This is a genomic window from Rhizobium oryzihabitans, from assembly GCF_010669145.1.
GTDB lineage: Bacteria > Pseudomonadota > Alphaproteobacteria > Rhizobiales > Rhizobiaceae > Agrobacterium > Agrobacterium oryzihabitans.
In genome coordinates this window covers 227,564-333,047 of sequence record NZ_CP048632.1, presented here as the reverse complement: position 1 = coordinate 333,047, position 105,484 = coordinate 227,564, and the positions used below count along the sequence as shown (strand labels likewise).

At 58.4% G+C, this 105,484-nt stretch carries 135 protein-coding genes, 1 tRNA gene and 5 pseudogenes (2 of these 141 cut by a window edge); 59 read left to right on the top strand and 82 right to left on the bottom strand.

Annotation, left to right across the window (positions count from 1 at the left end; genetic code table 11):
• Nucleotides 1-474 carry the 3' end of a PepSY-associated TM helix domain-containing protein gene (locus tag G3A56_RS01920; protein ID WP_082182579.1) on the top strand. Its footprint begins 891 nt before the window's first position, so only the last 474 of its 1,365 coding nucleotides appear in the window; the start codon falls outside the window, past its left edge; its stop codon occupies nucleotides 472-474.
• A 66-nt stretch (nucleotides 475-540) separates the two neighbouring features.
• Here the strand turns inward: G3A56_RS01920 and G3A56_RS01915 are convergent, their stop codons facing one another.
• Together G3A56_RS01915 and G3A56_RS01910 are read right to left on the bottom strand one after the other, a co-directional pair.
• On the bottom strand, nucleotides 541-1,017 hold the full coding sequence (locus G3A56_RS01915) for a nuclear transport factor 2 family protein (protein ID WP_082182580.1): 477 nt from the start codon (nucleotides 1,015-1,017) through the stop codon (nucleotides 541-543).
• A 12-nt stretch (nucleotides 1,018-1,029) separates the two neighbouring features.
• Complete coding sequence (locus G3A56_RS01910) at nucleotides 1,030-1,641, bottom strand: NAD(P)-dependent oxidoreductase (RefSeq protein WP_082182581.1); 612 nt, start codon at nucleotides 1,639-1,641, stop codon at nucleotides 1,030-1,032.
• A gap of 153 nt (nucleotides 1,642-1,794) precedes the next feature.
• Between G3A56_RS01910 and G3A56_RS01905 the strand changes: the two genes are divergently transcribed.
• Nucleotides 1,795-2,178, top strand: coding sequence for a winged helix-turn-helix transcriptional regulator (locus G3A56_RS01905; RefSeq protein WP_035224000.1), 384 nt, complete (start codon nucleotides 1,795-1,797; stop codon nucleotides 2,176-2,178).
• A gap of 37 nt (nucleotides 2,179-2,215) precedes the next feature.
• Here G3A56_RS01905 and G3A56_RS01900 read toward each other — a convergent pair whose 3' ends face one another.
• On the bottom strand, nucleotides 2,216-2,677 hold the full coding sequence (locus tag G3A56_RS01900) for a GNAT family N-acetyltransferase (protein ID WP_246231076.1): 462 nt from the start codon (nucleotides 2,675-2,677) through the stop codon (nucleotides 2,216-2,218).
• Nucleotides 2,678-2,723: 46 nt separating this feature from the next.
• Nucleotides 2,724-3,077: a DMT family protein gene (locus tag G3A56_RS01895; RefSeq protein WP_003495099.1), complete on the bottom strand. Its 354-nt coding sequence runs from the start codon at nucleotides 3,075-3,077 to the stop codon at nucleotides 2,724-2,726.
• Between the two features lie 258 nt (nucleotides 3,078-3,335).
• Between G3A56_RS01895 and uvrB the strand changes: the two genes are divergently transcribed.
• Nucleotides 3,336-6,287, top strand: a complete 2,952-nt coding sequence (gene uvrB, locus G3A56_RS01890) for an excinuclease ABC subunit UvrB (RefSeq protein WP_082182583.1) — start codon at nucleotides 3,336-3,338, stop codon at nucleotides 6,285-6,287.
• Nucleotides 6,288-6,369: 82 nt separating this feature from the next.
• Here the strand turns inward: uvrB and G3A56_RS01885 are convergent, their stop codons facing one another.
• The gene (locus G3A56_RS01885) at nucleotides 6,370-6,969 is read right to left on the bottom strand and encodes a hypothetical protein (RefSeq protein WP_137067550.1); all 600 of its coding nucleotides are present in this window, start codon (nucleotides 6,967-6,969) and stop codon (nucleotides 6,370-6,372) included.
• Between the two features lie 190 nt (nucleotides 6,970-7,159).
• Here G3A56_RS01885 and G3A56_RS01880 point away from each other — a divergent pair, with 190 nt between their 5' ends.
• A complete protein-coding gene (locus G3A56_RS01880) occupies nucleotides 7,160-8,128 on the top strand; it encodes an alpha/beta hydrolase (RefSeq protein WP_082182584.1) in 969 nt (322 codons plus the stop codon).
• Nucleotides 8,129-8,140: 12 nt separating this feature from the next.
• Here G3A56_RS01880 and G3A56_RS01875 read toward each other — a convergent pair.
• Nucleotides 8,141-8,574, bottom strand: a pseudogene (locus G3A56_RS01875) (DUF1801 domain-containing protein).
• Nucleotides 8,575-8,715: 141 nt separating this feature from the next.
• Here G3A56_RS01875 and G3A56_RS01870 point away from each other — a divergent pair.
• Together G3A56_RS01870 and G3A56_RS01865 are read left to right on the top strand one after the other, a co-directional pair.
• On the top strand, nucleotides 8,716-9,171 hold the full coding sequence (locus G3A56_RS01870; protein ID WP_003495090.1) for a PRC-barrel domain-containing protein: 456 nt from the start codon (nucleotides 8,716-8,718) through the stop codon (nucleotides 9,169-9,171).
• 157 nt (nucleotides 9,172-9,328) lie between these two features.
• The gene (locus G3A56_RS01865; RefSeq protein WP_035242298.1) at nucleotides 9,329-9,940 is read left to right on the top strand and encodes a DUF922 domain-containing Zn-dependent protease; all 612 of its coding nucleotides are present in this window, start codon (nucleotides 9,329-9,331) and stop codon (nucleotides 9,938-9,940) included.
• 19 nt (nucleotides 9,941-9,959) lie between these two features.
• Here G3A56_RS01865 and G3A56_RS01860 read toward each other — a convergent pair whose 3' ends face one another.
• Nucleotides 9,960-10,562: a J domain-containing protein gene (locus G3A56_RS01860; protein WP_003495086.1), complete on the bottom strand. Its 603-nt coding sequence runs from the start codon at nucleotides 10,560-10,562 to the stop codon at nucleotides 9,960-9,962.
• 396 nt (nucleotides 10,563-10,958) lie between these two features.
• Here G3A56_RS01860 and G3A56_RS01855 point away from each other — a divergent pair, with 396 nt between their 5' ends.
• The gene (locus G3A56_RS01855) at nucleotides 10,959-11,312 is read left to right on the top strand and encodes a nuclear transport factor 2 family protein (RefSeq protein WP_003495084.1); all 354 of its coding nucleotides are present in this window, start codon (nucleotides 10,959-10,961) and stop codon (nucleotides 11,310-11,312) included.
• A gap of 294 nt (nucleotides 11,313-11,606) precedes the next feature.
• Here the strand turns inward: G3A56_RS01855 and G3A56_RS01850 are convergent, their stop codons facing one another.
• From G3A56_RS01850 to G3A56_RS01795, 12 genes and pseudogenes are all read right to left on the bottom strand, one after another.
• Nucleotides 11,607-11,936, bottom strand: coding sequence for a hypothetical protein (locus G3A56_RS01850; RefSeq protein ID WP_164056086.1), 330 nt, complete (start codon nucleotides 11,934-11,936; stop codon nucleotides 11,607-11,609).
• Entirely contained in the window at nucleotides 11,920-12,372 is a 453-nt protein-coding gene (locus G3A56_RS01845; RefSeq protein ID WP_164056085.1) for a hypothetical protein, read from the bottom strand. Before G3A56_RS01845 ends, G3A56_RS01850 begins: the two co-directional genes overlap by 17 nt.
• Nucleotides 12,373-12,519: 147 nt before the next feature.
• The gene (locus tag G3A56_RS01840) at nucleotides 12,520-12,777 is read right to left on the bottom strand and encodes a hypothetical protein (protein WP_246231074.1); all 258 of its coding nucleotides are present in this window, start codon (nucleotides 12,775-12,777) and stop codon (nucleotides 12,520-12,522) included.
• Nucleotides 12,778-13,115: 338 nt separating this feature from the next.
• Nucleotides 13,116-13,853: pseudogene (locus G3A56_RS01835) on the bottom strand (N-acetylmuramidase domain-containing protein); the annotation flags it as partial.
• A 34-nt stretch (nucleotides 13,854-13,887) separates the two neighbouring features.
• Nucleotides 13,888-14,262, bottom strand: coding sequence for a hypothetical protein (locus G3A56_RS01830; RefSeq protein ID WP_164056083.1), 375 nt, complete (start codon nucleotides 14,260-14,262; stop codon nucleotides 13,888-13,890).
• Nucleotides 14,259-15,905 (bottom strand): fusion protein, encoded by a 1,647-nt coding sequence (locus tag G3A56_RS28685; RefSeq protein WP_246231072.1) that lies wholly within the window; start codon nucleotides 15,903-15,905, stop codon nucleotides 14,259-14,261. The genes G3A56_RS01830 and G3A56_RS28685 overlap by 4 nt, the downstream gene beginning before the upstream one ends.
• The gene (locus G3A56_RS01820; protein ID WP_164056082.1) at nucleotides 15,898-16,131 is read right to left on the bottom strand and encodes a hypothetical protein; all 234 of its coding nucleotides are present in this window, start codon (nucleotides 16,129-16,131) and stop codon (nucleotides 15,898-15,900) included. The genes G3A56_RS28685 and G3A56_RS01820 overlap by 8 nt, the downstream gene beginning before the upstream one ends.
• A gap of 3 nt (nucleotides 16,132-16,134) precedes the next feature.
• Nucleotides 16,135-18,948 (bottom strand): phage tail protein, encoded by a 2,814-nt coding sequence (locus G3A56_RS01815; RefSeq protein WP_164056081.1) that lies wholly within the window; start codon nucleotides 18,946-18,948, stop codon nucleotides 16,135-16,137.
• A gap of 6 nt (nucleotides 18,949-18,954) precedes the next feature.
• Nucleotides 18,955-19,359: a DUF6950 family protein gene (locus tag G3A56_RS01810; protein ID WP_164056080.1), complete on the bottom strand. Its 405-nt coding sequence runs from the start codon at nucleotides 19,357-19,359 to the stop codon at nucleotides 18,955-18,957.
• A gap of 4 nt (nucleotides 19,360-19,363) precedes the next feature.
• Nucleotides 19,364-19,951 carry a DUF2163 domain-containing protein gene (locus G3A56_RS01805; protein ID WP_164056079.1) on the bottom strand — a complete coding sequence of 196 codons (588 nt, stop codon included), beginning with the start codon at nucleotides 19,949-19,951 and terminating at the stop codon, nucleotides 19,364-19,366.
• 276 nt (nucleotides 19,952-20,227) lie between these two features.
• Nucleotides 20,228-20,881: a hypothetical protein gene (locus tag G3A56_RS01800; RefSeq protein WP_164056078.1), complete on the bottom strand. Its 654-nt coding sequence runs from the start codon at nucleotides 20,879-20,881 to the stop codon at nucleotides 20,228-20,230.
• The gene (locus G3A56_RS01795) at nucleotides 20,874-23,006 is read right to left on the bottom strand and encodes a phage tail length tape measure family protein (RefSeq protein ID WP_164056077.1); all 2,133 of its coding nucleotides are present in this window, start codon (nucleotides 23,004-23,006) and stop codon (nucleotides 20,874-20,876) included. The genes G3A56_RS01800 and G3A56_RS01795 overlap by 8 nt, the downstream gene beginning before the upstream one ends.
• A 60-nt stretch (nucleotides 23,007-23,066) precedes the next feature.
• On the opposite strand from G3A56_RS01795, the gene G3A56_RS01790 reads away from it, so the two are divergent.
• Nucleotides 23,067-23,327, top strand: a complete 261-nt coding sequence (locus tag G3A56_RS01790; protein WP_164056076.1) for a hypothetical protein — start codon at nucleotides 23,067-23,069, stop codon at nucleotides 23,325-23,327.
• On the opposite strand, the gene G3A56_RS29560 is transcribed toward G3A56_RS01790, so the two are convergent.
• From G3A56_RS29560 to G3A56_RS01770, 4 genes are all read right to left on the bottom strand, one after another.
• Nucleotides 23,324-23,626 (bottom strand): phage tail assembly chaperone, encoded by a 303-nt coding sequence (locus tag G3A56_RS29560; protein WP_425503359.1) that lies wholly within the window; start codon nucleotides 23,624-23,626, stop codon nucleotides 23,324-23,326. The genes G3A56_RS01790 and G3A56_RS29560 overlap by 4 nt on opposite strands.
• A gap of 74 nt (nucleotides 23,627-23,700) precedes the next feature.
• Nucleotides 23,701-24,087, bottom strand: coding sequence for a hypothetical protein (locus G3A56_RS01780; protein WP_164056074.1), 387 nt, complete (start codon nucleotides 24,085-24,087; stop codon nucleotides 23,701-23,703).
• A gap of 8 nt (nucleotides 24,088-24,095) precedes the next feature.
• Nucleotides 24,096-24,584 carry a hypothetical protein gene (locus G3A56_RS01775; protein ID WP_164056073.1) on the bottom strand — a complete coding sequence of 163 codons (489 nt, stop codon included), beginning with the start codon at nucleotides 24,582-24,584 and terminating at the stop codon, nucleotides 24,096-24,098.
• 14 nt (nucleotides 24,585-24,598) lie between these two features.
• The gene (locus G3A56_RS01770; protein ID WP_164056072.1) at nucleotides 24,599-25,024 is read right to left on the bottom strand and encodes a phage tail terminator-like protein; all 426 of its coding nucleotides are present in this window, start codon (nucleotides 25,022-25,024) and stop codon (nucleotides 24,599-24,601) included.
• Nucleotides 25,025-25,037: 13 nt separating this feature from the next.
• Here G3A56_RS01770 and G3A56_RS01765 point away from each other — a divergent pair, with 13 nt between their 5' ends.
• A complete protein-coding gene (locus tag G3A56_RS01765; RefSeq protein ID WP_162691458.1) occupies nucleotides 25,038-25,232 on the top strand; it encodes a hypothetical protein in 195 nt (64 codons plus the stop codon).
• Here the strand turns inward: G3A56_RS01765 and G3A56_RS29430 are convergent.
• The 15 genes and pseudogenes from G3A56_RS29430 to G3A56_RS01700 form a co-directional block, all read right to left on the bottom strand.
• Nucleotides 25,210-25,655 (bottom strand): annotated as a pseudogene (locus G3A56_RS29430) (HK97 gp10 family phage protein). The gene G3A56_RS01765 and the pseudogene G3A56_RS29430 sit on opposite strands and share 23 nt — an antisense overlap.
• Nucleotides 25,655-26,692: a phage minor head protein gene (locus G3A56_RS01760; protein WP_164056071.1), complete on the bottom strand. Its 1,038-nt coding sequence runs from the start codon at nucleotides 26,690-26,692 to the stop codon at nucleotides 25,655-25,657. The pseudogene G3A56_RS29430 and the gene G3A56_RS01760 overlap by 1 nt, the downstream one beginning before the upstream one ends.
• A gap of 3 nt (nucleotides 26,693-26,695) precedes the next feature.
• Nucleotides 26,696-26,818: a hypothetical protein gene (locus G3A56_RS29275; protein ID WP_281357747.1), complete on the bottom strand. Its 123-nt coding sequence runs from the start codon at nucleotides 26,816-26,818 to the stop codon at nucleotides 26,696-26,698.
• 3 nt (nucleotides 26,819-26,821) lie between these two features.
• The gene (locus G3A56_RS01755; RefSeq protein ID WP_164056070.1) at nucleotides 26,822-27,172 is read right to left on the bottom strand and encodes a hypothetical protein; all 351 of its coding nucleotides are present in this window, start codon (nucleotides 27,170-27,172) and stop codon (nucleotides 26,822-26,824) included.
• A gap of 9 nt (nucleotides 27,173-27,181) precedes the next feature.
• Nucleotides 27,182-27,532, bottom strand: a complete 351-nt coding sequence (locus tag G3A56_RS01750; RefSeq protein ID WP_164056069.1) for a hypothetical protein — start codon at nucleotides 27,530-27,532, stop codon at nucleotides 27,182-27,184.
• A complete protein-coding gene (locus G3A56_RS01745) occupies nucleotides 27,532-28,050 on the bottom strand; it encodes a DnaT-like ssDNA-binding protein (RefSeq protein WP_164056068.1) in 519 nt (172 codons plus the stop codon). Before G3A56_RS01745 ends, G3A56_RS01750 begins: the two co-directional genes overlap by 1 nt.
• Nucleotides 28,050-28,280, bottom strand: coding sequence for a hypothetical protein (locus G3A56_RS01740; RefSeq protein ID WP_164056067.1), 231 nt, complete (start codon nucleotides 28,278-28,280; stop codon nucleotides 28,050-28,052). Before G3A56_RS01740 ends, G3A56_RS01745 begins: the two co-directional genes overlap by 1 nt.
• Complete coding sequence (locus tag G3A56_RS01735; protein ID WP_164056066.1) at nucleotides 28,280-28,594, bottom strand: hypothetical protein; 315 nt, start codon at nucleotides 28,592-28,594, stop codon at nucleotides 28,280-28,282. The genes G3A56_RS01740 and G3A56_RS01735 overlap by 1 nt, the downstream gene beginning before the upstream one ends.
• A gap of 27 nt (nucleotides 28,595-28,621) precedes the next feature.
• Nucleotides 28,622-29,056: a hypothetical protein gene (locus G3A56_RS01730; protein ID WP_142173786.1), complete on the bottom strand. Its 435-nt coding sequence runs from the start codon at nucleotides 29,054-29,056 to the stop codon at nucleotides 28,622-28,624.
• A gap of 721 nt (nucleotides 29,057-29,777) precedes the next feature.
• Nucleotides 29,778-30,746, bottom strand: a complete 969-nt coding sequence (locus G3A56_RS01725; RefSeq protein WP_164056065.1) for a major capsid protein — start codon at nucleotides 30,744-30,746, stop codon at nucleotides 29,778-29,780.
• 115 nt (nucleotides 30,747-30,861) lie between these two features.
• On the bottom strand, nucleotides 30,862-31,584 hold the full coding sequence (locus tag G3A56_RS28680; protein ID WP_246231070.1) for a phage scaffolding protein: 723 nt from the start codon (nucleotides 31,582-31,584) through the stop codon (nucleotides 30,862-30,864).
• A 48-nt stretch (nucleotides 31,585-31,632) separates the two neighbouring features.
• On the bottom strand, nucleotides 31,633-32,826 hold the full coding sequence (locus tag G3A56_RS28675) for a DUF4055 domain-containing protein (protein WP_246231068.1): 1,194 nt from the start codon (nucleotides 32,824-32,826) through the stop codon (nucleotides 31,633-31,635).
• A gap of 158 nt (nucleotides 32,827-32,984) precedes the next feature.
• The gene (locus G3A56_RS01710; protein WP_164056064.1) at nucleotides 32,985-34,328 is read right to left on the bottom strand and encodes a DNA-packaging protein; all 1,344 of its coding nucleotides are present in this window, start codon (nucleotides 34,326-34,328) and stop codon (nucleotides 32,985-32,987) included.
• On the bottom strand, nucleotides 34,246-34,692 hold the full coding sequence (locus tag G3A56_RS01705; protein WP_156393980.1) for a hypothetical protein: 447 nt from the start codon (nucleotides 34,690-34,692) through the stop codon (nucleotides 34,246-34,248). Before G3A56_RS01705 ends, G3A56_RS01710 begins: the two co-directional genes overlap by 83 nt.
• Nucleotides 34,693-34,995: 303 nt before the next feature.
• On the bottom strand, nucleotides 34,996-35,199 hold the full coding sequence (locus tag G3A56_RS01700; protein WP_164056063.1) for a hypothetical protein: 204 nt from the start codon (nucleotides 35,197-35,199) through the stop codon (nucleotides 34,996-34,998).
• On the opposite strand from G3A56_RS01700, the gene G3A56_RS01695 reads away from it, so the two are divergent.
• Nucleotides 35,198-35,677 (top strand): hypothetical protein, encoded by a 480-nt coding sequence (locus G3A56_RS01695; RefSeq protein ID WP_164056062.1) that lies wholly within the window; start codon nucleotides 35,198-35,200, stop codon nucleotides 35,675-35,677. The genes G3A56_RS01700 and G3A56_RS01695 overlap by 2 nt on opposite strands.
• A gap of 37 nt (nucleotides 35,678-35,714) precedes the next feature.
• On the opposite strand, the gene G3A56_RS01690 is transcribed toward G3A56_RS01695, so the two are convergent.
• From G3A56_RS01690 to G3A56_RS01580, 23 genes are all read right to left on the bottom strand, one after another.
• Nucleotides 35,715-35,906 (bottom strand): hypothetical protein, encoded by a 192-nt coding sequence (locus G3A56_RS01690; RefSeq protein WP_035227771.1) that lies wholly within the window; start codon nucleotides 35,904-35,906, stop codon nucleotides 35,715-35,717.
• Nucleotides 35,907-35,936: 30 nt separating this feature from the next.
• A complete protein-coding gene (locus tag G3A56_RS01685) occupies nucleotides 35,937-36,287 on the bottom strand; it encodes a DUF3307 domain-containing protein (RefSeq protein WP_035227769.1) in 351 nt (116 codons plus the stop codon).
• Between the two features lie 277 nt (nucleotides 36,288-36,564).
• Nucleotides 36,565-36,642 (bottom strand) — tRNA-Met (locus G3A56_RS01680).
• A 77-nt stretch (nucleotides 36,643-36,719) separates the two neighbouring features.
• Entirely contained in the window at nucleotides 36,720-37,634 is a 915-nt protein-coding gene (locus tag G3A56_RS28535) for a hypothetical protein (protein ID WP_210255065.1), read from the bottom strand.
• On the bottom strand, nucleotides 37,631-38,110 hold the full coding sequence (locus G3A56_RS01670; protein ID WP_164056061.1) for a hypothetical protein: 480 nt from the start codon (nucleotides 38,108-38,110) through the stop codon (nucleotides 37,631-37,633). Before G3A56_RS01670 ends, G3A56_RS28535 begins: the two co-directional genes overlap by 4 nt.
• Nucleotides 38,064-38,444: a hypothetical protein gene (locus G3A56_RS01665; protein WP_164056060.1), complete on the bottom strand. Its 381-nt coding sequence runs from the start codon at nucleotides 38,442-38,444 to the stop codon at nucleotides 38,064-38,066. Before G3A56_RS01665 ends, G3A56_RS01670 begins: the two co-directional genes overlap by 47 nt.
• Nucleotides 38,441-38,710 carry a hypothetical protein gene (locus G3A56_RS01660; RefSeq protein WP_164056059.1) on the bottom strand — a complete coding sequence of 90 codons (270 nt, stop codon included), beginning with the start codon at nucleotides 38,708-38,710 and terminating at the stop codon, nucleotides 38,441-38,443. The genes G3A56_RS01665 and G3A56_RS01660 overlap by 4 nt, the downstream gene beginning before the upstream one ends.
• Complete coding sequence (locus tag G3A56_RS01655; RefSeq protein WP_164056058.1) at nucleotides 38,707-39,051, bottom strand: hypothetical protein; 345 nt, start codon at nucleotides 39,049-39,051, stop codon at nucleotides 38,707-38,709. The genes G3A56_RS01660 and G3A56_RS01655 overlap by 4 nt, the downstream gene beginning before the upstream one ends.
• On the bottom strand, nucleotides 39,048-40,460 hold the full coding sequence (locus G3A56_RS01650; protein ID WP_164056057.1) for a DNA cytosine methyltransferase: 1,413 nt from the start codon (nucleotides 40,458-40,460) through the stop codon (nucleotides 39,048-39,050). Before G3A56_RS01650 ends, G3A56_RS01655 begins: the two co-directional genes overlap by 4 nt.
• A gap of 79 nt (nucleotides 40,461-40,539) precedes the next feature.
• Entirely contained in the window at nucleotides 40,540-40,821 is a 282-nt protein-coding gene (locus G3A56_RS01645; RefSeq protein ID WP_164056056.1) for a hypothetical protein, read from the bottom strand.
• Complete coding sequence (locus G3A56_RS01640) at nucleotides 40,809-41,012, bottom strand: helix-turn-helix domain-containing protein (protein WP_052817745.1); 204 nt, start codon at nucleotides 41,010-41,012, stop codon at nucleotides 40,809-40,811. The genes G3A56_RS01645 and G3A56_RS01640 overlap by 13 nt, the downstream gene beginning before the upstream one ends.
• Nucleotides 41,009-41,212 carry a helix-turn-helix transcriptional regulator gene (locus tag G3A56_RS01635; protein WP_164056055.1) on the bottom strand — a complete coding sequence of 68 codons (204 nt, stop codon included), beginning with the start codon at nucleotides 41,210-41,212 and terminating at the stop codon, nucleotides 41,009-41,011. Before G3A56_RS01635 ends, G3A56_RS01640 begins: the two co-directional genes overlap by 4 nt.
• Nucleotides 41,205-41,795, bottom strand: a complete 591-nt coding sequence (locus tag G3A56_RS01630; RefSeq protein ID WP_164056054.1) for a hypothetical protein — start codon at nucleotides 41,793-41,795, stop codon at nucleotides 41,205-41,207. Before G3A56_RS01630 ends, G3A56_RS01635 begins: the two co-directional genes overlap by 8 nt.
• Nucleotides 41,764-42,126 carry a hypothetical protein gene (locus G3A56_RS01625; protein ID WP_164056053.1) on the bottom strand — a complete coding sequence of 121 codons (363 nt, stop codon included), beginning with the start codon at nucleotides 42,124-42,126 and terminating at the stop codon, nucleotides 41,764-41,766. The genes G3A56_RS01630 and G3A56_RS01625 overlap by 32 nt, the downstream gene beginning before the upstream one ends.
• Entirely contained in the window at nucleotides 42,116-43,111 is a 996-nt protein-coding gene (locus tag G3A56_RS01620) for a DNA-methyltransferase (protein WP_164056052.1), read from the bottom strand. The genes G3A56_RS01625 and G3A56_RS01620 overlap by 11 nt, the downstream gene beginning before the upstream one ends.
• Nucleotides 43,108-44,502, bottom strand: coding sequence for a DEAD/DEAH box helicase (locus G3A56_RS01615; RefSeq protein ID WP_164056051.1), 1,395 nt, complete (start codon nucleotides 44,500-44,502; stop codon nucleotides 43,108-43,110). Before G3A56_RS01615 ends, G3A56_RS01620 begins: the two co-directional genes overlap by 4 nt.
• On the bottom strand, nucleotides 44,499-44,843 hold the full coding sequence (locus G3A56_RS01610; RefSeq protein ID WP_246231066.1) for a hypothetical protein: 345 nt from the start codon (nucleotides 44,841-44,843) through the stop codon (nucleotides 44,499-44,501). The genes G3A56_RS01615 and G3A56_RS01610 overlap by 4 nt, the downstream gene beginning before the upstream one ends.
• A 15-nt stretch (nucleotides 44,844-44,858) precedes the next feature.
• Nucleotides 44,859-45,266: a hypothetical protein gene (locus G3A56_RS01605; protein ID WP_246231058.1), complete on the bottom strand. Its 408-nt coding sequence runs from the start codon at nucleotides 45,264-45,266 to the stop codon at nucleotides 44,859-44,861.
• Nucleotides 45,267-45,911: 645 nt separating this feature from the next.
• Nucleotides 45,912-46,262, bottom strand: coding sequence for a DUF6197 family protein (locus tag G3A56_RS01600; protein ID WP_164056050.1), 351 nt, complete (start codon nucleotides 46,260-46,262; stop codon nucleotides 45,912-45,914).
• Entirely contained in the window at nucleotides 46,263-46,649 is a 387-nt protein-coding gene (locus G3A56_RS01595; RefSeq protein ID WP_164056049.1) for a hypothetical protein, read from the bottom strand. It abuts the gene before it with no gap.
• Nucleotides 46,646-46,960, bottom strand: coding sequence for a hypothetical protein (locus tag G3A56_RS01590; protein ID WP_164056048.1), 315 nt, complete (start codon nucleotides 46,958-46,960; stop codon nucleotides 46,646-46,648). The genes G3A56_RS01595 and G3A56_RS01590 overlap by 4 nt, the downstream gene beginning before the upstream one ends.
• Nucleotides 46,957-47,469 (bottom strand): hypothetical protein, encoded by a 513-nt coding sequence (locus G3A56_RS01585; protein ID WP_164056047.1) that lies wholly within the window; start codon nucleotides 47,467-47,469, stop codon nucleotides 46,957-46,959. The genes G3A56_RS01590 and G3A56_RS01585 overlap by 4 nt, the downstream gene beginning before the upstream one ends.
• Nucleotides 47,466-47,687, bottom strand: coding sequence for a helix-turn-helix domain-containing protein (locus G3A56_RS01580; RefSeq protein WP_164056046.1), 222 nt, complete (start codon nucleotides 47,685-47,687; stop codon nucleotides 47,466-47,468). The genes G3A56_RS01585 and G3A56_RS01580 overlap by 4 nt, the downstream gene beginning before the upstream one ends.
• Here G3A56_RS01580 and G3A56_RS28530 point away from each other — a divergent pair.
• Complete coding sequence (locus tag G3A56_RS28530; protein WP_210255070.1) at nucleotides 47,679-48,152, top strand: helix-turn-helix domain-containing protein; 474 nt, start codon at nucleotides 47,679-47,681, stop codon at nucleotides 48,150-48,152. The two genes, G3A56_RS01580 and G3A56_RS28530, sit on opposite strands and share 9 nt — an antisense overlap.
• Before the next feature lie 1,060 nt (nucleotides 48,153-49,212).
• Here the strand turns inward: G3A56_RS28530 and G3A56_RS01570 are convergent.
• Entirely contained in the window at nucleotides 49,213-49,518 is a 306-nt protein-coding gene (locus G3A56_RS01570) for a hypothetical protein (RefSeq protein WP_164056045.1), read from the bottom strand.
• Between the two features lie 32 nt (nucleotides 49,519-49,550).
• Between G3A56_RS01570 and G3A56_RS01565 the strand changes: the two genes are divergently transcribed.
• From G3A56_RS01565 to G3A56_RS01470, 20 genes are all read left to right on the top strand, one after another.
• Nucleotides 49,551-49,721, top strand: a complete 171-nt coding sequence (locus G3A56_RS01565) for a hypothetical protein (protein WP_156393974.1) — start codon at nucleotides 49,551-49,553, stop codon at nucleotides 49,719-49,721.
• Between the two features lie 26 nt (nucleotides 49,722-49,747).
• On the top strand, nucleotides 49,748-50,074 hold the full coding sequence (locus G3A56_RS01560; RefSeq protein ID WP_164056044.1) for a hypothetical protein: 327 nt from the start codon (nucleotides 49,748-49,750) through the stop codon (nucleotides 50,072-50,074).
• A 5-nt stretch (nucleotides 50,075-50,079) separates the two neighbouring features.
• Nucleotides 50,080-50,433 carry a hypothetical protein gene (locus tag G3A56_RS01555; protein ID WP_164056043.1) on the top strand — a complete coding sequence of 118 codons (354 nt, stop codon included), beginning with the start codon at nucleotides 50,080-50,082 and terminating at the stop codon, nucleotides 50,431-50,433.
• Nucleotides 50,430-50,786 (top strand): hypothetical protein, encoded by a 357-nt coding sequence (locus G3A56_RS01550; RefSeq protein WP_149898077.1) that lies wholly within the window; start codon nucleotides 50,430-50,432, stop codon nucleotides 50,784-50,786. Before G3A56_RS01555 ends, G3A56_RS01550 begins: the two co-directional genes overlap by 4 nt.
• 38 nt (nucleotides 50,787-50,824) lie before the next feature.
• The gene (locus tag G3A56_RS01545; protein ID WP_164056042.1) at nucleotides 50,825-51,019 is read left to right on the top strand and encodes a hypothetical protein; all 195 of its coding nucleotides are present in this window, start codon (nucleotides 50,825-50,827) and stop codon (nucleotides 51,017-51,019) included.
• Nucleotide 51,020: 1 nt separating this feature from the next.
• A complete protein-coding gene (locus tag G3A56_RS01540) occupies nucleotides 51,021-51,242 on the top strand; it encodes a hypothetical protein (RefSeq protein ID WP_164056041.1) in 222 nt (73 codons plus the stop codon).
• A 66-nt stretch (nucleotides 51,243-51,308) separates the two neighbouring features.
• Nucleotides 51,309-51,572: a hypothetical protein gene (locus tag G3A56_RS01535; RefSeq protein WP_164056040.1), complete on the top strand. Its 264-nt coding sequence runs from the start codon at nucleotides 51,309-51,311 to the stop codon at nucleotides 51,570-51,572.
• Nucleotides 51,569-51,817 (top strand): hypothetical protein, encoded by a 249-nt coding sequence (locus G3A56_RS01530; RefSeq protein ID WP_164056039.1) that lies wholly within the window; start codon nucleotides 51,569-51,571, stop codon nucleotides 51,815-51,817. Before G3A56_RS01535 ends, G3A56_RS01530 begins: the two co-directional genes overlap by 4 nt.
• The gene (locus G3A56_RS01525; RefSeq protein ID WP_170311451.1) at nucleotides 51,805-52,803 is read left to right on the top strand and encodes a PD-(D/E)XK nuclease-like domain-containing protein; all 999 of its coding nucleotides are present in this window, start codon (nucleotides 51,805-51,807) and stop codon (nucleotides 52,801-52,803) included. Before G3A56_RS01530 ends, G3A56_RS01525 begins: the two co-directional genes overlap by 13 nt.
• Entirely contained in the window at nucleotides 52,689-54,251 is a 1,563-nt protein-coding gene (locus G3A56_RS01520; protein ID WP_246231056.1) for an AAA family ATPase, read from the top strand. Before G3A56_RS01525 ends, G3A56_RS01520 begins: the two co-directional genes overlap by 115 nt.
• Entirely contained in the window at nucleotides 54,244-54,561 is a 318-nt protein-coding gene (locus G3A56_RS01515) for a hypothetical protein (RefSeq protein WP_107340271.1), read from the top strand. Before G3A56_RS01520 ends, G3A56_RS01515 begins: the two co-directional genes overlap by 8 nt.
• Nucleotides 54,554-54,769, top strand: coding sequence for a hypothetical protein (locus tag G3A56_RS01510; RefSeq protein ID WP_164056038.1), 216 nt, complete (start codon nucleotides 54,554-54,556; stop codon nucleotides 54,767-54,769). The genes G3A56_RS01515 and G3A56_RS01510 overlap by 8 nt, the downstream gene beginning before the upstream one ends.
• Nucleotides 54,769-55,017, top strand: a complete 249-nt coding sequence (locus G3A56_RS01505) for a hypothetical protein (RefSeq protein WP_164056037.1) — start codon at nucleotides 54,769-54,771, stop codon at nucleotides 55,015-55,017. Before G3A56_RS01510 ends, G3A56_RS01505 begins: the two co-directional genes overlap by 1 nt.
• Nucleotides 55,017-55,415: an HNH endonuclease gene (locus G3A56_RS01500; RefSeq protein WP_164056036.1), complete on the top strand. Its 399-nt coding sequence runs from the start codon at nucleotides 55,017-55,019 to the stop codon at nucleotides 55,413-55,415. Before G3A56_RS01505 ends, G3A56_RS01500 begins: the two co-directional genes overlap by 1 nt.
• On the top strand, nucleotides 55,412-55,615 hold the full coding sequence (locus tag G3A56_RS01495; protein WP_164056035.1) for a hypothetical protein: 204 nt from the start codon (nucleotides 55,412-55,414) through the stop codon (nucleotides 55,613-55,615). Before G3A56_RS01500 ends, G3A56_RS01495 begins: the two co-directional genes overlap by 4 nt.
• Nucleotides 55,612-56,190, top strand: coding sequence for a hypothetical protein (locus tag G3A56_RS01490; protein ID WP_164056034.1), 579 nt, complete (start codon nucleotides 55,612-55,614; stop codon nucleotides 56,188-56,190). Before G3A56_RS01495 ends, G3A56_RS01490 begins: the two co-directional genes overlap by 4 nt.
• Nucleotides 56,180-56,476, top strand: coding sequence for a hypothetical protein (locus tag G3A56_RS01485; protein WP_164056033.1), 297 nt, complete (start codon nucleotides 56,180-56,182; stop codon nucleotides 56,474-56,476). Before G3A56_RS01490 ends, G3A56_RS01485 begins: the two co-directional genes overlap by 11 nt.
• On the top strand, nucleotides 56,466-57,272 hold the full coding sequence (locus tag G3A56_RS01480; RefSeq protein WP_164056032.1) for a hypothetical protein: 807 nt from the start codon (nucleotides 56,466-56,468) through the stop codon (nucleotides 57,270-57,272). Before G3A56_RS01485 ends, G3A56_RS01480 begins: the two co-directional genes overlap by 11 nt.
• Nucleotides 57,273-57,690: 418 nt before the next feature.
• A complete protein-coding gene (locus G3A56_RS01475) occupies nucleotides 57,691-57,927 on the top strand; it encodes a hypothetical protein (protein WP_099085282.1) in 237 nt (78 codons plus the stop codon).
• Nucleotides 57,927-59,135: a hypothetical protein gene (locus tag G3A56_RS01470; RefSeq protein ID WP_164056031.1), complete on the top strand. Its 1,209-nt coding sequence runs from the start codon at nucleotides 57,927-57,929 to the stop codon at nucleotides 59,133-59,135. Before G3A56_RS01475 ends, G3A56_RS01470 begins: the two co-directional genes overlap by 1 nt.
• Nucleotides 59,136-59,513: 378 nt before the next feature.
• On the opposite strand, the gene G3A56_RS01465 is transcribed toward G3A56_RS01470, so the two are convergent.
• Nucleotides 59,514-59,666: a DUF3309 family protein gene (locus G3A56_RS01465; protein WP_003495626.1), complete on the bottom strand. Its 153-nt coding sequence runs from the start codon at nucleotides 59,664-59,666 to the stop codon at nucleotides 59,514-59,516.
• Nucleotides 59,667-60,451: 785 nt separating this feature from the next.
• Between G3A56_RS01465 and G3A56_RS01460 the strand changes: the two genes are divergently transcribed.
• Both G3A56_RS01460 and G3A56_RS01455 read left to right on the top strand, forming a co-directional pair.
• On the top strand, nucleotides 60,452-60,757 hold the full coding sequence (locus G3A56_RS01460; RefSeq protein WP_003495622.1) for a hypothetical protein: 306 nt from the start codon (nucleotides 60,452-60,454) through the stop codon (nucleotides 60,755-60,757).
• 93 nt (nucleotides 60,758-60,850) lie between these two features.
• Nucleotides 60,851-61,096, top strand: coding sequence for a DUF982 domain-containing protein (locus G3A56_RS01455; protein ID WP_003495620.1), 246 nt, complete (start codon nucleotides 60,851-60,853; stop codon nucleotides 61,094-61,096).
• Between the two features lie 482 nt (nucleotides 61,097-61,578).
• Here the strand turns inward: G3A56_RS01455 and wrbA are convergent, their stop codons facing one another.
• The gene (gene wrbA, locus G3A56_RS01450) at nucleotides 61,579-62,178 is read right to left on the bottom strand and encodes an NAD(P)H:quinone oxidoreductase type IV (protein WP_035242433.1); all 600 of its coding nucleotides are present in this window, start codon (nucleotides 62,176-62,178) and stop codon (nucleotides 61,579-61,581) included.
• A gap of 278 nt (nucleotides 62,179-62,456) precedes the next feature.
• Between wrbA and G3A56_RS01445 the strand changes: the two genes are divergently transcribed.
• The 6 genes from G3A56_RS01445 to G3A56_RS01420 all read left to right on the top strand — a co-directional run bounded on the left by G3A56_RS01445 (nucleotide 62,457) and on the right by G3A56_RS01420 (nucleotide 70,432).
• Entirely contained in the window at nucleotides 62,457-63,248 is a 792-nt protein-coding gene (locus G3A56_RS01445; RefSeq protein WP_082184364.1) for a competence/damage-inducible protein A, read from the top strand.
• Nucleotides 63,249-63,436: 188 nt separating this feature from the next.
• Nucleotides 63,437-64,282 carry a universal stress protein gene (locus G3A56_RS01440; protein WP_035223055.1) on the top strand — a complete coding sequence of 282 codons (846 nt, stop codon included), beginning with the start codon at nucleotides 63,437-63,439 and terminating at the stop codon, nucleotides 64,280-64,282.
• 281 nt (nucleotides 64,283-64,563) lie between these two features.
• Complete coding sequence (gene gpt / locus G3A56_RS01435) at nucleotides 64,564-65,061, top strand: xanthine phosphoribosyltransferase (RefSeq protein WP_035223425.1); 498 nt, start codon at nucleotides 64,564-64,566, stop codon at nucleotides 65,059-65,061.
• 837 nt (nucleotides 65,062-65,898) lie between these two features.
• A complete protein-coding gene (locus G3A56_RS01430; protein ID WP_082184366.1) occupies nucleotides 65,899-69,717 on the top strand; it encodes a vitamin B12-dependent ribonucleotide reductase in 3,819 nt (1,272 codons plus the stop codon).
• A gap of 114 nt (nucleotides 69,718-69,831) precedes the next feature.
• Nucleotides 69,832-70,110, top strand: a complete 279-nt coding sequence (locus G3A56_RS01425; RefSeq protein WP_082184367.1) for a BrnT family toxin — start codon at nucleotides 69,832-69,834, stop codon at nucleotides 70,108-70,110.
• Entirely contained in the window at nucleotides 70,100-70,432 is a 333-nt protein-coding gene (locus G3A56_RS01420; protein ID WP_164056030.1) for a helix-turn-helix domain-containing protein, read from the top strand. The genes G3A56_RS01425 and G3A56_RS01420 overlap by 11 nt, the downstream gene beginning before the upstream one ends.
• 8 nt (nucleotides 70,433-70,440) lie before the next feature.
• Here G3A56_RS01420 and G3A56_RS01415 read toward each other — a convergent pair whose 3' ends face one another.
• Nucleotides 70,441-71,766: an Nramp family divalent metal transporter gene (locus tag G3A56_RS01415; protein ID WP_082184368.1), complete on the bottom strand. Its 1,326-nt coding sequence runs from the start codon at nucleotides 71,764-71,766 to the stop codon at nucleotides 70,441-70,443.
• Between the two features lie 314 nt (nucleotides 71,767-72,080).
• Between G3A56_RS01415 and G3A56_RS01410 the strand changes: the two genes are divergently transcribed.
• On the top strand, nucleotides 72,081-72,446 hold the full coding sequence (locus G3A56_RS01410; RefSeq protein WP_082184369.1) for a VOC family protein: 366 nt from the start codon (nucleotides 72,081-72,083) through the stop codon (nucleotides 72,444-72,446).
• 143 nt (nucleotides 72,447-72,589) lie between these two features.
• Nucleotides 72,590-72,817, top strand: coding sequence for a hypothetical protein (locus tag G3A56_RS01405; protein ID WP_082184370.1), 228 nt, complete (start codon nucleotides 72,590-72,592; stop codon nucleotides 72,815-72,817).
• 25 nt (nucleotides 72,818-72,842) lie between these two features.
• On the opposite strand, the gene G3A56_RS01400 is transcribed toward G3A56_RS01405, so the two are convergent.
• Nucleotides 72,843-74,576 (bottom strand): ABC transporter ATP-binding protein, encoded by a 1,734-nt coding sequence (locus G3A56_RS01400; protein WP_082184371.1) that lies wholly within the window; start codon nucleotides 74,574-74,576, stop codon nucleotides 72,843-72,845.
• A gap of 230 nt (nucleotides 74,577-74,806) precedes the next feature.
• Here G3A56_RS01400 and G3A56_RS01395 point away from each other — a divergent pair.
• Nucleotides 74,807-76,044 (top strand): annotated as a pseudogene (locus tag G3A56_RS01395) (AI-2E family transporter).
• A gap of 201 nt (nucleotides 76,045-76,245) precedes the next feature.
• Here G3A56_RS01395 and G3A56_RS01390 read toward each other — a convergent pair.
• Complete coding sequence (locus tag G3A56_RS01390) at nucleotides 76,246-76,626, bottom strand: GNAT family N-acetyltransferase (protein ID WP_246231053.1); 381 nt, start codon at nucleotides 76,624-76,626, stop codon at nucleotides 76,246-76,248.
• Between the two features lie 179 nt (nucleotides 76,627-76,805).
• On the opposite strand from G3A56_RS01390, the gene G3A56_RS01385 reads away from it, so the two are divergent.
• Complete coding sequence (locus G3A56_RS01385) at nucleotides 76,806-77,243, top strand: hypothetical protein (protein WP_003495586.1); 438 nt, start codon at nucleotides 76,806-76,808, stop codon at nucleotides 77,241-77,243.
• Nucleotides 77,244-77,450: 207 nt separating this feature from the next.
• On the opposite strand, the gene G3A56_RS01380 is transcribed toward G3A56_RS01385, so the two are convergent.
• The 3 genes from G3A56_RS01380 to G3A56_RS01370 form a co-directional block, all read right to left on the bottom strand.
• Complete coding sequence (locus G3A56_RS01380) at nucleotides 77,451-78,605, bottom strand: DUF2336 domain-containing protein (RefSeq protein ID WP_082184374.1); 1,155 nt, start codon at nucleotides 78,603-78,605, stop codon at nucleotides 77,451-77,453.
• Nucleotides 78,606-78,716: 111 nt separating this feature from the next.
• Nucleotides 78,717-79,328 (bottom strand): flavin reductase family protein, encoded by a 612-nt coding sequence (locus G3A56_RS01375; RefSeq protein ID WP_003495582.1) that lies wholly within the window; start codon nucleotides 79,326-79,328, stop codon nucleotides 78,717-78,719.
• Nucleotides 79,328-79,909: a nitroreductase family protein gene (locus tag G3A56_RS01370; RefSeq protein WP_035242785.1), complete on the bottom strand. Its 582-nt coding sequence runs from the start codon at nucleotides 79,907-79,909 to the stop codon at nucleotides 79,328-79,330. The genes G3A56_RS01375 and G3A56_RS01370 overlap by 1 nt, the downstream gene beginning before the upstream one ends.
• A 111-nt stretch (nucleotides 79,910-80,020) precedes the next feature.
• On the opposite strand from G3A56_RS01370, the gene G3A56_RS01365 reads away from it, so the two are divergent.
• Entirely contained in the window at nucleotides 80,021-81,013 is a 993-nt protein-coding gene (locus G3A56_RS01365; RefSeq protein WP_082184375.1) for a hypothetical protein, read from the top strand.
• 239 nt (nucleotides 81,014-81,252) lie between these two features.
• On the opposite strand, the gene thrS is transcribed toward G3A56_RS01365, so the two are convergent.
• The 4 genes from thrS to G3A56_RS01345 form a co-directional block, all read right to left on the bottom strand.
• Nucleotides 81,253-83,256, bottom strand: a complete 2,004-nt coding sequence (gene thrS, locus G3A56_RS01360; RefSeq protein WP_082184376.1) for a threonine--tRNA ligase — start codon at nucleotides 83,254-83,256, stop codon at nucleotides 81,253-81,255.
• Nucleotides 83,257-83,382: 126 nt separating this feature from the next.
• On the bottom strand, nucleotides 83,383-83,904 hold the full coding sequence (locus G3A56_RS01355) for a DUF1697 domain-containing protein (protein WP_082184377.1): 522 nt from the start codon (nucleotides 83,902-83,904) through the stop codon (nucleotides 83,383-83,385).
• Complete coding sequence (gene yidD, locus G3A56_RS01350) at nucleotides 83,901-84,260, bottom strand: membrane protein insertion efficiency factor YidD (RefSeq protein WP_082184378.1); 360 nt, start codon at nucleotides 84,258-84,260, stop codon at nucleotides 83,901-83,903. The genes G3A56_RS01355 and yidD overlap by 4 nt, the downstream gene beginning before the upstream one ends.
• Nucleotides 84,261-84,263: 3 nt before the next feature.
• Nucleotides 84,264-84,710, bottom strand: coding sequence for an iron-sulfur cluster assembly scaffold protein (locus G3A56_RS01345; protein ID WP_082184707.1), 447 nt, complete (start codon nucleotides 84,708-84,710; stop codon nucleotides 84,264-84,266).
• Nucleotides 84,711-84,996: 286 nt separating this feature from the next.
• Between G3A56_RS01345 and folE the strand changes: the two genes are divergently transcribed.
• The 3 genes from folE to G3A56_RS01330 all read left to right on the top strand — a co-directional run bounded on the left by folE (nucleotide 84,997) and on the right by G3A56_RS01330 (nucleotide 87,136).
• A complete protein-coding gene (folE, locus tag G3A56_RS01340) occupies nucleotides 84,997-85,623 on the top strand; it encodes a GTP cyclohydrolase I FolE (protein WP_003495569.1) in 627 nt (208 codons plus the stop codon).
• Between the two features lie 26 nt (nucleotides 85,624-85,649).
• Nucleotides 85,650-86,102, top strand: a complete 453-nt coding sequence (gene hisI, locus G3A56_RS01335; RefSeq protein ID WP_082184379.1) for a phosphoribosyl-AMP cyclohydrolase — start codon at nucleotides 85,650-85,652, stop codon at nucleotides 86,100-86,102.
• Nucleotides 86,103-86,197: 95 nt separating this feature from the next.
• Nucleotides 86,198-87,136 carry a patatin-like phospholipase family protein gene (locus tag G3A56_RS01330; protein WP_003495567.1) on the top strand — a complete coding sequence of 313 codons (939 nt, stop codon included), beginning with the start codon at nucleotides 86,198-86,200 and terminating at the stop codon, nucleotides 87,134-87,136.
• Between the two features lie 171 nt (nucleotides 87,137-87,307).
• Here G3A56_RS01330 and G3A56_RS01325 read toward each other — a convergent pair whose 3' ends face one another.
• Together G3A56_RS01325 and G3A56_RS01320 are read right to left on the bottom strand one after the other, a co-directional pair.
• Nucleotides 87,308-87,742, bottom strand: coding sequence for a CBS domain-containing protein (locus G3A56_RS01325; protein WP_082184380.1), 435 nt, complete (start codon nucleotides 87,740-87,742; stop codon nucleotides 87,308-87,310).
• A gap of 156 nt (nucleotides 87,743-87,898) precedes the next feature.
• On the bottom strand, nucleotides 87,899-88,636 hold the full coding sequence (locus G3A56_RS01320; protein ID WP_003495565.1) for a rhomboid family intramembrane serine protease: 738 nt from the start codon (nucleotides 88,634-88,636) through the stop codon (nucleotides 87,899-87,901).
• A 355-nt stretch (nucleotides 88,637-88,991) separates the two neighbouring features.
• Between G3A56_RS01320 and G3A56_RS01315 the strand changes: the two genes are divergently transcribed.
• The 3 genes from G3A56_RS01315 (at nucleotide 88,992) to G3A56_RS01305 (ending at nucleotide 91,738) form a co-directional block, all read left to right on the top strand.
• Entirely contained in the window at nucleotides 88,992-89,549 is a 558-nt protein-coding gene (locus G3A56_RS01315) for a PAS domain-containing protein (protein ID WP_082184708.1), read from the top strand.
• Between the two features lie 187 nt (nucleotides 89,550-89,736).
• Nucleotides 89,737-90,354, top strand: a complete 618-nt coding sequence (locus tag G3A56_RS01310; RefSeq protein ID WP_082184381.1) for a PilZ domain-containing protein — start codon at nucleotides 89,737-89,739, stop codon at nucleotides 90,352-90,354.
• Nucleotides 90,355-91,132: 778 nt separating this feature from the next.
• Entirely contained in the window at nucleotides 91,133-91,738 is a 606-nt protein-coding gene (locus tag G3A56_RS01305) for a transglutaminase-like cysteine peptidase (protein ID WP_003495559.1), read from the top strand.
• Between the two features lie 94 nt (nucleotides 91,739-91,832).
• Here the strand turns inward: G3A56_RS01305 and G3A56_RS01300 are convergent, their stop codons facing one another.
• Both G3A56_RS01300 and G3A56_RS01295 read right to left on the bottom strand, forming a co-directional pair.
• On the bottom strand, nucleotides 91,833-92,267 hold the full coding sequence (locus G3A56_RS01300; protein WP_035222999.1) for a DUF1489 family protein: 435 nt from the start codon (nucleotides 92,265-92,267) through the stop codon (nucleotides 91,833-91,835).
• Between the two features lie 65 nt (nucleotides 92,268-92,332).
• Nucleotides 92,333-93,736 (bottom strand): L-serine ammonia-lyase, encoded by a 1,404-nt coding sequence (locus tag G3A56_RS01295; protein ID WP_080834709.1) that lies wholly within the window; start codon nucleotides 93,734-93,736, stop codon nucleotides 92,333-92,335.
• 656 nt (nucleotides 93,737-94,392) lie between these two features.
• Between G3A56_RS01295 and G3A56_RS01290 the strand changes: the two genes are divergently transcribed.
• Nucleotides 94,393-94,743 carry a hypothetical protein gene (locus G3A56_RS01290; RefSeq protein WP_080834711.1) on the top strand — a complete coding sequence of 117 codons (351 nt, stop codon included), beginning with the start codon at nucleotides 94,393-94,395 and terminating at the stop codon, nucleotides 94,741-94,743.
• Between the two features lie 9 nt (nucleotides 94,744-94,752).
• Here G3A56_RS01290 and G3A56_RS01285 read toward each other — a convergent pair.
• Nucleotides 94,753-95,504: pseudogene (locus G3A56_RS01285) on the bottom strand (phosphodiester glycosidase family protein).
• A 132-nt stretch (nucleotides 95,505-95,636) separates the two neighbouring features.
• Nucleotides 95,637-95,798 carry an entericidin domain-containing protein gene (locus G3A56_RS01280; RefSeq protein WP_003495552.1) on the bottom strand — a complete coding sequence of 54 codons (162 nt, stop codon included), beginning with the start codon at nucleotides 95,796-95,798 and terminating at the stop codon, nucleotides 95,637-95,639.
• Nucleotides 95,799-95,974: 176 nt separating this feature from the next.
• Between G3A56_RS01280 and G3A56_RS01275 the strand changes: the two genes are divergently transcribed.
• Together G3A56_RS01275 and G3A56_RS01270 are read left to right on the top strand one after the other, a co-directional pair.
• Complete coding sequence (locus G3A56_RS01275; protein WP_082184383.1) at nucleotides 95,975-96,751, top strand: formyl transferase; 777 nt, start codon at nucleotides 95,975-95,977, stop codon at nucleotides 96,749-96,751.
• A gap of 95 nt (nucleotides 96,752-96,846) precedes the next feature.
• On the top strand, nucleotides 96,847-97,764 hold the full coding sequence (locus G3A56_RS01270; protein ID WP_082184384.1) for a methylenetetrahydrofolate reductase: 918 nt from the start codon (nucleotides 96,847-96,849) through the stop codon (nucleotides 97,762-97,764).
• A gap of 57 nt (nucleotides 97,765-97,821) precedes the next feature.
• On the opposite strand, the gene G3A56_RS01265 is transcribed toward G3A56_RS01270, so the two are convergent.
• Nucleotides 97,822-98,760, bottom strand: a complete 939-nt coding sequence (locus tag G3A56_RS01265) for a LysR family transcriptional regulator (protein ID WP_175414376.1) — start codon at nucleotides 98,758-98,760, stop codon at nucleotides 97,822-97,824.
• A 241-nt stretch (nucleotides 98,761-99,001) separates the two neighbouring features.
• Between G3A56_RS01265 and G3A56_RS29425 the strand changes: the two genes are divergently transcribed.
• Both G3A56_RS29425 and G3A56_RS29555 read left to right on the top strand, forming a co-directional pair.
• Nucleotides 99,002-99,217, top strand: a complete 216-nt coding sequence (locus G3A56_RS29425) for a hypothetical protein (protein ID WP_082184710.1) — start codon at nucleotides 99,002-99,004, stop codon at nucleotides 99,215-99,217.
• A gap of 271 nt (nucleotides 99,218-99,488) precedes the next feature.
• The gene (locus G3A56_RS29555; protein ID WP_082184385.1) at nucleotides 99,489-100,526 is read left to right on the top strand and encodes a GlxA family transcriptional regulator; all 1,038 of its coding nucleotides are present in this window, start codon (nucleotides 99,489-99,491) and stop codon (nucleotides 100,524-100,526) included.
• A gap of 161 nt (nucleotides 100,527-100,687) precedes the next feature.
• On the opposite strand, the gene G3A56_RS01250 is transcribed toward G3A56_RS29555, so the two are convergent.
• Nucleotides 100,688-102,163 carry an NAD(P)H-hydrate dehydratase gene (locus G3A56_RS01250; protein WP_082184386.1) on the bottom strand — a complete coding sequence of 492 codons (1,476 nt, stop codon included), beginning with the start codon at nucleotides 102,161-102,163 and terminating at the stop codon, nucleotides 100,688-100,690.
• 358 nt (nucleotides 102,164-102,521) lie between these two features.
• Here G3A56_RS01250 and G3A56_RS01245 point away from each other — a divergent pair, with 358 nt between their 5' ends.
• The 4 genes from G3A56_RS01245 to hspQ all read left to right on the top strand — a co-directional run.
• Nucleotides 102,522-102,860, top strand: coding sequence for a P-II family nitrogen regulator (locus G3A56_RS01245; RefSeq protein WP_003508042.1), 339 nt, complete (start codon nucleotides 102,522-102,524; stop codon nucleotides 102,858-102,860).
• Nucleotides 102,861-102,933: 73 nt separating this feature from the next.
• Entirely contained in the window at nucleotides 102,934-104,343 is a 1,410-nt protein-coding gene (glnA, locus tag G3A56_RS01240) for a type I glutamate--ammonia ligase (protein ID WP_003495537.1), read from the top strand.
• A gap of 96 nt (nucleotides 104,344-104,439) precedes the next feature.
• Nucleotides 104,440-105,360 (top strand): DMT family transporter, encoded by a 921-nt coding sequence (locus tag G3A56_RS01235; RefSeq protein ID WP_082184387.1) that lies wholly within the window; start codon nucleotides 104,440-104,442, stop codon nucleotides 105,358-105,360.
• A gap of 92 nt (nucleotides 105,361-105,452) precedes the next feature.
• Nucleotides 105,453-105,484, top strand: the beginning of a protein-coding gene (gene hspQ, locus G3A56_RS01230) for a heat shock protein HspQ (RefSeq protein ID WP_035242421.1). 298 nt of this gene lie beyond the right edge of the window; 32 of the gene's 330 nt are visible here — the first part of the coding sequence; the start codon lies at nucleotides 105,453-105,455; its stop codon lies off the right edge, out of view.

The window sequence follows — 105,484 nt, the reverse complement described above, 5'->3', positions numbered from 1 at the left end:
GGCCTTGCCCCCGGTTATGCGGTGGCGCTTCCGGGAAAACCGACAGGGGTCTATAGCGGCTCGATTTATCCGGACGATCTGGCGCAACAGCGCGTCGTCCATCTCGATCAATATAGCGGCGAACCGCTGATCGACATGAGCTATGCCGATTACGGCCCGCTCGGCAAGGCGCTGGAATGGGGCATCAACGTGCATCTGGGCCAGCAATATGGCCTCGCCAATCAGATCGTACTCGTGATGGCCTGTATCGGCATCGTCCTGCTTGCCGTATCCGCCGGCATCATGTGGTGGAAGCGCCGTCCGAAAGGTTCACTCGGCGTGCCGCCTTTGCCGCAGGAAAAACGCGTCCTGCGTGGCCTGATCGCTCTACTCGCCATCGGCGGCATCCTGTTTCCGCTGGTGGGCGCGAGCCTGCTGGCAATGCTGGCGCTGGATATGGCCGTTCAGGCACGCCAGAGGCGACGCGCGCTCTGAAAAGACAAACCGGCCGGGAGCAATCCCGGCCGGTTTCATGCTTTTGGCCAGAGGGCGTAAGCCGCCTCAGAACATCGTATTGTTGTTCGCCGCCTTTTCCGGAACCTCCTGGATCACGTCCCAGTGCTCGGTGATCTTGCCGTCGGTCACGCGGAAAATATCAACGATGGCCCTGCCGCGATCACTTTCATTTTCCGTCGAATGGATATGCAGATAGACCAGATCGCCATCCGTGGCGCTGCGAACGATCCGCGCTTTCGACTGCGGATTCTCCTTGAAGAAGCCGGTAAAGTAGTTGACGAACGGCGCCTTGCCGTCCGGTACCATGGGGTTGTGCTGCTTGTAGCTGTCGACGAGGACCGCGGCGCCCTTGTCCACCTCATGCTTGTTGAAGACCGTGTCGTAAAACTCGACTACCAGTTTGCGATTGGCTTCTTCCTGCGCGAAATCCCGCGTTGCGGTTTGCGCCAGAACGGGCGCGGCCATCAAGGCGGGCACGAGGGCGAAAGCGGCGATGGCAAGACGGCGTGTTACGAAATTCATGGGCGATACCTCTCAATAACCGACGGTGAAACGCTGGCGGGAATGCTGCGGCTTCTCGATTTCATCGACGAGCGCGATGGCATAGTCTTCGAAGGAAATACGGCTGCCTTCGTCATTGCTGAGGAGGCTATCCTTGCCGAGACGGAATTTGCCGGTTCTCTCACCCGGGACGAATTCGGCTGACGGCGACAGGAAGGTCCAGTCGAGCTGCTTTTCCTGCTTCAGAATATCCAGAAACTCCGCGCCCTTGGTGGCCTCGGCCTTGTAGGCGGCCGGGAAATCCGGCAGGTCGACCACGCGCTGACCCGGTGCGATTTCGAGACTGCCAGCCCCGCCGACCACGAGATAACGCTGAACGCCGGATGCGCGCACGGCCTCGATCAACGTCGCCGGATCGCTGGCGGTGAAGTGCACCGAGCTGATCACGGCATCGTGACCCTTCAGCAGCTCCGAAAGCCCCGCCTGATCGAAGACATCACCCTTCTTTGCTACCACATTCGGCAGGCTGGCGATCTTTTCGGGACTACGGGCAATCGCCGTCACCTGATGTCCACGGTCGGAAAGTTCCTTCAGAATGCGGGACCCGGCATTGCCGGAAGCACCGATGAGCGCGATTTTAGCCATGGCTTCTTTCCTCTTGTCACTATCGTTACCGGTCTAGATTATAGACCGCGAACAAGAGCTATGGTATCGCAACCGTAGCCGCAAGAAGTCAGCGGCGGCTGATCTGGTCACATGGCGATGACCTGCAAGGGTAAAAGGGCAAGGGGTAAGGACATGGCGGATACGCAGACGAAAGAAGTTTTTGCCTTCGATCAGCCCTGCCCCATCCGCGACGTGCTGGACCGGATCGGCGATCAATGGAGCCTTTTGGTTCTGGAAGCCCTGCAGGGTGGCGTGCTGCGCTTCAACGAGCTGAACCGCAGGATCGACGATATTTCCAAGCAGATGTTGTCGCGCACCCTGAAGCGGCTGGAAGAAGACGGCTTCATCCGCCGCACGCTTTATGCCGAAGTGCCGCCGCGGGTGGAATATGAACTCACCAATCTCGGCCGTTCATTCCTGGTGCCGATGCAGTTGCTGGTGCAATGGGCCGATGAAAACCACGTCCGCATCTGCAGGGCGCGTCAGCAATATTCCGAAAACGACAATCGCAGCTGAGCTGCCGGCTGGCAGGACGTCGGCTCGCAGACGATGACTAGCCCAGCCGATAGACCTTGCAGACCAGCCCTTCCGGCTGGCGATAGGTGGTGAAGCCCATCGCTTCATAATAGCCCTGCCCGAGCGGGTTGTCGGCGCCGATGCTGGCGTCGATGTTTTTCAGGCCGCGATCTTCCGCCGCCTTGCGCGTGGCGGCAAAGAGGGCGGATCCCACGCCTCTTCGGGCCGCCTGCGGGCTCACATGAGTACCGATAATGCCCCAGCCTTCCGCCACGCCGTAGGGATTGTCAGCCCATGCGTAACGCAGCGACTGAAACCCCAGAATGCGCCCGTCCTCATCCTCGGCAACCACGCATTCGATACGGTCCGCGTGTTCGATGTAATTCTCCAGCACGGTCGCAACGTCTGTCGGCGCTTTTCGAAGGCCGGCCGCGAATATCTCGTTCTGAACCGCCGCCATTCCGGCAGCATCATCAACGCTTGCATGGCGTATTTTCATCGATGGATCACCTTCTCTGTTGTGCCTGGTCTTGGCGGTTGCCGTTTCAGGACCGGAAAATGAAGGACGCGCCGAAAGCGATCAGCGCAAAACCGATCACATGGTTGATCGTGATGCTCTCCTTCAGCCAGAAGATCGAAAACAGCGCGAAGACCGCAAGCGTGATGACCTCCTGAATGGTCTTGAGCTGCGCGGTGGAATAGACTTCCGAGCCGATGCGGTTCGCGGGCACGGCGAGCATATATTCGAAGAAGGCAATGCCCCAGCTTGCGATGATCGCAAGGAAGAGCGCACTGCCCTTGTGCTTGAGATGCCCGTACCAGGCGAAAGTCATGAAAACATTGGAGGCGACGAGCATCAGGACAGGCCAGATGTGGGCAGGGCTGATCGAAAACGGCATGATGGGTCCTGGGATATGAAGGAAGGGATATCATAAAAGGCAGTTTGAAAACGCAACCATCATTCCGCCCGCATGGATTTGCTCTAGCGCATCGGCGCGAAAACCGGAATCGATTTTCGACAGGTTTCGGTAAAGCTGCATTCAGCCGCTACGCAACGCATCCGCCTTAATTTTGTTCCGCATGCCTGTTTCCTTTTTGTACTCATTTTTTCGCGGCCTCCCCTTCCCTTTGCGCGTGACTCCCTCCATATTTCGCGCATGGCCAGATCACCGAAAAAACCTTCGCCCTCGAACTCCGGCTTCGAGGAAGCCCCGCAATCGTCGTTCGAAGGCGCGCCGCTCAGCGGCAGCGTCGCCGACTGGGTGAAGCAGCTTGAGGCGGAGGCAGAGGCGGGCTCGGTGGAAACCCAGCGCGAAATCGCCTCGAAAGCGGGTAAGCACCGCAAGAAGATCGAGATCGAAGCCCGCAAGGAAGCGGAAAAGGCGGCCTCGAAGACAGCGAAGAACACCACCGCGTCCAAGACTTCCCGTGGCGTTTCCATCGGCGCGTCGAGCGATCCGAAAACCCGGGCCGCCGCCGGTCTCAATCCGGTCGCGGGCATGGACGTGTCGCTGGAGGAGGCCGCCAATCTCGCGCCGGGCGCCGTCACCGCAACGGTGGATGCGCTGTCGAAGCTGATCGAGAGCGGCAATCCGCTGTTCAAGGACGGCAAGCTCTGGACGCCGCACCGCCCGGCCCGGCCGCCGAAATCGGAAGGCGGCGTCGCTATCCGCATGGCCTCCGACTACCAGCCCGCCGGCGACCAGCCGACTGCCATTGCCGACCTGGTGGAAGGCATCGATTCCGGCGAGCGCAGCCAGGTGCTGCTCGGCGTCACCGGCTCCGGCAAGACCTTCACCATGGCCAAGGTGATCGAAGCCACGCAGCGCCCCGCCGTCATCCTCGCCCCCAACAAGACGCTGGCCGCGCAGCTCTATTCGGAGTTCAAGAACTTCTTCCCCGACAATGCGGTGGAATATTTCGTCTCCTATTACGATTATTACCAGCCGGAAGCCTATGTGCCGCGCTCCGACACCTTCATCGAGAAGGAATCCTCGATCAACGAGCAGATCGACCGGATGCGCCACTCCGCCACCCGCTCGCTGCTGGAACGCGACGACTGCATCATCGTCGCTTCGGTGTCGTGCATCTACGGTATCGGTTCGGTGGAAACCTACACCGCCATGACCTTCCAGATGCAGGTGGGCGACCGGCTGGACCAACGCCAGCTTCTGGCCGACCTCGTGGCCCAGCAATACAAGCGCCGCGACATGGATTTCCAGCGCGGTTCGTTCCGTGTGCGCGGCGATACCATCGAAATCTTCCCCGCCCACCTTGAAGATGCCGCCTGGCGCATCTCGATGTTCGGCGACGAGATCGATTCCATCACCGAATTCGACCCGCTGACCGGCCAAAAAACCGGCGACCTGCAATCCGTCAAGATCTATGCCAATTCGCACTATGTCACCCCGCGCCCGACGCTGAACGGCGCGATCAAGTCGATCAAGGAAGAGCTGAAGGTCCGTCTCGCCGAACTGGAAAAGGCAGGACGCCTGCTGGAAGCTCAGCGACTCGAACAGCGCACCCGCTACGATATCGAGATGCTGGAGGCGACCGGCTCCTGCGCCGGTATCGAAAACTATTCGCGTTATCTCACCGGCCGTAACCCGGGCGAACCGCCGCCGACTTTGTTCGAATATATCCCCGACAACGCCCTGCTGTTCATCGACGAAAGCCACGTCTCCGTCAGCCAGATCGGCGGCATGTATCGCGGCGACTTCAGGCGCAAGGCGACGCTGGCCGAATATGGCTTCCGCCTGCCTTCCTGCATGGATAACCGGCCGCTGCGTTTCGAGGAATGGGACGCGATGCGCCCGCTGACGGTCGCGGTTTCGGCCACTCCCGGCTCGTGGGAGATGGAACAGGCCGGCGGCGTCTTTGCCGAACAGGTCATCCGCCCGACCGGCCTTATCGATCCGCCGGTGGAGGTGCGTTCCGCCCGCAGCCAGGTGGACGATGTTCTCGGCGAAATCCGCGAGACCGCCGCCAAGGGTTATCGCACGCTCTGCACCGTGCTGACCAAGCGCATGGCCGAGGACCTGACCGAATATCTGCATGAACAGGGCGTCCGCGTGCGTTACATGCACTCGGATATCGATACGCTGGAGCGCATCGAGATCATCCGCGATCTGCGCCTCGGCGCTTTCGACGTGCTTGTCGGCATCAACCTTCTGCGCGAGGGCCTCGATATTCCCGAATGCGGTTTCGTCGCCATCCTCGATGCCGACAAGGAAGGCTTCCTGCGCTCGGAAACCTCGCTGATCCAGACCATCGGCCGCGCCGCCCGTAACGTCGACGGCAAGGTCATCCTCTATGCCGACAACATTACCGGCTCGATGAAGCGGGCGATGGAGGAAACCTCCCGCCGCCGCGAAAAGCAGATGGCCTATAATGCCGAACACGGCATCACGCCGGAATCGGTCAAGGCAAAGATCTCTGATATTCTTGATTCAGTTTATGAGCGGGACCACGTAAGGGCCGATATATCAGGTGCTTCCGGCAAGGGCTTCGCCGATGGCGGCCATCTGGTCGGCAACAATTTGCAGGCCCATCTCAACGCGCTGGAAAAATCCATGCGCGATGCCGCAGCCGATCTCGACTTCGAAAAGGCCGCCCGCCTGCGCGACGAAATCAAGCGCCTCAAGGCCGCCGAACTCGCCACAATGGATGACCCGATGGCGAAGGAAGAGGCCCGCGCCGTTGAAGGCGGCGGAAAAAACAACAGACGCAGCCACTTGTCGATCTCCCCTGAGGGGGAGACATCCGCCAGGACAGAGACCGCCACAGGTGAAAAATCCCTCTTCGCCAAACCGGCACTGGACGAAATGGGTCCCGGTTCGGACGCGGGCAAGCCCCTGTTCCGCAAGAACACGCTGGACGAGATGACCGTGGGCAGGACCGAAAAACCCGTGCGTGGCGAAGTTCCCGGCAAGCCCGAGACAGAGGCCGGCAAACGTTTCTCACCGCTCATGGAAGGTCAGCCGGAACGTGCGACCGATGATCCCCGCCCTCTCGTGCGCGGCAAGATCGGCGCGGGTTCCTATGAGGATCCCGGCGAACAGAAGCGCAAAAGCCGCACCAAGGGCAAGACGGGCCGGCCGGGGCGCTGACGCCCTCCCGGCGATATTCAGTCCCAGATATGTATATTGCGAAAAACATGGCCGGAGCACTCACGCGCTCCGGCAACGGCGATCAGCTTTCGCACTGTCTGATCCGCGCCGCGACCTGGCCCGCACCAAACACTTTCGTCAGATCCGCATCCACGGTCATGGCAATGTAGTCTTCATTTTCCGCAGGCTTGATGTAAGTCGAGAAATAGACCGGGCCGGTCGGGAGAACGCCTGTGACACAGGCCCGCAATATCTCGATCTCAGTACTCCCCCTGATGCGCGGCCCCTCGATGCGGGAGAGGCGCACCTTCTCCTGCAATGCTGCAAGCCGTGAAACCTCTTCAGGCTTTATTCTCCACACGCTTGTGGCGGTCCCCGCCCGCTTTTCCGCGTGGAACTGCGCGCGGGCAGCGGCGTCCTTATCCTCGATCAACGCAAATGTCTCGACAGTCTCGCCCTTTACGCCGTCTGTAACGCTGCGAATAATCATCACCGCATCACCGGAACCCAACGACAGATGGGCAGGAAGGTGCAACCCTACACGCACATGCTCGAAATTCATCGTCAGAAAGTCGAGCCGCATCAGCTTGGGAATACTCGAGATGGGCGTGGTCATGCAGCCGGTAAGGAAAAAAAGTAAAATAAGCGATCGTGTGAAACGCGATAACATCAATGGCACCATGTTCTAAATCCGAAATTATCAAATGTGCGCAATGGCCTTGGCGGGAACAATCCTTTCCGGACCTGACACCGTCATACCGGTCCGCAGATGTCAGGGAGTGACATTGCAGCAGTGTTACGTCTTCCGGAACTCACGGTTCCCTTGAACGTTGACCGCCCTTATGGAATGGCAAGCAGCAAGGAGACACGGCATGCATCTCAGAAATCTGGCCCTCTCATACCTTTTCCTCTCCTGCACCCCGAGCTTTGCCGGCCAGATCGAGGACGCCACGTTCCACAGTGCGGCCCTGAATGCGCCGCTCCCCGTCAACATCTACCGCCCGGATGGCGCTCCCCCGGAAAACGGCTGGCCGGTGCTCTATCTGCTGCATGGCCATGATGGCGACCAGAACAGCTGGCGCGATCTCGGCAATATCGAAAAGACGCTGGACACGCTGATTGCCGCTGGCGCCATCCGTCCGCTGGTGGTCGTCATGCCCGGCGTTAAAAACAGCTGGTATGTGGATTCCGCCGCCGTCGGCGGTCCCGGCGACTACGAGACTGCTTTGACCGGCGATCTGCGCCATCAGATGGAAAAAACGCTGCCGGTGCGGAAAGACCGCGAAGGACGCGCCATTGCCGGACTTTCCATGGGCGGTTTCGGTGCGTTGCATCTGGCCTATGGCCACGAGGACCTCTATGGCGCAGTGGCCAGCCTGTCCGGCGCAATCTGGCAGAACGTGCCCGCCTCTGATCTAGACAAGACCCCCGCCGAACTGAAGCTCATTCAGGATAGCGCCTTCTTCCACCGCATCGACCGCACCACCGTCACCAGCGGCATCGTGCTGCCCTCCACCGGCGATCACTTCTCCGGTGCCTTCGGCACGCCCTTCGACGCAAGACTTTTCAACGAAAAAAACGTCTTCACGCTCGTCGCACAGCACGTCGCCGAAAGCCAGGATTTGCCTGCCACCTATCTGACGGTCGGCGACGACGATGGTTTCTTCCTCTGGCGCGGCGCCATCGCCCTGCACGAAACGCTCCAGGCCGATGACCGCAAATCGGAGTTGCGGATCACCGATGGCGATCATGTCTGGTCCGTCTGGAAGGTTTCGATCATCGACGCACTGAAGTTCATCGATAGCGAATGGGACAAGGCAACGGACATCGCGAAGGATTGACCACCTTCTGGACTATTCAGCCTGGCTCTTCGCCCGCTTCTTCCCGGCTTTTCCGGCAAGGTTCAATGCGGCGGCCGAGCGGATCAGCGCCATAAGCGCCCCCCGTCGATCTCATCTCCCTCGTGAAAGTCGATGGCGCGCCGCGTATTGCCCTCAAGGCTCGAATTGAAAAGACCGGCCGGGTCCTCGAGAGAGGCACCCTTGGCAAACGTCATTTTCACGGCGCTCTTGTAGGTTTCGCCGGTGCAGATGATGCCGGCATGCTCCCAGACGGGCACACCGCGCCATTTCACCTCCTCCGTCACATCCGGATCGGCCTTCCTGATCAGCGCTCTGATGTGGGCGAGCGTTTCGCCCCGCCAGTCGCCAAGCTCCGCGATCTTCCGGTCGATGAGAACCGATGGTGCGGTCTCTTCCGCGTCCCTGCTGATCGTATTTTTTGCCATAACGTCCTCCCCGTTTCCGCGTGCCAGTGCTCCCTATACCAGCATAAACCAAATTTTCCTGTCGTCCCATGCGGAACCAAATTCCCGCTCCACCGTTTCTTCCCCGAACGCAAGGTTCAGCATACAAAGGGAAGAAACATCATGAAAATCAAGGTCATCGCTCTCGCTGCCGCAGCAGCGCTCACGTCTTCCGTGGCATTTGCCCAGACGGCTGCCACCGCCCCTGCTGCCGGCGCCGATGCCACTTTGTCCGGCCCGGGTATCACCATGGGCACCAAGGCCAACGGCCCGCTGAAATTCGTCAATGTCCAGAAGACCGACCTCACCGCCTCCCAGCTCGACGGTCTGGATATCTATAACGCCCAGAATGAAAATATCGGCGAAATCGAGGATGTCGTGATCGGCGACGGCAAATCTGTGATCGGCCTGGTTGCAAGCGTTGGCGGCTTCCTCGGCATCGACAAGAGCTATGTGGTGCTCGACCCGGCTTCCGTCGCGGTTCACAACGACAACGGCACCTGGAAGGCCTATGTCGACACAACCAAGGAAGCGCTGCAGAACGCGCCCAAGCTCGACTACGACAAGCTGGACGACTGATACCCCTGCAGTCGCAAGCTTGACCCCCGCGATCCGTCGCGGGGGTTTTTCGTGCGGGGAATTTCCGCGCAGTTTCCGGTAATCCTTCTCTCGCTGCGCTTGCCTAGCAGCCCGGCTCGCGCCTATCTTCGGCGCGCAAAACACCAAGGATCGATGCGTGCCCGCCAAAACTCTCTCTTCCCTCACCATCAGCGCTGTGGCGATATTGCTGAGTGCCCTTCCGCTGTCAGCACAGACAGCCGACTGGAAGCCCGCAGAGCAGATTAAAACCTATGCGATCAGCGGCGATACGGGCGGTGCCCTTTACCAGTCCATCGGCGAACGCGGCCCGACAGCCGGCGTGCAGGCCATCGCCCACACCACCTTCAAGCTGACATGGCGGCGGGACTACCGCCCGCAGCCGGACGGCGCCTGCGTGCTGGCAACGGCACGGCCCAATCTCACCATCATCTATACCTGGCCGAAAGCCCCGGCCAGATTGCCGCAGGCTGTCGCCGCCAGCTGGAAAACCTTCATTTCCGGCGTGGAAACCCATGAGCGTGTGCATGGCGAACACATTCTCGATATGGTGAGAAAGATCGAGGCCTTCAGCACCGGCCTCAGAGCGGAAAACGACCCGAAATGTCAGAAGGTCCGCGTCGTTCTGCAGCAGCGGCTGGGCGAGCTTTCCAACGAGCAGCGCCAGCGCGGGCGCGATTTTGACCGGGACGAGCTTTCCCCGGGCGGCCGGGTGCACCAGCTCATTCTGGCTCTCGTCAACGGTCCCTGAAGAGGCTCGGCGACAACGCCTACTCCGCCGCCTCGCCTTTCAGCAAGGGTTCGGAGAGCGATATGCTTTCCAGTTCGTAGGAATAGCCTTCCAGCATCGTATAGGCCTGCTCGATGGCCTCGATCTGGGCTTCCGCATTGCGGATGGCTTCGGCAATGGACTGGCTGCGGGCACGCAGCATGGAGCTCAGCACATCGGTCTCCGGCTTCCTGCCCAGCCGGTCCATGTGTTTACGCACCCGTGTGCGGTGGCGTTCCAGCTCGAGAATATGGAAACGGCTCTTCAGAATATCGTCGGTCAGCTTGCGGCGCATGGCGGCCACGGGGTCGAAGCTGCCGGGCTCGCGCTCGTCCAGAATGAACTCGTTGACCAGCGTTTCAAGCATCAGCAGGCCCTTCAGGTCCTTGGCATCGGCAAGCTGCGGATCGTAGCCGGTATCATCGAATACCTTGCGGCGCACCGGATCCTTCAAAAGCTCGTAGGCCGTTTGCAGGCGTGCGAACTGCTCGCCATCACCGCCGCTGTCGGGATGGGCAGCCTTGGCAACCTTCCGGTAGGCCGACTTGATCGCCGCCTCGTCGGCATCGCGCTCCACGCCAAGCAAAACATAAGGATCGATCACAAAAACACCTTCAAACGCAACATGTTACCCGCGTGCCTTACACCATCCTCGTGCGCCGCACGGGCGGATCATAGGCCAAATCCACCCTCACGACACCCCGCCCCGACCCTTAAACCGGCAAAGCACACACAAAAGCCTTGCCATATGCCGCGTCGCGACCAGCGGAAGAGCCCTTGATACCGAAATTTGTCGGACCCAAGGCGACTATAATCACAGGCGGGACAAAATTGTGGAAAGCGGCGGCAAAACATGCCGCCCATCGCGAACCAACCCTGCCGCAACCGCTCCTGAAACAGCACTGCCAGGGACGTAACCGGCACGTTTTCAGGGGGTTATGGTGGAACGTCATCAACAGGTGTAAGCTTGGCTTTTGGATCTGAAGGGAGGAATGATCCGATGCCGCAAACCATTACCCAGACCGTCACGGACTATGTGCATGCCATGGCCTATGCGGATGAAGGCCTGATGCGTGACGTGTTCGATCCGCGCGCCAACATCGTCGGTACTTACGAAGGCGAAACCGAATGGCTGTCGCTGGAAGATTTCGTCGACCAGATGCGAAAAAGCGAACGCGGCCTCCCCGATCACGACCCCACCTTCGAAATCCTTGGAATCGACAAGGAGGGCGACAGCGCCTCCGTGAAGCTGACGACCCGTTTCGACGGCATGGATTTTTACGAATATCTGTCGTTGCTGGAACGCGAGGGCAACTGGTCGATCGTCCACAAGCTCTATCACATCAAGCCATAGGCATTGACGAAAGACACGCTAAAAAAAACGGATGGGGTAAGGACAAGCCTTTAAAAATACTGGTGCCCCCGACAAGGTTCGAACTCGTGACCCCCTGATTACAAATCCCATCGCATAATCAAGGATTTCAGGTGGGTGGCACCCCATGGGCTGTAAAATGAAGCCCATAAACGCCCAGTGTTTCCAGTTATGTCAACATCGAATTGTAAAATGAAATCCACAGAAAACGGCGCTTGTGGATAACCCGTTGACTCCCTCCCCGCCTATCCCATAATCAGCACCAGCGCTGGGCGCTCACGGCCTTCTGGCAATCTCTCGATGTATCCTGAGTTCTTCGCGAATGCGGTCCATCTCGGCTGCTACGTGAGCCAAAGACTTCCCCGAAGCCTTCATCGTATCGTTCAGGTCGATAACGGCCTCTGTATGCGCCTCCAGCGCTTTTGTCGCATTATTCAGAGCAGTCGGGTCAACGATGACGGCGGCGACCTGCGCGGCAGCATGACGCTTTTGCGGCGATACATTCTCACCAGACGAAAGCCCAAAATGCCTGACCGCAAAAATCACAGCAAGCGTGATGGCAAACACAACCAGCGCCAGCGGAGGAAGGTCAGCCAATTTTTCCATTGCGTGCTTCCCCTTGGTCATGCGCCGCTCGGTGGATGTTGATCAGCTCTCCAATGGCGAAGAGCGGATAGATGGCAATCCACGTACTGATGACTCCGGAAGATGCAAAAGCGTATGCTATGCCTGACCAGATCATGCACCCGGCTGCTGCCGAAAACTGCCTTATCTGTGGAGTAACGTTTCTTTTCGCGCCGTTGATGACGAGGCCGACAATCCGTAAACAACCGACGACGAACATAATCCAGCCAAGGAACGTCTCGGACGGCACGAGGTCGTTAAACCCCACGAATGCCGGTTGATTGAAGGTCTGCGATGGAAGGAGGAGAACCCACCCGAAGGCGATGAGATGCCCAGCCATGAACCATTCCATCATGCGTGGGCCGAAGCGGTGCTGGATCCGCACCCACATTCCCGTGCCCTGATATCCACTTTCCATTGTCGCTCCCGCCGTCATTTCCGGCAGGCAGCGTCTTGGTTGCACTGGCGATTGTTGGAGTAGATTGCGGGACCGGCTGTTTCATCTTGTGATGCCAGACGCGCCGCCTGTGGGTCCGAGAACTTAACGAAGCTGTAGCCAGCCCCATTAGTCGCAGGTGCTGTCTGGCAAGCCGCTATCGCGCATGAAAACAAGGCAACGGTCGCGATCCGACATGTTGCGGAAAGAGGCATTGTTCTTCTCCAGTTGATTGATGCGATCGAGCGCTTCCTTGGCAGCCTCAATCTGGGTTTGTGAGCGACCTTCGCGCTTTCCCAGCCAGTAGGAGCCAGAAGCCAACAGAACGGCGCAGAGGAGGCCAGCAGCAGCGATTTTCAGCCAGTTGGGGGTGAGTGCCCAGATCATGCCTGTTCCACCGTCTGTTTGCTCTTCCACCAGCCGTAGACGCCCCAGATCGTGAGACCTAGACCGATGGCGCCCGAAACGGCCAGCATCCCGTTCGCAATGGTGTTCGCCAGATCCGAGTTGATGCCGGTGACGTAGGTTGCGAGTTCGGCAATCTGGTCGCGCGCAGCGGTGACCAAGGCAAGCGGGCCGAAGTTGCGCGCTGCGTTCTTCACTTCCGGCACCTGCGCGATCCCTAGGTTTCCCGGCTTCTCATCTGCGGACACCTGAAACTCTTTCAGCTTGCGCATGGTCTGCGGACCGGCAACGCCGTCGATCGTCAGAGAGTTTTCATCCTGAAAGCTGCGTAGCGCACGATCAGTGGCAGGCCCAAAGTCACCATCGGCAGGAACGGAATGGCCGGCGCGCGTGAGAAGCACCTGAATTTCGCGAACACCTGCCCCCTTGGAGCCGAGACGAAGCATCCCCGTCGCACCAGATGCGACCGGTTCTTTCCTCGCATAGCGCTCATAGGCGGCGGCCATTTTCGTGTCGTAGGCATTCTTCTTGTAGGCCGGACCGTTATAGCCTCGAGCAAACCCCGCCCAATCCTTCCGGCTCAAAGCGCCAAGGAGATTGTTCGTCTTGATGAAGCGAACCATCAAATCGACCTGGCCCTCTACGCCGCTGCGGGCAGCTTCGAACAGATCGATGACAGTTGGATAGCCGAGTGCCTTCCAGTGGCTCCCCATGACCTGCCCAACGCCGAAGGACGTGCTTTCAAGGGCTGCCTGCTTGTCGATCGTCATTGCGCGCCCAAGAAGCTGCCAGCGGGCTTTCTGCGATGCCGGGTTCTTCACTCCACCGACGTTCGGGGATGCAAGACCGAGACGCCGCGCTTCCTCACGACGAGACGCCGTCACCAGCCGGTCGAAGTAATGGCCTTCGAAACGGATGATCGGCATTTCCTTGCCGTCGATATCCGCAAAAACAACGCCGTTGCTCTCGACCTCGACAACAGCCTTCAGCGCCGCCGGGTCAATACCGTGCACGCTCGCAACTCGCTCGATCGAGCGCGCGACATCAGCCTTCAACATGAGGCTTCTCCTGATTGTGGTTATGGGTGCCGGGTTACGCTACCGGCCAAGCGATGGGGGCGATCTCGCCAAGGAACTGTTCGACGGTAGGCTGAGGCCGCTGGCCTGCCTGCACCTTGGCCAATTCGCCATAAGCATAGAACCAGACGTTATCGCGCCACGCGACAAAGGCCTGCGCCTCTGCAGCCCACTTCGGCTTTGTCGACCCGATGTAGGATGCCAGCGTCACGCCGTCGCGGAACTGCTTCTCACGGGCAGTTTCATCGACAAGGTTCTGAATGGCGTTTTCGTAATCGGTGATGGTGGGGACGGTCGGCGGGATGGACTGCTGACGTTCTTCAATTTCTGCCGTGGTCATGGGCCGCTCGATGACTTCGCCTGTTTCCGCATCAAGGATCTGAATTTTCATCCTCGTATCCCTTCGAAGAAGAAGCTGCCATAAGCGAACAAGGATGCGGCAGATACGATTCTAATTGCGTTTCTTGCGGTTGTTCCTGGCAGTTCTGATGACAAGGTTCTAAGCGTGTCATCACCCGTCCTGAACGACTGAAGGACAACAGCTCTTGCTCTTCTGGACTTATTAAAGCCGAATAAACTAGCGGTACTTCCAGCCTGTCCGTTTCCTAGGAGTATTCCAGCAAATGACCCAACCCCACCACTGACGGTCCCTGACGATCCAACATCAGATACCTTGTAAGTGTAGTCAGCCGTTGAGGTAAGAAATGTAGAGCCATTATCAGTAGAGACTTGCACAATGGCGTAGTCCGTTCCTGAGAGAGAGAAATCACTCGATATCTTTATAATTCTGAACGCTGAAAGGTTGTTTACTATGCCCGATGTTTGACCGGTCAGATCAAGGGATCCAATAGGCTCCCATCCACCCAACAACTGATTGGCTTGCGCAGGCGTTAAGTCCTCAACGTTGCCGGTTCCGGCCGTCAGCCGCCCCTTAATCGCAGGCGCGGCGAGCTGAGACAACAGTGCATTGCCGACAACGTTGTTTGGCGCCTTCTTGAGAAGCTTGCCTGTCGCATCGGCAAAGACAGCCAAGTCATTGACCGCAACGCCACCGGCAGGCCCAACAACGTCACCCGTTCCCGTTCCATCCGTTCCCTTGCGGGCCAGCAGCCGCCAGTAGGCGTTGCTCTCGGCAGGCAGAACTGGTGGCGCGTTCCCCGTGGTCGGCTGGAGCGCAATCCACGTCGAGCCACTATTGAGAACAATATCGTTCGTCGCGTAGGCCGTCGCTCCACTATAGGCGCCGCGGTCAACCACGCCCGGAGTGCCAGAGCGAGCGAATAGAAGCCACTGCGTGTTCTCTGTAGTCGGCAGTGTCGGCGGCGCATTGCCGGTGGTCTCCACCTTGGCGATCCACGTCGATCCCTCATACTGAACGATATCGCGGATCGCGTAGGTCGTGCCTGCGCTGTAGTTGCCGCGCTGATTGACGCCAGCTGGGCCAACCGTGCCGGTGATGTAATAGGGCACGCTCCAGTCGCCAGAAGTCGCGGACTCCTTGATGTAGACGGCGGAGCGACCGTCGCCAATATCGGCCACCAGCACGCGGAAGTCAGCTGCGGCGGTATCGTAAGCGGCACGACCAGCCAAATCGGCAACAGCCTCATCGAACTGCACGCCGTCCTTCAGCTCAGACTTTTTGACTGTTCCGAATACACCCGGCCCGATACCGATCGGAATGTCATCCGTGCCGACCGAGATTTCAGATAGGCTGTCGAGGTTGCCATTTGACAACGACGCCAGCAGCCGGCGCATAGCTTCGACTGCGGCAATCGTTGGCGAGGTCAGCTCGATCTTGTATGGTGCATCTGTCTGAGCCGGACCGGGCCAATCATCAGCAAGCAGCAGCTCAGTGTCGCTGATGATCTGCTCGATCACGATCGGGCGGCCGACGTGAATGCCAAACTTGTCTCCAACCTTGATCGGGGTCAGACCAGCAACTTCCGTCAGCCAGCCTGTGTCCGTGCCGGTGACAGTGCGAGAGCCGACAGCAACGGTAGCCGTACCGTCGCCATACCATGTGGTGTTAGCCATTATTCGGATGCTCCGTTACCGTTATGGCGGGATCGCTGTCGCCTTTCGCAAGGCGTAGATCGGCTTCAAGGCCGTTGATCTTGTCGAGAAGGGCTTTGTTTTCCTGCTTCTGCATCACGAGATGCTGCCCGAGCAGCAAAGTCCGTTGCTTCAGGAACTCTTCGCGCACTTCTGCTTCCTGCAGCGCGACGAGCGCGTCAACCTGCATCTGATTTCCGGCTGTCATGGATTACCTCTTGAGGACCATTGCAATGATCTTGTTCGACTTGAACTTTAGGGACGATCCACCCTGAAGCTGAAGCCTGTAGGTGGTCTGCGTTCGGCCAGAGGGAGGGTTATGTACGGCCATCCAACTGATAGGATTCGATCCACCGCTTCCCTGCAGCGCCTCAAGGCCGGCGTTGCCTGTTTGGTCGCGAATGACGAACGACCACACTCTTGGGGTTCCACCGACATCGTCCAGCACATAGCTCTGACCAGTGACAAGTATCCTTGGGGAGCCTGCGCCATGGTTTATGGTTACATCGAGGTTGTAAAAGCTAGATCCATCGGATGTGATGTCACCCATCGTTGCGGTCTCGACGACTGTGATCGCCCCAGGATCGATATTCGAAGTGCCGACAGTCAGTGTGCCAATGTAGGCGCTCGAAATGTCGACATTGCCCAAGACGCTTGAAAATGCCGAAAGCGTATTGGCCCTGATGTCGTTCGCGTAGAGCACGCCGCCAGTCACAGTGAAAGGCTGCTTGATCACACTGCCGTCGTCACTGGCGACAACAAATTGTCCGGCCTGGACAATCACGCGTGTCGGCAGTGCCGGATTGGCGGGGACATCCAACAGCAATGATGCTGCGCGATATGCGCCGTCATTGACAGCGGCCGTCACGCCATACCGCGCTGCGTATCCTGATGGAGCGGCGATGGCAGCCCATGCGACATTGACGAACGCCGAACTGCCTCCCAGTGCCGCCGTGAGCGTTTCGACCTTGCCCGCGACGGCCATGGTCTCGTTCACAGCAAGCTGGATATCCTCTCGATATTCGGCACGGGCCGCACCAAGCTCAACGGACAGTTCTCTGGCGAGCTTCCGCGTGTCTTTGTACGCGACCGTCGCCAGTTCCATCTGCGAGGCGATGAGGCCATCGATGGCATCCTGTGCGGTTCTGGTGCTGTTGCGGAGCCATCCGAGCGCTTCTTCAATGTTTGACAGATCGATCTCTGCAAACACCGTCTGATTGCCGGTGATGTTGGCCGAAGTAATCCAAGCCGTGAATGTCTTAAACCTGTCTGGCACCGTCCTGATCGTGGCTCGAGCGTTGTAAAACACACCCGAAATCACATCCTTTGAGGTCTGGTAAACGCCAGCCTCCGGGTCTTTGCAGACGTCGGTATAGACAGTCGTCTGGCCGCTGATCCGGTATTCGAAGATGACTTCGACAATCGACGGGTCTTGCGGGGGATCCCAGGTGAACCGGAGAACCGGCGTCTGGAAACCTTCAGCACCTTCGATCATCCCGGTTTCGACCGTGAAGTTCTGAACGGTCGTGAGGATCGAGGGGTTTATCGGTGGCGTCGGCGGGATGACCACCGGGCCCGGATCAATGCCGCCGTCATCGTAGATGTCAGCGCTGGTCTCCGACAGCTTCAGAGTGATGTTGAAGCTCTCGTCGCAAATCCACTCCGAGATCATCCATGTGCGGCCATTCCAGACGATCCACTCGCCTTCCTGAACCTTCAGGCCAACGCGGAGGCTGACAGGCAAAGCAGCCGTGCCGCCCATGCGGTTCTGGCGGTACCGGATCGTCAGGAGGTATTGGGCGATATCCGGGTCCGTGACCTGAAGGAAATCGTTGCTGGTCTGCCGGTTGCGGCCATCCGCTGCCACGTCAGCATTCGAATAGACCGGCTTTAGGCTCTGCGGGTTCCAATTATCATCGATCGAAAGGAACTGACCGGAGAGATGGTTATACCGTTCGAAAGCAGACTTCTTGAACTGGTACTCGCTATCCCGACCGATATCGAGATCGTCTTTGGTGATTTCGAGAACCGGGATTTGCGGTGCGCCAGCAATCACGCCAGAGAGGCCACGACGGTTCAGGCCGTAGCCTGCCATCGCGTCCTCAAACTCTTTCAGCACTTCTGTGTGGTCGTCGGCGCCATTGACCCACAGGCCACACTCATAGGTCGGCTTTCCGGCCTTGATGGTGTCACACACGTTCATGGCGACGAAATAGGTCGATAGGTCCAACTGGCCGAGAGACTTACCCTCACCAATCAGCGTGCGTCCGGAGTTCATCGCCCGAAGGCCGAGCTGATAGTTCAGGCGATGCACAGCCGGGTTGCGCGTGAACACCCACGTCGAGGCATCGTTGATGCGCTGCGGGCCAGAGCCGCCGGCAACCGTCGAATCCTTGCGTGGGTCATACTCTCGCAGACCACGCATGACGAATTCGAACTCGGGCTTGCCCTTCTCGAAAAGCGCACTGTCATAAAGGCGCTCGACCACGACATAGCAGAGGCCCGCATTGACGCTTGTGCTTTTCCAGACGTTGCCAAGAGTTGCTGTGTCCGCGACTAGCTTTGCGTCGACCGGCTGACCGGGGCGACCGTCGTAGAACCGGATCGATATCTTGTCGCTGAACCCGTCGACACGGTAGTGAGCAGCTTCCCCGCCTACGTTGCCAACCTGGATCAGCGCGCGGCGCTCACCGTATACGAAGCAATAATCGAACAGGCCATCGCACCAGCCATTGGCCAGCACAAAAACTTCGCCGTTGAACTTATTCCCCTGTCCCCACTTCGCATAATAAGAGCGCTGACCCTTTGTCTTGCCGTGACCAAACAGGGTTTCAACATCAACATCCCCGCCGTACTTGGTTTCGCCCTGTACGGCAGAATATGTCCGCTTCTTCGGACGTTTTAGATAGCTGAACGCAAGGCTAGCGCCGAACGCAAGTGCTCCGCTGATCAGGGTCGCAGCCAGCACAGAGCCGCCGAACAGCGCACCAGCTATGGCGCCGCCGATCAGTGAAAAAATTGCCATTGACGATTATCCGATATGAAAGGCGGCGATGACTTCCCCGAGGCCGTAATCCTGCCGGCCGTCGGGTGTTTTTGTGACGAAGCGAATACCGAGACAGACGCCGACATGCTCAGCGCCATCAGCAAGACGAAGGATGACCAGATCCCCCAGCCGCGCCTCTGCGGCGCCCTTTGGCTCTTGTTCAAGCTCTGCGGTGAAGAATGTCACCAGAGACTTGTGTCCCCGCTTCCTGAGGGCCTTCTGGGCGCCTGCGAGGGTCTTGTAGCTACCGATATACTTCTTGGCCGTCTCTGCGCCTGTCAGCGCGTCAATCATTGCACAGCCCATGAAGAAGCAATCGGCAGTGCCATACGCATACGGCTTCGCAAGCTCCGCGTTCAGCGTAGCTTCGACAATTCGGAAACGGTTCATGTGGTCAGCCTTGCCTCTGGCCCCATTCCTCAGGAATGCTGGCGTTGGTGGCCACGTATTCGAGGCCAGTGTCTGTAGGGCTGTTGTCGAACTGCTGCTCAGCGATCGAACGCTTGACGCCGGTAGATCCGCGCGCAGAGCGACCGGGCGGCTGCAAATCGATCTCCATCGTCAGCGTGCGCTCCGAGCCGGTCACTGCGCCCTTGTTGTAGCGCACCTGATCGATCTCATAGATGGACGATGCGAGGATGCCCAAGACCTCGTTCGTGTTCGGAACACCGCAGAGATGGGCAATGATCACCGGCGAGTTCTGGTAGTCGAACTCCTCGATCTTCGCGACTGCATCGTCGGGGTCGGTAACCGGAATATCCGAGAACGTGATGGTGCGCGTCGTGACTGCCGTTCCCACCGCCGACGTCATGCTGCCGATATCCAGAAACCGGTTCGGCAGATACACGAGGCCGTTGTATGTGTAGGACCGGCCGCCGCGGTGGTAACCCACCGTCTTGCCGGGGAGATCGAAGCGGATCAGATCGAGGCGAGCGATCCTGCCTTTTTCAAGCTGCGCTGTGACAACGGGATCAAGGCTCATGGCACCGCCTCATTATAGCATCAGCGATCGCAATTGCCGTCGAGACCGACATGTAGTGCGGCCCCATCTGCTGCAGGGCTCTTATGGCGCATGCTCTGCGCTCCGCCAGAACTGGGTCCTGCGTGTCCTCAGGGATAACCGAATTAATCTGCCCGATTTTTTCCTCGACCCTTGGCCGAACATGCTCGAACGGATCGTAATTTGCCGTGATGTATCGGACATCGACATAGACATCGCAGGCAGCCTCCGACACAGCCAACGTTTTTGGAGTATCGCTCATGATACGAAGACCTCTGTCGCGCTAAATGATGGCTCGCGGTTATCCCACGACTTCGCGCCGGAATAGCTGTCCGGGTCGATCTGCATCGTGCACGACGGCTTTTCGAAGTGAACCGTCGCACTGGAGGTGAAATGATCCCGGTCGACCGGATGACGGACGTTGAGAGTGACAAAGCCGCCGCTTGAGGCCGTGGCTGGGGCGACAACCCGGTGAAGTGATCGTTTGAGGACAGACATCCTCAGTTCAACGTAATCGCCAGGCGACAGGATGAAGCCGGCAGGAAGCCCGCCAACGTTCAACTGCGTCGTTCCTGTGATCGCCTGCAGATAGGCATCGCCGTTAAATGCGCCGCCAGCCGCCTTGGTCCCGGACAAGGGCGAACCGGTATCCATTGCGATAGGTCGCGGGCGGAAGACGTCATACCCGAGGAACGTTTCGCCGTCGTCGCCCGCCTGCATCATGAAAGCATCCATCAGGCCGAACTTGGCCTTGTCCAGCCACGTGGCCTGATAGGTTGCCCGCCAGTACGGAGTGCCGAACGACTGCGATTCCGTCCTACGCCCTTCCATGCGGTTGATGCTGCGAGGCTGGACTGGATCGAAGGTGCATTCCTTCCACCCAACGGACGGGAGCGAAACAGGATCAGCCATTCTGCGCCTGCCCGTTCTGATAGAGGTTGTTTTTGTTCTTGTTGTTCTGCTTCACGATCTGGACCGTCTGGCCCTGCGCCTGTTGCAGAATTTGCCCGACCAGCTCCGGCGAAAGCTGGATCATGACTACCGACTGACCACCTGCCTGCACATTGTTGTTTGCCGGTGTCACCGTGGCCGAAGAGCCAACATACCCGCCGACTGCGTACCCCTTGGCGCTGCGATGCATGGCATCGAGGTTGCCAATGCCGATCCTGTCGGTCGCCTTCTTGGAGAAGACGTATTCGCCGCCGTGTACGACGCCAGCCACAGCCTTTGCAGATGCGTTGCCAGTATATCCACCGTCAGCGAACAAGCCGCCAGATAGCCCCGCATAGGACGAAGCGGACTTTCCCCCGAACAACCCACCAAAAAGGCTGGACAGAAAGCCACCGCCGCCAGACGAGGAACCGGCATTCGACACCTTGAAGATGGCATCCATGACGTCGTTGAGCAGCTTGTCGGTGATACGATCGAGGACGTTCAACGCCGCGTTGCTGAACGATTCCCAGAAGCTCTCGCCATTCTTCAAGCCATCCCGAAGGTCGTTGATGAAGCCCGCCGTCGTGTTCTTTACGAAGTTGACCGCTTCCGTCGCCTTCTTCGTGGCTTCCGTCAGCCGGTTCTGTTCGACAACAGCCTGAGCATAGCTTTCGGCCTGCGCGCTGATCTGAGCCGTCAATTCCGGCGTGATCGCCTTCTTGTCCTTCTCAGCGGCCAACAGTAAGTCAGTCTCGACCTTTGCTTTAGCCACAGCATACCCGTAATCGCTCACCAGCGGGTTCAGGGTGGACTGAGCCGCTGTCTGGGCTTGTAGGGCGCGCGTCTGCTCGGCGATTGAGGCAGTGGCTGTCTCGTATCCGCTTTGCTTTGCGGTCTTCGTGCGCCCACCTCCAACACTAGGCAAACCCTCCAGTTCGATAAGAGGACGACCCGATGGTGTCGGAGCATCACGTGGCGTGAAGTCTTCACCCGAGTAGAAGCGCCCGTTCTCAGAGAACAGCGGGGACAGTTCTCCCAATTTCGGGCCATTCTGTCCGACAAGCAAAGCCTGCACCGCGGCCTCCCTGAACGTAGCAGCCTGCCGCGTGGCGCCAGCGATCGTCTGTGATAGGTCGTTGAACGCCGTTTCGAAGCCACTGAGCGCCGGAACGCCAGTCTGCGAGATGGCACTGGCAAGAGCGTCCTGAACGCGCTTCATAGCGTCCAGATCCTGCCGCCCTTCAGAAACCGCCCTTGTCACGTCCTCCCAGGCTTTCTGGAAGGAATAGATGGTCTCGCTCTCTGCGCCTGCCTGCGTCATAAGGGAAATGGTGTTACCCATTTCGACGTTCAGATTATGGACCTGCTGACGAGCCAAGTCCCACTGGTTATCAGCGAGCGTATTGGTCACGTTGATTAGGTCTGCGGCACTCTTCGCGTCCTTGAGCGCTGCGACGTAGGCCTGGAGCGCTGGAACTGCCTTACCCCATTCGTCAGCAACAGCTTCGATAAGACGCGCCTGCTCTTCGGCAATCTTGTTGCTCTCTGAACCTTTGGACATCCATTCGGTGAAATAGGATACCGCAGCGCTACCAATCAGCACAAACGCAGTCGTTGCCAAGCCGAGAGGGCTTATCAGACCGGTGATTGTCTGCTTGATGGCCGATAATACGCCGTTGAGCTGACCGCCATTCTGCGTCACCTGTGGCAACTGTTGGGCCAGCAGCATGAAAGGCGACTGCCCCATCGCCATCATCGTGACGATATCCTGCATCTGATAAGAGAGGTTCTGCACCTGAGCGCGAGCAGCACCGGATGCCTGACCGAGGGACTTTACTCCAGAAGCGCCCACAGACCCCGCACGCTGTGCGGCGAGAGAAGCAGCCGCGAGTGCCTTAGCGGCTGCATTTGACGTCTTCTCCACGGTGCCCATAGCCGCAGCCATGCCCGCAATCTCAGATGTGGAAAACTTGCCTGATGCGTCAGAAAGCCCAGCAGCAGCACGCTCAGCAACACGAGAAGCATTCGTGAACTGTTTCAGGTCGTTGGTTGCGCTCTTGACGCCGCCGGATTGGACCTCGATGCCGAGCTGCGCGATATCCATAGGGCTTTACCTTCCGGCGTTTCAATGCGTATGGTTCCGGCAACCTCAGAGGGAGCCAGAATGGACGGTTGGTTGAAATTTCTGATTGCTACTGCCTGCGTCGTGATAATCGCGGGAGGCGGGTATTTCGCCTGGAGTGAGTACCAGCAGAAACAAGCCGCCGAGGCAGCTTCACAGGAAAGAACAATGGTCAGTGGTTGCCGCGCCACACTGACGCGCGAAGGCTCGCCAGCAAAGGCTTTGCGCGATCATTGCGCCGCCAATGGGTACATTACTCGTGAACAGGCAGCAAAGGCTGACAGAGGCGAGTTCACAAACTAACCCGCCGCCCTCGCCTTCCGCTGCACCTCCATCTCTTCGGCCAGCGCGTTCCGGTATCCGTCATCCATTCGGATCAGGATTGCGACTTCCTCGCGCAGAAGCATCTCACCGGTCATGCGAGACCATGCGGCTATTTCGGGATAGCTGATCGCCTGCGGCCCATTGGCACCGTGCTGGCGTCTGGCATGCAATTGCCAGTACCAAGCCCAGATATGCTCTATGTCCTCGCGGATGTCCGGCTCGTCGGGGTTCTCGTCAGCCTTATCGAAGCGCTCGTTGAACTCGCGACGGGTGAGAATGACTTTCGTCTTCGGCCCGTCGTTGAGTTCGTATCCGGGGGTCTCCCACTTAGCGATCTGGGAGACTGCGGCGACTAGCTCGTCGCCGACTGCTCGAAAAAAGCGGCTTCATTCCCCAGAGCGAGATCGATCTGCTTCGCCAGCGCTGGCACCTGAAGCAGCTTGCGCTTGTTGGCGGCGTTGCAGGCAGGCTTCTTGTCGCCCGCCAGGCTGGCATCACCGGTGAATTCCCAGCCGACGATAGCAGCCGACAGGATCGCTACGGTGTTGTCGTCAATCCTCTCGGCGGTGACATTGTTGCGACCGCCCCTGAGTGCCTTGTTCTTCAAGGTGCGCTCGACTGCCTTCACCTCGTCGCTTTCGAGGCTCTGCAGTTCGACCTTGACGCCGAGCGGCGCATCGGTGCCGGGGTGCTTCAGGTCGACCGTGATGGTGTTCGGGGTGAGTTTCAGAAGGTCCATTTGTCACCTTATGGCGTGTTGACGGGGGCGATGAAGAGCGGGCGCTGATCCGTGAAGGCCACGGTGTAGCTTTCACGAACGAAATCATCCGTGCCACCGCCGAGAAGCTGCGGGCCAGTTACCGGACCGGCTGCGTACATGATGGTGTTGGACCAGTCTTCGGACGGCGCGTCGGCATACTCGACCTTGACCGCATAATAGAACTTGGTGATAGCGGCGGCGCGGATGGCGATCTGGCCGGGATCATCGAAGATGCGCGCGACTTCGATCGAAAGTTCGCCGGCATCTTCAACGCCCTTGGCCTTGGAGCGAACGTCGGTATCGAGCGTGTCGTAATTCACGATGTTGGGCGCCGAGCCGTAGTCACCCAGGTTGCCAACCGACTTGATCTCGGTGAACGTGAGCGCGCCAAAAGCAGCGGCGTTGAGTGGGAGCGTAACGGGCGCAGTGCTGATCGACACTTTCGTGCCCGCCAGCGTGGTTTTGATGCCTGCCATGGGGATATCCTTTCCTATGCAAAGCAGTGATATCGGACCGTCACAGGCACCTGCACACGGTCGGTTTCTTGGAGTGGTGAGGCGGCGTAAGGCTTGCGATCGATGATGATCTTCAGGCCATCGGCGTTGAGCGTGGTGCCTTTGGCGAAGTGGGCGATGATCTTGTCTGCGGCCTCGAGCGGCTTGATATGCCCGGCGCCCTTCTTCCAGAAGACGGACACTTGCAGCATGCCACGGCGCTGTTCCTGCCCCGCACCTAGTTCACTGTTGGTGGTTTCATTGGGCATGAAAAACGCAGCAAGGTAATTGTCTGGCTTCGTCTGACCTGCGGCGGGGAAATCAACCCCCGGCATTACGATCTGGAGCGCGGGCGAGAATGAAAGCGTTTTAAGATGCTCGATCAGCGCAGCAAGGATTGTTGCGTCCGTTCCCGTCGCCATGTATTCAACCTCTATGTCCGAAAAGCCGCCCCTTACAGACAGCGAGATATACGACCGCCTGCACGAGGCGTATCTGCTGTTCAATAAGCAGACCGGCGAAAGCTCATTCGGTGACAACACCATCAAAGCCGCGCGCTTGGCATTGCTAAGCCTTCAGGCGGCGATGGTGAAGAAGTCAGAAGACGCTAAAGACCAAACGCAGCCTTAGCCCTTGCGGTGTTCCTGTCTACGATCTGTTTCCAGTTCTGAGCCGCCATGCGCACGAAAGCATCGGGCGGCTGCCCATTAGCTCCGTATTCACGATAGCCAGCGTATGCAGCCGTGTAGCCGAAATAGAGCGTGTCACCGAGCGATGATCCGGCGATAACTGCCTCAATCTCAGCGAAGCTGGCGGAGTATGTCTGTCCCCCACCGGGACCGATGCCCGATTGATTGTGGGCATGGCAGTCGATGAAGCCAGCAAGGAAGCACGAAGGAAGCCAGTGTCGACGCGCATCCGCCCGCCTTGCGACGTTGGGGTCTGCATTTCCGCCACGACTTCTTGCACGCTCTCCTTGAAGACCGCCTCCGTCGCGCCTTCCACCTTTTCGGCCCACGCGGCTATAGACGAGCCGAAAGAAAGCTTTGCCATCAAACCAGCTCCGCCTTGTATCGCCTTGCTGCGCCGCCGATGTAGTCGACCTTGTACTCCACCCAGCACCGGCACCCGGAGATTTCACTGATCGGCGCCTGTCGGTCGCCCGGATATCGCAGCAAGGCACCAGACGGTGACTGGAAGCTCTCGTCTATTCCGACGGTCTTGCCATTCAAAACCCGGTGCGTATGCCGGACCCGATTGTCACCCGCCGAGTGCCACTTCTTCGTCACATCCTGCGCGGCTACCTTGCCGGCGGCGATTTGCTGTCTCAAAGCTTCATCGCGAGAAGCACCGAGCGCCATCATCGTTTCTGTTCTGGCCAGCATTTCACCGCGCAGCAACAGGTTCTTGTCATTTAGCCTGGCAATGATCCTATTGAGCGTTTCTGTCGGGATTGGTTTCCCAGCACGAATTGCGGCGAGCACAGTGCCGTCGAAACGCTTGTCACGCGTCTTGAGCGTCAGATACTGCCGCATAAGCGCCGGATCGCCAGACGACAGGTTCACCCGCGCCCGCTCGATAAACTCAATCTGGTGGCGTGTGAGGCCGATTACGCCGCCTTCACGACGCTTGGTGACTGCGTTCTGCCGCCCGACGATATCCAGAGCCGTTGACCGAGGGTTGGCGCCACGTACGAGCCCCTGTTCGAGCGCGTACCTGATGCCGTCACGCTGATCGTCGGTTATGTGCGTCACCATCGTTGAGGACAGCTCGCGAAGAACGCGCTCTGCCTCCGGGTTTCGCACGCCGAAACGCCAGATGACACGATTACCGTTCGGATCCGTCACTCTAGGCAGTTCGCCAGTGAGATTGACGCCACCTGCGTTAAACGCCTCCTGCAACGCGATTTCCAAGGCACTGAAAGCATCGGCATCAATCTGCATGGCCTCTACGGCGCCGTTGATGTCGCCGCGCTCCAGACGATCAACGACGCGAGCAAGGATGATGCTCGACTTGATTGCGTCTATAGCCTCTCGGAACGCAGCCGCAAGCCGTGGCTCGTACCGGTCGAGCAGTTCGTCAAACGTCATGCCTCACCCCATTATCCAGCCACCAGCGGCCCAGCCAAGCCTTGCAGCGCATGCAATGAGGAAGCCGATGATCACGCCGCGCACGAGAATGCGGGCTGCGATCGATGGCGGCACGTTGTCGTTCAATGGTTATTCCTTGAGCGCTCGCTGCGCTGCATGGATGGCGTCATTGAAGACAAGATCATCATCGCCCTTCGATCCAGCCTTGATGTGATACATGGAGTGACCCACGAGTTCCCCGACAAGATCGAAGCACGATTGCCTTTCCTCATCGCGAATGGCTGTGATGGCTGCCCGCGCAATGATCCGGTAGCTTTCCAGATCGTCAAGTTCAGCATCAAGAAAGCGATCCTTGCCGGGGTTATCCCGTTCGAAGCGCGCTCCAGCCTCTGGCTCGATGTAGAGATTGACCGGCATATCAAACTTGTCAGTCTCGGCTTTGATGGCCTTTGCCACCCTGTCGATCATCGTTTCAGCCATGGTCTTGTCCTATCGCCTTCCCTGAACCTCGTAATAAACCACAATACCAGCCGGTGACAGCGGCTTGAGGTTCTCGATGGCGTAGACCTCCCCGGCGGCGACTACCTTGTCGCTCTCGGCCAACGTGATGTTGAGGCCGGCCGTCGATACGTAGATCATCTTGTCCGTCTTGCGGATCAGCGTGCCGTCCACCTTGGCGTCGTCATATTCCAACGTGACCAGCGTGCACGGATAGTCCGTCTCGGTGATCTCGGGGTCGTAGTCTGGCCCGGTCTTAACCGCGCGGCGGATTGCGCCAGGCATTCCGAACTCGGCAATCATTTCCTCTGCGACTTCCCGCATTTCATCGTAGAACGTCATCAGAACCGCTCCAACTTGAACGTGCCGCCCTTGCCGGGATCGGGCGTTATGATGCAGCGTAGGACGTCCTCAACTGCGGTAAGGACCGGCCGCAGGCTTTCAATGGTGATCGGGACGCCTTCTTGCGGACTGAAGAACTCGCGCTCGATGCTCCCGACCTTCTGGCGCTTAACGGATTTGCCGAGCGTCAGTGTGGGGGTGGATGATCCCGGCGCCGCCAGTTCCGCCAATGCCAAAGCATATGTTGCGTTCTCGACTTCAACCGGCGTTTCGTCTTCCGGTATCGGCTCATTCGAGCAGAGATCGACGGCGCCTGTGCGTGGCCATGCGCGCGCCTGAGAGCGGCTTACCTTCTTGCCGGGAAAGCGAGGGCCATAGATGCCGTCAATCGCCTCAGAAGCCCGCAGGAGCGCAGCCTCTCGCTTGGCGTCATCAACCCCTGCCGCAGTCCACGCCGCGTTTCCACGGCTGTCGTGGTAGGCAAGAGCGCCGGCAAGGGTGCCGTAGTTGTCAGCCATCAGTCTACGTCCCCTGAATAGTCACCGTTCATCAGTTTGTGCTTGAACGTTTCGAGAAGCCAAAGCACGTCGCCGCCATCCTTCAGGCCGAGCGTTGCGCGGGCATCAAGATTCCCGTCCTTGTCCCAACCGATGATGATCACCTGGTCGTAGACGCCGATGGCCTGTTCAATGACGTTATCCGCCTTCTTGGCCGCGTCTGCCGGATAGAATTTAACGATATCGGCCATCAGGACAGAGCCTTGACGTTTATCTTGTGGCCTATACCGGGCGCCACATGAACCATGATGCCGGGGGCGACGGGATAGCCTGCCGTGGTGTCGGAGGTGGCCGCCGCAGCGGCAGCATCCGGTGTGTTGCCATGAGCCACACGAACCACGTTGCTCTCGCTGCTCACAATCAGGATCATCTCTCCCGCCTGTGAAGCAGTTGTTGTGGTTCCAGGTACGGCCAAAACCTCGGTAGCGCGGCAGTAGCCAATGCCAGGAGCAGCACCGACGCCACCAATGCCTCCCGGTTTGAAGAAGGATACAACGACACTCATTGATGGCTCTCCTGCGCTTTGTGAGGATTATTTGTTGCGTTCTTCGCGGCTCAGGTCGCGCAAGGCGGCAAGATCTTCGATGTCGTTTGTCGGGTCGAACTCAACTTCCATCGCGGACAGATCGGCCTCAATCTCGCGGCGGGAAAGACCGTTGGATGCGGTTTCCTCCTGATGGGCGGCGGCATTGAGAGCGTTGAACTGCTCGATGAGCTTTTTGCGGCCAAGCCGGGGATGCGGAGCCTCGCCGGTTTCCTTGGTGATGATTTCGCGAAGCTGTTCGTCGGAGAACTGCTCGCCGCTGTCCGTGCCGATATCCGCGGCAGGATTGCAAGCTTCTGGCGCCGATTTCACATCCGGATTGAAGCGGGCGTCGATGATCTTGTAACCGGCCTTCCGCAGTTCAGCCTTCCGTTCCGGGGAGACCGGATGAGGCTCATAAGCGATCTCGCGTTCTTTCGTCATTTCTCGTCTCTCCATAGAAAAAGCCGCCTCAGAGGGCGGCCAAATGGGAAGTAATTCAGTCCAATCTATTCCAACCACGACCACGCATGATGAGACTGGATCATACTGACGTGAGGGCGCGAGATGCCAAATTCTTCTGCTATCTCTCGCTGTGTTTTCTTGCCCTGCATGTTTCGAATTTGCCGAACGCTGTCTTCGGTCAGTTTCGATGCCCACATCCTATCACCACGGTCATGGGTTCCATGCTCAACGCGGTCTGCTTGGTTGTCTGTCTTCGTCTTCCAGACAATACAGTCCGCGCCGAAGCATCCTTCGTGTCCAAGCCCGCATTTGTGCGCAGCGTCATGATCTGGTGTTGGGGCTGGACCGTGTACAATCTCGCAAACGACCCGGTGAAGGTCTTTTACCTTCCCGTCGCACTGGATGTGCCCATAACCGCGAGAGTTTCTCGCGAAAGGCCATTTAGGGCAGCCATCGTGCATGTGATCCAACATATACTGCCACGGCTGTCCGCGCTTTGGGTAGCGCCTGGCTGCCATAGGGTCACCATGTCTCTTCAATCGGGAGAGGTGCATCACACATAGGCCGTGGCCTTTGTGCTTATTGCTGCATTCAGGAATCGAGCATATACGGGAAACAGCCATCACGAACCTCCAATGTTCGGGCTTGGTTAGAACCCGCCAAATGTTGACGCATCCGGCGGGTTCGCTGTTTCTACCACTTACTTCGTGGGGTCGCCAATCGTAATCACCCCTGCGGTGTGTTTTATGTCACTGGCGATTTTATCCCAGTTGGTGCCGGTCGCGAGTTCCGCGTCGGTCGGGGACTTGCCGCCGTTACCCTCATCCCAGGTGTAGCCCTTGAGGCCGAGGCCGAAGGTGTAGTCCACCTGCAGCGTCGTCTCGATGCGGGTCTGGCCGTTCTTCGTCTCGATGTTCGAGATAATGTCGCGGCTGTCAGACACGGTGGCGGCGTTGGCGACCAGAGACAGCACCTTGATCTTGTTCGGCGTGCCAGCCTCGTAGAGAGCCGGAGCATCGGTGACGATGACCATCTTGCCGAGGATATCCACGACGCGAACGTTTGCGGCCTGGAAGAGCTGCTGTGCATTCGCGAGGTTGAGGCCGATCAGCTTGTGATAGGCCGTGCCGTTCATGACCTGGGAGATGAGATTGCCAGAATGATCACCGAACTTAGCGTGAGCGTCGTTCATGGTGATGTAGCTGACACCAGCGGTGGCTGACACATCATTAGTGGCAGCCGCCTGATTGCTGATAGCGGCAACGAGTGCAGCCACGGCAGTGTTTAACTGGTCGCGGAGAAGGGCTTCTGCGAAGTTGCGGGAAGCAACCTCGATACCTTCTGCGGTCGGCTTGTCCAGCCAGGTCATCTGCGACGGCTCATAGCGAACGGGGCCGAAGCCGCCGGCAACCTTGACAGACGAATGCTTGAGCTGTGTCAGGTCGGTGGCAGAAGCGCTGGCCTGAGCAGCATAGCGGTCAACGCGGCGCTGGGCGGAGTGAATGGCAGCGTAGAACGATTCCTGAAGGAAGTCGCCTTCGAAGCCTTCCGTGGTCAGGCGGATAGCACCGCCGGAAGCCGCGTTGAACTTCTCGACCATCTGGGCAAGCGTTTCGATGGTCGCGGGCATGAAGTATTTGTTGAAGACCTGCATCTGCGAAAGAGACATGGTCGTTTCCTTTCTGATTTCCGTGATGGTTGGGTGTGATTGCGGGCATTGCCCAGATGCCCGTCACCTCATTGAGATCACGGGAGAGACGCCGCTATGGGCGAATGGTCAGGTGTCAGGCGCCTTCGCTCAGTTCAGGGAACTTTGCGGAGATTGCGGCAGCGCGGGCCTTGGCGTCCCCGCCGAAGTCACCCTTCACCTGCTGATGTTGGTGGCCGTTCTCGTTGCCCTTGGCATTGTCGCCTTTGGCAGGTGCCACGAAGGCCTTCCCCTCATCACCTGCGGACCAGCGCTTGACGGCTTCGGCAATGCCCATGGGGCCAAGGCCGATATCCATGGAGGCTTCATCCGTATCCATGGCCACACGCGGCTCCAGAAGCGCACGGGCGGCCTTTACGAATGTCGGGTTGGTGATGCCGGAGGCTGAGAGAGCATCTGTCAGCGCCGCGTTGACGGCGGCCTTTTTGCCCTTGGTGACTTCGCCTTCGAACTTGCCTTTCCACTCATCGCGTTCGGCTTCGAGGGTCTTGCGAAGCTCGACAAGCTGGCGCTGGTGCGCGGCGTCATCGGTCTTGCCGTCCTTCAGCTTCTTCCACGTCTCCGGATCGAAGTCTTCGGGCGCCACCTTCTGTTTCGCGGTGGAAAGGTCAGTCTTGGCGGTTGCCAGATCGGCCTTGGTGCGCTCATAGGCGTTGGCAAGAGGGAGAACGTCGCGGTGACCGCGGACGCTGTCGGCGTCGGTATCCAGATGGAACTTGCCATCGGAGTGTTCGACATAAAGGGACTTGATGGCCTCCTCGACATTGTCGAGCGAGTCCAGAACGAGTTTCAGGGCCATTGGCCTTTTCTCCTGCTGGTGGTTGATATGGCCGCACTACGGCCGATGTCAGGCTACGGCTGCGAGCCGCTCCTCTTCCGCGCCTTCGGGGTCGATAAGCGCGTATTCCTCATCTGCGTCACGCTCCGACGAGAATATCCCGCCTGCCTGGCCGCGTTCATAGAAGGTTTCCCAAGAGATACCGTTCTGGGTGTATACCGAGAACAGTTGTGCGAAATCCGCCGGCGACATGGTGCTGTCGAGAAGGTCTTTCGGAGGGACAACCACTATCTCTTTGTCTTCCAGCCCCTTCATCCGCGCTGCGGCCTTCAGCCCTCGCTCAAGCAATGCGGCGGACACCTGCGCAACGCTCATGAGGTTTGCGGTCTCGCTGGCGAAGCGAAGCTTGCGCGCCTCGCCGCTCTCTTGCGTTGACTGCTGTTGTTCGAACAGCCGGGCGCCAGCCATAACAGCGGCTTCCTTCTGCTTCTCGATCGCATCCTCATGTTTCTGGATGCCTGCACATGTCGGGGACACGTATTTCAGATCAGGCGTCATCGTGTCATTGCCCATCATTTGATGCACGACACCAGCGCCAACGGTCTTGGGTGCCTCGCCATTGATGGCCACGAGTGTCTCTTGGCCCGACATGTAAAGCTGCCAGCGCCAGTCAGCGGAAAGCTGGTAGGCATTGATGATAGCGTTCGCGATGCCAACCAGTGGCGGGGTTTCTACCGCTGGAACAACGTCACGGGCATTGCCGACGAAGAACGGCACGAAGTCGAGACGGCCACCGCCGAGCGCCACCGGTTCGGAGACAGCCACTGTATCGAAACTCTCGCCCTCATAGACCGTCGACACATAGTATCCGTCCACCAAGTCCAGAACGCGGAACTTCGGGTTATCCTTCCACTCGAAGCCTGAACGTTTCTTGCCGCTCTCATCCAGCACGAAAAAATCGCGATCCCAATTGATGATGCTGTCACCGGCATATCCAGCGAGGAAAGGCTCTCCTCCTTCTGCCGGCGCAGTCGTCAGCACCCCATAGCGGCCCAGCCAGAGCAGATAGCGGGTAATCCGGCGGTGGAATGCCTCTAGGCTCATTCCTTCGCCGTCGGCGTTCTCCCAGATCGAGGAAAGGCCATCAGGAATGGTGATCTGCGTTTCCTTGGCATGGATGATGCCGATCATCGCCGCGACAGATGGCGCCAGAATATCGGGCACTATAGCGCGGCGCTTGTAGGCCTTTTCGTACGCCTCCATGCCGCCGTCATCCATTGACTTGAACCCGGACGGCATCGGCAGATAAGTTTCTCCGCATCGCTTGACGGCTCGCGCGCCCTGCATAGTGTCGCGCATCAATCGCCAATCGGCTACCCGATCCGGCGTGATATCCGGGTGTGTCGTTTTAACGTCTTCCATCAAATCAGACCCGATACCCTTGTTGTGGTGGATGACGGCTGTACGCCAAGCATCAATTCAGTCAGCGCCCACACCAGCGCGTCGAGCCTGTCAGGCGACGGCATGCCGGAAAGCGGTTCCCATGTGCAAAGCTGATCTTCCAATGTGGAGAGGTTCGCCCCCACATGCTTGACCTTGCCTTGTTCGTATAGCGCTGCCACCGGCTCGGCTCGTGCTGCCTTGCCTCTCGATGCATAAACAATGGTGATTGGTGCAGCGGACCACTCCGTCTTTATCGTATGGCGGACCATCTCGCCGCCCTGATTGCCTTCAGCGACGAACCGATCTGCCCCAAGTTCTCGAAACATCGAGACCGACTTCTTCGCCCAATCGCCCGGACTGTACCTGCCAGAGCCATCATTGAGCACATAGCCAAGACCATCACGACCGAGGCCAGCAGCAACGATGCCCGTCTCTGCACTGTCTTCCTTGTTGGTGGTTGCAGGATCGATCGAAACAACGATGCGGGCCATCTCTGGCAACGCGCCCTCGTGCCTGGCATCCTCAACCATCTGGCGCGTCCAAAGAGCGCCTTCAGCCTCTTCCATGACCTCCGCATACAATTCCTGCCGACCGAGCCGCGTGCCTTCGTACTTATCCCTCACAGCCTTGAGGAAGGTTCCGGCCAGGTTCGCAGCGTTATCGAATGTCGATCCTCGCGTCACAACCGTCTTGGGGTCGTTGGCAAGGGTCTTGAATATCTTGAGCGGTTTAGGCGTGGTGGTGATCAATGCCTGCGGCTTCACCCCGAGGCGAAGGCCAAACATGAACATGTCCCATGTGTCCTGCAGGTACTTCCACGCCGCCAGCTCGTCGCACCAGCCTACCTCATGCTGCGGGCCACGAAGTCGTTCCGGTTCCTCAGCAGAGAAGCACGTCGCCGTCGCGCCATTCGCCCAAGTCAACCGGCGCTTTGATGGCTCGTAAGCCGGCCGCCCAAGGTCTTCCCCCGAGTATGTCTTGTCGCCAGCCCAGCAGACGGACAGAAGCCCGCTCTCCCCTTCGACCATAACGTCTCGCGCGTCTGAAGCCGTCGGCGCGATCAGAGCGATACGCCCCGCCCCAGCCTTCACACGCTCCCTCACCCATTCAGCACCAGTGCGAGTCTTTCCGAACCCTCGTCCAGCCAGGATGAGCCACACCAACCAGTCACCATCCGGTGGCAGTTGGTTGTCTCTGGCAAGAAAGCCCCAGTCATTGACCAGAGCCTCGCATTCCGCGTCAGTGAGGCTTGCTAGTACCGACGCTCTCTCCGATACCGGAAGCAACGCGATTGATCTGATGTTCAAGCTTTGCCCGTGCATCTGATATCGTTACGTCCTGCTTCACGTTGGCGGTGATGTCCTGCTTGTCGGTCTGGTCGAGATATTGCTTGCCCAGCCATATGGCCATGCTCGCATTCGTATCTGCCATCTTGAACTGCTTGCGTCGAAGTGACTGCCGGCCGGTCTGCATTCCCGCTTCCAGAGCGTCAGAAACTTCCTGATGCTTTGCCTTGAACGCAATGAACGTCTGATGGCTGACACCCAGCACTGCGGCGCATTCTCTAGTGGTGCATTGGATCTCGCCAAGCCCGCGAATGATCTCCAACGTCGCCTCATCTGGCGTCAAAGCCGGTGGCCTACCACCCTTGTTTGGCTCGCCGCTCTTTTTCGTGTGGGTGGTCAAGAAACCTGCTCCTCAGATGCCTTCATCTCACGCACCCCCGCTGGATAATCAGATACCCTGCAGTCCTTCGCTTGCCGCTCGGGTCAACCACCTGCCATTGAATGACGACTGGCGCGCGATCTACGATGCATGGCCGGTTCGGCCGGATGGCGACGGTTTCCGATTCCACTGGCCTATCGAGCCTCGGCAGATATGCGACCTGCTTTGCGTCAGACGGGCGCCACAGCACAAAGAGAACAACAGCAGCCATTAGACCACGATTGATGATCGAGCGCATCAGCGGGCTCCTGTGGGCGAATACGGTCAATGTCTGGATACGACCACGAAGCCGTTTGTCATCGCGACTTGGCGCAGTGTCATTTCTGGACCGATCGCCAGAGGTTCGCCCTCGTCGTCAAACAGTGCAGACCTGATATCGCCGTTGTCGTTTATCTTGCCGATGTATGCCGCGTTGGTTGGTTCAAGGAACCGGGTGCAGGCTTGCTCGCGGGCGTCGTCGGCAGTCATGGCTATTGCACCCTGCCCGGCCGCCGTGCTTTTCTGGATGCAGGCATGGGTAACCTTGGGGGCGAACTTGAGTGATGAAGCGCGGGCAGATGCCCTTGAGAAAGCATCTATTGACGCATCGGTGGAAGGCCTGAAGGCACTGCTCATACTGAATGGAGGAGCGTGCATCGCGCTCTTAGCGTTCCTATCTGCCACCATGGGCAAAGAACACACCATAAAGAAAGAGGCGGCTTTCGTATTGGGTGCAACGGAGGCGTTGGTATTCTTCGCTGCCGGTGCTTTTCTAGCGGTCGTCACCTGCGTTTTTGCGTACTTGGCTAACCAAGCCTATTCCTCGCATCTGCGCGATAGGAATTACTATGCGCGCTATTGGGGCTACGGAACAGCTTGGACGAGAGCTGCTTTGGTGACCACCGTCCTATCGCTTGGCGGTTTCGGCTGGGGAGTCTACACGATCTATTCGCATATCTACCAATAGGCTCTCCCGCTCTTGCTCGGTGGTGGTCATGGGGTGGCTAACCGAACACTTCGGGATGCAGGCGCCGCGCAGAATGCTCAAGCCACGGCATACGCCACACGATGGACAGGCGTCCGATCTGGACCTTCATCGCGTTAGCAAGACGGAATTTGGCAACATAACTGTAGCTGCCCCACTCAAAACGGATCAGGCCAGCCTTTGGCAATTTCTTGCGCTGTTCGCGTGTCATCGCTCTCTCCATGTGGGCGGGTGAATGGGGTTAGGCGTACCGGATGAGAGAAAAAACAAGGAGCGCGCCGGCATAAAGAACCTTGCAGCCGATATGCACAGCCTGATCGAAGTTGTATCCGAAGTCGCCACGGCATTTCCGATAGTCGGTGATGAAGTGGACGATTAGCTCAACGGGGAACAGCCACCAGTTGCCGGTGATGATCTGTACCGCCGTCGCATGGATAAGCGCATGCCCGAACAGTGCCAGCGGCCAGATGCGCTCACCCGGCACCAGATCAAGCGTTGCGTTCTTCGCCTTGCTCATCCAGTCGCCTTGAAGGGCGTAGTCGAGAAGGAAGTGCGCCGCGATCATGTAGACCAGCATTTCGAGAATGTGCATCGTCACGCCTTATCTAACTGGCTGATTGAGAAAAACACCAGTGTTGACCCAACTGGGAACAAAAGCCCCAGCATAGATGAACCATTGACGTAACTGTCGAGCACGGCAGCAGCCATGAACATCACCCCAGCCCAAAAGATCAGCCTCGGTATCGCCATGATGCCTTGACCTCGGTACTATCGGTATTTCCGATTGTACCCACTGGTTGTGTCGGGACGGCCGACACCATCTCCTGAATCGATAAGCCCCACCTTGTTACGGGCGGGGCTGGTGAAACTGGTTGCGGTGGCAGGATTTGAACCTGCGGCCTCTTGGTTATGAGCCAAGCGAGCTACCGGGCTGCTCTACACCGACGTGAATTGGCGGGACCGCTGAGCGCATCAATCTCAGCCTGTGCGGTGCGAACCCTCACGGTATCGCCGGTCCAAATGGTTATGCTGCTTCCAGCTTGGCGCGCCGTCGTGCTTCACGTTCGGCGGCCGTTGTGATATTTGCGGGGCTATTCATCGGCGTTGCATGCCGGTTTATCTCTTCATCCCGCCCACAAACCGTTGACGTTATCGATTTGCATGAGTGTTTTGCCTCTTCGTGTGACACATGTAAACCGGCACAATCACGCAAGATAATTGCACGCTTGCGCAACTTCGTTTCAACCTCTTGCAAGGTTTTTGTAATTTTACGCAATATCGTTCGTTTAACCCATGCGTTTTTGTGAGGGCTACGGCGGTTTCTGTTCTCGATGAAGCGCTTAAATTCCCATCCTTTTGCCTTCACTTCCGCATAGGCAAGCAAAATCTTGCGGTCTTCATCATCAAACACCAACGACACCCAGGAGAAAGCCTCTTCCATCCGCCCGATACGAGGCCTGCTGCACTTCGCCCTGCGCTCGGTCAGATCGTTGACCGCTGCATGGCGCTGCCGGGTAATGTGCTCTTCTCCCGCGACAAGCTCCACCGTTTCATGCCCACGGATCTCGGTGCTAGTTGAGGATGTTTCAGGCCACGCATTTCCGAATAGCTTAGGACCGGTGGCGATCGGCAAAGCCATATCCGTCTCCATGGCCTCAATAAGCCGTTCCAAAATGACAGCCTGTGGTTCCGTTATCGACATGCCGATATCGGCTTCCCGGATAATGTTGCCATCCATGTCGCCAGTCCAGTCTCTCCCGTCTGACTTCCATCCGCGTGGCTCGCCAATGCGGTTTCCGTCTCGGTCCACCTGGTATCCGATGTAAGTCCAGAATTGATCCCGACGCCCGGTTGTTGTGTCGATGAGCTTTTCTCTCCTGACAATAAACACCCTGCGTCCAGCCATGTCGAGGTAGCTCTGTTGCTCGGAAATCTTCATGCCGCGTGCTCCTGTTCAATCATAGCGTCGGCCAACAGCGTGCCGATCTTTTCCCATGTCTTGCCCATTCGCCCGTAGCTCCCATTTACGAGGCGGTGAGCGCGTTTCTTGATGTGGGCAAGGTCTACGCGCCCGAACTCCTGAATTACGTCTGGCGCCTTCCTGTGGGCCATGTGAGCCGATATGAACCGCCATACCGACAGGATAACCACGTCATCAAAGCAGGTTGGGTTACTTGTCTGAATGCAGCGGACCACCAGCCCTGTCAATTCCATGTCTCTTCGCATCAGGCGAGCCACTGTTCTGCCTCCATAGACGACGTTCGCCGGCCGGTCTTTCCACCCTCTGGCATCGGTATAAGGAAGAACCTTGATGCCGTATCCTTCAAGGAAGCGGTGCACGTTGATGCCGTTTGGCGACCGTGGGCGCTTAGCGATTGTCTCGGGGAACAGATCGGCTGCCGGATGGCTGGTCATTACGCCCTCGCCTGCCATTCTGGCCCGTCAATGAACTCCACGCGGGCATGGTGACCCTCGCCCCTGTAATGGTCGTGCGGACAACACATCCCGGTCTGGATAACGGCGTTACGACGCTGCCCATCTCAGGAGGCTTGACCACAGGGTTTTCCCGCCTGACGTGATTTCTGCGATACGGGAAGCGCTTTCGGTATGTGTCTATCATGCCGCGCAGTTTCTGCGGCGTCATGCCGAGCCGTTCAGCGATCACTTCGACTTTCTGCCCGTCGCACCACATCTGGGCAGCCAGTGTTATGTGTTCTTTGCTGTGCTTGGGTTTGGCTGCTGTGGTCATGCTGCGTCTCCTTTCCCGTAACGAAGAAATTCCACTGCACGATGGAGGTGACGCTGCACCACGACGTTATCGCTCTTGAGCCGCTTGATCATTTTCCACGCCACACAGGCTCCCTGTCGATCCGTGGTGAAGCAATCGCCGCCGTTGGCGCACTTGCCTTCTGCACCGCACTCCCACGGCGCTCCGCTCTGGCAGGCCACCATCGCCTTGCCCCATTTCTCATGGTCTTTGGATGCGAGCCATGCTTCGACCGGTCTGTCGCTCATGCCGTAACCCCCTCCACGCTGATCTCTTTGCCCTTGCGTTGTGCCTTCTCGACAATGGTTCGCTTATTGCTGCCCTTGGCTTTGACAGATGGAGCCAGATTGAAATGTGCGTCGGCTGTTGCCTTGGCCGCAAATACCAGGGCGCCGTCGCGTCTCATTACCCGCTGCTCGACGGAATACAGAACCCGCCACGCTGCTACCTCTGCTGCAAGCTCTGTCGAGAACTTCGCTACTCTCCCGCTGGTCTTCACCACTCGGAACGATGCTGCCCACACAGGCCGGTAATGGGCCTCGTATTCATTGCCGGTTGGGACGGCTTTTGCTGCAGATTTGTTCGTCATGCCGCCTCTCCTTTCGTGATCTTCTCCACCATCTCAATCCGCCGGCCGATCCAGCGCATCACGTTTACCGCCATAGAATTCCCCAAACTTTTGTATCGAGGCCCGTCGGGCGACGTGTCTTTCTTGCCCCATGGGACATTGGTGAAATTGTCGGGAAATCCCTGCAAACGCTCACATTCGGTCGGGGTCAGTCGGCGGACGGCCCAATCCTGAGCGACATACGATTGTTGTTTCATGCCGGGTTCTGCGGCGAGAGCTCCAACCACCTGCCCGTCGCCACCGAACAGGCGAACCTCGTCACGGGTGTTCTGAGCGAAAGCCACAGCCGGCGGGTGCGCACCTGATGCGAGAGGATGACAAGGGTCTCCAATCTGAGGATTGCTGTAATTGGCCTTGCTGGTGATCTGCGTTGTATCGAAAGCAACGGCTTGCACCTCTGATCGAGCTTCCAGCGTGTAGGAAATGCCTTCCTGAACGCCAACGCCGTCAGGGCCACTGTTTGGGTTCTCGCGCAGGGCGCCTGCCTGTATGGCAACAGGCACAAACTTTCCACCGCGTTGATTGAATATGTGCTGATCTTCAAGCCCCATCTTGTCACCATAATAGGTGTCGAGTGTCGGAGAGACTTGAGCCGGCCAGTCACCTGTTATCATGCCGGGGTTTACGCCTGCTCCGCGACTGCGCGCAGCGCTCGCATCAATTGTTCCGGCAGTTCCTTCCCCCGGTTCTCGGCGCGGCGCAGAATCCCCGCGCATGCCTTGGGGCTCAAGTAATACTGCTGCGGCACGTCGCCAGTCTCCAAGATATCCGACAACGAACACACGCCGTCGTCGCTGAGGGACAGCCCGTCCAAAGCCGTCCACTCGGACATATTGAGCGTCAAGAACTCGGTAGGCGAACCCATACCCGCATTCCCGAACGAATGAGAGAAAGGTCGCAAAATCGCTTTCTTCAATCCATTCGTCTCCGGCTTCGCGTCCTTCAATTCCTGACTGAATACCGCCTTCACCGTCCTCTTCATCCGTGACAGAGGAAACGACACCGGGGACGTTTTCCCATACGATCCAGCGGGCGCGCAGGCGCCGAGCCAGGCTGAGATACTCAAGGGCGAGGTTACCGCGCGGGTCATCCAGTCCGAGACGCTTTCCTGCGACCGAGAAAGACTGGCAGGGTGTTCCTCCCACAAGAAGGTCGATTGGTCCTGCATCCGCGCCGATCTGCGTGAAGTCGCCATAGTTCGGTATCCCGTTCTTTGCCAGCGGTTCTCCTGGCATGTTCGATCCGTAGTGATGAGCGAGGACGGCCGAGGGGAAAGCCTCGATCTCGCTGAAGAATGCCGGCGTCCATCCGAGTGGATGCCAAGCCATGGTCGCGGCTTCGATGCCGCTGCACACTGAGCCGTATCTCATGCGAAAAGCCCCCTGCTATTCACTGCCTTCTCAAACGCCGGCCCAAAGCTGGTGCTTGAGCCGTTCCATTGGATGGGGGTCATGCAGACGCTCCAATCTTGCCTTGAAGCACCGCGAGTATCTCGCAGCTATCGCTATTCATCGTGGCCGAGTGGTAGACGTACCATTTGTCCCACGCCTCCACCCCTTCCGAGCCATCGAACTTGAGCCAGTAGAAATGGCTTTCGTCACGGTTCAACATGAGCGCGTAACCCTCCGGCATAGACCGAATGCCAAGAGATTTGTCCCGGCGCGTCGATCCCAACGCTTCGTGCTCGGAAACCTGAGCCTCTAATCGTTCCTGAATGGTCATTGGATCCATCCGTTTCTCATGGCGATTGCGACCAGTTCAGCCGTTGTTTTCGCGCTTGTTTTCAGACGCGCTCTCTCAAGGAGCCTGTTGAACAGATTGATCGATGTATCGAGCTTGAACGATGCCTGCTTGGCAGTCAGCCCATTGGCAATAGCCTGAACGCATTCGATCTCTCGATCTGTGGGGATTCTTTCAATCATTCGAGCCATCCTTTACGCAGAACGAAGGCGACGAGGCCGTGCATGTTGTGGGTGCCGGTCTTGTTGTAGGCCGCAGCGATATGCCGGGTGACCGTCATCTTGCTGCGATCCAGGATAAGCGCGATGTCCTGGCAGTCTTTTCCATCCGCCAGCCAGCGGGCTACACGAAGCTCTGTTTCGGATAGAGGGCAATCACACATGGATCACCACCGATGCAGGTACATGCTGCCTGTTGTCGCCCCAGATTTGACCGTCAGTTTCCGCGCTACCGGCAGGCCCATACATTGAGCCAAGCATGGTATCGACGGGACCAAGGGACCAAAACCACGTCGAACCGGCTGGGTATTTCTTCCGACTGGACCGAGCTTTCGCTTGATCGAGCGTCACATGCTCGATGAACGCACGATTTTCCTTGAATGCCCGGTTCAGGTGAACCTCTCGCCAATCGGTCCAAGGCCGGGTCACTGGCTGAGCCGCGATAGACTTTGGCCGGTTCAGCGCGTCGAGACGTGTCTGCTCACTGCGGACATAAGAGGCCAGTTCGGGAGCCTTCGGACAAAAGCTCTTGCTGGCATCTTCGATCTTGCCTGCGCGCAGGTTATTGACCGTGTTCCAGATAGCCGCCTCGCTGCACTCGGAAAGAACCTCGCAATAGAGCTGTAGGATGGCCATTTGCCGTTCGCGAGGATCGCCGTCGGCCCCATCGTTTGATGCGCGGACCGGCAACGCCACCCACAAGGATTTCAGCGCCTCAATGGTTGATGGTCGGAAGCTTGCGTTCATAGTAGCCCTCCATCAAGTCGTTGGTGAAATCTGCCATGTCGCCTGTCCGGCGTTGCGGCGGCTGGTGCGGGTGGCGCTGGCCAGTCTTGGCGAGTTCGTTGAAATACCAGTTGGCCTTGAAGCCCTGCCACGACATAGAAATCTGCATTTCGGCGGCCGCCACGGCATTGCCCGTGATCTGGTATTCCTTCACGAGTAGCTTGGCGGCATATCCGGTCAGCGGGGATTTCTTCGTGTGCCGGCGGAACTCAACAATGGCCTTCGCCAGCTCATCGCCAAGGAACGGCTGTAGGACTGCGAGGGCGTCTTTCTCGGGCCGGTCATGCGACACCTGCCATATCGAACAGCGTGTCAGCTGGTTGAATATTCAATTCGGCGATGTTCTTGACTGCCTGTCGAAAATAGGACGGCTTCAACTCGAAACCCAGTCCTTTTCGGCCGAGCTTTACAGCGGAGTAAACTTCGCTTCCAATGCCAAGGAACGGTGTCAGGACTGTCTCACCCTTTGCCGACCAAAGATCGAGGCATCGCTCGATCACGTCCAGCTGTAGCGGGGATATGTGCTGTTCGTCCTTCTCATCGCGACCGGCGCGATACTGCAGGGTGTTCGTCTGGTTGATGTCCATCCACACTGGCGAAGCGTACCGCTGCCATACGAGGATTGAACGCCACTGCTCGAAGGGCCAAGCCTTGCGGCCTTCGGATTCGGTTTGCTTTCTGTGCTTTTCATAGGCCTCACGGCTGATGTCGAGGCTGTCATCGCCAGACCACCGGTCAAACATTCCAGCGACGGGCGCCTCGTTGTCCCCCGGCTTGCGGAATGACACGATATAATCAGCAAGTCCCATACCGCTGATCGTGCTGTCCTTCGTGATCTGCTTGTGAAGCAACCGGATAGATTTCGTGCGCTGCTGAGCGATAACCGGGTCTTTCCAGATGCAAACTTCGGAATGGAAGATCCACCCGGCGTCCTCGTAGGCTCTGACGATTTCGCCCCGGAAGTCCCGCATGCCGATAAAGCCATGTCGTGTCTTGCTGGTGGGCAGTTGCATGCAGTGAACGGAATGTATGCGGCCCGGCTTCGTCACCCTGTAGAGTTCGGAAATCAGGAATGCGTAGTGCTCCCAAAACTGCGGGCCGTCATTGTTCGATATATCGCGGTCGTAGTTCGAGAACTTGTAAAGCCCCTCGAATGGCGGGCTATGGATGCCGAAATGGACGCTATCACCGGGGACGCCACGGATAAGCTCGCATGCGTCGCCCTGATAGATGGCGTATCGATCGGTCACAACCTGGTCGACGGCGTTGATAGTCATGCCGCGCACTCCCCTATCCATGTTGGAATTTTCATCGGTATGGTTGGATTGTAGTCAGGACGATCACGAACAGATCCGCGCACAGCTGCACTCGAAAGGTCTGCCATGTGCATCACCATCGCTGCGGCCATCCGGTCCGCGTCGATTTCCTTCCGACGGAGGTTTGCTACGGTGGCGCCCTCCATTTCAGATGCGATGAAATGGACATTGACCGGCTTCATCTGCCCAAACCGCCAGAAGCGACGGATCGCCTGATAGATTTGCTCGAAGCTGTCATTCAGCCCGACAAATCCGGTATCTGCGCAGTGCTGCCAGTTCATTCCGAACCCGGCGATCGACGGCTTCGTGATCAGCACGCGAATGCGACCCTGCGAGAAGTCAACAAGCTTGCGGCGCTTGTCGTCGTCTTTGTCGGCCCCTGATAGATTGACCGCGCCTGGTATCAGCTTTGCGAGGGCCTCAGCTTCGCTGTTCAGATTGCACCACCATACGAAAGGTCTATCGGCCGGCGTCATGGAGGCGGCTAGCGCCACGCGCTCGGATACGCTGTCACGGCGAGCCGCAATGCGTTCTTGCAGCGTGCGGGCTTCCATGGGGAAAAGGAGGCCGGTATCGAGGCTTGGGGCGTATTCCACTCCGACAGTGTGCTGGTGGTAGTTCAGCGGCGGAAGATCGTAGCCGGCATTGTCATAGCCTAGATCGGAAGGCTTCCGAAGCATCACGGCCCACGAAGCCATCCACTTCCAGAACTCGCTCTCAGCGTGCCCTTTCAGCCGCCATTTCTGCGTATCGCCTCCGTCGTGTGTGAAGAACGTCGCAAGCATGTCGGTATACGACATGACGCCGAGGAACTCCGCATGATTGCCAAGCTCCATGAAGTCGTTCGGCGCCGGAGTTGCCGTTGCTGCCAGCCTGAACGGTATCTTCGAGCACTCGGAAATCAGCTTCGTGCGGTACTTGCCGTCCGTGCTTTTGAGGATGCTGCTTTCGTCCAGAACGACGCCACCGAACCGGGACAGGTCGAAGTGATCCATCTTCTGGTAATTGGTGACGTTGATCCCCCATCCTTCCTCGGGATGGAACGACACCAGATTTGCCGCCATGCCGAATTTCTCGGCCTCGGTAATGTGTTGCTCAGCGACGGCTAGCGGCGCCATGATAAGGACTGGCTTACCTGTGAAGTCGAAGACCTGATCCGACCATGAAAGCTCCATGAGCGTCTTTCCAAGGCCAGTGCCGGCAAAGATAGCGGCGCGACCGCGGCGCAATGACCACTGAACGATATCGTGCTGGTGAGGCTTCAATACCGACGGCAGGGACAAAGCTTCACTGATGCCTGTATCAGGATCGGTGATCTTCTTGCGATCGAGGAACTCTTGATACTCGCTCATGCCGTCGCCTTACTGGCGATCGATATCGCCCAATCTTGCGCTTCCAAAGCACTGCCGATGCGAACCATCTTGCCGCCGCGCCAAAAGTCGTTGAAAGCCTGCTGATTGCTGTTGAGGTCTTTGCCGTAGGCTGTGCCATTCGTCTTGCATTCGACCAGATAGTTTTTGCCACGGAAGCCGACGAGCAGATCGCAAGGCTCATTCAGGCGAAACACCGAGAACCCGCACTGCTCTAGCGCCGTGACGATCTCCGGTTCGCTGGCGTCACGCTTTGCGGCGCGACGTGCGAGGCTCATACCCCGCTTGGGCTTCACGCCCTTTTTGTATGTCGCCGCCTTCATCGTGACTTCCTCTTCTCAAACCTCAGACGAATCCATTCCCAAACCCGCCTGAGCAGGCTTTTCGTCAGCCGTTTCATGATTGCCTCGTCGTTTCAGGCGATCGGCCTTGTACCGATCCGCCGCTTCCTCGTTTTTCTGGCAAAGGTCTTCGTATTTCTGGATGCCAAGCATGAGGGCTCGATAGAGCGCACCGCGCACATCTTTCTTGCCACTGGACTTGTATTGAAGGTCGAACAGCCACGTCTCAGGGACACCGATGTTATCGGCTACTCGCCCACGGGCAGACTTTTCACGATCGCCACGGCCCCTAAATTCCAAGGCCATAAGCTTGTCGTACCAGTCTTTTGCTTCGACTAACGCAGTACTAGACATTTCATCCTCTGAAACAAAATTTACGTTTCGTGAAAACCTATTGTCAGACATTCTTCATCCTTTGTGCGAGGTTGGCGGCGTCAACGGAGGCCAACATGTACAAAGGCTTTGAAACTGATGGAGACGGCGGCACAGATGCCAATCAAACCGCCGTCTCCGGCCCGCCGCGCAAAGGCGGTTTTGTTCCCCTTGGTGTTCCCCTCGCCGCAGTCATCGCAAGGCTGCGGGGAGAACGCTGGTAAGGGTGCTGGCCGCCAACAGGGAGGTGGATGAAGGCGACCAGCGCTGAGCGTCAGGGGGACGTGCCGCTCAGTTTGTTGAAGGTTATTCCCGCCCCGAGACCGTGAAGTGCGCCAGGATGACGAGGACAGTAACAGCCGCCAGAAACGCCTCACCGCCGATGAAAATGGTCGTGTCGGTCATGCCGCCGCCCGTTCATCGTTGATGCGGGCAACTTCAGCCATCAGTTCAGCCTCAAAGGCCTTCATATCGATGACGATCGGCTTCTGTTTGGTGACCTTCTTCATGATCAATTCCCCTCACGAATTTCGACCGGCGTTACAGTCCCGCAGTCGTCGCAGAACTTCTCGATCTGGTTTTCAATGGAAAGTGGACGGTGGCACTCGCGGCAGCCGACGTAGTGTGGTCGGTACTTTGCGCGGCGCGATTGTGTGGCTGCTTCGATACGGGCGGAGGTCATGCGGCCTCGCTTTCAGCGCGAGCTATGGTGCGGTCAAAGAGAGCGAGAACGTCGGCGTGGGTGTGGGTGTCATTGAACCCGATTATTGCCGATTCACTGATTCCAACGTCAGTACGATCTACAGCTTCATCGATGGCGAGAACCGAAATGATGTCGAGAGGCACAGACTGGGAAAGCTTGATCCGTCCAACTCGGTGAATTGCACCAACAGCGCAAAAACACGTCGCCTCACTCAAACTAGGCATAGTCTGGTTGCCGTCTTTGTCTTGCGCATAATCGCCCTGCGTCCAGTTCTCCTCATCAGCGATGAGGGCGCGGGCTTCCTTGAGGATTTGAACCGTGTCCATTCAGGCACCTCCCCCAACGTCTTCGAGAAGGAATGCGGAGGAGTTACTGACGAGCTCCCCCGCCGATATCGTATGAGCATTCTCGCCACCGGTTACATGGTCGCCTCCTGCGTTGGCCCGTTCACCGCTCCTCTCGTCAACCGGGAGACTTACGTTCGTCGGGGCTTCGGTCAGCGCATCTTCGCTCGTCGTAGCGGATGCGAATGGATGTTCCGGCCATGCCATCCAAGCCACCGGCTCGTTCTTGTGGCTCAGCATGCACCAGTGCGCCGGTTCGTTCTTCGGCTCGCACCAGTAGGAACGGAGCGTCGTCTTGTTCGGCATCGCCAGAATGACGTGGCTGCCGTCGCGCGGGGCTTGGGATATGTTGTGGTTCCATTGGGTCATATCTGCGTCCCCGGAATAAGGTTCGGCCACTTGGCCTTTGCTTCGAACATGCGCTCATCGATGCCGGTGTGGCCGGACAGCTCTTCACGGCTCGGGATGCGCGATTTCAGAAATTCCAGAACCTCTGGGAAGTCGTAGAGGATATGCCCCTGATCATGACTGATGACCGCAGCGATCACCTTTTTCAGCAACCGGGCCGGATCGATGTCCAGTTCGCCTATGCAGTCCTGAGACGCGCCGTCGACAAGCTGCGGCTGGCTCTCGCCAAACATCTTTTCCAGCCCTGCCATTGTGATTTTCTGTTCTGTCACTGGAGTTTCCTCTGATGAGCCGCGGCATCCGAAAGCCAGTCGGGATCAATTTTCTTGAGGTTCTCAGCCGTCAGGCGAGCGCGCTCTTTTTTGGTGATGTTGCAGATCTGCGCGTAAAGCCGCGTCAGTCCGCCGTCGCGAGTGATCCGACCGGCAAAGAGCGTTTCCGCGACGAGCCAATAATCGTCCTCGGTCTTGAGCTTCGAGGTTTTTATGCCTCTGGCTCCGAGAGACGCCCGCAGTTCAAGGCTGGCATAGGCAGAGTTCGCGGCAACACGCTGCTGGCGCTTCATCAGAAGATTTTCCAGACCAGACAGGAGGCGCTTGCCGTTCTCCTCGGTGCGGCTCTCGAAGTTGAAACCGCCAGCCTCCGCAAGCTCTGCATCGCGAATGTCGAATGCCACGCACACAGCCGCCCAGTAGTGCGTCATCAGCTTGTCGCTGAGGTCGGCGCGCTGGAATTTGAGCCTTGCGGCGCAGAGCGGATATGCGGAGACATTCAGCGTCATGCTGCATTCTCCGTCTCTTCCGGGCAGAGGGCATCCGCAGTTCCTGCCTTGGCGGCAGCAGCAAGGGTTTCGAGAAGGCGCTTGACCGGCCCGCTCACGGGACGACCATTTTCCATGTGGGATACGCTCGAACGATCAACGCCCAGAAAGCGCGCCAGCCGATCTTGCTTCCACTTGATGCTCTCACGGAGCGATTTGATGTCGAGTTCGTGCGTCATGCACTTAACGTGCGTTATGCACGGCGCTTTGTCAAGTCGAAACGCACGGTGGTTTCGTGCTTTTTGCACTATATGAAGTTTGATGATCGCCCAGATGCCGCCAAGCGGCTTGAACAAGCCCGGATCGCACGCAAGTTCGAGACGGCGAAAGACGCTGCCATTTACTTCGGATGGAGTCCAGACAGCTATACGCAGCATGAGAATGGCACGCGCGGCATTGTCCGGGCGGCCGACAAATATGCGAAGGCTTTCCGGGTTAGCCAAGGATGGCTTTTGACTGGTGAGGGCGATGGGCCAGAAAAAGGCCCGACAATGGTTCAGATCGTCGGCAAGGCTGGCGCCGGCCCCGATGGCTCTGTTCTGTTTGCCACGGGAGATGGAAACTTCGGGGAGGTTCCAGCCCCCGAAGGCTCAAGCGTAAATACCTCAGCGTTGGAAGTTCAGGGGGATTCCATGAGGGAATAGCGAATGACGGGTGGCTGATCTTCTATGATGAGAAGGAAAGCCCGACGGAGGATCACATGGGCGAACCTTGCGTTTGCTTCCTTGAAGACGAGCGTGTTCTGATCAAGACGCCATATCCAGGATCGCAGCCGGGTTTATTTCATCTCGAGAGCGTAAATGCTCCCATGATGAGAGACATACCCGTCCGGTACTTTGCGTTCGTCACGGACATAAAGCCGAGGCGCTCAGCGCAGAAGCATATCCGTCGCAATGTGGGCGCACCGGTCGAAGACGTGTCTACGAGTGGAAAGCGGCTTTGACTTCCCGCGCTCATTCCCCAAGGGAGAAAGCTGCTCGCGCTCTATGCCGGTTTAACGACGTTCCTGAAAACACGGCGTTCGAAGGCCGGCCGATGTGGGAGAGTTTCTTGCCCGAGGTGGACGTTGTGCTGGAAGCCGCGTTGTCTGGTGATGACTGGGAAAAGCTTCGTTCCCAAGGTCCAGACATAGCTCCACCCTTTTCTGCCTGACAGGGTATAGGACAATCCCGAACCGCTCTTGCCAGTCCCTGACTAGGGGAACCCTTTCGGGCGCATACTCAGCATCTTTTCCGGGCAAGCCCGCCGATCCTTCCACAGATCGTTCCTCGCCAGCATTTTTTACGGCTGCTGGCATCTCGAAATTTACCCGCTGGGTCAAGGCGGCGGAGTTTCGAAACGTGGGACCGTCAGGGGGTTGCCCTGCACCGTCAGGCCCTAGGCGCTATGGGTCACGCATCCTAGGCATTTTTGATTCCGTCTGAGCCTGGCAGACGGCCACCGCGTGGGGATTGATTTGCCGGATTGATCGGCGGCGCGGGACAAGCCCTGAAAAAACCGCTGCCTTTGCACCTCTGAACACATCATCTTGCCGGGAACCTCCGAGCAGACGCAAGATTTTGTGCTTTTCAGTGCCTTGAAGCAGCAATACCTATTCCATCAATTGTTGTGATGTGTTAGGCAATTTCTATCACAAAAGCTGCTCAAGCGCCGGTAGGATCATCCCTCCGGCGCTTTTCTTTTATCCCCGTGCGTTTCGAGCGGTCAACTTATTTCGTGCGTTTCGCACTTTTTATTTGACAACGCGACGTGCGTAATGCACTCTCCAGTCATCAGCAGCGACGAAGAATCACCAACACCCGCCGATCTCGCTGCCACCACAAGAACCGGAGATGAGCGATGGGCAAGGTTTACAAAATCTACTGCGACGGTTTCAGCAAGACTATTGCCGATGCTGCTGACGTTCAGGCCTACGTCGATTGGCTCCGCACCAAGGGATGCGCTGGCAAGGAAGTCGTTATCAGCGTCGGTCGTGGCGATCTGAAAGCTGCCGTCTTCAACCCCGGACATCCATGCCGCCGAGAAATTCTGAGGGCTGCGTGATGTTCTACGAAAAGCTAACCGCAAAATACTGGCAGGAAGAGGCAGCGATGCACTCTGAATGGGCGCTCGATTACCTGCTCAACGGCCAGCTTGAGAAAGCGGTTCGGCATCAACGGATTTCCGCTGAATACGCCGAAAACGCCCGTTGCGGAATGAACATTGCAGCCTGATCGGATCAACCACTGAGGATGAGCAAATGGAAAAGCACATCGAAGCATTGAAAGCCGCGCTGGATGCGGAATCTGCCGGGATGAACCCGAGCCGGTCTTTCAAGGCCAATTCCGAAGCATTCAAGGCAGCATCGATTGCGTTCCATGATTTCCTCCTCAAGAGCATCAAGGCTTGCGGCGGTGACATCGACTACATGCCGGACGCGAATGTCCTGTCGCTGGATATCGACCACGCATTTCAGGCTGGCGAAGACGCTGCCGATGCCAAGGTTCCGATCTTTCCTGAGTACGACACCATGAACCACCGCACTCTCGGACTCGTTCGCGGCGCAAATCTGCAGGCTGCGGAGTGATGACGATGAGCAACAAATACCGCGCAGAACAGTACATCTCGATCAGCGCCAGCGAGAGCGGCACGGAGATCGAATTGCAGATGGTGGTGGACTTCACAGTTCATCCCGGCAGTAAGGCGACATTGGTTGATCCGGCTGAAATGCCTCTAGCAGAAGTCAGCAAGGTCCAGTTCTTCAAGATGTCCGGCCTCAAGCCTTTGCCCGATCCGGTGGCGCTTCCCGACTGGCTGGAAGAGCAATTCACGACCGGCGACGACTTCCAGACTTGGATGCTAACCGAAGCCGGAGAACAGCATCAGGCGGCACTTGAAGACCACGCCGACCAGCGCCGCGAGATGATGCAGGAGGACCGCCTGTGACCGAACGCGCAAAGACAACAGGCGGTTCAGCCTTCCCCGGAAACCACTCTTATGTCGATGGGTATCCTGCAAGCTTCGAAGGCATGACGCACCGCGACTATGCCGCGATCCACGCAGACCAGCCGGGAATTGCCGAGATCGTCTCCATGGCTGGGTTCACATATTTATCCGGTCAGGTCTGGTCTGACGAGCAAACGTCTCTCGGGCCGTTCGATAGCTGGTGGCGATCAATCGCGAATTCGGAACGGTTCATGCTTTCAGCCCGCGTCCGCTACGCGATGGCAGATGCCCTTCTGGCGGTCAAAGCCGAAACTGACCCAAAATTTAATGACGACGGCGACCTGCCGTTTTGAGCCGCCCCGCATAGGGCTTCAGACAAGGGATGGGAAGAATGCCCGCAGTGAAAATTTCAGCCATCGAATTGATGGCGCTCAAGAAGCTAGCCGTGATCAGCGGCGCTCTCGCGAAGAGCCTTTCGGACCCGACAGCAGCGCGTGAGCAAACGGCCCTTACCAAAGTCCTCGTGGACGTTGTGAGCCGTTCCGACATCGCCCTCTCCACCCCTCACACCCCAACGGGAGAGTAAGATGAGCCGACCCGGTGACCCGACCAAACAGCCAGACATTTGCCGAAACCCTGTGTTCACACCGTTCTCAGACGCCAACCCCAAAGGGATTTGGGACACGGGAACCGGTCGATGGTCACAGTGCCCAAACATCAAGGAAACTGGCGGCGGATTCGATGGCGAACGCTACGAATGTGACGTCTGCGGCAAGGCCTACTTCCTCGACTACGACGATATGAAGTGACCACCCCACCAACTGAACCCACCAGCGGGCTGTGTACCGAGTACCCGCGCATTAAAGGGCAGGAAAATGGCAGATAGCAGACCTACCGAGCGCGCCATGAAAGCCGCCGTTGAAATGGAAATGCATGCAGCTGTCGGAACGCGCACCGTCGATAAGGGCGCCACTCTCGACAAATGTTTCCCGGCTTACGACGACCTGCTGGAAGCCGCCAAGGAAACGCTTCGCCTGTTTCGATACAACGTCGAGGACGCTGCTGATGCGGCGGACTTTGCCGCTGACGTCGAAATCAAGCTTGAGGCCTCCATCGCCAAAGCGGAGGGCCGCTCGTGATGGACGCTTTCTTCACCACCAACACACAAGAAGCGGATGACCCGACCGAGATTTACATCGAACTCGGCAACCACATCCGGCGCATCGACACGTCGACCAAGTCTTTCAAGCGCCGGTTCCGAGCCGTTATCGCCGTGATGCTCACCGTTTGCGGCGTCTCCGCTTCCTGGGCCTTCATCGGCATCCCGAAATACCAGCGCATGGCGCTTATCAATCAGGAGGTCACCGTCGCATGGAAAAGGTAGTTGATATTCCAGGTTCCGAACAATCCACCGGCACCCTAGCATCAGGCATCGTTGGCGCGCTGAGCGATAAGTTCCCGACGAAGAAGAGCGAGCGCGCCTATCGCGGCGGAAAGGTGACGGAACCGGGCGTGTACCGTTACATGCCTATGTCGGTCTATCATTCCGATTGCTGCCACGGCCCTTCTATCTCTTCTAGCGGATTGCGTGAGATTGCCCCGCCAGATGGTTGCCCTGTCAAGTTCTGGGATAACAGCTATCTGAACCCCGACCGCGCGCCAGAGGTCCAGAAGGACCATTTCAGCCTTGGCAAAGCCGTTCACACGCTGTTGCTAGGAGAAGAAGGTTTCCGTGACCAGTACGTGGTCCGCCCCGAAGAATACTCTGACTACAAAACGAAAAAGGCCCGCGAGTGGCGCGAAAATCAGATCGCCGCCGGCAAGACGGTGTTGCTGCCTTCTGCAATCGAGCAGATCGAGGGCATGGCGGATCGTGTCGCTAATGACCGGACATTCGTTGACCTGTTGCGTGGCGACGTTGAGCGCTCTGTCATCTATCTCGACCAGAAAACTGGCGTGTGGGTAAAGACCCGGCCCGATTCCATTCCGGCCGACAACGTCATTGCCGACCTGAAAACGACCGCCGACGCCAGCGACCGCGGATGCGCGTTGTCTGTCCGCAAGTTCAATTATCACATGCAGCTTGCTCTTGCCTCCACGGCAATCAAGGAAGTCCGCAACATCGACGTGAAGGATCACGTCCTGCTCTTCATAGAACCGAAGCGCCCCTACGCTTACAACATCAAGCCGGTTGACGCGCAGTATATCTGGTACGGCCAGCGCCAGAACCGAGCGGCTTTGAACGCCTTTGCCGAGTGCTGGAAGACCGGCTTTTGGCCCACCTATTACGGAAGCGGAATCACCGTCTCCCCGACCGATCAGTTCGAAAAGATGATCGAGAACGAACCCTCCATTCCGAAGGCAGCTTGACCATGAAAATCGAACGCGCAGTGCGCGAGAAAACCTATACGCTCACGTCGATCGCTGGCCCCTCCGGTTCTGGGAAGACCTACAGCGCCCTGCTCTACGCTCGTGGCCTCGTCGGTCCCGAAGGCAAGATCGGCTTCATCGACACCGAAAACAAGCGATCCAGGTTCTATGCCGACGTCGCCGGCGGCTTTGATGTGATCGATCTCGACCCGCCTTTCACGTCCGGTCGTTACATCGAAGCGATCAAGGCTTTCGAGAAGGCAGGATATCCCGCCATCGTCGTGGACAGCATATCTCACGAATGGGAAGGCTCGGGCGGCGTTCTGGAGCAAGCCGAAGCGATCGAGGAACGGACCAAGCGCGCTGGCCTTCATTGCTGGCAGAAGCCCAAGGCTGGCCACAAGAAGCTTATGAACGAGCTGTTGCAGACCCGTGCTCACCTGATCTTCTGCTGCCGCGTCAAGGAAAAGGTCGTTCAGGCCAAGGGCCGAGACGGCAAGACCGAAATCATCAATGAAGGATTTGTCGTCGTTCAGGAGAAGTCGTTCATCTACGAAATGACCGTCTCCATGATGCTGGAAGAAGGAACGCACGTTCCTTTGCTCCAGAAATGCCCCGGTGACCTTCTGAACGCGTTTCCGCAGGGTAGCCGTGTTACAACGCAGATCGGCAATACCGTCAGCCAGTGGGCGAATGAGGGCCGCGCGATTGACACCGATCTTGAAGACGCCAAGCGCGAAGGGTTGATGATCGCGAACCAAGGCGTTGCGCCGTTGACGAAATGGTGGGCCGCGTTGACGCCGGCGAAGAAAAAGGTTCTCGAGTCCTTCAAGGACACGCTCAAGTCGATTGCGTCTGCTCACGACCAAATGCTGGCCGATCAGATGGATGCAGGTGGCGGAGACATCGCCGAACGCATCGCCGCCGCACGTAAAGCCTCTGGCGACACCACAGACGGGCAGGAGGGCTTTAACCGTGACTTTGTGCGCCAACAGACACAAGGCGCATCAGCGTCTCGCCCTGACCAAGACAACACCCCTTCCGCCGACGCTCCCCCTGCCCCTGCGTCGTCGGCAGATGCTGGCAATACGCCAGTAGATGAGGCCGGAGCGGATGATACCCCCGCATCGGATGCTCCGGCCTCGACCATTTACCCAACGGATCGCGCTGACCTGATCGAGTGCTGCCGAAAGCTCATGTTCATCGTGGTTGATCCATCGCTGGAGACGCCGCAACAGCGCCGCGCCACGCTTGTCACCGCAAAGGACAACTGGAAGGACAGTCTGCCGGAAGAACTTCACCTGCACATCAAGGCTTTTGTCGAAAGCGCTGACGCCCAGATCAAGGCTGACCCGAAGGTGATGCCGGCTCTGCGTGAAAAGGCGCTGACGCACTTTGCCGAAATGCTGGACTGCAAGGCTTCTGATTTGGGAGGCGTCGATGGCTAAATGGGTCCGCCACTTCTTCCGGGGGAACAAAACCGGAGACTTCATATCCGCGCCAGCCTACAAGGGAATTGCGCTCGTTAAGATTAACACCGGCCTTTGGTCAGTGATGCACGTAAAGACGGGCACTAACATCATCAAGGCCGACGGTGACTACCACGAGGTGCGGAGGTTTGCAGAGGCGATAGCCGACCTCACCGATTGGAACGCGCTCACTACCATTGAGCAAGCCAACAAGGTCAGCGGCCTCACTGACCGTATAAAGGGCTTGGTCGAGCTTTTCAGCAGCGATGGGGAGGTTGCAAATGCTTAGCCCCACTACTCGCCTCATCCGCCGCGCCATCCACCACTGGCTCGCTTGGAAGTCGAGACGGAACCTTGCCCGTGAATACAACTGGCAAACCGAGATCGACGCCGAGATCCGACAGGCAAAGCAATCCCGCAGCAAGACAGGACGTGTCCGCGATCTGGAGCGCCGCAAGCGGGACATGATGACACGCGCGCTGGGAGGGCAGAGGTGATGGGATATTTCTCAAACGGTACTGAGGGCGCCGACTATCAGGAGCGTTATTGCTCTCGATGCGTCCACGACAAGAACCAAGACTGCCCGATCTGGACCGCGCATCTCATGTTGAACTATCAGGAGTGCAACAAGCCGGACAGCATTCTTCACATGCTGATCCCGCGCGACGGAGTTCGCAATCTGCCGTGCCGTCTCTTTGTCGAGGACAAGGCATCCGGCGACCTGTTCGCACAGGAGGGCAACTAATGGCCCGGACAGTTGAGGAATGGATTGGTAAATCTGACGATCACCGCGCGCCCGGAAGTGTCCGCGACAGGATCATGTCCCGCGACAAGCGTATTTGCCATCTCTGCCAGAGTGAAATCCAGGTTGGCCAGAAATGGGATTTGGATCACGTCACAGCGCTGATCAACGGCGGCGAAAACCGGGAAAGCAATCTCAAGCCTGCCCATCGCAAATGCCACGTCGAAAAAACAGCACTCGATGTTGCCGAGAAGGCAAAGGTTGCCGCCGTCCGCAAGAAGCATCTTGGCATCACCCGCCCGAAGCAGACGATCCAATCACCCGGCTTCCAAAAGTCAGCAAAGCCCAAAAAGGCCGTCGTCTACCGGCCCGTCACGTTCTATCGCGAGGATACGCCATGACCGGAAATCACGAAGATACCTGCCCCGTCTGCGCGGTGGCATTCAAGTCCGACGACATTTGCGCGACCGATATTGAGCTTGGCATATGCCATTCCGATTGCCTCGCCGGCGCTCCGGTTGTCGATCTCAATACCGGCGAACCAACTGACGGGCCTATCGACACTTATCGATACGGCAGCCTCGAGGAGGCAAAGCCATGACCGCATTGGAAGAGATCAAGAAGGCGCTGGAAGGCGTCGGCCCGCTGAAGGTGGAGTTCACGCCTGACTGCGATGAGTTCAATGCAATCATCGCGCCAATCAACGAAGACTACGACGGTACGTTCTTCACTGTCATCGGCTGCGGCGACAAACAGGATAAGCTTGGTGGGTTCATGGCTATTGCCGTCAATGCCATGCCGGAACTCCTCTCCACCCTCGAAAGCTTGCAGCGCGAGAATGATATACTTCGCGCGTCACGGGATGGCTACGCTAAACAGCGCGATGAGATTTTGCGCCTGTACGATGAGGAGCGAATTTCCTGCATTCGGGAAGCCAAACTTGCCACCGATATGGCCACTGACTGCAACGACGCACAGGCCCGCGCCGAGGCAGCAGAGGCCGAGGTGAAGCGGCTGGAAGACGTGATCGAACCATTCCGCGCCGTCTCGAAAGATTGGGTCGATGAAAACGGTTGGACCGACGTCGCCTGCCAAAACGACCGCATCGTTGAGTGGTTCGGTCCTTCCGACTTCCGCGCCCTCGCCAGCACAGGAGGCGAACACCATGCAGAGTGATGCAAGAGCACGAGCATGGGAGACGCGCCGGAAGAAATATGGCAGCACCGGGCACGCTCGTGGCGCATACGGACACGGCGGTGATCACGTTGCTTCTATGCAGGCGCTTCTCATCCGTCTTCACGAAGAAGGCGTCTTGTCGGAGGGTCAGGTAGCCAAGGCAACCGGCCTGCACCGCATCACGGTCCGCAAGATGGCCGACGACTACCGCAACTCCATACCCGAGACGAAAGAGCAGGTCCGTGCTCGCGTTATGCCGCAAGGAGGCGAACACAATGGTAACTGATGAGATGATCGAGAAGGCGCAGCAGATATTGGATGCCAGCTTTCAAAAAGACTACTGGATTTCAGGACCGCCAGAAGAAGCGACAAAGCGCGCCCTCGAAGCCGCCCTGTCCGCTGCGGAGTCGGATGAGTTATACAATGCCGACGCATTGATGAATGACGGCGGAAACAATCGCCAGACTGCGGCAGAAGAGGTTTTAACCTATCTGCTGATCGAAGTAGTTGGCGCTCCAGATGACGTGCCATACTCCGCAAATCGTGCCGGCGTTTTGATTGAAGAACGTTTGAACCAGAAGCCCGCGCCATCCGTGGCCGTGAAGGCTTTGCGGGACAATGCTCGCTTTTTAGTGGATCGAGTTTCCCATCACGGGAGCATTGCGGTAGTTGATCAAGACCTCATCGACGGGTTGCGCGATGCCGTCAACGAGTTTGACGCCCTCTCCGCACAGGTGCAGGACGACTGGACGGTAAGCGACACCGAATGTGCAAGTGAAATTCTTCTGCTTCTCGGCATTGGCTCCGACCCATCAAAGGAACCGGGTGCAGACTGGCGACGTGATAAGGTAGCCAAGATCATCCGCAGGCACATAGATGACCGATCCGCACAGGTGCAGGACGTGGCGGGGTGTCTTCCAGAAGAAGTGCACGAAGCCGCTACCGAAGTGATCACGGCGCATGAGTGTGGGATGCTTCGGCAAACAATTTGGTGGGAAACCGCTGCATTTCTTTTAGCAGAATACACGATGAAGGCCGGTGACTACGCCGCAGCACCCGCAAAGCAGGAGGGCGGCGAATGATACGCTGGATACTTTGCAAGATTGGCCTTCACAAATATCCACGTCACCATGTGACCACATCAGGATATCCACGTTTTGGCGCATGCCGGTGCGGACGTCTCCACCCGTCGAATAGGAGGAGCGGTGATGCGGCTAGGTAAGCGACAAATTCAAATGCTTCAATCGGTCGGAAGCACTTCGGCCATCATCGTTCCCTGCCAAACCAGCAAGCGCCTATGCGAAATGGGCTTGATGAAATCGCATGGCCCTAACGGCAGCTTTGCGGCTATCACGCCAGATGGTCTTAGAGCGTTGGCTGATGCTGCCGACGCTGGCAAGGCGCATCTCTTCGTAATGCCGGAACGCCGAGCGGCGATTGAAAGGAGAGAGGGATCGCCTGTGCACAAACAGCCTGTTGAAAACGGGGAAAGCGGGATAAATGACGAAACATGCTGTCATCCCCGCCGGATGCTGGCCTGCTGTCCTTAGAGATGAGCACGCGGCAGCCTATGCCGGCGAAAAGACGGTCGATGCGTTTATCAGCCGTGTTGGAACCGTGTGGCCTCGGCCGTTCATCGAGACCGGAACCGGCAAGGGCAGATTCAGAGCGTGGCGCAAGATCGACCTGGACAAGGCTATTGGCGTAGACGAAAACGCCGACCCGGAAGTGTGGTGATGATCCCCGTCACTATGCCTCCGTATACCTCGTTCAAGACGCTGGCCAACGGATCAACCGGCTACTATTGGACGTGCCCTACCCTATACCGCAAGGCTGGCTGCCCCTACCGCAGCGCGGCTCTTGGCGTCAACCTTTCTCAGGCTGAACTGGTGGCCGCAGCAAAGGTCTGGAATGATCGGCTGGAGGGCTGGCGCAGGGAGAAAGCAAACCCTCGTCACGAGCCCGATACGAGCCGATACGGCACTGTCGAGTGGCTTGTGAACGTCTACCTGTCTCACAATTCTTTTCTGGAGCGCGTAGGCGAGTTTAGCCGGGCCGATTACAAGCGTGTTTTCAAACGCGTGACAGATGTTCAAATAACAAAACCGAATGGTGACAAGGTCAGGTTCGGAGATGCGAAGGTTAACAACGTCGGCGTCAGCACGGCCGAAAAGGTCTACCTGCATTTCTCAGGTGACACCGCCAACCGCATGGGTGAGAAGGTCGTCACCTATTGCAAGGCCATGTGGAAGCGCATGCGGCCGCATCACCCCGACCAGTTCCGAAACGATGTTGCGAACCCATGGGAAGGCGTCACCGTAAAGAGACGTCAGAAGGCGACCAAGGGATATGTTGATCGCAAAGCGGTCTATGAGTTTGCCGACGGGGCGATTGAGAATGGCCGTGGGGAGTTGGCTGCAGCCGCCGTGCTGGCCTTCGAATGGCTGATGCGCCCGTCATCGATCGGAGCCGGCTTTGCGCCGTGGACCGGATATAGAGCATCCGACCATCCCGACAAGATCCGGCTGAAGCATCGAAAGAATGATGCGCTGGCGCTGCACCCGCTCGAGTTCGTCGACGAAGATGGATCGAAAGTCCTGCTCTATTCCCAAGCTGAAGAGGTTCTTCGCAAGGCGCCGAGATACGGCACATCGATCGTGTGTAAGAAGAACGGCCAGCTTTTTGGTGATGGAACGTTCTTGGCTCATGAAGTCAGGGAGATGGCTGACAAGCTCAGGGAGGCGGGGAAACTGTCGGCGCCAGAGTTCAGCCTGGATATGTGCAGGCATGGCGGCATGACGGAGCTTGAGGAGAAAGGCCTTACCGAAGGGCAAGGCAGAGTGCTGTCAAAGCACAAGACGGCTTCGGCCTATCGCGGGTATGCGAAAGAGACAGAGAAGCGCGTTTTAGAGGCCACGAAAAAGCGTTTTGGCCGTTCTGAATAGTCAAAATTTGTGAATGAAATCAATGGCCGTATACGGCGGAAAATGTATCGTTTTGGGTCGTCTTATTCAGAACGCCTACTGAAAACATTACATTTTGTTGGGATTTGCAGTCCTCTGCGTCACCACTCCGCCACGAGGCCTCACACGCTCTTCAATTCGAGCGATGGCGGGCATTTAGAACGAATCCATTTTGGGCGCAAGAGGGTTCGTTCCGAATGTGCTGTTTTTTAGGACCCGATCGAAAAAGCTCGGGCGGCGGCCCTCTAAGCCATTCGAATTTCGTGTTTTTTTGTATCTTCCTCATATTTCAGAAGAAACAACGCCCGCATTGACGCCTTTGCGCCAAGCGGGCGGTTGCTGCATCTTCAATGCTGTCGGTCAAATACGCCCAAGCAAAACCAGGATCAGTACGATGACAAGAACGAGCCCGAGGCCGCCCGATGGGCCATAGCCGTAATTGTGGTAACCCCAGCTTGGCAGAGCGCCGATCAGGAAAAGAATGAGCAGGATAACGAGGATGGTGCCGAGCATGTATAACCCTCCATTATTGGCATGTGTCCTGCCGACTTTAATGATGGAAGGGTGCAAATGGTTCCCGTTTCCTTCGTATGCTGCAACTTGAAGCGAAACGGGCATCCCGTTCCCTTTCAACGGGTTAAACCGTCCTTGACGAACAGTGCGGCCAATTGAGCTCCCGCATGGCGGGAAAAAGCGTCTTCCGTTTCCATGGCTGTAGAAAGATTTGCCGGATAATATCCTCGGGATCCGGAGACTGCAGTCGCATGTCACGGTGCACCACAGGCGCCCTGTCCTGAACATCAACTATGGTAGCTATTTATTCGAGGTAATTTCTCGGTCTATGTATATTAGCGATCACTCGTCATACTTGAAGAAGTCACCCGACCCCTGAAACTGGCGGGAGGACGGAGAGGCCTGGTATCACTGGCAGTGCGCCAGGCCTCCCCCCGCAGGCTCCCACCGCACAGGCATTACCTCTTCAGCCGACAATTACCCCCTCCCCACAGGCACACGGAATTTTGACCGGCGGTGCCGCACGCAGCTCTTGCCTTGCCTCTTTGTCTCCGGTTAGACCCCCGGAATGGGAGGGAGAAACGAGAATCACGAGAATCATATGTCCGGTTTTGCGAACCTCATCCCGCTTTTCATCTTCGGCCTCGTCGTCTACGCTTTCTTTCGCTGGGTTGCGCGCGACATTCAAAATCCAAAGAGCAAATAGCCGGGGCAAATTGTCCCTGCCGTTGTCGGGAACCGCCGCGCCTCCATATCGTTTTCGCAGACGCACTTCGGAGGACAGAATGAAAACGCTCGTATCATCGGCCACTATCGCGCTTGCGCTGGCACTTACCGGATGCACCACAGCCGGGCCGGCCGGCTATGTCGGCCCCGCGCCCTATGTCGAACCCATCCCCGGCAGCATCATCTACAGAGGTCAGCCGCGCACCAAGCTGACGAAGTCGCCGATCGGCAGCACCTTCAGCCATGAATTCCGTATCGACGGCAGCACCAGGGCGGTGGAAACCTACCGTATCGCGCCGGATCGCTCGCTGGAACTCATCGACCGGCGCATCATTCGCGACTGGCTGTTCGGGCGCGACGACTGACCGCACCGCACCCGGCAAAACGGCCCGCTAACGGGATTGCGCATCCCACCCGCTTCGTTTAGAGCCGGGGACGATAACCAATACGGATAAGCGATGAACACGCGCTGGCAAAAACCCGTCCTGATCGCGTTCGAAACGCCGGGCGACTATACGAGTATCGAGACCACACAAGCGGCCTCCTGGGCGCTGATCGAAGATTGGCCGATAGAGGATGGCGACGCGCTGGACAAGGCGCTCTTGGTCTGCGCCGCCGTCGATGCCGGCAAAAAGAAGCCCGAAGATGCGCGCAAGGCCTTCATCGCCGCAGCAATCGAAGCGGGTCTCGATATCAAGGCGTAACAATACGCGCTCTTTGATGCTGAATTTTCAAGATAACGGGTTTGATGGAACGAAACAGATGGAAGCTTCCGGAAACATGAAAAAAGCCCTGTTCATATTCCTCCTCTCCTGCCTCGCAATCGGCCTTCTCGGCCATCTCGTCGTTGCCTTCGTCGTCACCGGCTGAACATGAAATCCCTCTCCGCCGCACGGCGGAACGGTGGCCCGTTAAAAATTCCTAAATTTCATTCTTCTGTTATGGAACCGCGATAGATTTTTTCCGTTCTCTTTTCGATCAAACAAGGAGGATTGAAATGCGTGACGGATTGAACGGTTTTCTAGAAATATCGATGCTCGGCTTCGTGGTCGCAAGCTGCCTTTTCATGGTCAACCTGCCGATCTGACCCGCCTTAAAATCATCCCCTCCGGGACCGGCGATGTGAGACGCCGGAATAAGAAAATGCGGCCTTTCGGGCCGCATTTCTTTTTTCAGCAATTCGGGCTCAAGCCGAAAGCTTGGCGGCAAGCTTCGCCACATGCGCGCCCTGATAGCGAGCAGCTTCCAGTTCGATCTGCGAAGGCTGGCGCGAACCGTCACCGTCGGTGATGGTGGAGGCGCCATAGGGCGAACCACCCTTGATTTCATCGACGCCCATCTGGCCCTGGAAGGCATAGGGAAGACCGACAACGGCCATGCCGTGGTGCAGGAAGGTGGGAATGAAACCGAGGATGGTCGATTCCTGACCGCCATGCTGCGTGGCGGACGAGGTGAAGGCAGAGCCGACCTTGCCGACCAGCTTGCCGTTGAACCACAGACCGCCGGTCTGATCCCAGAAATTGCGCATCTGCGAAGCGACCGTGCCGAAACGCGTGCCGGCGCCAACGATGATGGCGTCATAATCGGCCAGTTCGTCCACGGTGGCGATCGGCGCTGCCTGATCCATCTTGAAGTGCGAGGACTTGGCGACTTCTTCCGGCACCAGTTCCGGTACACGTTTGACGACGACTTCCGCGCCGGTCGATTTCACGCCTTCTGCAACAGCATAGGCCATCGTCTCGATGTGACCGTAAGAAGAATAATAGAGGACCAAAACTTTCGTCATTCTCTTCGTTTCCCTTGTTGGAACTGTTTCCGGCGTACCGGCGATAAGTTTCTTTAAAAACTCGATGATCATCGGCGTTGACCCGTCAAATGTGTGTGAAGGAAAGGTAGCGGACGAGCCCGCATCCCGCCAGCCGGGGATTGGCATACGCACTGTTCACCATGAGTGAACGCAAACTGGCATCGTCAACCATTTCCCGTTTTGCGTTTATTCAAAACCGCTTTGCATTCACGCCGACGCGGCGTTAACGTCGCTCGAAACAGATGACGAGTGCAACCATGTCCAATCCCTCCTCCACCCAATCCGTCGTGACCGCCGCCATGCTCGCCATTGGCGATGAATTGCTGTCGGGCCGCACCAAGGACAAGAATATAGGGCATCTCGCGGATGTTCTCACCATGTCAGGGATTGACCTCAAGGAGGTGCGCATCGTCGCCGACGAGGAGGATGCGATCGTCGAGGCGCTGAACGCCCTTCGCAGCCGTTATGATTACGTGTTCACCTCCGGCGGCATAGGCCCGACCCATGATGACATCACTGCCGATGCGGTATCAGTGGCATTCGGCCTGCCCTGCGAACACGATGCCGAGGCGTTGCGCCTCCTCGGCGAGATGTACCGCGTCCGCGAAATGGAATTCACGGAAGCGCGCAAGCGCATGGCGCGCATGCCAAGAGGTGCAAGGCATATCGCCAATCCCGTTTCCGTCGCCCCCGGCTTCGTCATCGGCAATGTTTATGTCATGGCCGGCGTGCCGCAGGTATTTCAGGCCATGCTCGACAATGTCATGCCGACATTGCGCACCGGTTCGAAGGTCATGTCGCAGGCGGTGCGCTCGCCCTATGGCGAAGGCGACATCGGTACGCCGCTGACGGCCATCCAGAAAGCACACCCTGAAACCAGCATCGGCTCCTACCCCAAATATGACGGACAGCGCTTTTCGACGGAGATCGTCGTTCGCGCCCGCGACGCCACCGTCCTGAAGGCAGCGGCGGACGCGGTAGCGGCGATGATCGAAACAATCGGCGAGGAAAAACGGCTGGCAGCCGGCAAGGGCGATGCAACCGCCTGAGCCGTAAGCGGGTTGACCAAAATCAAGGTGGCGGCCGGCAAAGGCGGCCACTCTCCCCAGAGCATTTCCAGGAAGAGCGGAACCGCTTTTCTGTCCGGACAATGCGAAAAACAATGACCTAGATCGTTACGGCTATTCGAAGACAGGCCAGAACGATCTGAAAACGACGCGTCACCGAGGAGAGAAAAATGGGTTATAAAACGATACTGACAGTGGTCGATAATGTTGCGAACACGCAAAAGCTCGGCGAATTCGTCGTCAGCCTTGCCGACCAGTTTTCCTCCCATGTGATTGGCCTGCACATGGAAACGCTCGCCGCCGTTCCGCTTGTCGCGCCGATGGAAATTCCCGACCCCGCAACCGTCCAGGCGCTTCAGGACGTCGCGCACAAGGAAACCACCGATGTCGGCACGCTTTTCGAGCGCACCCTATCGGCCAATGGCATCTCGCATGAATGGCGCAGCTTCATCACCTCGGTTGGTTACGCCTCCGCATCGGCGATCGACAGCGCCCGCTGCGCCGATCTCATCGTTGCCCGCCAGAGCAGTTCTTCCGCACTCTCCGACAGCCGCTCTGACATTGACGGTTTTCTTTATGAAAGCGGCCGCCCCGTTCTCCTCGTCCCGCATGTGCTCACAGTCGCCAAACCGATCAAGCGCGTGCTGATCGCCTGGAACGGCTCCCGTGAAGCGACACGCGCTACCTTCGACGCCCTGCCCTTCCTGATCGCGGCCGAAAGCGTTGAGATCTTCTCTGTCGATCAGGCCGAGAGCGAAACGCAATCGTCCGGCCTTGCCGGTGCGGAGCTGGCCGCCACACTTGCCCGCCACGGCGTCAACGTCACGGTCACCTCGCAGGAAAAGATCGCCGGTGTCTCGCCGCAGGCGGCCATCGAAAACCGCCTGTCCGACCACAGCATCGACCTTCTGGTCATGGGCGCCTATGGCCATTCCCGCTGGTGGGAGCTGCTGTTCGGCGGCGTGACCCGCACCCTGCTGGATTCCATGACGGCGCTGACGCTGCTGTCGCGCTAGGATACATTGACGTTTGAATGTGGGCCGAGCGCCTGCCGCGTGTTTCTTCTCCCCGCCGGGGAGAAGGTCGCGGCAGCGGGATGAGGGGGCAAGGGCAGTGAGTTACGGCGACGTTGCCCCCTCATCCGACCCTTCGGGCCACCTTCTCCCCGGCAGGGGAGAAGAAACAAGCTGCGATCTTGCAGTCGACACAATGCTCCCTGCGCGGAAAGCTTGCCTTTTTGCCGGTCTTGCGGCTATTAGCCAAAGCCATCGACAATTTTGACCAGATGGTAGACGACATGTCCCTTCCCGATAAAGCCTTTCCCGTATCCTGGGATCAGTTCCACCGCGACGCCCGCGCGCTTGCCTGGCGTCTTGCCGGTCTCGACAAAGAGTTCCGGGCAATCGTCTGTATCACCCGCGGCGGCCTCGTGCCGGCGGCGATCATTTCCCGCGAACTGAACATCCGCATGATCGATACGGTCTGCATCGCCACCCGCCATGATTACGTCAATCAGGGCGACACGGTTCTTCTTAAGGGCGTGGCGCCGGAACTGATGACGGATAGCGGCGAAGGCGTGCTGGTCGTCGACGATCTGACCGATACCGGCAAGACGGCATTGGAAGTGCGCGAAATGTTGCCGAAGGCGCATTTCGCCTGTGTCTACGCCAAGCCGAAGGGCGTGCCGACCATTGACACTTTTGTGACCGAAGTCAGCCAGGACACCTGGATTTATTTCCCCTGGGACATGGGCTTCACCTATCAGGAGCCGATCGCCAAGGGATCGCGCGGCTGATTGCCCACAGAGGAACCCATTTCTCATCCGTCATTCCGGCCTTGAGCCGGAATCCAGCCACGGCGCGTCTGCGCCGTGAGAAGAGTCTCTCGCGATCACGGACTTGATCGCGCTGGACCCCGGATCAAGTCCGTGGTGACGGAGTGCGGATGCACCAACTGCGCAAAACTTCCCCCAGCAATATCCACCCTTTCGCCGTCCCGCCGGGGCGGTTTTTTTGTGGAGAAATGCCTTTTTGACGACAGCGGAAAAACACGGAAAAACCGCAGTGTCGCCTTTATGCCTCACCCCGGAAATGCGGGGTTTTCGCATTCCGCTGCGGAAACCAGCCTCGCGCAAGCTTCAAATTCTCTCGCCAAGTCACTGATTTTTTTGAACGCTTTTGCTTTCCCCGTTTTCCACAGGCTGTTCACACAATATCTTGTGGTTAAAAAACCGTTTCAATCTATGGCTTGACGAATCTATGCCACGGGAGGAAAGTGACAGTTATGTTGCGGCGGCAACGGACCGGAAAGTAACGAGGCCGGTTCCTCTCAATCTCAGCTCGCAAGTCCTTAACGGGGCGTCCCGGCCATCAGGGGGCGGTTCGCCGGTGGATTCCGCGTGCTTTCGAGTACCGCCAAAACATGACGCGGGACTGGCGGCAGGAAGCTGTTGATACTATATTTGGTATTCCACACGATGCTTGCAGCCGAATAAGCCACGAGATACAGGGATCGCATCCAAGGATGAACATCCCTTACAGAACGGCAACAACCGGCTGCGCGCATAGTTCGCACGGCTGGACCGGATTTTTGCGCCCTTCACCGGGCGCCCAATGGACGAGGACAGGAAACCATGCGCATTGAACGCCGCTTCACGAAGCCCGGCCAATCGTCTTACGCGGAGATCGAATTCCGCAAGGCCGTCAGTGAAATCAAGAACCCGGATGGATCCATCGTGTTCCGTCTGGCGGATATCGACGTTCCCGCGCAGTTTTCGCAGGTCGCCACGGATGTTCTGGCGCAGAAATATTTCCGCAAGGCCGGCGTGCCGAAGGTGCTGAAGAAGGTCGAGGAAAACGATGTTCCTTCCTTCCTGTGGCGTTCGGTTGCCGATGAGAAAGCCCTGAAAGAGCTGCCCGAATCCGAGCGTTACGGCTCAGAGACCGATGCGCGCCAGGTTTTCGACCGTCTGGCCGGCACCTGGGCCTATTGGGGTTGGAAGGGCAAATATTTTTCTTCCGAGGAAGATGCACTCGCCTTCCGCGACGAGCTTGCCTACATGCTCGCCACCCAGCGCGTCGCCCCCAACAGCCCGCAATGGTTCAACACCGGCCTGCACTGGGCCTATGGCATTGACGGCCCCGGCCAGGGCCACTTCTATGTCGACCCCTTCACCGGCAAGCTGACCAAGTCCAAGTCCGCTTACGAACATCCGCAGCCGCATGCCTGCTTCATCCAGTCCGTCGAAGACGATCTGGTCAATGAAGGCGGCATCATGGACCTGTGGGTGCGTGAAGCGCGCCTGTTCAAATACGGCTCCGGCACCGGCTCCAACTTCTCCTACCTGCGTGGCGAAGGCGAAAAGCTTTCGGGCGGCGGCAAGTCCTCCGGCCTGATGAGCTTCCTCAAGATCGGCGACCGCGCAGCCGGCGCCATCAAGTCCGGCGGCACCACCCGCCGTGCAGCGAAGATGGTCGTTGTTGATGCTGACCACCCGGATATCGAAGCCTATATCGACTGGAAGGTGAACGAGGAGCAGAAGGTTGCCGCTCTCGTCACCGGCTCCAAGATCGTCGCCAAGCACCTCAAGGCGATCATGAAGGCCTGCGTCAACTGCGAGGCTGACAATGGTGACTGCTTCGACCCGGCCAAGAACCCTGCCCTGAAGCGCGAAATCCGCGCTGCCAAGAAGGACATGGTGCCGGAAAACTACGTCAAGCGCGTCATCCAGTTCGCCGAACAGGGTTACAAGGACATCCAGTTCAAGACCTACGACACGGATTGGGATTCCGAAGCCTATCTCACGGTGTCGGGCCAGAACTCCAACAACTCCGTCTCGCTGAAGGACGACTTCCTGCGCGCTGTCGAAAATGACGGCGACTGGAACCTCACCGCCCGCAAGGACGGCAAGGTCATGAAGACGCTGAAGGCCCGCGACCTCTGGGAAAAGATTTCCCACGCCGCCTGGGCATCGGCCGACCCCGGCCTGCACTTCAACACCACCATGAACGACTGGCACACCTCGCCGGCCGAAGGCCCGATCCGCGCCTCCAACCCGTGCTCGGAATATATGTTCCTCGATGACACGGCCTGCAACCTTGCCTCGCTGAACCTGCTTCAGTTCAAGGATCAGGCAACGAAGCGCATCGACATCGCCGATTACGAACATGCCGTGCGCCTGTGGACCGTCGTTCTCGAAGTCTCGGTCATGATGGCGCAGTTCCCCTCGCGCCAGATTGCCGAACGCTCCTACGAATACCGCACGCTTGGCCTCGGTTACGCCAATATTGGCGGCCTGCTGATGTCGTCGGGCATTCCCTATGACAGCGACGAAGGCCGCGCCATTGCCGGTGCCCTGACCGCGATCATGACGGGCGTTTCCTACGCCACCTCGGCGGAAATGGCCGGCGAGCTTGGCCCCTTCCCGGGCTTTGCACCGAACCGCGACAACATGCTGCGGGTCATCCGCAACCACCGCCGCGCCGCTCATGGCCTCTCCGATGGTTATGAAGGCCTGTCGGTGAACCCGGTTGCGCTCATCCATGCCGATTGCACGGATCAGGACCTCATCGCCCACGCCACTGCCGCCTGGGACAAAGCGCTGGAGCTTGGCGAAAAGCACGGCTACCGCAACGCCCAGACCACCGTCATCGCGCCGACCGGCACGATCGGCCTCGTGATGGATTGCGACACGACGGGCATCGAGCCCGACTTTGCGCTGGTGAAGTTCAAGAAGCTTGCCGGCGGCGGCTACTTCAAGATCATCAACCGTGCGGTTCCCGATGCCCTGCGTTCGCTCGGTTATTCCGAAAGCCAGATCGCCGAGATCGAAGCCTATGCCGTCGGCCATGGCAATCTCAACCAGGCGCCCGGCATCAACCCCTCGACGCTGAAGGCCAAGGGCTTCACCGATGAGAAGATCGAAGCCGTCAACGCCGCGCTGAAGAGCGCCTTCGACATCAAGTTCGTCTTCAACCAGTGGACGCTCGGCGCCGATTTCCTCAAGGGCACCCTGAAGGTCACCGACGAGCAGCTCTCCGACATCAGCTTCAACCTCTTGGAGCATCTCGGCTTCGGCAAGAAGGACATCGAAGCGGCGAACGTTCACGTCTGCGGCGCAATGACGCTGGAAGGCGCACCGTTCCTGAAGGCGGAACACCTGCCGGTCTTCGATTGCGCCAACCCCTGCGGCAAGATCGGCAAGCGTTATCTCTCGGTCGAATCCCATATCCGCATGATGGCGGCGGCACAGCCCTTCATCTCGGGTGCGATCTCCAAGACGATCAACATGCCGAACGATGCGACGGTGGAAGATTGCGGCGCAGCCTACATGCTCTCCTGGAAGCTGGCGCTGAAGGCCAACGCCCTTTACCGCGATGGTTCCAAGCTTTCCCAGCCGCTCAACGCTTCGCTGGTGGAAGACGAGGACGAAGAAGATTTCGTCGAAGAGCTGATCCAGCAGCCGCTCGCCCAGCAGGCCGTGACGATCACCGAAAAGATCGTCGAACGCGTCATCGAGCGTGTCTCGCGCGAGCGTGAAAAGCTGCCGAACCGCCGTCAGGGTTACACCCAGAAGGCAACCGTCGGCGGTCACAAGGTCTATCTGCGCACCGGCGAATTCGGCGATGGCCGCATCGGCGAAATCTTCATCGACATGCACAAGGAAGGTGCCGCCTTCCGTGCGATGATGAACAACTTCGCCATCGCCATTTCGCTCGGCCTGCAATATGGCGTGCCGCTGGAAGAATATGTGGAGGCCTTCACCTTCACCAAGTTCGAACCGGCCGGCATGGTGCAGGGCAACGACGCGATCAAGAACGCCACGTCGATCCTCGACTACGTGTTCCGCGAACTCGCCGTCTCCTATCTCGGCCGCCACGACCTCGCCCATGTCGATACGTCTGACTTCTCCAATACCGCACTCGGCAAGGGCATCCAGGAAGGCAAGACCAACCTGCTTTCCACCGGCTGGACACGCGGTTACAAGCCGACGCTGGTTTCCAGCAACGAAGGCGAACGCTCCGCTTCCGAACCCAAGGGCTCGGCAACGGCAGCCCCCGCCCGCGCCTCGGCCAACGTGACCTCCTTTGCAGGCTCCGCCGCCCGCAAGCTGGAACCGACAGTCGCAATCTCCACCTCGGAAATCGTCTCCTTCAAGCGCGACTATGAAGAGCGCGCCAAGGAACTGGCGGAAGAGATTGCCGAAGAGGTGATCGACGACGTGGCCCAGGAAGCCAACCAGACCGCCACCGCCCTCTTCTCCGACAAGGCCGCCGCAGACGCGGCATCGGCCAAGGCGGAAGCCAAGAAGGTAGAAAACGAACGCCGCATGCGCTCCATTGCACAGGGCTACACGGGCAACATGTGCTCGGAATGCCAGAACTTCACGATGGTGCGGAACGGCACTTGCGAGAAGTGCGATACTTGCGGTGCGACGAGCGGTTGCAGCTAAGTTTTAGCTTAGGCACCAAAAAATGATTAGTCTTGAGGGCTCTTTCAGATATGGAAGAGCCCTTATTGTTTTGATGTTTTATTTATTGCAACTACTGGAAACCCGTAGTTTAGAATGTTACATTTCGAATGGAATGCGCAAAAGGCGTCAGCCAATCTCGCCAAACATGGCGTCAGTTTTGAAACCGCCCGCAGGGTTTTTGACGATCCATTTGCCGTGGATATCGAGGATCGTTCAGCGAATTACGGTGAAGTCCGACGGCGTATAGTAGGTTTGGGCAACGGATTGGTTCTGACCGTGATCTATACCGAACGAAGCGAAGTGATCCGCATCATCTCCGCACGAAAGGCGACACGCGCAGAGCGCAAGGAATATGACGACAATGGCTGGTAAAACCGATCAAACCGACTGGGCCCGTCTTCACGCCATGACCGACGAAGAAGCGGAGGCCAATGCGCTGGCCGACCCTGATAATATACCGCTTTCCGCCGAACAGCTCGCCGCAGCTCCCAGAATGCCGCGCATCAAGATCATCCGCAGGGCTCTGAAGCTGACGCAGGAGGAGTTTTCTGCGCGGTATCATATTCCGCTCGGCACACTGCGCGACTGGGAACAGGGCCGAAGCGAGCCGGATCAACCGGCCCGCGCTTATCTAAAGGTCATTGCCGTCGATCCGGAAGGCACAGCGGCCGCGCTCCGTAAAGGCGCGGCCTGACCCCCGCCTCACCCCATAAAATCCATCAGCAACTTCACATTCAGCGCCGCAATCACCACCGCAATCAGCCACGCAAAAGCCGAGAGCCAGAGCGGTGAGCGCAGCTCGCCCATCTTGGCCTTATCGGCGGTGAACATCACGAGCGGGAAAACGGCGAAGGAGAGTTGCAGGCTCAGCACCACCTGCGTCAGAATCAGCAGCTCCGCCGTGCCACTGTCGCCATAGAAAATGGTGACGCCGGCGGCCGGGACGATGGCGATGGCGCGGGTGATGAGGCGGCGCAGCCAGGGGGCGAGTTGCATCTTCAGGAAACCCTCCATCACGATCTGGCCGGCAAGCGTCGCCGTGACGGTGGAGTTGATGCCGCAGCACAGCAGCGCCACGCCGAACAGCGTCGGCGCAATGGCAAGGCCGAGCAGCGGCGCGAGCAGATTATGCGCCTCCCCCAGTTCCGAGACATTCGTCTGCCCGGTTTTATTGAAGGTCGCCGCCGCGAGAATGAGGATCGAGGCGTTGATGAGCAGCGCGAACATCAGGGCGATGGTGGAATCGAGCGTGGCGAATTTGAGCGCCTCACGCTTTTCAGGCAGCGTCTCGCCGATAGCGCGGGTCTGTATGATGCCCGAATGCAGGTAGAGATTATGCGGCATCACCGTCGCCCCCAGAATGCCGAGCGCCAGATAAAGCATATCCGGATTGGTGACGATATCAGTCGTCGGCGCGAACCCAAGGATCACCTGCCCCCAATCAGGGTCGGCAAGCGCCACCTGAATGGCGAAACACACGGCGATGACGCCAAGCAGCGTGATGACCAGCGCCTCCACCCAGCGGAAGCCGAGTTTTTGCAGATAAAGGATCAGGAAAACATCTAGCGCGGTGATGAGGACGCCAAGCTCAAGCGGAATGCCGAAGATCAGGTTAAGGCCGATGGCCGTGCCGATGACCTCGGCGATGTCAGTCGCGATGATGGCGATTTCGGCGAGCAGCCACAGCACCATCGCCACGGGTTTCGGATAGGCATCGCGGCAGGCCTGGGCGAGATCGCGCCCGGAAGCAATCGCCAGACGCGCGCAGAGCGATTGCAGGACAATGGCCATGATGTTCGAGACCAGCGCGACGGTCAGCAGCGTGTAGCCGAATCTGGAACCGCCGGCGAGCGAGGTCGCCCAGTTTCCGGGATCCATATAACCAACCGCGACGAGATATCCGGGTCCGAAAAAGGCCATGGCCCGGCGAAACGTGCCGGCATTTGGCTTGACCCTGATCGTGCTGTGAACGTCGGAGAGCGAAAGGTCGTCGCCATTCCGCCGCCATCCAAAGACAGGCTTGTCCATCTTGCGAACTTTCAAATGGAATTTTATTAATGCAATTGCAAATCATTCGCATAAACGAGATTGACTGGCAAGCGGGCTTTTGACCTCTTTTTGATGCTGGAGATTGTCGGTCATTTTGCCGGCGTTTATCCCGACACGGGAAGCCCCTGCTCCGGCAGCGCCGCGGGACATCAGGGCAGCTAGATGCGCCCGGAGCGGCGGGTTTTTGCCACCACATGGAGGACTATTTCGTTTGGCGATTGACAGCCGGGATGTCGTGCCGTGTACACAGGCGGTCGATACATTTCCGGCACTATTTCAGAAGGAACAGCGAAGTGAACCTGATTGCCCACGTCGAAATTCCGGTCCTTGATCTTGAAAGGGCAATGCGTTTCTACACCGCCGTTTTTGATGTGAGCTTCGAAGAGATCGTCACCATCCACGATAACCGGATGGCCTATTTCCCCTTCGAGGAGGAAAAGGACGGAGCGAGCGGCGCGCTCGCCGAGGGCGAGACCTATGTTCCGACGAAAGACGGGGCGATTATCTATCTTGGCGTCCAGAATATCGATGATGTTCTTGCCAGAGCCGTTCAGCACGGCAGCGAAGTCCTGTTTCCGAAAACGCCGGTCAACGAGAATCTCTTCGTCGCCGAAATCTCCGACGGCGAGGGAAATCGCATCGCCATCCAGTCCGCCTGAGGCAGCGTCCGCTGCGAAGTTGCCTGAGAAGGTGGCGAGGCGATCCTCACAGCCTTGTCATCGCCCCTGCCCCGTCATTGCGGAACAGCCGCTTGCGTGGCTGCGTTGATCTTTCACGAAGCAACGATAGTCCGGGGAAGTTCATGCGATACGGTAATAAATTCAGCGTGGTGAACCATCCGAGCCGATGGCCGAAATATATCATGGCGCATCGAAGGCCACGCGACTGGCTGATGACGATCAGCGGCATCGTTCTGCTGTTCATCGTCGCTGGCGCCGTCGCCATGGGGTATCTCGTCACCAGCCATCCCGGCAAGCCGGAGCCCAACCCCGGCATCGCCGAGGAACAGGCAGCCGAAAACGGCGTTTAAGCGGCGGCGCAAAACGCGCCGCCCATCAGCTCAGGCCTGCAAGATGCCCGCTGAACTGCGCCTCGTGCAGGCGGCTGTAGTGTCCCTTGGCGGCCAGAAGCTCGGCATGGGCGCCTGTTTCGGCAATGCCCGTCTGGTCCACCACCACGATGCGCGAGGCATCGCGGATCGTCGCCAGCCGGTGGGCGATGACGAGTGTGGTGCGGCCCTTGGCAAGTTCTGTCAGCGACTGCTGGATGGCACGCTCGGTTTCTGTGTCCAGCGCCGACGTCGCCTCATCGAGAATGAGGATCGGCGGGTTCTTCAGAAACATGCGGGCAATGGCAAGACGCTGCTTCTGGCCGCCGGAAAGCTTGACACCGCGCTCGCCGATAACCGTATCGAGCCCGAGCGGCATTGCTTCGATGACGCCATCGAGACGCGCGCGCCGCGCCGCATCCATGATCTCCACATCCGAAGCGCCGAGACGGCCATATTCGATATTCTCTCGGATCGTGCCGCCGAACAGGAACACATCCTGCTGCACGATGCCGATCTGGTTGCGCAGGGAGGCAAGCTTCATCCTGCGAATATCGATGCCGTCAATGGTGATTGAACCGCTGGTAACGTCGTAAAAGCGCGGCAAAAGTGAGCACAGCGTCGTCTTGCCCGCACCCGAGGGGCCAACGAAGGCCACCGTCTCGCCGGCGCTGATCTTCAGATCGATATTGCGCAGAACCTGCTTGCCTTCGGCATAACCGAAGCCAACCTGGCGATATTCAATGGCGCCGGAGAGCGCCGGCGCCTCGATCGCATCCGGCGCATCGACGATATCGGGTGCCGTGTCCAGAAGTTCGGTGAAACGGCGGAAACCGGCAATGCCCTTCGGATAGGTCTCGATGACCGAATTGATCTTTTCCACCGGGCGGAAAAACACGCCGACCAGCAGCAGGAAGCCGACAAAGCCGCCTTCCGTCAGGCTGCCGGTGAGCACGAACCAGGCGCCGCAGATCATCACGATCATCTGCGTCAGGCGCATGCTCATATAGCTGAGCGAGGTGCTGGCCGCCATGATCTTGTAGGCGTCGAGCTTGGTGCGGCGGTATTTCTGGTTGTCCTTCTCGAACAGCGCACGCTCGTGGTCCTCATTGGCAAAGGCCTGCACCACCCGCATGCCGCCAACATTTTCCTCGATACGGGCGTTGAAATCACCGACACGACCGTAGAGCGCGCGAAAATTCTGCGTCATGCGGCCGCCGTAACGGCTCGTCACCCAGGCGGTAACAGGCACGACAGCGGCAGTAATGAGCGCCAGTTGCACATTGACGGACATCATCAAAAGGAAAGCGCCGATGAAGGTCATGATGGCGATGAACAGATCCTCGGGCCCATGATGGGCCACCTCGCCGATCTCCTCCAGATCCTTCGTCAGCCGCCCGACAAGATGGCCGGTCTTCTGGTTGTCGAAATAACGGAAGGAAAGCTTCTGCAGATGATCGAAGGCCAGACGCCGCATGTCGGTCTCGATATTGATGCCGAGCATGTGTCCCCAATAGGTGACGGTCGCCATCAGCCCGGTATTTAGCACGTAGATGACAAGTAGACCCACCGACGCCGCAAGGATGATCGCCCATTCACCACCCGGCAGCAGCACGTCGACAAAGGCCTTCACCGCCATGGGAAAGCCGAGTTCGAGCACGCCCGACAGCACTGCGCAGGAGAAATCGAGGATGAACAGACCGCGATAGGGACGGTAATAGGCAAAAAAACGGCGGAGCATGGCATGACCTGGAGATCGGACGCGGCAACCTTAACACCGCAAGAAAAACGGAGTTCAATTGTCATATTTCAATGCGCGCGCCAAGACCGTTGTTCTATTTTTACCAAAATCGTTCAATAGGCTAGGCAATAAACACACAACGGTAATGTGATCCGATTATATTGCACTTATATGTATCGGTGTGACAGAGTGAATGCACCCTTCGGGGAGAATGCGAGAAAGAGCCTGCCGTGAGTAATATTGACAGCCGTAAGCCCAGTGGCGAACCGAGATGGCTTGGTCCCGCCAGCCCGACGCGGATCGCCCTGATCCCGCCCATCTCGGCTGCGCGCTGGCTGCTCGTTCTCGTCGCCCTTGCCGGCATTTATTTCTTCCACGGCTTTCTCGTCCCCGTTCTCGCCGCCCTCGTCATCGGTTTTGCCAGCTGGCCGGTCTATACACGGCTCTTGCGGCAGGTGGGCGGCAACACCACGCTCGGCGCCACCATCGCCATCATCCTCATCCTCGCCTTCCTCGTCGTGCCGATTTTCATCGCCGCTTCCTATACGGCCAGCGAAATTCGCGAATGGTTTGGCTGGGCCGTTCATGTCAACAAGACGGGCGCTCCCGTACCGGACTGGATCGCCGCACTTCCCGGCGTCGGCCCCTGGTTCGGCGAGCAATGGGTGAAATATATCGGCACGCCGGGCGCCATCGGCGAAGTCATCCAGCTCGTCAGCGGCGCCAATATCGGCAATATCTACCGGGCGATCCTCGCTGCCGGCAATGGCGCCTTCCACCTCGTGCTCACCCTCCTGTTCATGCTGATCGCGCTGTTCTTCGTCTACCGCAACGGTGCCGGCTTCACCCGCCAGGTCGACCTTGTGGGCGAGCGCATCCTGCCGACGAGATGGGAACGCATCTCCCGCGTCGTGCCCGCCACCATCAGCTCCACCGTCACGGGCATGACGCTGATCGCCATCGGTGAAGGCATCATCCTCGGCATCGCCTACTGGATCGCCGGCGTGCCCTCGCCCGTCACGCTCGGTGTTCTCACCGGCGTCATGGCGCTTATTCCAGGCGGCGCGCCGCTCTCCTTTACGCTGGTGTCGATCTATCTCGTCGCCAGCGGCTCCCCGCTTACGGGCTGGCGCTGTTCGTCTGGGGCTCGGTCGAGCTTTTCATCGTCGACAAGACCATTCGCCCGAAACTCGTCGGCGGCCCGATCAAGCTGCCCTTCCTGCCGACCTTTTTCGGCCTCGTCGGCGGCGTCAAGACCATGGGCTTCCTCGGCCTCTTCATCGGCCCGGTGCTGATGGCGCTTCTGGTCGCAATCTGGCGCGAATGGGTGCGCGAAGTGGAACTCTCCGGCACCGCAAGCGCCGAGCTTCCGCCCTCACCGCCCACGCAGGACGATCCCGTTGATGAGGTCGCCGCGCTTGAAGACGATAGCGAGGAAACGACGGCATTTCGGAAAGCCGCTTTCTGATTGCCGACGCCTGCAGTGAAGGGCTTGCTCTAACGCGGCTCAGCTGGGGAAAAATCCCTGAACCCCGCCTCCGTCATGCTCGGGCCTGTCCCGAGCATCTGCGACCGATTGATTTCACGCTACCTGGTTGGATCCTCGGCACAAGACCGAGGATGACGTCGAGTGTGCAGCACGGCTCGCCGGCAAACGCCCGCAGCAGGCTTAAAGCGCCTTTTCCATGAACAGGCTTAGCGGATCAGGCTTGTAGGGTGCGAAGGCTTCGATCTCCACAAACCCCGCCTTGCGGTAAAGGCCGATCGCTTCCGGCTGGCTGATGCCGGTTTCGAGCCGGATGGCGGTTAGGCCAAGCTCCACGCCACGCGCAACAAGCGTATCCATGATCAGCTTGCCGATCCGCAGTCCCCGCGCTTCGGGATCGACGAACATGCGCTTGATCTCCGCCGTGCCATCGCCCGCCTCCACCAGCGCGCCGCAGCCGACGACGCGGCCGTCATGCCGCACGACAAAGAAGGAGACATTGTCCTTTTCCAGCTGGCCGATATCGACCAGATGATTGCTTTCGGCGGGATAAAGCGATGCCATATAGGCGTTGGACAAATCAATGAGACGCAGAACCGCCTCCTGCCGGGGGATTCAAGCTTGATTTCGGGAGTCATTGCGATGCCTGCCTTCTCTATAAAATGCGTATTTCGTCGTAATGTCACTGCAATCCGGATAGATGAGTTTCTAGAGCATTACTCCCGACAGAGGCAACACACACCATGAAAACAGCCCTCGTTCTCATGACCTTTCTAGGCTGCGACGACAGCGCCACCGATTGCCATTACATCGCCACATCGCAGCAGCGTTGGACGAGCATCGAGCTCTGCGACGCGGTTTCCGAGAAGGAACTGGAACGCTACGCCAATGCGTCCTATCCCGTCGTGGTGGCCGTGTGCCAGACGCCGGGCGAGCAGACGCCCCAGACGGCGGGCAACACCCCTGGCACCCAGCCTCCGGCCGCCGCAGCACAGGCTCAGACCCAGCCGCCGGCCAGCGAACAGGTGACGCAGAAGGAAGAAGAGAGCCTGACCCGACAGGCGATCAGCCGCGTCAGCCGTATCCTGCCCTCCACAGAAGGTGTGAAGCACCTTCTCGGCACGCCGGTACGGATGGTTGAAAACAGCTATTCGTGGATTGCCAAGCGGTTCGAGAAATAAGGAAATCCGGGAATGAGACCCTCATGCCTGTGCCTGTCACAGGAATCGAGCCAGCCCAAGTCCTTGGGCTGAAAAGACTTCTCTCGCCGCGTAGACACGCGTCGGGCTGGATTCCTGTGACAGGCACAGGCATGAGGAGAGCCAAACCGATCCCGAAACATCGCAACATCTAGCGCAGGTGGCGATCTCGCCGAAATTCCCCAGACCTCAGGCCGCTTCCACCGTCAGCGCTTCCGCATAGTGCCGCGCCTTCTGTCGTTCTTCGGCAATGGCAAGCTTGCGCACGGCGTGCAGCAGCTCAAAGAGCGTTTCGGAACCATCGACATGGCGGAAATGCGCAAGCAGTTCGGCCGAGACGGAGGCTGCTGCCTCTGAAAGATGCGAGCGTGCGGCGCGGCGCCACATCAGCGTCGCTTCCGTGAAGACATCGATGGCATCACCAAGAAGGCCAACGGATTTGAACAGCGCCTTCAGCGCATGCGGCCGTCCCGTCGCCAGAATGGAGCGCACCTTGCGGTCGTCGAGGCCCGAGAGATTGACCATCGCCGCCGTGAAGAATTCCAGCCTGCCTGAACAGACGGCATGAATGAGAAGCGCCGGCGTCAGTTCCAGCCTCTGCCGCAGATGCTCCACCAGTGCCGGCAATTCGGGCGAAGGAACGTTGCCGGCAATAAGGATGGTGGCGGAATCCTCCGCCTCGCGAAAGATGCTGTCGGCGCGGTTTTGCGCGATCAGGGCATGCACCAGCGCCGAACCCGCCAGAGCCTCGCTGACGCGTCCCATTAACAGGTGGCGTGCATCGGCGGGCAACGCCTCGCGGCAAAGCAGGAGAGCGCGGATGTCGGCATCGCAGCCATGCCGCTCGGCAATGCGCCGCAAGGAAAATGGCGTGATGAAAGCATCGTCATTCTCGAGAAGCACAAGCGTTTCAGAGAGGTCGCCGACTTCGGCGAGCGCCGCGCAGACCCCGCGCGGCAGGCCCGGCCTTGCGGCGATGAGGGCACGGGTGAGGCTTTCGCCGCGCCCGGCAAGATCGACCAGATCTGCCTCGGTGAGTACGGGCGAGCGGGCAATCACGGTGCAGGCGATTTCCGGCTGGTCTTCGGCAAGCGAAACGAGAATGGCGCGGGGCGCCTCTGGAGCATCCGCCAGCGCCTCGGCAAGCGCCAGCCTGACACGCGGCGACGGATCGTCGAGAAGATAGGTCATCGCCATATAGGCGGCATCGCGGTTTTCCCGCACCATGTCGGACTGCAGATAGGCGCGGCCGAGAGCATTGGCGGCTTTCGCCCGCTCGGTCGATCCAGCCTTTTCAGACCAGCGAAGAAATGCCTGTACGATCACCTGAGCCTCGAAACACATTCACACAATGGATGACGGCATCATCGCCGCCACCATGTATAAAACTCTAGGCGCAAATGGTTTACGTTTGGTTCACCATAAAATTTAACCGTTGCCGGCGAAGAACTATATTTAAGGCGCAGTAGAAGGGCGCTGCAGCTGGAATACATCGCTGCCACCGTCGCAATAATCCATATAGCCCATGCGCGCCACAGGGCGCGCAAGCCCCATATCGATGCGCCCGTCGCGAATGATCGCATCGTCGATATGGATCGCCATAACCTGTCCGATCACCATCCAGGAATCCGCCGGCTTGCCGTCGATGTCCGTGAGCTGCTGTATCTGGGTTACCCGGCATTCCAGAGCGGCGAGCGCCTCCCCAACGAAAGGCGCATCAACGACCCGGCCATCAACGGCTGTCAGACCCGCAAGGGCAAACTCGTCGACATCATAGGCAACCGGTGCGGAAGAGGCATTCATCCGATCGATCAAGTGGCGGCTGACAAGGTTGGCGGTAAAGACGCCGGTCTCCTCCACATTGCGCAGGCTGTCCTTACGCCCGCTGGAAGAGAACATGACGAGCTTCGGCCTATCCGAAATCGCGTTGAAGAAGGAATAGGGCGAGAGGTTGAGAGAGCCGTCCCTGCCCTTCGAGCCGATCCAGCCGATCGGCCGCGGCGCGACGATCGCCTTGAATGGATCGTGCGGCAGACCGTGCTGATTGGTGTCGGTGGTGTAGAACATCAGACGTCCCCAACCCAGGTGACCACATCCGCGAGCTCCGGCCTTGGCCGCTCCACCAGCGGGAATGTCGTCGAGCCGATGTGGATATAGCCCGCCACCTTCTCGTCTGCGGCAACGCCCAGCTCGGACAGGAATGCCGCGTCGAAAGCAAGCCACTCCGTCAGCCAGTTCGCCGCATAACCATTGGCATTGGCCGAAAAGATGAGATTGAGGCAAACAGCGCCGGCGGACATGACCTGTTCCCATTCCGGAATTTTAAAATGCGGCTTGGCGGTGCTGATGACGGCGATGACGACAGGCGCGCGGGTGAAGCGGGTGCGCTCCACATCCTGCTGCTGGAGATCCAGCTCCGGGTTCTTCTCCAGTGCGATCCGGAGCGCGGCCTCGCCAAGACGTACGCGATCTTCACCGCGGTAAACGACGAAACGCCAGGGCGCGAGCTTGCCGTGATCGGGCACGCGTACGGCAAGACGCAGGATTTCCTCGATTTCCGCTTTCGCCGGCCCCGGCTCGGCAAGCTGCAAAGCGGGCGTGGAGCGGCGAACCTTGAGATAGTCGAGGAGCTTGATATCGCTTGTCATGATCAAAAATCTTCCATTCTGCTGTCATCGCGAAATTATGGGCCTTGAAATAGCCACGGCATTGGTTTTGAAGTGGTCCGGGAAATTCAAGAAGTCAATCGGTATCCAAAAATGTCGGCAATCAAATTCGTGGCCAAATTCGCGACACGTCTGGCCATTGCGTTGGCCGCGGTCGGCGTTTTATCACAATCGGCTTTTTCGCAGGACGCTTTCAAGGACTTCAAGCAGCTTGGCGGCACACCGAAAATGCCGAAACTCAATGCTTTTACCGCCCCGACTGCGCCCAATGCCCCGACAAGCACCGCCCGCGATATCGCTATGGAAGCCAAGCTGACGAGCGAAGGCGAAGCGGTGAAGGAAGGCCTTTCCTGGCGCGTTTTCAGCCCCATTCCCGGTGCTGACGGCAAATTGCCGATGCTGGCAAGCTCCGAGGGCGGCTCGGCTGAATTTCATCTGATACCCGGCGAATATTTCGTCAACGTCGCCTTCGGCCGCGCCGGGGTCACAAAGAAGCTCAATGTGCCAAGTTCGGGCAACGTTCAGAAGCAGGTGCTTATTCTCGATGCCGGCGGCTTTGTGCTGAACGCGGTCGCAGGGTCCGACAAGCAGATCGCCGGCACCCAGCTGAAATTTTCCGTCTATTCGTCGGATGCCCGGCCGGATGGCGAGCGCGGCCTCGTCATGGCCGATATCAAGCCCAACACCATCGTCCGCCTCAATGCCGGCACCTATCACGTGGTTTCCGAATATGGCAACGTCAATGCGGTGGTGCGCGCCGATATCCAGGTGGAAGCCGGCAAGCTGACGGAAGCAACGCTCCAGCATCAGGCCGCCCAGATCACCCTCAAGCTCGTCTCCGAAGAAGGCGGCGAGGCCATTGCCGATACGGCCTGGTCGGTGCTGAACGGCGGCGGCGACGTGGTCAACGAAAGCGTCAGCGCCTTTTCGACCATGGTGCTGGCGGAAGGCGAATATACCGCCATCGCCCGCAACAAGGACAAGGTCTTCCAGCGCAACTTCAAGGTTACGTCGGGACGGGATTCGGATGTGGAAGTGCTGATGAAGGATCAGGCGCCGGAAGACATGACCGGGGATTTCGAGTAGGCTCGATTGCACTAATCGCGAGGCCAGCGGTATGACCCAAAAACCTCTCCGCCGTCATGCCGGACTTGATCCGACATCCAGCCACGGCGCGTCTGCGCCGTGAGAAACGAGTCTTTCGCGATCAAGGACTTGATCGCACTGGACCCCGGATCTAGTCCGGGGTGACGGAGTGCGGATGCCCCGCCTTCTGCAGCACATTCCCACAAACAAAACGGCCCCCGAAGGGGCCGTAAGTATTATCAAGCAGCCTGCTTCTTCGCCGCGAGCTTGCGCTTCACATCCGGCGGCGTCGCTTCGTCCACAAGGCTCGTAATCGCATCTTCGAGCGACATCGGCGTCTGGTTCTGCGAACCGAGGCGGCGGATGTTGACCGTGCGCTCTTCCGCTTCCTTGCGTCCGCAGACGATGATGACCGGAACCTTGGTCACCGAATGCTCGCGGATCTTGTAGTTGATCTTCTCGTTGCGGAAATCGGTCTCGACCGCCATGCCGGCCTCGCGCAGCGCTTCGGCAACCTCGCGTCCGTAATCATCCGCATCCGAGGTGATCGTCGCGACCACGACCTGAAGCGGGGCGAACCACAAAGGCATGTGACCGGCGAAGTTCTCGATGAGAATGCCGAGGAAACGCTCCATGGAGCCGCAGATGGCGCGATGGATCATCACCGGCTGCGTCTTTTCGGAGTTCTGGTCGATATAGAAGGCGCCGAAACGTTCCGGCAGGTTGAAGTCCACCTGCGTCGTGCCGCATTGCCATTCACGGCCGATGGCGTCCTTCAGCGTATATTCGAACTTCGGCCCGTAGAACGCACCCTCGCCCGGCAGGATGCCGGTCTTGATGCGGCCGCCAGACTGCTCCTCGATGGTCTTCAGAACATCCATCATCACGCTTTCGGCGCGATCCCAGAGATCGTCGGAACCGACGCGCTTGTCCGGGCGCGTGGAGAGCTTGACGACGACTTCGCTGAAACCGAAATCCTCATAGACGGAGAGGATGAGGTCGTTGATGCGCAGGCATTCCGCCGCCATCTGCTCTTCCGTGCAGAAGACATGCGCATCGTCCTGCGTGAAGCCGCGAACGCGCATCAGGCCATGCAGCGCGCCGGAAGCCTCATAACGATGCACGGTGCCGAATTCCGCAAGGCGGACGGGCATTTCGCGGTAAGACTTCAAGCCATGCTTGAAGATCTGCACGTGGCCCGGGCAATTCATCGGCTTCAGGGCAAAGACGCGCTGATCGGCTTCCTCGTCATCGGGATGGGTAAAGGCATGGGCGGATTTCACCGCAAACATGTTTTCCTGATACCAGCCCCAGTGGCCGGAGGTTTCCCACAGCGACTTGTCCAGCACCTGCGGCGCGTTGACTTCCTGATAGGTATTGGCGAGCCGGCGGCGCATATAGGCCGTCAGCGTCTGGAACATGCGCCAGCCCTTGCCATGCCAGAACACGACGCCCGGTCCTTCTTCCTGGAAATGGAACAGGTCCATTTCGCGGCCGAGACGGCGGTGGTCGCGCTTTTCGGCTTCCGCCAGCACGTGCAGATAATTGTCCAGCTCTTCCTGAGTCGCCCAGGCGGTGCCGTAGATGCGCGACAGCATCGCATTGTTGCTGTCACCGCGCCAATAGGCCCCGGCCACCTTCATCAGCTTGAAGGCCGTGCCGATCTGACCCGTGGAAGCCATATGCGGACCACGGCAGAGATCGAACCAGTCGCCCTGGTAATAGATCTTCAGGTCCTGTCCCTCGGGAATGGCGTCGACCAGCTCGACCTTGTAGTTCTCGCCCTTGGCGGCGAACACTTCCTTGGCCTTTTCGCGTGACCAGACCTCGCGGGTAAACGGCTTGTTGCGCAGAATGATTTCCTTCATGCGCTTTTCGATCTTCGGCAGATCTTCCGGCGTGAAAGGCTCGTTCTTGGCAAAGTCGTAATAAAAGCCGTTTTCGATCACCGGACCGATCGTCACCTGCGTGCCGGGCCACAGCTCCTGCACGGCCTCGGCCATGACGTGGGCTGCATCGTGGCGGATGAGTTCCAGCGCACGCCCGTCTTCACGCGTGACGATCTCGATTTTGCCATCGGTGATGGTCTCGGACAAATCGCGCACAGTGCCGTCAAGCGCAATGGCGACGGCCTTCTTGGCAAGCGATTTGGAAATGGATTCGGCGACCTCGCGGCCGGTCGTACCGGCGGGGTAGCTGCGCACGGATCCATCGGGAAATGTAAGGGAAACAGCTTCAGACATTGTCTAACTCTCCTGTCCAGTCCCGCCAACGAATGCGGGTGGTGTTGGAATAATAATCGCCCGACTAGTAATGGGCAGGCAGGCTGATAAAGAATTTTGCCGTTCCAGTCAAAGGTGAACGGCGTTTCACCCGAGCATTTCAGCGATTCCATTGACAGTATTGGCGTTGCGGGTCGTCCCCACTCCAAGCCTCTTTGTGGTCAGTACCGACAGGAGCCGGCTTTCGCTTGGCTTGCCGCCAAAATCGATCCAGAGATCACCGCCGACAACAGCGATCTTTTCATCCCGGCGATATTTCTCCAGAAACCCAAGGACGTCGCTGCCGAATGGTTCGCGCATCACCCGCACGCAGACGTCCGGTGGATAACCGTCTGTAAACGGGTTCTCAGCGGTCAGTCTCAGCCAGTCAGGGGCTGAACGAACGAGAATATCCACGTGCTTGCCGAACCGTTTCTCGAAGGCGCGTTCAAGCCTGTCCTCGATGTCGCGAATAGGAGCAGCCCGCGCGTGAAAGACAAGATTTCCAGTCGCGACCAGCGTTCTGCAATCGCCAAAACCGAGCTCCTGCGCCATTTCACGCAGATCGGCCATGAGGAGCCGCCTGCCCGCACCAAGAACGATACTGTGCAGCAGAGCCACATAAGTCATCGGTGCGATGTCCAGTAGCGCCAGGGCGTCCACCAGTGCCTGTTGGCGGCAAGCGCTTCCGGCACGGGGTCCAGTCCGCTGGTGCCGCCCGGGCCGCAGCGCGCGACGCGAAACAGCGTCATCCATCCGCCCGGCCAGAGCCCGTGGCGGGCTATCGCCTCATAGCCATATTCGGAACAGGTGGGGATATGGCGACAGGAGTTTCCGATGAAGCCGGAAAGCGTCAGCTGGTAGAGCCGGATGAGACCGACGCCCAGAAGTCGCCCCGGCGTCTTCGCAAAAGTTCCGCCCCAGTTGCGGGATCGTGCGGACTTGCCCGCGCTCGTCTGGTGCCGGCAATCCGGTTCGCCGCACATCACCTAACCCGCAGCGTTGAGAACCGGCCGGCCTTCGATCTGGTCGAGAGCATCGACCACCGCTTCAAAGGTCAGCATGGTGGAGGCGTGGCGAGCCTTGAAGTCGCGGACTGGCAAAAGCACCCGCATATCTTCAAAACGGCCGCTCGGCCCCTCGCCGTCCTGTTTCAGCATGGCAAGCATGTCTTCACGCGCCTGCCGAAGCTCTGCACTGGAAGCACCGACGATATGATGCGCCATGATAGAGGCGGATGCCTGCCCGAGCGCACAGGCGCGAACCTCATGCGAAAATGCCGTGACGATGCCGCCTTCGAGTTTCAGATAGACCTTGAGTTTCGAACCGCACAGCCGCGAGTGTTTTTCGGCGCTGGCATCGGCATCCTCGAGAACACCAATCAGCGGAATGTTTCCGGCAAATTCCAGAATGCGATTATTGTAGATATCGTCCATCGTCAGGTGTCCGGCGCGCTCAAGAATGCCCAAAAACAGGACAGGTCAAATTTTTCAAACACTGCGTTTCTCGCGGTGAAGCTTTCCTGCCCTTCATTCTCATTATATGCTAACGAGCTTTCTGGACATCAAGCCGTGATGAAATTAACGGCTCCGATACCGAAATATCAGCATCGGTCTTGCCAAAATGCTGTAAAACAACCAGATAGCAGCAACAGCGGACAGAATCCCGCTTTTATAAAAACGAAGTTCAGGTGCGGCCTTGAACCGCATCGGGAGAGACGGAATGGATGCGATCGTGAAGAATTTCCCCGGCGCTGGCGCAAAACCCGATGTGGCCGAGGCTCGCCCAAGTCAGGCGGAAGCGGAAGAAGCAGTGCGCGTTCTTCTGCGCTGGGCAGGAGAAAACCCCGCCCGCGAAGGCCTTCTGGATACGCCAAAGCGCGTCGCCAAGGCATATCGCGAACTTTTTGCCGGTTATGAGCTGAACGTCCAGGACGTGCTCGGCACGACCTTCGAGGAAGTCGGCGGTTATGACGATGTGGTGCTGGTGCGCGACATCCCCTTCTTCTCCCATTGCGAACACCATATGGTGCCGATCGTCGGCAAGGCTCATGTCGCCTATCTTCCGGCCGGACGCGTGCTCGGCCTGTCGAAGATCGCCCGCGTCGTCGAAATCTTCGGCCGCCGCCTGCAGACGCAGGAAAACATGACCGCGCAGATTGCGAGATCCATCGAGGAAACGCTGAAACCGCGCGGCGTGGCCGTCATGATCGACGCCGAACATATGTGCATGTCCATGCGCGGCGTAAACAAGCAGGGGTCCACGACCCTCACCACCAGCTTCACCGGCACGTTCAAGAACGATCCGGCCGAGCAGGTGCGCTTCATGACCATGGTGCGGAACCGCTAAGGTTCCGCTTTTCCTCCGGGGTAGCAATGTCCACATCGTTTCCGTCCGCGCCCGCGGACAAGGAAGTGCTAGAAAACGCAGGCCTTTTTTCACCGCGATTCGATGCCCACGGCCTCGTCACCGCCGTGGTCACCGATGCCCGTGACGGCGAATTGCTGATGGTCGCCCACATGAATGCGGAAGCCCTGTCGCTGACGCTCCAAACCGGCATCGCCCACTATTACAGCCGCTCGCGCGACAAGATCTGGAAGAAGGGCGAGACCTCAGGCAACCTGCAGACGGTGAAGGAATTCCGCACCGATTGCGATCAGGATGCCGTGTGGCTGAAAGTGTCCGTCGCCGGCCACGATGCGACCTGCCATACCGGCCGCCGCTCGTGCTTCTACCGCACGGTGGAACTTGCCGATGGCAATGCCGTGACAAAAATCACCGACGATACCCGCCATTTCGATCCATCCGCCATCTATTCGGACAAGTGAACCTCGATCTTCCATCGGCCGCACCAATTTGCTACCAATATAGCGGGTTCCGGGAGATAAAGGGCGGGACCTGAAAACTGGCAGGGAGTGCGGTCATGTTGGGATGGGGAAATCGTCACAATCCTCTTGCGGTTGGAAATCCCGAAAACATCGGCAACGAGCCGCCCGTCACCGAAATCGTCGACACACGCCGCATCGCGCTGGCGCTCGGCGGCGGTGCAGCGCGTGGATGGGCCCATATCGGCGTTTTGCGGGCACTGGACGAGGCCGGAGTGAAGATCGGCATGATTGCCGGCACTTCGATCGGCGCGCTCGTGGGCGGCTGTTATCTGGCCGGCAAGCTCGATGAGCTGGAGGAATTCGCCCGCTCGCTGACGATGCGCCGCATTGCCGGGCTGCTCGATCTGACGATCGGCGGCGGCGGCCTCTTCGGCGGCATGCGGTTGACCAAGCGCATGCAGGAACATCTGGAAGGCCTGCGCGTCGAAAATCTCGATCATCCCTTCATCGCCGTCGCCACGGAACTGCGCACCGGCCATGAAGTCTGGATTCATCAGGGCGATCTCGTCACGGCGCTACGCTCATCCTATGCGCTGCCGGGGATTTTCGAGCCGGTGCAATGCAATGGCCGCACCCTGATCGATGGCGCTCTGGTCAACCCCGTGCCGGTTTCGGTCTGCCGGGCTTATGAGCAGGCGCTCGTCGTTGCCGTCAACCTCAATTACGATCTGTTCGGCCGCTCCGCCGTGGTCAAGCACTCCGCTTCGTCACCCGGCGGCGGCGCACCGCCTGCCGACCACCCGCCGCGCCCCGGCCTGCCGGGCGTTATGGTACAGGCCTTCAACATCATTCAGGACCGGATTTCGCGCTCGCGCCTGGCGGGCGATCCGCCCGACCTCATGCTGCATCCCCGCATAAACGATATCGGCCTGTCGGAATTCCATCGCGCCAGCGAGGCCATCGACAGAGGATATGAGGAAACGCGCTCCCGCATACCCGAACTCACCCGCATGCAGCAGGCGTTCCGACGCTGAAGCGTGGCGCACAGGGGTCTATGTCAGCGCTGAGAATTTCGAGCTTGAGGTAGCACACTTCGTCCCCACACCCTCACTCCTGTGCCTGTCACAGGAATGAGGGAGTCGGGGCACTCGTCAAACCTTGGGCAATGCCCGGCAGCAAACCATCGCCCACCCTCGCACGAAACCTCAGCCGGCGATATAGGCCTTGATATGTTCGGCCTCCAACTCGATCTCGCCGATCCGCGCCTTCACCACGTCACCGATGGAGATGATGCCGGCAAGACGGCCATTTTCCTCGACCGGAATATGGCGGAAACGTCCGCCTGTCATGATCTCCATCAACTCGTCGGTGGTGGAATTGTGATGACAGCGGATGACGTTTCTGGTCATGGCGACCGAGACCAGTTGCTGGAGGGAAGCGGCGCCCTGGCCTGCCACGGCTTTCACCAGATCGCGTTCCGTGAAAATGCCGAGAACGACACCGTCGCCATCGGTCACCACGAGAGCGCCGATCTTGTGCGCATGCAGCGTTCCCGCCGCCTCGCCGATGGTTACGCCCGGACCGACAGTCACGACATCCCGGCCCTTGCGGTCGAGAAGATCTTTTACGAATGTTGCCATGCCTTCCTCCTCTTTTCAGCAATCCGCATCACGCCGCGGTCTCCCCCGACGGTTGCAAATCATGGAGCATGGTGCGCTGAGGCCCGCATGAATGCAATCCCGGATGGGACGCGCGCAAGCAAATTTGCGCCACGGCCGTCAAGGAGCGTGATCGCTTCAGCGCAGCGGACGATCGAACAGGCCGAAGAAAAGAAAACCGAGCAGGAAGCCGAAAATATGCGCATCCCAGGCGATTGCACCGCCGACATCGCCGAACAGCGGAACCCCGACCGCAATAAGCACATTGCCGAAAAGCCACATCAGCGTGAAGACGAGCACGGTTCTGTTTGAAAGCGCCGCGAGAATGCTCTGTCGGGGCATCAGATGCCCGAAAGAAGCGCTGTAACCGCCGCGAGCGGGGAAGGCGAAACGGCAGGCGGCTCCCATAAGCGCCGAAACCACACCTGACGCCCCAATCAGGACCGTGACGTCGCCCCAGTTCAGCGCCGCATGGCCAAAGGCCGAAACGGCGGCGGAAATGCACCACAACAACACGAATCGGAGTGTGCCGATCCGGCGCAGAACCGGCGCGCCGAAGGCCATCAGCCACAATCCGTTAAAGAGAATATGTTCGATGCCGCCATGCAGAAAAGAATAGGTGACCGGCGTCCAAAGCCATTCCATTCCCTGCTGGGAGAAGGACATGGCATAACGCAGCGGAATGAAGCCGAAGGTGAAGATGTACCAGGCGGTGCCATCTTCCGACAGAAAATAGGCCGGAAGCACATAGGCCAGGAGCAATGCAGCCAATAGACCGACCAGAAACGGCGGCAGGTTGAAGACGGGATTGTTCGTGTCGTCTTTCGGCTCCGGAGTTTCCGAAACCGGCGGCTGCTCGCCGTCGCCATAGGACATGATACCATCCCTGTCTTTTTAGAAATTTACGTCTCCGAGCAATATAGGAAGCCCGGACGAAAAAAAAGCCGTCCTGCCTTTGATGCACCTGACGCGAAAACCCTATCGGTCCAAGCGCCGGGATCAAGGACAGTCCGGCTTGAGACAGCGCCCTGAAAGTCTCGGGCGGAGCCATCAATTGTGCTGACGGACGTTACCCCGACATGGCTGCACCGATGCCACGGCTCTTGCTAACGCGCAATCTCAACCATTTGTTAACCTTAACAAAATCGGCTGGCACGAAATTCGCTACACCTCTCCATACAGACGTTCGAAAGGACATGATGTCCCAAAAACGAACATGGAGAACAATGCCATGAAAAGCATCGGCGGACTGGACATATATAACTATTGGGACGAGTTGCGCGGCAATAAGCCCGCCCCCCGTCGCGAAGACATCGATCCCGCAAAGCTCAAACATCATCTGGGCGATCTCTTCATCCTGACGGACAAGGGAGAACAATCGCCGTTCTTCCGGCTGGCCGGGACTCGTCTCTGCGATCTGTTCGGCCGGGAATTGCGGGATCGTCCGTTTTCGGAGCTATGGCCGGCGGAAAAAGCCGTTTTCCCCTGCCGCGTCGCGCGCGGCATCCTGCAGCATCAGTTACCCGTGGTGTTCGATGTGGAGGCGGAGGACGACCATGGCTTGACGCCGCTCACGTTCGAGATGCTGTTGCTGCCGCTGCACACGGATAAAGGCACCGCTCCGCGGCTGCTTGGCGCATTGCTTGCGGAACGGCCGCGTCATGAATTCGACGCGCCCATCAACTGCCTTTTGATGAAAAGCAGTCGTCTGCTGCATCTGGACATCGCCTCGGCGGAATATGCAGCAAGCGTGGAAGCCGCGGCTACACCGCGCGCAGGAGGATATTGAACAAGTGATGTACCCGCCCCTGCGTCCGGTAGATGGGAAAGTGCCGCGAAACGTCCTGCGAAAACGTCAGGCATGTAACGATTATTGTTATTTGGAAAAATTGTAGAGATCAAAGAATACAGTCTGTTAACCCGGATAAGGTAGAGACTTCTCATCATCATCATCATCCCTTACAATTGCGCTGTCCATGTTTTCATCTCGCTCGGTCAACACCGCCCAAATCCTGCGTCCGGTTGAAGAGGCATCCCTCGATGAGGCTGTCCGTGTGTCGTTCACCGGCCGTCTCATGTTGCCCGACCATCAGGAATATGATTGCACAGCGACCGAGATGACTGCCGAGAAAGCACAGTTCAGCTGCTCCGGCATCGCCCGCAACGGCGACCGCGTCATCGCCTATCTCCAGCATATCGGCCGGATCGAAGGCACCGTGACATCGCTCACGGCATCAGGCTTCATCATCGCCATCAATGCGCCGGAGCGCAAACGCGAAAAGCTGGCCGCCCAGCTGGCATGGATCGCCAAGCGCCAATTGCTTGGCTTGCCGGAAGACCGCCGCCACGACCGCCTGACGCCGCGCAATGCCAAGGCGCAGCTGGTTCTGGAAGACGGCGTGCTTGTCACCTGCCGGCTGATCGACCTTTCCCTGTCGGGTGCCGCAATCGAAATCGAAAATCGGCCGCCGCTCGGCAGCCGCGTGCAGCTCGGCAAGGCCATGAGCGGCAAGATCGTGCGCCACTTCATGGAAGGCGTGGCGGTCGAGTTCGACCGCGTCCAGTCGCCCGACGCCCTGATCGAATTTCTCTAGACATTTCCAGCGGCAGTCTGGAGCAGTTTTACGCATAGAATGCGTAAAACCGGGGGTGAGAAATGCCCCGACAAATTCAATCCATGGAAGGTGACGCAGGCCCGCGCAGCATTTCGGTGCGCCAGAGCCGGTCACGAATACTGCTTTCCGTTATGACGGCCTCGAGCCGGATCAAGTAAGCTCAAGTCCCTAGTTCAGAACAAACATGCCACCGCGCGAACGCGCGTCGGCGCGATTCCCGCAAAACCGGAATGGCGGCGGCGGAGATTGGGTTTTAAACAGCACTTTCTGCACCGTCTATTCCGCTTAACCCAGATGCCATATTGCCGGTCACAGCGAGTAGCTTAGCGGCACTGCGGGCAGTTTCCCGCACATGGCCCGCCAGAAAAACGCCCGCTCCAAAACTTTTTCCAAGAAAAAAGCAGTTTTTTCGAAGTTTTTTTCGCTGCCTTTTCATGCTGTCCCGGCTTGAAACAGCCATCCCAAAACGGGAAATCCACGTTCCCGCCCTGCTACACCGGATGACTTCACGCGGCCGTGAAAACAGCCCCGCTCAGAAAATCGCTGTCAATACAGTGGAATAAATGGCTACCAAAAGACTAAGGGCTGGACGCGTAAAATTCTAATAAAATTTATCTCGAACACGCATAAAAACTCACTCAAATACAGTTCAAAATAGCGGCTAATTTGCTGAAATTTAAGCTCAAATTGCCCCACCTAAATTTCCGGCGGGTCAAAATATACCTGCGATTGTCTCCTCAACACGGGGAGACAAGCAATGAACAACAACCGTATCGTTTTCGTCCTGATCGCATTCATCGTAAGCGCCTTCGCAAGCCAGGCAAGCGCATCGCCGGCCGCAGTCATGCGTGTGATCGGCAAGGCCAACCCGCCGATCGGCCACTATGAATTCTGCCAGACCTATCAGAGCGAATGCCAGCCGACCTCGCTGGATACCGGTCCGATGAAGCTGACCGAAGAGCGCTGGAAGACGATGCTGGACGTCAACTACACCGTCAACACGACGATCACGCCGATGACCGACATGGAAATCTACGGCGTTGAGGAACGCTGGGCCTATCCGACGACGGTCGGCGATTGCGAAGACTTCGTGCTTCTGAAGCGCAAGATGCTGATGAACAAGGGCTTCTCCGCCTCCAACCTGCTGATCACCGTGGTTCTGCAGCCGAATGGCGAAGGCCACGCCGTCCTCACCGTTCGCACCGATCGCGGCGATTTCATCCTCGACAACATGCGTAACAAGGTCATGAACTGGTCTGAGACCGAATATACCTACCTGAAGCGCCAGGACACCGCCAATCCCGGCCGCTGGATGAAAATTCAGGATGGCCGCGCCACCAACGCCGTCGGCGGCATCAACTAAAGCCGTTCAAGCGACAGCAATACCGTCTCCCCAAACGAAAAAGCCGGCTCCGCAAGGAAGCCGGCTTTTTCGTTTTCATCAAATCCGCTGAGCCTCAGAGCAGGCCAAGCTCGGCCAGCTCCCGGCGCAGATCGGAAGGCATATCCTCGCCGCCCCCGCCGCCGCCGAGATCGCGCGGCGCTTCGTCGTCCTTGAGATAACGCCAGCCCTGAAACGGCCGCTTCGGCGCTGGCGAGGTTTCGATCACCTCTGGGCCAAGAATGAGATCGCAGCGGGTAATACCGTCGTCGCCCTTGAAGGAGCGGAGGTCGAGAAGCTTCTGCCGCGCCTGCACCTGCCCCTTGATGACCCAATAGAGCGAGCCGCCTTCCAGCAGCTCCTCAACTCGCTTGGGAATCATCCGGGTCGTGTGCACGCTATGCGGCTCAAGGCCGGCGGCAATCGCGGTCAGCGAGCGATGCGCGACCCAGTCTCTCAAATCCTGGAGTGAATCCGCGCCGACGCAAAGTTTTATCAGATGTAGAGGCATGGCCCTATCAATGCCTTTTTGCGGCGGGCGTCAAGCATCTGGACAATGCCCGCCGCCCTGCCCGCTCAGCACTCCACAACGTTGACGGCCAGGCCGCCGGTGGAGGTTTCCTTGTATTTCTCGCTCATGTCGTTGCCGGTCTGACGCATGGTTTCGATACAGGCGTCGAGTGGCACGAAATGCTGGCCGTCACCCTTCAGCGCCAGTGACGCCGCCGTCACCGCTTTCACGGCACCCAGCGCGTTGCGCTCGATACAGGGCACCTGCACCAGCCCTGCAATCGGATCGCAGGTCATGCCGAGATGATGTTCCAGCGCAATTTCAGCGGCATTTTCGATCTGTTCCGGCGACCCGCCCATAACCGCGGCAAGACCCGCTGCCGCCATGGCCGCCGCCGAGCCGACTTCGCCCTGACAGCCCACCTCAGCGCCTGAAATGGAAGCATTGTGCTTGATGATCCCGCCGATTGCGGCGGCCGTCAGCAGGAAGTCCCGCACGTCGTCAACAGTCGCATCCTCATGGAAATGCCGGAAATATCTGACCGTGGCCGGAACGACGCCGGCCGCACCATTGGTCGGCGCGGTAACCACCCGGCCGCCGGCGGCGTTTTCTTCATTCACGGCCATGGCATAGACACTGAGCCAGTCATTCGCCAGAACCGGGTTCATCCGGTTGCTGCGCCACTCCTCGTTCAGCTTCTCATAGATGGAACGCGCGCGGCGGCGCACCTTCAGGCCGCCCGGCATGATGCCATCGACCTTAAGGCCCCGCTCGATACAGCCGTTCATCGCTTCCCAGATCTGGTCGAGACGTTCGTTCAGCTCCTCGCGGGAAACCACCGTTTCCTCGTTCGCACGTTTCATCTGCGCGATGGTTCGGCCGGAACGACCCGCCATATCCAGCATTTCCCGCGCGGTGGCGAAAGGATAAGGCACGCGCGGACCGTTATCGATTGTCTTGCCACGCTGCTTGATCGCCTCCAGTTCCGTATCGGTCACGACGAAACCGCCGCCAACGGAATAATAGATGCGCTTGATCAGCAGCCGGCCCTGATTGTCGAAGGCGGAGAAGGTCATGCCGTTGGCATGGCCCGGCAGCGGGTTCTTCTTGTCGAAGACCAGATCTTCAGCCGGTCGGAACTCATAGGACGGATGGCCGGGCGGCGACACGGTGCCGGCCTTTTCCACCTTTTCGATAATGGCGTCCATCGCATCGGGATCGACAAGGTCCGGCCGCTCGCCGGTGAGACCGAGAATGACCGCACGCCCGGTGCCATGACCAATGCCGGTAAAGGCAAGAGAGCCGTGCAGGCTGACCTTCAGACGCGAAACGGAGGCACCCGCCGGACGCGGCCACTCATCCGAGAGGATCAGGGCGAGAAAGCGGTTCGCCGCCGTCATTGGCCCCATCGTATGCGAACTGGAAGGACCGATGCCGATCTTGAAGACGTCGAAGACCGAAAGAAACATGAGGTTTGTCCTGAATAAAAATGGATTCCGCCACCATCATATCCAAAGCCGCGACGGATCGCCACAAAAGAGCGTCAGCGGTTTGCACAGCTGCGACATATCGGCCGCCCATACGAAAACAGCACGGTTTCCAAAGGAAAACCGCGCCGTTTCAAAACCCGTCAATTCAGGAGAAGTGCTTATGGGCTGCCAAAAATGTACGTCAATGCGAGAAAAGCGGCAAAGCCTGCAAGTGCGCGCAACGTGACGCCCCAGCAGGATTTCTGAGCGGTTTCTTCCATGATTACTCCAGCTATTCACTCTCCGGGGGATCTTCAAGACCCGGCCCGTGGATGAAGCATTTATTAAAATCCGGCGGGGAACGCAAATGCAAAAAGCGGCTAAATGAAGGCGTTTTTGACAGGCTGCCATTCGCCCATTGCATAGGTATAAGAAAAAACAAAGCCTTAGAGGCAGGCTGTCGACAAAGCCATTTTCACCCATCGCCTCAATTTGAACGAAAGTGTAACCGGTTTATGAAGGCTTCACACAAACGCCTGTTGAAAACCGCTTCCAACGGCACGTTAAGGTCGAATTTCCGCGGTCAGACTGTTGCGCCTTGAAAGCCTGCGACCACTGCTCTATCGACAGACAACGGCAACGGGACACATCATTTCATGCAGCAGGCATCATCCTTTCCCGATCGCGAAACGGTCGCATCGAAACTGGCTTCGCTTGCGAGCGAGGACAAGGCCTGGGTGCTGCTGTTGATGGAAAACGCCTTGCAGGATGAAAACCTGCTGGCCGGCCTCAGTCTCTATCTCGACAGGCAGGCCAATGCGCCCTTCCTTAACAGCCTGAGGCTGGAGGCGGCAGGCGAATGGCTTGGCAGAAACGCCCCGGCCCGCCTGCAGATCCGCCTGATGGAAGCCGCAAAGGCCAGCCAGCATCCGACCTACCTCTCCTTTCGTCAGGGGCTGACGGCGTCTGGCGGTCTGGAAAAAGCCTATCCCAAGGCCCCGATCTGATTTTTCAGCTTAATCGGGCACTTTCTCGACGACCGCGATGATCGGCCCCATGGGAAACAGCGAATCCCGCCTTTTCATCGCGGGAATGTCGACGCTGGAAATCGTGCCGTCGAGATAGAGCGCGTTCGGCGCATCCAGCACGTCGCGGAACAGCGTCGCGAAATCGTAGAAGCGCACGGTCGTTTCTGAAATCGCAAAATGCACCCTGCCATCGCGGGACACACCGACGCCGTTGCGGCGTTTCAGGCTGTCGCTGTCGGGCAGAAATCGCGGATGCAGCTTTCCGTCTATCACCAGCATCGGCCCGGACTGTGTGGCGAAATCCGGCTTAACACCTGCCGCCAGATAGGCCTGCGTTTCGAGAACGCCCGCCGTGGCCCCTTCAGATAAAAAACGCCATTCGGCAGAAGATGAAAATTGCCCCAGCCGCCGCCCGTGCTGATCGGCGAGGTCTCGGCACCATTTTCGATAAAGAGACCGACCGGTGAATAGTCCGAATGATACATGCCGCCATTCATGGCGAAGATGCTGAACATGTGCTGCCGCCAGAGCGCAGAGGAAAGATCGGAAAAGGTGCGATATCCCTCACCCGAGACATGATCGCGATCGTAAATACGGATCGTGCTTTTTGCCGGATCGAAACTGCAGACGGTATAGCGGTTTCCCGCATGGTCCATGGTCTTGCAGAAATCCACCTGTCCACCCGCCTGAGCCGAAAACGGCAGCAGCAATGGCAGCAGGAGCCTCATCAGTCTTTTCATAAATCGTCCGTTCATGCCTTCCCGCCCGCATCATGGCGCGATTCTCACAACATGAACTGTGACCGTGAAATCAGGTCAAAGAAAAGGCGCCAGCCGGATTTCGGATGGCGCCACTTTTCCAAGGGGAGATGTTTAGCGGCGGGCGGCGCGGTCAACGTTGCGGCCGGCGTCCTGCGTTGCATCGACGGCGTTCGCCGTATCCCGGCCCATGCCACGAATGGTATTGCCGCATGAACTCAAGGTCACGACGGTCAGCAAAGCGACGAAGACAGTCGAAAGAATACGTGTGATCATTTGAAAACTCCCCTATGACTTGCGTCCAAAGCAAGCGCCAATGTGATATGCGTCACAATAACGTGAGCCGTAAAAATCGGTTCCACCTGCGGTTCAAAAAATCACGTCGATGAAAATTAACATGGTTTTCAAGTTCGTAACGGAAACTCGCGCCTGAGGAAAATCGTGTGAGTGACATGACTGATATCAACAATCGGCTTCTGGTGATGACGGCGGGTGGCCTGAACCCCAATGTCATGATCAATGCGCTGGCCGCCCGTTTCCCCGACATCCACGTCTTTGTGGAACAGCCGGAGAGCAAAGCGGCGATTCTCAGGCGGCGGGCGCGCCGGCTCGGCTGGTTCGCTGCCGCAGGCCAGATGGCAACCATGGTCGCTTCAAGGCTTGGCAAACGCTTCACGCTTAAAAGAACGCGGGAGATTATTGCCGAACACGGGCTGCTTCCCGATCTCCATCACGCGGTGCCCGTCACGCAGTTTTCCTCACTGAACGACGCGGAATGCCACAAGGCGGCCAATACGTTACAACCGGCCGCTATCTTCACCATTTCCTGCCGACTTCTGTCGCCGGACACCCTTCAGTCATTGCAGTGCCCGGTCATCAATTTCCACGCCGGCATCAATCCGGCCTATCGCGGCCAGATGGGTGGGTACTGGGCGCTGGTGGAAAAGGACCGGGGTAATTTCGGCGCCACCGTTCATCTCGTCGACAGGGGCGTGGATACCGGCGCGACCCTTTACGAAAAACGGCTGAAACCCTCGCCTTCCGACACGATCGCCACCTACCCGCTGCTCTTGACCGCCGGTTCGGTCGATATTGCCGTCAGCGCCATTGAGGATGCCCTTTCCGGCAGCCTGTCGCCAAAACCGCCCGCGCCCGGAAAATCCGTGCTGCGGTTTCCGCCGCCGATCTGGACATGGCTGTGGAACGGGCTGACGAAGCGGGTCTGGTAGGCAGGCCCATTATCCGGCCACCTGAGCCCAAGCTTCGTCGCAGATGCAGGCCTGTCTTGCCGCAACAGGCAAAGACTTGGGTGAAAAACCGGTGCATGATAATGAAAAGGACCATGCACAAATTGCCCGATATCGCCACCTCTTCCATTATCCATGCTTCCATAGAGGCCTCACCTACACAGGTGCTTGGCCCGGCAAGTCTTGCCGGCCTGTTCCCGCAGGGTGTGCGCGTCTACCTGACCGACACCGGAGCGGCCTCGCAGGCCAGGCTTGTCGATGCTGCCAGTCATCTTCGTGAGCTCGGCTACAACCCCGTGCCGCATCTTGCGGCGCGGCGCATATCCTCCCGTACGGACTTTGAAGAACAGGTGAAGCGACTTGCCGGCGAAGCGGGTGTGTCGGATGTGCTGGTGGTCGGCGGCGGCGTCGACAGGCCGGCCGGTCCCTTCGTCTCCAGCATGGACATGCTATCGACCGGCATCTTCGATCGCTGCGGCATAAATCATATCGCGATCGCCGGCCACCCCGAGGGCAGCCCCGATTTCAGCGAGGAGACGGCAATGGCCGCGCTCAGGCTGAAACGCGATTTTGGCGAAAGAACCGATGCGACAATGCGCATCGTCACGCAGTTCGGCTTCGATCCCGCACGCTTCATCACCTGGGCGGAAGGGCTTGCGGCATCAGGCATCGACCTGCCGGTACATATCGGCGTTTCCGGCCCGGCAAAGATCACGACGCTCCTGAAATATGCCGCTCTCTGCGGTGTCGGCAACTCCATCGCCTATCTGAAGAAGAATGCGCTCTCGCTGACGACGCTTGCAAAGGGCCACTCGCCGGAAAGCATCGTCGGACCGATCGAACGGCACTGGCAGGCCAACCCGAAAGGGCCGATCCGGCAGATCCACGTTTTCCCCTTTGGCGGATTGCAGAATTCCGCCGACTGGCTGGTGGGGCGCGGAAGCTGGCCGTACGAAAAGGATGGTTCGGCATCGCCAGGCTCGATGGCTGTCTGAGAACGGGCCTGCTTCGGCGCGACGGACACGGTCCGCCGCGCATTTCCTCAATGCACCTTAGGCCGCCTTGGCGACTTCGACAAAGGCGTTGCGGATGCTTTCCGCCACCGCGAGGATGGGACGAGAAGGCTTTTCACCCGTAATAAGGCGAATATCGAAACAGCCAAGTTCCGGCAGACCTTCCTTGTCGCCGAGAATGACCATGTCGTTTAACACATAGGATCGCGGCAGGGGTGCGATGGCAAGATCAGCGGCAATCGCCGCGCGCTGCGCCATCGTGTGGCCGCTGAGATAGGCCACGCGGAAATTGCGCCCGCGCTTTTCAAGCGAATTGATCGCCTCCGAACGCCAGATACAGCCCTCTTCCCAAATCGATATGGGCAGCGGATCGCGAAGATAGGCCGTGCCGCATTTCGCCCCCGCCCAGACCAGCCGCTCGCGCATCAGCACCTCGCCGGTATCCCTCAGCGGATGCGAGGCACAGTTGACCAGCGCCAGATCCAGCCGCCGTTCATCCATGCGCTTGTAGAGGTTGGAACTGGAATCGATCGTGACGTCGATCATAATACCGGGAAAAACCTCGGCAAAACGCTTGAGGATGCCCGGCAGCAGACCACGTTCGCCAATATCTTCCGGCGCGCCGAGACGGACCACGCCGGAAAGTTCGGGCATGACGAAACGCGACACGGCCTCATTGGAAAGCGCGATCATACGGCGCGCATAGGTCAGCAGCGTTTCGCCATGCGCCGTCAGCGTCACCGAGCGGGCATCGCGCAGAAACAATGTCGTCTTTAACTGCTCCTCGAGCTTCTTGATCTGCATGGAAACGGCCGACGGCGTTCTGAACACCACCTCGGCGGCGGTGGAGAAGTTTCCCGTTTCCGCAATCGCGACGAAGGTTCTCAATATGTCGTTATCCAGCAACGGCAGGGGTTGGCGGAAAGTTACGGTCATGACACGTGCCTTCAAATATTTTGATTTATAGATGGATATCATTTCGTTTGATTGAATGTCAACAAGGGCGCACCATCCGGGACATCGAATGACAGGGTCGAACGAGGCCTCTTCGGAGCCAGGCACTGATCCTGCACAGGCAGGCGCCGAAGCCGGCAGACTACGCCGGTCAGTCATTCAAAACGTTGATGAGTGATATAAAATTCATTCTCTTGTTTGATGGAATATGCAGGCGCATACCCAAGTCGCAAACAGGATCGTGGTTCAGGAAAGGATCAAGACAATGACCATGATACATTATCTCCCGACGGTGACACGCTCCCCGCATCGTCCTTCGCCAAGCTGGCTGAATCGCCTGTCGGGCTATGTTTCCGGACTTTACCAGTCGTGGCAGCGCGCAAGAATGCTGCGTGCGCTGGAAGGGCTACCCCCTGAAACATTGAAGGACATTGGATGGCCGACGACAGACAACAACCGCATACGCATTGTTCGCAAATAAACCGAGACCGATGGTTCGCAACCGCTTAGAGACTTGCGAACCATCGCCACTCGCCCTTCAAAACAACGGCAACGGCGTAAAATGACCTGCCTGTTTTACATGCGACACAACGCCTCTTAAAAAGGCTCACGGCAAATTTTGCATATTTCAAAAGCTATTTTTTGACAGCCCCGATTCCACGGCGTATTTTTCGTTAAAGATGTCGTAAACAGGACATCCAGAAGACCAATTCCAAGGGAGGAATTGCGTATTCGCAACGGAGCACGGGCAAATGAGCAAGAACTCCCAGAAGAAACGCTCAATCGTCTTTTTTCTCATTCCGCAATTTACCATGCTGCCCTTCGCTGCAGCGGTTGAAACGCTTCGCATCGCCAACCGAATGCTGGGTTACCCGGCCTACGAATGGCGCATCGCCTCGCTTGATGGCCAGAAGGTCATGTCATCAAGCGGTATCTGTCTCGAGGCCGATACCTGTCTTGCCGACGAACGGCGCTATGTGAGCGGCGAGAACCGCCCGGAAATGGCGATCATCTGTTCGGGCATCGATGTCGACCAGCACATCAACAAATCCGTCAACGCCTGGCTGCGCGAAGCTTACAATCGCGGCATCGCCATCGGCAGCCTCTGTACCGCCGCACATATCCTCGCACAGGCGGGTCTGCTGAACGGCAAGCGCTGCGCGATCCACTGGGAAAACCTGCCGGGTTTTTCAGAGGCCTTCCCGCAGGTGGAAGTCTATGCCGATCTCTTTGAAGTCGACAGCAACATCTACACCTGCGCCGGCGGCACCGCCTCGCTCGACATGATGCTGAGCCTGATCGGCCAGGATTTCGGCGAGAACCTCGTCAACCGCGTCTGCGAACAGCAATTGACGGACCGGGTCCGCAGCCCCAACGACCGCCAGCGCCTGCCGCTGCGCGCGCGCCTCGGCGTCCAGAACAGCAAGGTCCTGTCGATCATCGAATTGATGGAAGGCAACCTGTCCGAGCCGCTGTCGCTGCTCGATATCGCCGACGCTGCCGATCTGTCGCGCCGGCAGGTGGAGCGCCTCTTCAGGCAGGAAATGGGCCGCTCACCCGCCCGCTATTATCTTGAAATCCGCCTCGACCGCGCCCGCCACCTGCTCGTGCAATCGGCGATGCCAGTGGTCGAGGTCGCCGTTGCCTGCGGTTTCGTCTCGGCCTCGCATTTCTCCAAATGTTATCGCGAAATCTACAATCGCACCCCGCAGCAGGAACGCGCCGAGCGCAAGCTGCTGATCAGCGCGTCGCGAATGGCAATGGCGAGCCAGGGCAAAGCCGCGCATTGACGCGGCTTTAAAACGTTAAGACACAGTGGTGCGGCCCCTCCTCCGTCATGCCGGACTTGATCCGGCATCCAGCCACGGCGTGTCTGCGCCGTGAAACGAGTCTTATGCGATCAAGGACTTGATCGCACTGGACCCCGGATCAAGTTGGACGGAATTCTAAATCAGACAAACGGCCGCACCGCGTGGGCCAGATCTTCCGCCGTCATGCCCACGCCTGCCCTGTTGCCCGCTTCACCATGCAGCCAGACACCGGCAGCGGCCGCCTCGAAGGCGGGCGTTCCCTGCGCCAGCAAGGCACCGATGATGCCGGCCAGAACATCGCCCGACCCCGCCGTTGCAAGGCTCGCCGGTGCATTGCTGTTGACCAGCGCACGCCCATCCGGTGCAGCGATGACCGTATCCGCGCCCTTATAGACCAGCACCGCGCCGCTGCGCGACGAGGCCACCTGTGCCTTCTCGATCTTGCTCAGCGCTGTGTCGGCGGCAAGATCGGGGAACAGCCGGGCAAACTCTCCCTCATGCGGCGTCAGCACGAACTTGCCCGAGCCGGACGTCACCCGGTCAAACAGGTTGTCCGCACAATCCTTGAAAGCGGTGATCGCATCGGCATCCAGCACAACCGCCTTGTCGCCGAGCAGAGACACGAATTGCCGCGCCTTGTCGAGATCGCCGAAACCGGGGCCGAGAACGAATGCACCGTGGCGTTTGTCGTCCAGCCAGTGCAGCAGATCCTCGGCATCATCCAGACCGGCGCTCATCACCGCCGTCAGCGTCACCGCAAGCACGTCGAGCGCCTGCTTCGGGGCGGCGATCGTCACAATGCCCGCCCCCGCCTTCAGCGCCGCAATCGCCGTCATCCGGCTTGCCCCGGTGGCATGCGGCGGGCCGGAAAAGACGGTCAGGTGCCCGCGTCGGAACTTATGCGTTTCCATATCGGAACGCGGCAAGGCACCTCGCCAGACAAGCGGGTCGTTTTCCGCCACGGAGCCCTCGTGAACAGCAAGAATGCGGGAGGGAATGCCGATATCGAAAACCTCCAGCGCGCCGCACAGCTCGCGCCCCGGCATCAACAGATGGCCAGGTTTACGTGCCATGAATGTCACCGTCCGCTGCGCCCTGAACGAGGCCCCGAGCGGCACGCCCCGGCGGCCACAGAGACCCGACGGCAGATCGACAGAGAGAACCGGCACTGCCGCCTCTGTCACCGCATCGATCACCCGGTTGAGTTCCGGGGGAATATCGCGGGACAATCCGGCCCCGAAAACAGCATCGATCACCACGTCGCCGGAGAGCGGCGCATAGTCGCCAAGCGGCAGTGGCCTCACCCCGCTTTGCTCGAAAGCCTTCCGCGCATCGCCCTTGAGCGCTGCGACATCGCCAAGATGATGGACCGCAACCGCTGCCCCGCTTTGCAAAAGCACACGCGCCGCCACGTAACCATCGCCGCCATTATTGCCACCGCCGCAGAGCACGACGAAACGCAGCGCCTGTGGGTAGTGACGCAGCGCCGAGGCGGCGACCGCCTGCCCCGCCCGCTCCATCAGATCGTAAAGGGGAATGCCGGATTGACCGGCCGCCGCATCGATGCGTGCCATCACAACCGGGTCGATGAGGAAGAGGTGCGACAGGGATTTCATGGCCCGATCATCCCTTCAAAACATCGGAAAGGCAATCGATACAAAAATAAGCAGATCGCCACGGCGAAATAATAGTCAAATGCATAAAATATAACCAAACCGCCCGAGCGTCGTCCGCACATCTCGAAATATTAAAGATTCCTAAAATAATACAAATCCACAGAACTGGTGATGGAATTTTCGGGTTTTGGCGAGAAATTGGCCGGAAAACCGCAAAAACCGAATGCATTTTGTGCCGGAAAGCCGAGGGAGCGAAGTTTTTTCTTCAAGCCCGCTTCCGATCTGGCACAATACGTGCATTCTTGTGGCAGAGCGGGAAGAACCTGCTTTAACGGGAGAAGCGGAGAGATATTTTCTCATGAAAAAGATCGAAGCGATCATTAAGCCTTTCAAGCTCGATGAAGTGAAGGAAGCCCTTCAGGAAGTCGGACTTCAGGGAATCACGGTCACGGAAGCAAAAGGCTTTGGTCGTCAGAAGGGCCACACGGAACTTTACCGCGGAGCGGAGTACGTCGTGGACTTTTTGCCGAAAGTGAAAGTCGAAGTCGTATTGGCGGATGAGAATGCGGAAGCCGTCATCGAGGCGATCCGCAATGCGGCACAGACCGGACGTATCGGCGACGGAAAGATTTTCGTTTCCAATATCGAGGAAGTCATCCGCATCCGTACCGGTGAAACAGGCGTGGACGCCATATAATCAGAACCAGGTCTCAAGCCGGGGAGGCTTGGGTTTTCACCTCGTCACCACCACACTCAAGGAAGACGTTTAAATGACGACCGCAAACGATATCTTGAAGCAGATCAAGGATAACGACATCAAGTTCGTGGACCTGCGCTTTACCGATCCCAAGGGCAAGCTGCAGCACGTCACCATGGATGTCGTCTGCGTTGACGAAGACATGTTCGCCGATGGCGTCATGTTCGACGGCTCCTCGATCGCCGGCTGGAAGGCCATCAACGAGTCCGACATGGTGCTGATGCCCGATCCGGCAACCGCCCATACTGATCCGTTCTTCGCCCAGTCCACGCTCGTTATCCTTTGCGACATTCTCGACCCGGTCTCGGGCGAAGCCTATAACCGCGATCCGCGCGGCACCGCAAAGAAGGCCGAAGCCTACCTCAAGGCATCCGGCATTGGCGACACCGTATTCGTCGGCCCCGAGCCGGAATTCTTCGTGTTCGACGACGTGAAGTACAAGGCCGACCCCTACAACACCGGCTTCAAGCTCGACTCGTCGGAACTGCCATCCAACGACGACACGGACTATGAAACCGGCAACCTCGGCCACCGTCCGCGCGTCAAGGGCGGCTATTTCCCGGTTCCTCCGATCGACAGCCTGCAGGACATGCGCTCCGAAATGCTGACGGTTCTGTCGGAAATGGGCGTGGTCGTTGAAAAGCACCACCACGAAGTGGCCGCTGCACAGCACGAGCTGGGCGTGAAGTTCGACACGCTGGTTTCCAGCGCCGACAAGATGCAGATCTACAAGTACGTCGTGCACCAGGTCGCCAATGCCTATGGCAAGACGGCAACCTTCATGCCGAAGCCGATCTTCGGCGACAACGGCTCTGGCATGCACGTGCACCAGTCGATCTGGAAGGGCGGCAAGCCGACCTTCGCAGGCGACGAATATGCCGGCCTGTCTGAAAACTGCCTGTACTACATCGGCGGTATCATCAAGCACGCCAAGGCCATCAACGCCTTCACCAACCCCACCACCAACTCCTACAAGCGTCTGGTGCCGGGTTATGAAGCGCCGGTTCTGCTCGCCTATTCGGCGCGCAACCGTTCCGCATCCTGCCGCATTCCCTTCGGCTCCAACCCGAAGGCAAAGCGCGTCGAAGTCCGCTTCCCGGACCCGACCCAGAACCCCTATCTCGGTTTTGCGGCCATGCTGATGGCCGGCCTGGACGGCATCAAGAACAAGATCCACCCCGGCAAGCCGATGGACAAGGACCTTTACGACCTTCCTGCCAAGGAACTGAAGAAGATCCCGACCGTCTGCGGCTCGCTGCGCGAAGCGCTGGAAAGCCTCGACAAGGACCGCAAGTTCCTGACCGCCGGCGGCGTGTTCGACGACGACCAGATCGACTCTTTCATCGAGCTGAAGATGCAGGAAGTCATGCGTTTCGAAATGACCCCGCATCCGGTCGAATTCGACATGTACTACTCGGCCTGATCGGCATTCGGGACGCTCTTTCGGGCGTCCCTTTCCATTCCGGCGGCTTCCCAGGAGGCCGCCGTTTTCTTTTGAAGCCCAGCCATATTGCGAACAATGTCGAACAAGCCAGCCTCTCAGCAAACCCGCCTCACGGACTGGCTCATCTTTCTGGCTGTGCCGTTCTTTTTCTCCAGCAATGTCATTTTCGGCCGTGGCGTCGTCGGTGAGGTCTCCCCCTTCATCGCCGCCTTCATCCGCTGGATTGGATCGACCTTTATCATCGTACCCTTCATGATCGCCGACTGGCGAAACTGCCTCGCCTTCGTGCGGCAGAAAACGCTGCTGTGGCTCGTTCTCGGCATTCTCGGCATGGGCATCTGCGGCGGCGTGGTCTATTGGGGCCTGACCATGACGACGGCGGCCAACGGCACGCTGATCTATACGACATCCTCGCTGTTCATCATCCTGTTCCAGCGCATCTTCCAGGGCCGCCCCATCAGAAAGCTCGAAATCGTGGGCATGATCATCGCCTTTGCGGGCGTGGCGGCGATCGTGCTCAAGGGCGATATGTCCGCTCTCCGGGACATGAATTTCAACATCGGCGATTTCGCCATATTGACGGCGGCGATTGCCTTTGCGGTCTATTCGCTGCTGCTGCGCGATCCGGCGGCGCGGCAGATGGCCTCATTCAGCCTGTTCGGCCTGATCGCGCTCTCCGGCGCGCTTGTCCTTCTGCCGCCTGCAGCACTGGAACTGGCGCAGGGCGGATTGATGCCGGCCACCCCGATAGCCTGGGCAAAGATCGGCGGCATCATCCTTTTTGCCTCGCTGCTTGCCTTTTATTGCTTTACACATACGGTGCGCGTTTTCGGCCCCGCCACGGCGGGGATCACGCTCTATATGATGCCGCCCGTGTCGATCCTGATGGCCACGCTCTTCCTTGGCGAGACCTTCGAGACCTATCACGCCATCGGCATCGTGCTCGTCACCGGCGGCGTCGTCATCGCCACGGCGCCGATCGGCCGCAGGGCCTGAACGCCCAGGCGGTGGACAGGGGTGGCACAACCGCTAGCCCTTGATATTTCGCATTCCGCACCCAACTATTAGTGGGAAAGGAAGTTCATGCCATGAAACAAAGAGACGCAAAATTCACGCTTGG

Bases quoted from the DNA above. Each gene is read 5' to 3' on its own strand.
- G3A56_RS01915 (WP_082182580.1), bottom strand. From the start codon at position 1,017: ATGAATTTCGTAACACGCCGTCTTGCCATCGCCGCTTTCGCCCTCGTG.
- G3A56_RS01910 (WP_082182581.1), bottom strand. From the start codon at position 1,641: ATGGCTAAAATCGCGCTCATCGGTGCTTCCGGCAATGCCGGGTCCCGC.
- G3A56_RS01905 (WP_035224000.1), top strand. From the start codon at position 1,795: ATGGCGGATACGCAGACGAAAGAAGTTTTTGCCTTCGATCAGCCCTGC.
- G3A56_RS01900 (WP_246231076.1), bottom strand. From the start codon at position 2,677: ATGAAAATACGCCATGCAAGCGTTGATGATGCTGCCGGAATGGCGGCG.
- G3A56_RS01895 (WP_003495099.1), bottom strand. From the start codon at position 3,077: ATGCCGTTTTCGATCAGCCCTGCCCACATCTGGCCTGTCCTGATGCTC.
- uvrB (WP_082182583.1), top strand. From the start codon at position 3,336: ATGGCCAGATCACCGAAAAAACCTTCGCCCTCGAACTCCGGCTTCGAG.
- G3A56_RS01885 (WP_137067550.1), bottom strand. From the start codon at position 6,969: ATGGTGCCATTGATGTTATCGCGTTTCACACGATCGCTTATTTTACTT.
- G3A56_RS01880 (WP_082182584.1), top strand. From the start codon at position 7,160: ATGCATCTCAGAAATCTGGCCCTCTCATACCTTTTCCTCTCCTGCACC.
- G3A56_RS01870 (WP_003495090.1), top strand. From the start codon at position 8,716: ATGAAAATCAAGGTCATCGCTCTCGCTGCCGCAGCAGCGCTCACGTCT.
- G3A56_RS01855 (WP_003495084.1), top strand. From the start codon at position 10,959: ATGCCGCAAACCATTACCCAGACCGTCACGGACTATGTGCATGCCATG.
- G3A56_RS01850 (WP_164056086.1), bottom strand. From the start codon at position 11,936: ATGGAAAAATTGGCTGACCTTCCTCCGCTGGCGCTGGTTGTGTTTGCC.
- G3A56_RS01845 (WP_164056085.1), bottom strand. From the start codon at position 12,372: ATGGAAAGTGGATATCAGGGCACGGGAATGTGGGTGCGGATCCAGCAC.
- G3A56_RS01840 (WP_246231074.1), bottom strand. From the start codon at position 12,777: ATGATCTGGGCACTCACCCCCAACTGGCTGAAAATCGCTGCTGCTGGC.
- G3A56_RS01830 (WP_164056083.1), bottom strand. From the start codon at position 14,262: ATGAAAATTCAGATCCTTGATGCGGAAACAGGCGAAGTCATCGAGCGG.
- G3A56_RS28685 (WP_246231072.1), bottom strand. From the start codon at position 15,905: ATGGCTAACACCACATGGTATGGCGACGGTACGGCTACCGTTGCTGTC.
- G3A56_RS01820 (WP_164056082.1), bottom strand. From the start codon at position 16,131: ATGACAGCCGGAAATCAGATGCAGGTTGACGCGCTCGTCGCGCTGCAG.
- G3A56_RS01815 (WP_164056081.1), bottom strand. From the start codon at position 18,948: ATGGCAATTTTTTCACTGATCGGCGGCGCCATAGCTGGTGCGCTGTTC.
- G3A56_RS01810 (WP_164056080.1), bottom strand. From the start codon at position 19,359: ATGAACCGTTTCCGAATTGTCGAAGCTACGCTGAACGCGGAGCTTGCG.
- G3A56_RS01805 (WP_164056079.1), bottom strand. From the start codon at position 19,951: ATGAGCCTTGATCCCGTTGTCACAGCGCAGCTTGAAAAAGGCAGGATC.
- G3A56_RS01800 (WP_164056078.1), bottom strand. From the start codon at position 20,881: ATGGCTGATCCTGTTTCGCTCCCGTCCGTTGGGTGGAAGGAATGCACC.
- G3A56_RS01795 (WP_164056077.1), bottom strand. From the start codon at position 23,006: ATGGATATCGCGCAGCTCGGCATCGAGGTCCAATCCGGCGGCGTCAAG.
- G3A56_RS01790 (WP_164056076.1), top strand. From the start codon at position 23,067: ATGGACGGTTGGTTGAAATTTCTGATTGCTACTGCCTGCGTCGTGATA.
- G3A56_RS01780 (WP_164056074.1), bottom strand. From the start codon at position 24,087: ATGGACCTTCTGAAACTCACCCCGAACACCATCACGGTCGACCTGAAG.
- G3A56_RS01775 (WP_164056073.1), bottom strand. From the start codon at position 24,584: ATGGCAGGCATCAAAACCACGCTGGCGGGCACGAAAGTGTCGATCAGC.
- G3A56_RS01770 (WP_164056072.1), bottom strand. From the start codon at position 25,024: ATGGCGACGGGAACGGACGCAACAATCCTTGCTGCGCTGATCGAGCAT.
- G3A56_RS01765 (WP_162691458.1), top strand. From the start codon at position 25,038: ATGTCCGAAAAGCCGCCCCTTACAGACAGCGAGATATACGACCGCCTG.
- G3A56_RS01760 (WP_164056071.1), bottom strand. From the start codon at position 26,692: ATGACGTTTGACGAACTGCTCGACCGGTACGAGCCACGGCTTGCGGCT.
- G3A56_RS01755 (WP_164056070.1), bottom strand. From the start codon at position 27,172: ATGGCTGAAACGATGATCGACAGGGTGGCAAAGGCCATCAAAGCCGAG.
- G3A56_RS01750 (WP_164056069.1), bottom strand. From the start codon at position 27,532: ATGACGTTCTACGATGAAATGCGGGAAGTCGCAGAGGAAATGATTGCC.
- G3A56_RS01745 (WP_164056068.1), bottom strand. From the start codon at position 28,050: ATGGCTGACAACTACGGCACCCTTGCCGGCGCTCTTGCCTACCACGAC.
- G3A56_RS01740 (WP_164056067.1), bottom strand. From the start codon at position 28,280: ATGGCCGATATCGTTAAATTCTATCCGGCAGACGCGGCCAAGAAGGCG.
- G3A56_RS01735 (WP_164056066.1), bottom strand. From the start codon at position 28,594: ATGAGTGTCGTTGTATCCTTCTTCAAACCGGGAGGCATTGGTGGCGTC.
- G3A56_RS01730 (WP_142173786.1), bottom strand. From the start codon at position 29,056: ATGACGAAAGAACGCGAGATCGCTTATGAGCCTCATCCGGTCTCCCCG.
- G3A56_RS01725 (WP_164056065.1), bottom strand. From the start codon at position 30,746: ATGTCTCTTTCGCAGATGCAGGTCTTCAACAAATACTTCATGCCCGCG.
- G3A56_RS28680 (WP_246231070.1), bottom strand. From the start codon at position 31,584: ATGGCCCTGAAACTCGTTCTGGACTCGCTCGACAATGTCGAGGAGGCC.
- G3A56_RS28675 (WP_246231068.1), bottom strand. From the start codon at position 32,826: ATGGAGGCGTACGAAAAGGCCTACAAGCGCCGCGCTATAGTGCCCGAT.
- G3A56_RS01710 (WP_164056064.1), bottom strand. From the start codon at position 34,328: ATGCACGGGCAAAGCTTGAACATCAGATCAATCGCGTTGCTTCCGGTA.
- G3A56_RS01695 (WP_164056062.1), top strand. From the start codon at position 35,198: ATGGCTATTGCACCCTGCCCGGCCGCCGTGCTTTTCTGGATGCAGGCA.
- G3A56_RS01700 (WP_164056063.1), bottom strand. From the start codon at position 35,199: ATGACTGCCGACGACGCCCGCGAGCAAGCCTGCACCCGGTTCCTTGAA.
- G3A56_RS01690 (WP_035227771.1), bottom strand. From the start codon at position 35,906: ATGACACGCGAACAGCGCAAGAAATTGCCAAAGGCTGGCCTGATCCGT.
- G3A56_RS01685 (WP_035227769.1), bottom strand. From the start codon at position 36,287: ATGCACATTCTCGAAATGCTGGTCTACATGATCGCGGCGCACTTCCTT.
- G3A56_RS28535 (WP_210255065.1), bottom strand. From the start codon at position 37,634: ATGAAGATTTCCGAGCAACAGAGCTACCTCGACATGGCTGGACGCAGG.
- G3A56_RS01670 (WP_164056061.1), bottom strand. From the start codon at position 38,110: ATGACCAGCCATCCGGCAGCCGATCTGTTCCCCGAGACAATCGCTAAG.
- G3A56_RS01665 (WP_164056060.1), bottom strand. From the start codon at position 38,444: ATGACCACAGCAGCCAAACCCAAGCACAGCAAAGAACACATAACACTG.
- G3A56_RS01660 (WP_164056059.1), bottom strand. From the start codon at position 38,710: ATGAGCGACAGACCGGTCGAAGCATGGCTCGCATCCAAAGACCATGAG.
- G3A56_RS01655 (WP_164056058.1), bottom strand. From the start codon at position 39,051: ATGACGAACAAATCTGCAGCAAAAGCCGTCCCAACCGGCAATGAATAC.
- G3A56_RS01650 (WP_164056057.1), bottom strand. From the start codon at position 40,460: ATGAGATACGGCTCAGTGTGCAGCGGCATCGAAGCCGCGACCATGGCT.
- G3A56_RS01645 (WP_164056056.1), bottom strand. From the start codon at position 40,821: ATGGATCCAATGACCATTCAGGAACGATTAGAGGCTCAGGTTTCCGAG.
- G3A56_RS01640 (WP_052817745.1), bottom strand. From the start codon at position 41,012: ATGATTGAAAGAATCCCCACAGATCGAGAGATCGAATGCGTTCAGGCT.
- G3A56_RS01635 (WP_164056055.1), bottom strand. From the start codon at position 41,212: ATGTGTGATTGCCCTCTATCCGAAACAGAGCTTCGTGTAGCCCGCTGG.
- G3A56_RS01630 (WP_164056054.1), bottom strand. From the start codon at position 41,795: ATGAACGCAAGCTTCCGACCATCAACCATTGAGGCGCTGAAATCCTTG.
- G3A56_RS01620 (WP_164056052.1), bottom strand. From the start codon at position 43,111: ATGACTATCAACGCCGTCGACCAGGTTGTGACCGATCGATACGCCATC.
- G3A56_RS01615 (WP_164056051.1), bottom strand. From the start codon at position 44,502: ATGAGCGAGTATCAAGAGTTCCTCGATCGCAAGAAGATCACCGATCCT.
- G3A56_RS01610 (WP_246231066.1), bottom strand. From the start codon at position 44,843: ATGAAGGCGGCGACATACAAAAAGGGCGTGAAGCCCAAGCGGGGTATG.
- G3A56_RS01605 (WP_246231058.1), bottom strand. From the start codon at position 45,266: ATGTCTGACAATAGGTTTTCACGAAACGTAAATTTTGTTTCAGAGGAT.
- G3A56_RS01600 (WP_164056050.1), bottom strand. From the start codon at position 46,262: ATGGACACGGTTCAAATCCTCAAGGAAGCCCGCGCCCTCATCGCTGAT.
- G3A56_RS01595 (WP_164056049.1), bottom strand. From the start codon at position 46,649: ATGACCCAATGGAACCACAACATATCCCAAGCCCCGCGCGACGGCAGC.
- G3A56_RS01585 (WP_164056047.1), bottom strand. From the start codon at position 47,469: ATGACGCTGAATGTCTCCGCATATCCGCTCTGCGCCGCAAGGCTCAAA.
- G3A56_RS01580 (WP_164056046.1), bottom strand. From the start codon at position 47,687: ATGACGCACGAACTCGACATCAAATCGCTCCGTGAGAGCATCAAGTGG.
- G3A56_RS01570 (WP_164056045.1), bottom strand. From the start codon at position 49,518: ATGTCCGGGGTTGAAGACGGCAGCTTTCAGATCGCCACGACCGACGCT.
- G3A56_RS01565 (WP_156393974.1), top strand. From the start codon at position 49,551: ATGTTCTACGAAAAGCTAACCGCAAAATACTGGCAGGAAGAGGCAGCG.
- G3A56_RS01560 (WP_164056044.1), top strand. From the start codon at position 49,748: ATGGAAAAGCACATCGAAGCATTGAAAGCCGCGCTGGATGCGGAATCT.
- G3A56_RS01555 (WP_164056043.1), top strand. From the start codon at position 50,080: ATGAGCAACAAATACCGCGCAGAACAGTACATCTCGATCAGCGCCAGC.
- G3A56_RS01545 (WP_164056042.1), top strand. From the start codon at position 50,825: ATGCCCGCAGTGAAAATTTCAGCCATCGAATTGATGGCGCTCAAGAAG.
- G3A56_RS01540 (WP_164056041.1), top strand. From the start codon at position 51,021: ATGAGCCGACCCGGTGACCCGACCAAACAGCCAGACATTTGCCGAAAC.
- G3A56_RS01535 (WP_164056040.1), top strand. From the start codon at position 51,309: ATGGCAGATAGCAGACCTACCGAGCGCGCCATGAAAGCCGCCGTTGAA.
- G3A56_RS01525 (WP_170311451.1), top strand. From the start codon at position 51,805: ATGGAAAAGGTAGTTGATATTCCAGGTTCCGAACAATCCACCGGCACC.
- G3A56_RS01515 (WP_107340271.1), top strand. From the start codon at position 54,244: ATGGCTAAATGGGTCCGCCACTTCTTCCGGGGGAACAAAACCGGAGAC.
- G3A56_RS01510 (WP_164056038.1), top strand. From the start codon at position 54,554: ATGCTTAGCCCCACTACTCGCCTCATCCGCCGCGCCATCCACCACTGG.
- G3A56_RS01505 (WP_164056037.1), top strand. From the start codon at position 54,769: ATGGGATATTTCTCAAACGGTACTGAGGGCGCCGACTATCAGGAGCGT.
- G3A56_RS01500 (WP_164056036.1), top strand. From the start codon at position 55,017: ATGGCCCGGACAGTTGAGGAATGGATTGGTAAATCTGACGATCACCGC.
- G3A56_RS01495 (WP_164056035.1), top strand. From the start codon at position 55,412: ATGACCGGAAATCACGAAGATACCTGCCCCGTCTGCGCGGTGGCATTC.
- G3A56_RS01490 (WP_164056034.1), top strand. From the start codon at position 55,612: ATGACCGCATTGGAAGAGATCAAGAAGGCGCTGGAAGGCGTCGGCCCG.
- G3A56_RS01485 (WP_164056033.1), top strand. From the start codon at position 56,180: ATGCAGAGTGATGCAAGAGCACGAGCATGGGAGACGCGCCGGAAGAAA.
- G3A56_RS01480 (WP_164056032.1), top strand. From the start codon at position 56,466: ATGGTAACTGATGAGATGATCGAGAAGGCGCAGCAGATATTGGATGCC.
- G3A56_RS01475 (WP_099085282.1), top strand. From the start codon at position 57,691: ATGACGAAACATGCTGTCATCCCCGCCGGATGCTGGCCTGCTGTCCTT.
- G3A56_RS01470 (WP_164056031.1), top strand. From the start codon at position 57,927: ATGATCCCCGTCACTATGCCTCCGTATACCTCGTTCAAGACGCTGGCC.
- G3A56_RS01465 (WP_003495626.1), bottom strand. From the start codon at position 59,666: ATGCTCGGCACCATCCTCGTTATCCTGCTCATTCTTTTCCTGATCGGC.
- G3A56_RS01460 (WP_003495622.1), top strand. From the start codon at position 60,452: ATGAAAACGCTCGTATCATCGGCCACTATCGCGCTTGCGCTGGCACTT.
- G3A56_RS01455 (WP_003495620.1), top strand. From the start codon at position 60,851: ATGAACACGCGCTGGCAAAAACCCGTCCTGATCGCGTTCGAAACGCCG.
- wrbA (WP_035242433.1), bottom strand. From the start codon at position 62,178: ATGACGAAAGTTTTGGTCCTCTATTATTCTTCTTACGGTCACATCGAG.
- G3A56_RS01445 (WP_082184364.1), top strand. From the start codon at position 62,457: ATGTCCAATCCCTCCTCCACCCAATCCGTCGTGACCGCCGCCATGCTC.
- G3A56_RS01440 (WP_035223055.1), top strand. From the start codon at position 63,437: ATGGGTTATAAAACGATACTGACAGTGGTCGATAATGTTGCGAACACG.
- gpt (WP_035223425.1), top strand. From the start codon at position 64,564: ATGTCCCTTCCCGATAAAGCCTTTCCCGTATCCTGGGATCAGTTCCAC.
- G3A56_RS01430 (WP_082184366.1), top strand. From the start codon at position 65,899: ATGCGCATTGAACGCCGCTTCACGAAGCCCGGCCAATCGTCTTACGCG.
- G3A56_RS01425 (WP_082184367.1), top strand. From the start codon at position 69,832: ATGTTACATTTCGAATGGAATGCGCAAAAGGCGTCAGCCAATCTCGCC.
- G3A56_RS01420 (WP_164056030.1), top strand. From the start codon at position 70,100: ATGGCTGGTAAAACCGATCAAACCGACTGGGCCCGTCTTCACGCCATG.
- G3A56_RS01415 (WP_082184368.1), bottom strand. From the start codon at position 71,766: ATGGACAAGCCTGTCTTTGGATGGCGGCGGAATGGCGACGACCTTTCG.
- G3A56_RS01405 (WP_082184370.1), top strand. From the start codon at position 72,590: ATGCGATACGGTAATAAATTCAGCGTGGTGAACCATCCGAGCCGATGG.
- G3A56_RS01400 (WP_082184371.1), bottom strand. From the start codon at position 74,576: ATGCTCCGCCGTTTTTTTGCCTATTACCGTCCCTATCGCGGTCTGTTC.
- G3A56_RS01390 (WP_246231053.1), bottom strand. From the start codon at position 76,626: ATGGCATCGCTTTATCCCGCCGAAAGCAATCATCTGGTCGATATCGGC.
- G3A56_RS01385 (WP_003495586.1), top strand. From the start codon at position 76,806: ATGAAAACAGCCCTCGTTCTCATGACCTTTCTAGGCTGCGACGACAGC.
- G3A56_RS01380 (WP_082184374.1), bottom strand. From the start codon at position 78,605: ATGTGTTTCGAGGCTCAGGTGATCGTACAGGCATTTCTTCGCTGGTCT.
- G3A56_RS01375 (WP_003495582.1), bottom strand. From the start codon at position 79,328: ATGTTCTACACCACCGACACCAATCAGCACGGTCTGCCGCACGATCCA.
- G3A56_RS01370 (WP_035242785.1), bottom strand. From the start codon at position 79,909: ATGACAAGCGATATCAAGCTCCTCGACTATCTCAAGGTTCGCCGCTCC.
- G3A56_RS01365 (WP_082184375.1), top strand. From the start codon at position 80,021: ATGTCGGCAATCAAATTCGTGGCCAAATTCGCGACACGTCTGGCCATT.
- thrS (WP_082184376.1), bottom strand. From the start codon at position 83,256: ATGTCTGAAGCTGTTTCCCTTACATTTCCCGATGGATCCGTGCGCAGC.
- G3A56_RS01355 (WP_082184377.1), bottom strand. From the start codon at position 83,904: ATGACTTATGTGGCTCTGCTGCACAGTATCGTTCTTGGTGCGGGCAGG.
- yidD (WP_082184378.1), bottom strand. From the start codon at position 84,260: ATGTGCGGCGAACCGGATTGCCGGCACCAGACGAGCGCGGGCAAGTCC.
- G3A56_RS01345 (WP_082184707.1), bottom strand. From the start codon at position 84,710: ATGGACGATATCTACAATAATCGCATTCTGGAATTTGCCGGAAACATT.
- folE (WP_003495569.1), top strand. From the start codon at position 84,997: ATGGATGCGATCGTGAAGAATTTCCCCGGCGCTGGCGCAAAACCCGAT.
- hisI (WP_082184379.1), top strand. From the start codon at position 85,650: ATGTCCACATCGTTTCCGTCCGCGCCCGCGGACAAGGAAGTGCTAGAA.
- G3A56_RS01330 (WP_003495567.1), top strand. From the start codon at position 86,198: ATGTTGGGATGGGGAAATCGTCACAATCCTCTTGCGGTTGGAAATCCC.
- G3A56_RS01325 (WP_082184380.1), bottom strand. From the start codon at position 87,742: ATGGCAACATTCGTAAAAGATCTTCTCGACCGCAAGGGCCGGGATGTC.
- G3A56_RS01320 (WP_003495565.1), bottom strand. From the start codon at position 88,636: ATGTCCTATGGCGACGGCGAGCAGCCGCCGGTTTCGGAAACTCCGGAG.
- G3A56_RS01315 (WP_082184708.1), top strand. From the start codon at position 88,992: ATGAAAAGCATCGGCGGACTGGACATATATAACTATTGGGACGAGTTG.
- G3A56_RS01310 (WP_082184381.1), top strand. From the start codon at position 89,737: ATGTTTTCATCTCGCTCGGTCAACACCGCCCAAATCCTGCGTCCGGTT.
- G3A56_RS01305 (WP_003495559.1), top strand. From the start codon at position 91,133: ATGAACAACAACCGTATCGTTTTCGTCCTGATCGCATTCATCGTAAGC.
- G3A56_RS01300 (WP_035222999.1), bottom strand. From the start codon at position 92,267: ATGCCTCTACATCTGATAAAACTTTGCGTCGGCGCGGATTCACTCCAG.
- G3A56_RS01295 (WP_080834709.1), bottom strand. From the start codon at position 93,736: ATGTTTCTTTCGGTCTTCGACGTCTTCAAGATCGGCATCGGTCCTTCC.
- G3A56_RS01290 (WP_080834711.1), top strand. From the start codon at position 94,393: ATGCAGCAGGCATCATCCTTTCCCGATCGCGAAACGGTCGCATCGAAA.
- G3A56_RS01280 (WP_003495552.1), bottom strand. From the start codon at position 95,798: ATGATCACACGTATTCTTTCGACTGTCTTCGTCGCTTTGCTGACCGTC.
- G3A56_RS01275 (WP_082184383.1), top strand. From the start codon at position 95,975: ATGACTGATATCAACAATCGGCTTCTGGTGATGACGGCGGGTGGCCTG.
- G3A56_RS01270 (WP_082184384.1), top strand. From the start codon at position 96,847: ATGATAATGAAAAGGACCATGCACAAATTGCCCGATATCGCCACCTCT.
- G3A56_RS01265 (WP_175414376.1), bottom strand. From the start codon at position 98,760: ATGATATCCATCTATAAATCAAAATATTTGAAGGCACGTGTCATGACC.
- G3A56_RS29425 (WP_082184710.1), top strand. From the start codon at position 99,002: ATGACCATGATACATTATCTCCCGACGGTGACACGCTCCCCGCATCGT.
- G3A56_RS29555 (WP_082184385.1), top strand. From the start codon at position 99,489: ATGAGCAAGAACTCCCAGAAGAAACGCTCAATCGTCTTTTTTCTCATT.
- G3A56_RS01250 (WP_082184386.1), bottom strand. From the start codon at position 102,163: ATGAAATCCCTGTCGCACCTCTTCCTCATCGACCCGGTTGTGATGGCA.
- G3A56_RS01245 (WP_003508042.1), top strand. From the start codon at position 102,522: ATGAAAAAGATCGAAGCGATCATTAAGCCTTTCAAGCTCGATGAAGTG.
- glnA (WP_003495537.1), top strand. From the start codon at position 102,934: ATGACGACCGCAAACGATATCTTGAAGCAGATCAAGGATAACGACATC.
- G3A56_RS01235 (WP_082184387.1), top strand. From the start codon at position 104,440: ATGTCGAACAAGCCAGCCTCTCAGCAAACCCGCCTCACGGACTGGCTC.